The sequence below is a fragment of the Pseudomonas sp. DE0010 genome, assembly GCF_007680745.1.
Lineage (GTDB): Bacteria > Pseudomonadota > Gammaproteobacteria > Pseudomonadales > Pseudomonadaceae > Aquipseudomonas > Aquipseudomonas parafulva_B.
The window spans coordinates 1-114,132 of sequence record NZ_VEJQ01000011.1 but is presented as its reverse complement, the minus strand read 5'-3'; the positions used below and the strand labels follow the sequence as shown (position 1 = coordinate 114,132).

At 62.7% G+C, this 114,132-nt stretch carries 106 protein-coding genes (1 of these 106 only partly in view); 29 read left to right on the top strand and 77 right to left on the bottom strand.

Annotated features, from left to right (window positions below; translation table 11 throughout):
* Positions 1-270, top strand: partial view of a DUF2069 domain-containing protein gene (locus tag FS767_RS10830; RefSeq protein ID WP_058639501.1) — the 3' portion only. It extends 144 nt beyond the left edge of the window; only the last 270 of its 414 coding nucleotides appear in the window; its start codon lies beyond the left edge, outside the window; the stop codon is at positions 268-270.
* Positions 271-297: 27 nt separating this feature from the next.
* On the opposite strand, the gene FS767_RS10825 is transcribed toward FS767_RS10830, so the two are convergent.
* Positions 298-969 (bottom strand): DNA-3-methyladenine glycosylase I, encoded by a 672-nt coding sequence (locus tag FS767_RS10825; protein ID WP_058605335.1) that lies wholly within the window; start codon positions 967-969, stop codon positions 298-300.
* A 3-nt stretch (positions 970-972) separates the two neighbouring features.
* Positions 973-1,797: a tRNA 2-thiocytidine(32) synthetase TtcA gene (ttcA, locus tag FS767_RS10820; RefSeq protein ID WP_144965327.1), complete on the bottom strand. Its 825-nt coding sequence runs from the start codon at positions 1,795-1,797 to the stop codon at positions 973-975.
* Positions 1,798-1,965: 168 nt separating this feature from the next.
* Between ttcA and FS767_RS10815 the strand changes: the two genes are divergently transcribed.
* Entirely contained in the window at positions 1,966-2,472 is a 507-nt protein-coding gene (locus FS767_RS10815; RefSeq protein ID WP_256674258.1) for a SprT family zinc-dependent metalloprotease, read from the top strand.
* Between the two features lie 80 nt (positions 2,473-2,552).
* On the opposite strand, the gene fpr is transcribed toward FS767_RS10815, so the two are convergent.
* Positions 2,553-3,332, bottom strand: coding sequence for a ferredoxin-NADP reductase (gene fpr, locus FS767_RS10810; RefSeq protein ID WP_028635022.1), 780 nt, complete (start codon positions 3,330-3,332; stop codon positions 2,553-2,555).
* 121 nt (positions 3,333-3,453) lie between these two features.
* Here fpr and FS767_RS10805 point away from each other — a divergent pair, with 121 nt between their 5' ends.
* Complete coding sequence (locus tag FS767_RS10805; protein ID WP_058605333.1) at positions 3,454-4,380, top strand: LysR family transcriptional regulator; 927 nt, start codon at positions 3,454-3,456, stop codon at positions 4,378-4,380.
* A 32-nt stretch (positions 4,381-4,412) separates the two neighbouring features.
* On the opposite strand, the gene FS767_RS10800 is transcribed toward FS767_RS10805, so the two are convergent.
* The 3 genes from FS767_RS10800 to FS767_RS10790 form a co-directional block, all read right to left on the bottom strand.
* Positions 4,413-4,781 (bottom strand): diacylglycerol kinase, encoded by a 369-nt coding sequence (locus FS767_RS10800; RefSeq protein ID WP_144965323.1) that lies wholly within the window; start codon positions 4,779-4,781, stop codon positions 4,413-4,415.
* 73 nt (positions 4,782-4,854) lie between these two features.
* Positions 4,855-5,505 carry a response regulator transcription factor ErdR gene (erdR, locus tag FS767_RS10795; protein WP_058605331.1) on the bottom strand — a complete coding sequence of 217 codons (651 nt, stop codon included), beginning with the start codon at positions 5,503-5,505 and terminating at the stop codon, positions 4,855-4,857.
* 175 nt (positions 5,506-5,680) lie between these two features.
* Entirely contained in the window at positions 5,681-6,391 is a 711-nt protein-coding gene (locus FS767_RS10790) for a tRNA-uridine aminocarboxypropyltransferase (protein WP_144965321.1), read from the bottom strand.
* A 210-nt stretch (positions 6,392-6,601) separates the two neighbouring features.
* Between FS767_RS10790 and FS767_RS10785 the strand changes: the two genes are divergently transcribed.
* A complete protein-coding gene (locus tag FS767_RS10785; RefSeq protein ID WP_144965319.1) occupies positions 6,602-7,021 on the top strand; it encodes a quorum-sensing-regulated virulence factor family protein in 420 nt (139 codons plus the stop codon).
* Positions 7,022-7,141: 120 nt separating this feature from the next.
* Positions 7,142-8,251 carry a TIGR00730 family Rossman fold protein gene (locus tag FS767_RS10780; RefSeq protein WP_144965317.1) on the top strand — a complete coding sequence of 370 codons (1,110 nt, stop codon included), beginning with the start codon at positions 7,142-7,144 and terminating at the stop codon, positions 8,249-8,251.
* 15 nt (positions 8,252-8,266) lie between these two features.
* Here FS767_RS10780 and recX read toward each other — a convergent pair whose 3' ends face one another.
* The 3 genes from recX to FS767_RS10765 all read right to left on the bottom strand — a co-directional run bounded on the left by recX (position 8,267) and on the right by FS767_RS10765 (position 10,407).
* Entirely contained in the window at positions 8,267-8,734 is a 468-nt protein-coding gene (gene recX, locus FS767_RS10775; protein ID WP_144965315.1) for a recombination regulator RecX, read from the bottom strand.
* 20 nt (positions 8,735-8,754) lie between these two features.
* A complete protein-coding gene (gene recA / locus FS767_RS10770) occupies positions 8,755-9,822 on the bottom strand; it encodes a recombinase RecA (protein WP_023534161.1) in 1,068 nt (355 codons plus the stop codon).
* Positions 9,823-9,924: 102 nt separating this feature from the next.
* Positions 9,925-10,407 carry a CinA family protein gene (locus tag FS767_RS10765; protein WP_144965313.1) on the bottom strand — a complete coding sequence of 161 codons (483 nt, stop codon included), beginning with the start codon at positions 10,405-10,407 and terminating at the stop codon, positions 9,925-9,927.
* 198 nt (positions 10,408-10,605) lie between these two features.
* Between FS767_RS10765 and mutS the strand changes: the two genes are divergently transcribed.
* Both mutS and fdxA read left to right on the top strand, forming a co-directional pair.
* Complete coding sequence (gene mutS, locus FS767_RS10760) at positions 10,606-13,179, top strand: DNA mismatch repair protein MutS (RefSeq protein ID WP_144965311.1); 2,574 nt, start codon at positions 10,606-10,608, stop codon at positions 13,177-13,179.
* 139 nt (positions 13,180-13,318) lie between these two features.
* Complete coding sequence (gene fdxA / locus FS767_RS10755; RefSeq protein WP_023534129.1) at positions 13,319-13,642, top strand: ferredoxin FdxA; 324 nt, start codon at positions 13,319-13,321, stop codon at positions 13,640-13,642.
* A 654-nt stretch (positions 13,643-14,296) separates the two neighbouring features.
* On the opposite strand, the gene rpoS is transcribed toward fdxA, so the two are convergent.
* The 8 genes from rpoS to FS767_RS10715 form a co-directional block, all read right to left on the bottom strand.
* A complete protein-coding gene (rpoS, locus tag FS767_RS10750) occupies positions 14,297-15,304 on the bottom strand; it encodes an RNA polymerase sigma factor RpoS (RefSeq protein ID WP_023534146.1) in 1,008 nt (335 codons plus the stop codon).
* A 108-nt stretch (positions 15,305-15,412) separates the two neighbouring features.
* The gene (locus FS767_RS10745) at positions 15,413-16,270 is read right to left on the bottom strand and encodes a peptidoglycan DD-metalloendopeptidase family protein (RefSeq protein ID WP_027913895.1); all 858 of its coding nucleotides are present in this window, start codon (positions 16,268-16,270) and stop codon (positions 15,413-15,415) included.
* Positions 16,271-16,462: 192 nt separating this feature from the next.
* Positions 16,463-17,101 carry a protein-L-isoaspartate(D-aspartate) O-methyltransferase gene (locus tag FS767_RS10740; protein WP_167339267.1) on the bottom strand — a complete coding sequence of 213 codons (639 nt, stop codon included), beginning with the start codon at positions 17,099-17,101 and terminating at the stop codon, positions 16,463-16,465.
* A gap of 35 nt (positions 17,102-17,136) precedes the next feature.
* Complete coding sequence (gene surE / locus FS767_RS10735; protein ID WP_058605322.1) at positions 17,137-17,886, bottom strand: 5'/3'-nucleotidase SurE; 750 nt, start codon at positions 17,884-17,886, stop codon at positions 17,137-17,139.
* The gene (truD, locus tag FS767_RS10730) at positions 17,874-18,932 is read right to left on the bottom strand and encodes a tRNA pseudouridine(13) synthase TruD (RefSeq protein ID WP_144965309.1); all 1,059 of its coding nucleotides are present in this window, start codon (positions 18,930-18,932) and stop codon (positions 17,874-17,876) included. Before truD ends, surE begins: the two co-directional genes overlap by 13 nt.
* Positions 18,929-19,402, bottom strand: coding sequence for a 2-C-methyl-D-erythritol 2,4-cyclodiphosphate synthase (gene ispF / locus FS767_RS10725; RefSeq protein ID WP_058605320.1), 474 nt, complete (start codon positions 19,400-19,402; stop codon positions 18,929-18,931). Before ispF ends, truD begins: the two co-directional genes overlap by 4 nt.
* Positions 19,403-19,498: 96 nt before the next feature.
* Entirely contained in the window at positions 19,499-20,353 is an 855-nt protein-coding gene (fghA, locus tag FS767_RS10720; protein WP_144965307.1) for an S-formylglutathione hydrolase, read from the bottom strand.
* An 8-nt stretch (positions 20,354-20,361) separates the two neighbouring features.
* Positions 20,362-21,474, bottom strand: a complete 1,113-nt coding sequence (locus FS767_RS10715; protein WP_023534027.1) for an S-(hydroxymethyl)glutathione dehydrogenase/class III alcohol dehydrogenase — start codon at positions 21,472-21,474, stop codon at positions 20,362-20,364.
* Between the two features lie 107 nt (positions 21,475-21,581).
* Between FS767_RS10715 and FS767_RS10710 the strand changes: the two genes are divergently transcribed.
* Positions 21,582-22,475, top strand: coding sequence for a LysR substrate-binding domain-containing protein (locus FS767_RS10710; RefSeq protein WP_144965305.1), 894 nt, complete (start codon positions 21,582-21,584; stop codon positions 22,473-22,475).
* Between the two features lie 68 nt (positions 22,476-22,543).
* Here FS767_RS10710 and ispD read toward each other — a convergent pair whose 3' ends face one another.
* From ispD to rpsB, 23 genes are all read right to left on the bottom strand, one after another.
* Positions 22,544-23,251, bottom strand: a complete 708-nt coding sequence (gene ispD / locus FS767_RS10705) for a 2-C-methyl-D-erythritol 4-phosphate cytidylyltransferase (protein WP_058639511.1) — start codon at positions 23,249-23,251, stop codon at positions 22,544-22,546.
* Entirely contained in the window at positions 23,248-23,529 is a 282-nt protein-coding gene (gene ftsB, locus FS767_RS10700; RefSeq protein WP_023534037.1) for a cell division protein FtsB, read from the bottom strand. The genes ispD and ftsB overlap by 4 nt, the downstream gene beginning before the upstream one ends.
* A 158-nt stretch (positions 23,530-23,687) precedes the next feature.
* Entirely contained in the window at positions 23,688-24,977 is a 1,290-nt protein-coding gene (eno, locus tag FS767_RS10695) for a phosphopyruvate hydratase (protein ID WP_144965303.1), read from the bottom strand.
* A gap of 152 nt (positions 24,978-25,129) precedes the next feature.
* On the bottom strand, positions 25,130-25,975 hold the full coding sequence (gene kdsA, locus FS767_RS10690; protein ID WP_058605314.1) for a 3-deoxy-8-phosphooctulonate synthase: 846 nt from the start codon (positions 25,973-25,975) through the stop codon (positions 25,130-25,132).
* A 3-nt stretch (positions 25,976-25,978) separates the two neighbouring features.
* Positions 25,979-27,607: a CTP synthase gene (locus tag FS767_RS10685; protein WP_058605313.1), complete on the bottom strand. Its 1,629-nt coding sequence runs from the start codon at positions 27,605-27,607 to the stop codon at positions 25,979-25,981.
* 270 nt (positions 27,608-27,877) lie between these two features.
* A complete protein-coding gene (gene tilS, locus FS767_RS10680) occupies positions 27,878-29,161 on the bottom strand; it encodes a tRNA lysidine(34) synthetase TilS (RefSeq protein ID WP_144965301.1) in 1,284 nt (427 codons plus the stop codon).
* Positions 29,162-29,248: 87 nt separating this feature from the next.
* A complete protein-coding gene (locus FS767_RS10675; protein ID WP_027913883.1) occupies positions 29,249-30,196 on the bottom strand; it encodes an acetyl-CoA carboxylase carboxyltransferase subunit alpha in 948 nt (315 codons plus the stop codon).
* 106 nt (positions 30,197-30,302) lie between these two features.
* Entirely contained in the window at positions 30,303-33,827 is a 3,525-nt protein-coding gene (dnaE, locus tag FS767_RS10670) for a DNA polymerase III subunit alpha (RefSeq protein ID WP_144965299.1), read from the bottom strand.
* Positions 33,828-34,001: 174 nt separating this feature from the next.
* Positions 34,002-34,625 (bottom strand): ribonuclease HII, encoded by a 624-nt coding sequence (gene rnhB / locus FS767_RS10665; protein WP_144965297.1) that lies wholly within the window; start codon positions 34,623-34,625, stop codon positions 34,002-34,004.
* 1 nt (position 34,626) lies between these two features.
* Positions 34,627-35,754 (bottom strand): lipid-A-disaccharide synthase, encoded by a 1,128-nt coding sequence (gene lpxB / locus FS767_RS10660; RefSeq protein ID WP_144965295.1) that lies wholly within the window; start codon positions 35,752-35,754, stop codon positions 34,627-34,629.
* A gap of 1 nt (position 35,755) precedes the next feature.
* Complete coding sequence (lpxA, locus tag FS767_RS10655) at positions 35,756-36,532, bottom strand: acyl-ACP--UDP-N-acetylglucosamine O-acyltransferase (RefSeq protein ID WP_027913879.1); 777 nt, start codon at positions 36,530-36,532, stop codon at positions 35,756-35,758.
* Positions 36,529-36,969 carry a 3-hydroxyacyl-ACP dehydratase FabZ gene (fabZ, locus tag FS767_RS10650; protein ID WP_023534097.1) on the bottom strand — a complete coding sequence of 147 codons (441 nt, stop codon included), beginning with the start codon at positions 36,967-36,969 and terminating at the stop codon, positions 36,529-36,531. Before fabZ ends, lpxA begins: the two co-directional genes overlap by 4 nt.
* A gap of 113 nt (positions 36,970-37,082) precedes the next feature.
* A complete protein-coding gene (gene lpxD, locus FS767_RS10645) occupies positions 37,083-38,138 on the bottom strand; it encodes a UDP-3-O-(3-hydroxymyristoyl)glucosamine N-acyltransferase (protein WP_023534150.1) in 1,056 nt (351 codons plus the stop codon).
* Between the two features lies 1 nt (position 38,139).
* Positions 38,140-38,643, bottom strand: a complete 504-nt coding sequence (locus tag FS767_RS10640) for an OmpH family outer membrane protein (RefSeq protein WP_023534153.1) — start codon at positions 38,641-38,643, stop codon at positions 38,140-38,142.
* Between the two features lie 44 nt (positions 38,644-38,687).
* A complete protein-coding gene (bamA, locus tag FS767_RS10635) occupies positions 38,688-41,039 on the bottom strand; it encodes an outer membrane protein assembly factor BamA (RefSeq protein WP_144965293.1) in 2,352 nt (783 codons plus the stop codon).
* 74 nt (positions 41,040-41,113) lie between these two features.
* Positions 41,114-42,466 (bottom strand): RIP metalloprotease RseP, encoded by a 1,353-nt coding sequence (gene rseP / locus FS767_RS10630; RefSeq protein ID WP_144965291.1) that lies wholly within the window; start codon positions 42,464-42,466, stop codon positions 41,114-41,116.
* A gap of 67 nt (positions 42,467-42,533) precedes the next feature.
* Positions 42,534-43,724, bottom strand: a complete 1,191-nt coding sequence (ispC, locus tag FS767_RS10625) for a 1-deoxy-D-xylulose-5-phosphate reductoisomerase (protein ID WP_144965289.1) — start codon at positions 43,722-43,724, stop codon at positions 42,534-42,536.
* Complete coding sequence (locus tag FS767_RS10620) at positions 43,721-44,536, bottom strand: phosphatidate cytidylyltransferase (RefSeq protein WP_058603721.1); 816 nt, start codon at positions 44,534-44,536, stop codon at positions 43,721-43,723. Before FS767_RS10620 ends, ispC begins: the two co-directional genes overlap by 4 nt.
* Entirely contained in the window at positions 44,536-45,291 is a 756-nt protein-coding gene (gene uppS / locus FS767_RS10615) for a polyprenyl diphosphate synthase (RefSeq protein WP_027913873.1), read from the bottom strand. Before uppS ends, FS767_RS10620 begins: the two co-directional genes overlap by 1 nt.
* 15 nt (positions 45,292-45,306) lie before the next feature.
* Entirely contained in the window at positions 45,307-45,864 is a 558-nt protein-coding gene (gene frr, locus FS767_RS10610) for a ribosome recycling factor (RefSeq protein WP_023534036.1), read from the bottom strand.
* Positions 45,861-46,604, bottom strand: coding sequence for a UMP kinase (pyrH, locus tag FS767_RS10605; protein ID WP_144965287.1), 744 nt, complete (start codon positions 46,602-46,604; stop codon positions 45,861-45,863). Before pyrH ends, frr begins: the two co-directional genes overlap by 4 nt.
* Positions 46,605-46,784: 180 nt before the next feature.
* Positions 46,785-47,648, bottom strand: coding sequence for a translation elongation factor Ts (tsf, locus tag FS767_RS10600; protein ID WP_023534066.1), 864 nt, complete (start codon positions 47,646-47,648; stop codon positions 46,785-46,787).
* Positions 47,649-47,830: 182 nt separating this feature from the next.
* Complete coding sequence (gene rpsB / locus FS767_RS10595; protein WP_003252287.1) at positions 47,831-48,568, bottom strand: 30S ribosomal protein S2; 738 nt, start codon at positions 48,566-48,568, stop codon at positions 47,831-47,833.
* 350 nt (positions 48,569-48,918) lie between these two features.
* Between rpsB and map the strand changes: the two genes are divergently transcribed.
* From map to dapC, 3 genes are read left to right on the top strand one after another with little or no spacing between them, the layout of a single operon-like run.
* The gene (gene map / locus FS767_RS10590; protein ID WP_144965285.1) at positions 48,919-49,701 is read left to right on the top strand and encodes a type I methionyl aminopeptidase; all 783 of its coding nucleotides are present in this window, start codon (positions 48,919-48,921) and stop codon (positions 49,699-49,701) included.
* A 38-nt stretch (positions 49,702-49,739) separates the two neighbouring features.
* Positions 49,740-52,439, top strand: coding sequence for a [protein-PII] uridylyltransferase (locus tag FS767_RS10585; protein ID WP_144965283.1), 2,700 nt, complete (start codon positions 49,740-49,742; stop codon positions 52,437-52,439).
* A 27-nt stretch (positions 52,440-52,466) separates the two neighbouring features.
* Entirely contained in the window at positions 52,467-53,663 is a 1,197-nt protein-coding gene (gene dapC / locus FS767_RS10580; RefSeq protein WP_144965281.1) for a succinyldiaminopimelate transaminase, read from the top strand.
* A gap of 26 nt (positions 53,664-53,689) precedes the next feature.
* Here dapC and FS767_RS10575 read toward each other — a convergent pair whose 3' ends face one another.
* Positions 53,690-55,336, bottom strand: a complete 1,647-nt coding sequence (locus FS767_RS10575) for a Na+/H+ antiporter (RefSeq protein WP_058603725.1) — start codon at positions 55,334-55,336, stop codon at positions 53,690-53,692.
* Between the two features lie 362 nt (positions 55,337-55,698).
* On the opposite strand from FS767_RS10575, the gene FS767_RS10570 reads away from it, so the two are divergent.
* The 4 genes from FS767_RS10570 (at position 55,699) to FS767_RS10555 (ending at position 58,806) form a co-directional block, all read left to right on the top strand.
* A complete protein-coding gene (locus FS767_RS10570; protein WP_167339266.1) occupies positions 55,699-56,046 on the top strand; it encodes an ArsC family reductase in 348 nt (115 codons plus the stop codon).
* 31 nt (positions 56,047-56,077) lie between these two features.
* Entirely contained in the window at positions 56,078-57,112 is a 1,035-nt protein-coding gene (gene dapD / locus FS767_RS10565) for a 2,3,4,5-tetrahydropyridine-2,6-dicarboxylate N-succinyltransferase (protein ID WP_027913866.1), read from the top strand.
* A gap of 81 nt (positions 57,113-57,193) precedes the next feature.
* Positions 57,194-58,399: an aminotransferase class V-fold PLP-dependent enzyme gene (locus FS767_RS10560; RefSeq protein ID WP_144965279.1), complete on the top strand. Its 1,206-nt coding sequence runs from the start codon at positions 57,194-57,196 to the stop codon at positions 58,397-58,399.
* A complete protein-coding gene (locus tag FS767_RS10555; protein ID WP_058639528.1) occupies positions 58,396-58,806 on the top strand; it encodes a SufE family protein in 411 nt (136 codons plus the stop codon). The genes FS767_RS10560 and FS767_RS10555 overlap by 4 nt, the downstream gene beginning before the upstream one ends.
* A gap of 13 nt (positions 58,807-58,819) precedes the next feature.
* On the opposite strand, the gene tcdA is transcribed toward FS767_RS10555, so the two are convergent.
* Positions 58,820-59,629 (bottom strand): tRNA cyclic N6-threonylcarbamoyladenosine(37) synthase TcdA, encoded by an 810-nt coding sequence (gene tcdA / locus FS767_RS10550; protein WP_058639529.1) that lies wholly within the window; start codon positions 59,627-59,629, stop codon positions 58,820-58,822.
* Between the two features lie 118 nt (positions 59,630-59,747).
* Between tcdA and FS767_RS10545 the strand changes: the two genes are divergently transcribed.
* The 4 genes from FS767_RS10545 to FS767_RS10530 all read left to right on the top strand — a co-directional run bounded on the left by FS767_RS10545 (position 59,748) and on the right by FS767_RS10530 (position 64,897).
* Entirely contained in the window at positions 59,748-62,345 is a 2,598-nt protein-coding gene (locus FS767_RS10545; protein WP_144965277.1) for a glycosyltransferase, read from the top strand.
* A gap of 190 nt (positions 62,346-62,535) precedes the next feature.
* Complete coding sequence (gene dapE, locus FS767_RS10540) at positions 62,536-63,687, top strand: succinyl-diaminopimelate desuccinylase (RefSeq protein WP_058603731.1); 1,152 nt, start codon at positions 62,536-62,538, stop codon at positions 63,685-63,687.
* Entirely contained in the window at positions 63,687-64,499 is an 813-nt protein-coding gene (locus tag FS767_RS10535) for a putative RNA methyltransferase (RefSeq protein ID WP_144965275.1), read from the top strand. Before dapE ends, FS767_RS10535 begins: the two co-directional genes overlap by 1 nt.
* A 17-nt stretch (positions 64,500-64,516) precedes the next feature.
* Positions 64,517-64,897 carry a hypothetical protein gene (locus tag FS767_RS10530; RefSeq protein WP_144965273.1) on the top strand — a complete coding sequence of 127 codons (381 nt, stop codon included), beginning with the start codon at positions 64,517-64,519 and terminating at the stop codon, positions 64,895-64,897.
* Positions 64,898-64,957: 60 nt separating this feature from the next.
* On the opposite strand, the gene FS767_RS10525 is transcribed toward FS767_RS10530, so the two are convergent.
* Positions 64,958-65,167, bottom strand: a complete 210-nt coding sequence (locus tag FS767_RS10525) for a cold-shock protein (protein ID WP_023534051.1) — start codon at positions 65,165-65,167, stop codon at positions 64,958-64,960.
* Between the two features lie 245 nt (positions 65,168-65,412).
* On the opposite strand from FS767_RS10525, the gene plsB reads away from it, so the two are divergent.
* Together plsB and FS767_RS10515 are read left to right on the top strand one after the other, a co-directional pair.
* Complete coding sequence (gene plsB, locus FS767_RS10520; RefSeq protein WP_144965271.1) at positions 65,413-67,899, top strand: glycerol-3-phosphate 1-O-acyltransferase PlsB; 2,487 nt, start codon at positions 65,413-65,415, stop codon at positions 67,897-67,899.
* Between the two features lie 28 nt (positions 67,900-67,927).
* Positions 67,928-68,614, top strand: a complete 687-nt coding sequence (locus tag FS767_RS10515) for a DUF4197 domain-containing protein (protein WP_144965269.1) — start codon at positions 67,928-67,930, stop codon at positions 68,612-68,614.
* A 62-nt stretch (positions 68,615-68,676) separates the two neighbouring features.
* Here FS767_RS10515 and FS767_RS10510 read toward each other — a convergent pair whose 3' ends face one another.
* Together FS767_RS10510 and FS767_RS10505 are read right to left on the bottom strand one after the other, a co-directional pair.
* On the bottom strand, positions 68,677-71,745 hold the full coding sequence (locus FS767_RS10510; RefSeq protein WP_144965267.1) for an efflux RND transporter permease subunit: 3,069 nt from the start codon (positions 71,743-71,745) through the stop codon (positions 68,677-68,679).
* Between the two features lie 6 nt (positions 71,746-71,751).
* Positions 71,752-72,849 carry an efflux RND transporter periplasmic adaptor subunit gene (locus FS767_RS10505; RefSeq protein ID WP_144965265.1) on the bottom strand — a complete coding sequence of 366 codons (1,098 nt, stop codon included), beginning with the start codon at positions 72,847-72,849 and terminating at the stop codon, positions 71,752-71,754.
* A 173-nt stretch (positions 72,850-73,022) separates the two neighbouring features.
* Between FS767_RS10505 and FS767_RS10500 the strand changes: the two genes are divergently transcribed.
* Together FS767_RS10500 and FS767_RS10495 are read left to right on the top strand one after the other, a co-directional pair.
* Positions 73,023-73,664, top strand: coding sequence for a TetR/AcrR family transcriptional regulator C-terminal domain-containing protein (locus FS767_RS10500; protein ID WP_144965263.1), 642 nt, complete (start codon positions 73,023-73,025; stop codon positions 73,662-73,664).
* A 95-nt stretch (positions 73,665-73,759) separates the two neighbouring features.
* Positions 73,760-74,827, top strand: a complete 1,068-nt coding sequence (locus FS767_RS10495) for an RHS repeat-associated core domain-containing protein (protein ID WP_256674256.1) — start codon at positions 73,760-73,762, stop codon at positions 74,825-74,827.
* A gap of 25 nt (positions 74,828-74,852) precedes the next feature.
* On the opposite strand, the gene FS767_RS10490 is transcribed toward FS767_RS10495, so the two are convergent.
* Positions 74,853-75,629, bottom strand: coding sequence for a class I SAM-dependent methyltransferase (locus FS767_RS10490; protein ID WP_144965261.1), 777 nt, complete (start codon positions 75,627-75,629; stop codon positions 74,853-74,855).
* A gap of 102 nt (positions 75,630-75,731) precedes the next feature.
* Here FS767_RS10490 and FS767_RS10485 point away from each other — a divergent pair, with 102 nt between their 5' ends.
* A complete protein-coding gene (locus FS767_RS10485; RefSeq protein WP_144965259.1) occupies positions 75,732-76,352 on the top strand; it encodes an energy transducer TonB in 621 nt (206 codons plus the stop codon).
* A gap of 2 nt (positions 76,353-76,354) precedes the next feature.
* Here the strand turns inward: FS767_RS10485 and FS767_RS10480 are convergent, their stop codons facing one another.
* From FS767_RS10480 to ppc, 7 genes are all read right to left on the bottom strand, one after another.
* Positions 76,355-77,044 (bottom strand): extensin family protein, encoded by a 690-nt coding sequence (locus FS767_RS10480; RefSeq protein WP_144965257.1) that lies wholly within the window; start codon positions 77,042-77,044, stop codon positions 76,355-76,357.
* Complete coding sequence (locus tag FS767_RS10475; RefSeq protein WP_144965255.1) at positions 77,041-77,874, bottom strand: oxaloacetate decarboxylase; 834 nt, start codon at positions 77,872-77,874, stop codon at positions 77,041-77,043. Before FS767_RS10475 ends, FS767_RS10480 begins: the two co-directional genes overlap by 4 nt.
* A 29-nt stretch (positions 77,875-77,903) precedes the next feature.
* A complete protein-coding gene (locus FS767_RS10470) occupies positions 77,904-78,773 on the bottom strand; it encodes a DUF72 domain-containing protein (protein ID WP_144965254.1) in 870 nt (289 codons plus the stop codon).
* 3 nt (positions 78,774-78,776) lie between these two features.
* Positions 78,777-79,067 (bottom strand): hypothetical protein, encoded by a 291-nt coding sequence (locus FS767_RS10465; RefSeq protein ID WP_144965252.1) that lies wholly within the window; start codon positions 79,065-79,067, stop codon positions 78,777-78,779.
* A 130-nt stretch (positions 79,068-79,197) separates the two neighbouring features.
* Positions 79,198-79,872, bottom strand: a complete 675-nt coding sequence (gene tsaB / locus FS767_RS10460) for a tRNA (adenosine(37)-N6)-threonylcarbamoyltransferase complex dimerization subunit type 1 TsaB (RefSeq protein ID WP_144965250.1) — start codon at positions 79,870-79,872, stop codon at positions 79,198-79,200.
* Between the two features lie 166 nt (positions 79,873-80,038).
* Positions 80,039-80,689, bottom strand: coding sequence for an adenylate kinase (gene adk, locus FS767_RS10455; RefSeq protein WP_144965248.1), 651 nt, complete (start codon positions 80,687-80,689; stop codon positions 80,039-80,041).
* Positions 80,690-80,945: 256 nt separating this feature from the next.
* Entirely contained in the window at positions 80,946-83,573 is a 2,628-nt protein-coding gene (gene ppc / locus FS767_RS10450) for a phosphoenolpyruvate carboxylase (RefSeq protein WP_144965246.1), read from the bottom strand.
* Positions 83,574-83,770: 197 nt separating this feature from the next.
* On the opposite strand from ppc, the gene FS767_RS10445 reads away from it, so the two are divergent.
* The 3 genes from FS767_RS10445 to FS767_RS10435 all read left to right on the top strand — a co-directional run bounded on the left by FS767_RS10445 (position 83,771) and on the right by FS767_RS10435 (position 85,638).
* Positions 83,771-84,112 carry a pilin assembly protein gene (locus tag FS767_RS10445; RefSeq protein WP_144965244.1) on the top strand — a complete coding sequence of 114 codons (342 nt, stop codon included), beginning with the start codon at positions 83,771-83,773 and terminating at the stop codon, positions 84,110-84,112.
* A gap of 279 nt (positions 84,113-84,391) precedes the next feature.
* Positions 84,392-84,805: a DUF4398 domain-containing protein gene (locus FS767_RS10440; protein WP_023534068.1), complete on the top strand. Its 414-nt coding sequence runs from the start codon at positions 84,392-84,394 to the stop codon at positions 84,803-84,805.
* Positions 84,806-84,855: 50 nt separating this feature from the next.
* Entirely contained in the window at positions 84,856-85,638 is a 783-nt protein-coding gene (locus tag FS767_RS10435) for an OmpA family protein (protein ID WP_027913844.1), read from the top strand.
* Between the two features lie 87 nt (positions 85,639-85,725).
* On the opposite strand, the gene FS767_RS10430 is transcribed toward FS767_RS10435, so the two are convergent.
* From FS767_RS10430 to FS767_RS10345, 18 genes are all read right to left on the bottom strand, one after another.
* A complete protein-coding gene (locus tag FS767_RS10430) occupies positions 85,726-86,052 on the bottom strand; it encodes a hypothetical protein (protein WP_058639547.1) in 327 nt (108 codons plus the stop codon).
* Positions 86,049-86,972 carry an alpha/beta hydrolase gene (locus FS767_RS10425; RefSeq protein ID WP_144965241.1) on the bottom strand — a complete coding sequence of 308 codons (924 nt, stop codon included), beginning with the start codon at positions 86,970-86,972 and terminating at the stop codon, positions 86,049-86,051. Before FS767_RS10425 ends, FS767_RS10430 begins: the two co-directional genes overlap by 4 nt.
* Positions 86,944-88,221, bottom strand: a complete 1,278-nt coding sequence (locus tag FS767_RS10420) for a flavohemoglobin expression-modulating QEGLA motif protein (RefSeq protein WP_144965239.1) — start codon at positions 88,219-88,221, stop codon at positions 86,944-86,946. The genes FS767_RS10425 and FS767_RS10420 overlap by 29 nt, the downstream gene beginning before the upstream one ends.
* 124 nt (positions 88,222-88,345) lie before the next feature.
* Positions 88,346-88,894: a hypothetical protein gene (locus tag FS767_RS10415; RefSeq protein WP_144965237.1), complete on the bottom strand. Its 549-nt coding sequence runs from the start codon at positions 88,892-88,894 to the stop codon at positions 88,346-88,348.
* A gap of 28 nt (positions 88,895-88,922) precedes the next feature.
* On the bottom strand, positions 88,923-89,627 hold the full coding sequence (locus tag FS767_RS10410; protein WP_144965369.1) for a TetR/AcrR family transcriptional regulator: 705 nt from the start codon (positions 89,625-89,627) through the stop codon (positions 88,923-88,925).
* A 189-nt stretch (positions 89,628-89,816) separates the two neighbouring features.
* Entirely contained in the window at positions 89,817-91,319 is a 1,503-nt protein-coding gene (gene lysS, locus FS767_RS10405) for a lysine--tRNA ligase (RefSeq protein ID WP_144965235.1), read from the bottom strand.
* Between the two features lie 92 nt (positions 91,320-91,411).
* A protein-coding gene (gene prfB, locus FS767_RS10400; protein ID WP_100852119.1) for a peptide chain release factor 2 occupies positions 91,412-92,507 on the bottom strand; the annotation gives its coding sequence in 2 pieces (ribosomal slippage) (positions 91,412-92,434 and positions 92,436-92,507; 1,095 coding nt in all).
* A gap of 141 nt (positions 92,508-92,648) precedes the next feature.
* A complete protein-coding gene (locus FS767_RS10395; RefSeq protein ID WP_144965233.1) occupies positions 92,649-93,653 on the bottom strand; it encodes a PleD family two-component system response regulator in 1,005 nt (334 codons plus the stop codon).
* A 51-nt stretch (positions 93,654-93,704) separates the two neighbouring features.
* On the bottom strand, positions 93,705-94,718 hold the full coding sequence (locus FS767_RS10390; protein ID WP_058639553.1) for a chemotaxis response regulator protein-glutamate methylesterase: 1,014 nt from the start codon (positions 94,716-94,718) through the stop codon (positions 93,705-93,707).
* On the bottom strand, positions 94,715-97,018 hold the full coding sequence (locus tag FS767_RS10385) for a hybrid sensor histidine kinase/response regulator (protein ID WP_144965231.1): 2,304 nt from the start codon (positions 97,016-97,018) through the stop codon (positions 94,715-94,717). Before FS767_RS10385 ends, FS767_RS10390 begins: the two co-directional genes overlap by 4 nt.
* Complete coding sequence (locus tag FS767_RS10380; RefSeq protein WP_144965229.1) at positions 97,015-97,683, bottom strand: chemotaxis protein CheW; 669 nt, start codon at positions 97,681-97,683, stop codon at positions 97,015-97,017. The genes FS767_RS10385 and FS767_RS10380 overlap by 4 nt, the downstream gene beginning before the upstream one ends.
* A complete protein-coding gene (locus FS767_RS10375; RefSeq protein WP_144965227.1) occupies positions 97,680-98,945 on the bottom strand; it encodes a protein-glutamate O-methyltransferase CheR in 1,266 nt (421 codons plus the stop codon). Before FS767_RS10375 ends, FS767_RS10380 begins: the two co-directional genes overlap by 4 nt.
* Positions 98,942-99,448 (bottom strand): chemotaxis protein CheW, encoded by a 507-nt coding sequence (locus tag FS767_RS10370; RefSeq protein WP_144965225.1) that lies wholly within the window; start codon positions 99,446-99,448, stop codon positions 98,942-98,944. Before FS767_RS10370 ends, FS767_RS10375 begins: the two co-directional genes overlap by 4 nt.
* A 5-nt stretch (positions 99,449-99,453) precedes the next feature.
* Positions 99,454-101,076, bottom strand: coding sequence for a methyl-accepting chemotaxis protein (locus tag FS767_RS10365; RefSeq protein ID WP_144965223.1), 1,623 nt, complete (start codon positions 101,074-101,076; stop codon positions 99,454-99,456).
* Between the two features lie 142 nt (positions 101,077-101,218).
* Positions 101,219-101,902: a tellurite resistance TerB family protein gene (locus FS767_RS10360; protein ID WP_144965367.1), complete on the bottom strand. Its 684-nt coding sequence runs from the start codon at positions 101,900-101,902 to the stop codon at positions 101,219-101,221.
* A 150-nt stretch (positions 101,903-102,052) separates the two neighbouring features.
* The gene (locus tag FS767_RS10355) at positions 102,053-103,159 is read right to left on the bottom strand and encodes an NADH:flavin oxidoreductase/NADH oxidase (RefSeq protein WP_144965221.1); all 1,107 of its coding nucleotides are present in this window, start codon (positions 103,157-103,159) and stop codon (positions 102,053-102,055) included.
* Between the two features lie 224 nt (positions 103,160-103,383).
* The gene (gene recJ / locus FS767_RS10350) at positions 103,384-105,093 is read right to left on the bottom strand and encodes a single-stranded-DNA-specific exonuclease RecJ (protein ID WP_058639559.1); all 1,710 of its coding nucleotides are present in this window, start codon (positions 105,091-105,093) and stop codon (positions 103,384-103,386) included.
* An 8-nt stretch (positions 105,094-105,101) separates the two neighbouring features.
* Positions 105,102-105,644, bottom strand: a complete 543-nt coding sequence (locus FS767_RS10345) for a YaeQ family protein (RefSeq protein ID WP_023534041.1) — start codon at positions 105,642-105,644, stop codon at positions 105,102-105,104.
* 130 nt (positions 105,645-105,774) lie between these two features.
* Here FS767_RS10345 and FS767_RS10340 point away from each other — a divergent pair, with 130 nt between their 5' ends.
* The gene (locus tag FS767_RS10340; protein ID WP_144965219.1) at positions 105,775-106,974 is read left to right on the top strand and encodes a CaiB/BaiF CoA-transferase family protein; all 1,200 of its coding nucleotides are present in this window, start codon (positions 105,775-105,777) and stop codon (positions 106,972-106,974) included.
* A 2-nt stretch (positions 106,975-106,976) separates the two neighbouring features.
* Positions 106,977-107,939 (top strand): TIGR02285 family protein, encoded by a 963-nt coding sequence (locus FS767_RS10335; protein ID WP_371921584.1) that lies wholly within the window; start codon positions 106,977-106,979, stop codon positions 107,937-107,939.
* A gap of 126 nt (positions 107,940-108,065) precedes the next feature.
* Here FS767_RS10335 and FS767_RS10330 read toward each other — a convergent pair whose 3' ends face one another.
* The 6 genes from FS767_RS10330 to xerD form a co-directional block, all read right to left on the bottom strand.
* Positions 108,066-108,347 carry a DUF3509 domain-containing protein gene (locus tag FS767_RS10330; RefSeq protein ID WP_023534040.1) on the bottom strand — a complete coding sequence of 94 codons (282 nt, stop codon included), beginning with the start codon at positions 108,345-108,347 and terminating at the stop codon, positions 108,066-108,068.
* Positions 108,348-108,425: 78 nt separating this feature from the next.
* Positions 108,426-108,845 (bottom strand): response regulator, encoded by a 420-nt coding sequence (locus FS767_RS10325; RefSeq protein WP_144965218.1) that lies wholly within the window; start codon positions 108,843-108,845, stop codon positions 108,426-108,428.
* A gap of 126 nt (positions 108,846-108,971) precedes the next feature.
* Complete coding sequence (gene thrC, locus FS767_RS10320; RefSeq protein WP_058603765.1) at positions 108,972-110,381, bottom strand: threonine synthase; 1,410 nt, start codon at positions 110,379-110,381, stop codon at positions 108,972-108,974.
* Positions 110,382-110,626: 245 nt separating this feature from the next.
* Positions 110,627-111,931, bottom strand: coding sequence for a homoserine dehydrogenase (locus tag FS767_RS10315; protein ID WP_144965216.1), 1,305 nt, complete (start codon positions 111,929-111,931; stop codon positions 110,627-110,629).
* Positions 111,932-112,014: 83 nt separating this feature from the next.
* Positions 112,015-112,758 carry a thioredoxin fold domain-containing protein gene (locus FS767_RS10310; RefSeq protein ID WP_144965214.1) on the bottom strand — a complete coding sequence of 248 codons (744 nt, stop codon included), beginning with the start codon at positions 112,756-112,758 and terminating at the stop codon, positions 112,015-112,017.
* Between the two features lie 154 nt (positions 112,759-112,912).
* On the bottom strand, positions 112,913-113,809 hold the full coding sequence (gene xerD, locus FS767_RS10305) for a site-specific tyrosine recombinase XerD (RefSeq protein ID WP_144965212.1): 897 nt from the start codon (positions 113,807-113,809) through the stop codon (positions 112,913-112,915).
* Positions 113,810-114,132 lie beyond the last annotated feature (323 nt).

Here is a 114,132-nt window from a genome sequence, read left to right as displayed (position 1 = left end):
GCGCGGGTGAGCGTGATCCTGGCCATCGAACTGCTGCCACTGCTGCTGGTGCTGCCAGGCATGGTCAGCGCCAGCGCCCGCGCGCATGCCTGGGCCTGTTTCGTGGTCAACATCTACTTCATCAAGGGGGTGGTGGCGGCGTTCGATCCTGCTCGGGCTCTGTTTGGCTGGCTTGAGCTGTTGGTCAGCCTGGGGCTGTTCACGGCCGCGCTGCTGTATGTGCGCTGGAAGTTCCAGTACCAAAGGCGCCTGGCCGGCGAAGGCAACTGATGGGGGGGCGGGCCGGCCCCCGCCGGCTCAGTGATTGACGGTATGGGCCAGCATCACCGACAGCTGGCACAACGGTCGGCCGCTTTGTTCGTGCCACTGGTTGAAGGCGTCCTGCACCAGGGCCAGGTCGCGCTGGCTGGTGGGCTTCTTGTCGATGACCTTTTGAGCGATCAGCGCTGCCGCCATATCGTCGGTCGGCACGAAGGTGTCCTTGCCGACCATGCGCAGGAAACGCGGCGCGGACAAACCGCCCAACTGATTACCGTGCTTGGTCAGGTATTTCCATAAACCCACGATATCGGTTACTGGCCAATCGGCGATGAAGTTCCCGAAGCTGCCCCACTGCTTTTCGATATCCAGCACCATCTGGGCGTTGCGTGGCACGCTCTTGAGCTTGCCCAGGTGCCGGATGATGCGGGTGTCCTGCATCAGCCGCTCAAGGTGCTCGGCACTCATCAGCACGACCTTTTCCGGGTCGAAGCCGAAGAACACCTGCTCGAACGCCGGCCACTTGGCGTCCACCAGGCTGTGCTTGAGCCCGGCGCGAAATACGCGCAGGGCAAGGGTCGACAAGTAGCGATCAGCGCTGGTCGCCCGTAGCTGCTCCGGGCTACGAGGTTGCGGCAGGGCCGCCTCCAGGGCGCGGGCAGAGCCGAAGCGGTTCAGGCAGAACTCGTGCAGCCACTGATAGTCACGCATGGGTCAGATGTTCACCACGTCAAAAAAGCGCGGGGTGGCGTTTTCATCGATCGTCAGGCTGGTGAAATCGAAGAGGTTGCGGTCGGCCAGCTGCGACGGTGCGACATTCTGCAAAGCGCGGAAGATGCTTTCGGTCCGGCCTGGGTGCTTGCGCTCCCATTCGACCAGCATGTCCTTGACCACCTGACGCTGCAGGTTCTCCTGCGAGCCGCACAGGTTGCAGGGGATGATCGGGAACGCCTTCATGTCCGAGTACGCCTGGATATCCTTCTCGCTGCAGTAGGCCAGCGGACGGATCACCACGTTACGGCCGTCGTCGGCGCGCAATTTTGGCGGCATGCCTTTGAGGGCGCCGTTGAAGAACATGTTGAGGAAGAATGTTTCGACGATGTCGTCACGGTGATGACCCAGGGCCATCTTGGTGGCACCGATTTCATCAGCGAAGGTATACAAGGTGCCGCGGCGCAGGCGCGAGCAGAGCGAGCAGGTGGTCTTGCCTTCCGGGATCAGCTCCTTGACCACCGAGTAGGTGTCCTTTTCGACGATGTGGTACTCGACGCCCAGTTCCTTGAGGTAGGCCGGCAGCACGTGCTCCGGAAAGCCTGGCTGCTTCTGGTCCATGTTCACCGCCACGATCTGGAACGAGATCGGCGCCACCTTCTGCAGATGCAACAGAACATCGAGCATGGTGTAGCTGTCCTTGCCGCCGGACAGGCAGACCATGACCTTGTCACCATCCTCGATCATGTTGTAGTCGGTGATGGCTTCGCCAGCGAGACGACGCAGGCGTTTTTGCAATTTGTTCTGGTTGACCGAAAGGGTGCCCATAGCGCTTGAATCCGCGAGGTGTGACAAAAGCCGGCTATTTTACGCACAATTGCAGCAGGGCTGTAGGCATTCCGACAAAGACTTCAGGGCGATCACGCTCAAATAACCCACCGTGTGACCAATGGCTGGGTGAGTGCACTGCCGCTGCGGCATAATGGCCGCCAGAGGATTCATTGCCCCATGCCCGAACTGCTCATCCAACGCGTCGAAATCTGCTATCAGCAGGCCGAGCGCTTTTTTGATCGCGCCTTCCCCCGCCCGCAAGTCAGTTTCAAGCTGCGCGGGCAAAAAGCCGGGGTGGCCCACCTGCACGAAAACAAGCTGCGTTTCAACCTGCAGCTATACCGCGAGAACCACGAAGACTTCCTGCGCCAGACCGTAGCGCACGAGGTCGCCCACCTTGTCGCTCACCAGGTCTTTGGTGACGGTATCCAGGCCCACGGCCAGGAGTGGCAGCTGATCATGCGCGGCGTCTACGAACTGCCGCCGGCGCGCTGCCACAACTACGCCGTCAAGCGCCGCGCGGTGACTCGCTACCTCTACCGCTGCCCCTGCCCGCAAAGTGAGTTTGCGTTCACGGCGCAGCGCCACGCACTGGTGGGCCAAGGCCGGCGGTACCTGTGCAAACGTTGCAGGCAACTGCTGGTCTACAGCGGCCAGACGCGGGTCGAATAGCGGCTTAGTCACGAAACAGGCAAAAAAAACGATCCGTTGACGTGGGGTCAACGGATCGTCTGGTCATGCTGGGCGCGTTTTTATTTCTCGACGAACGCCCGCTCGATCAGGTAATCGCCCGGCTCGCGCATGCGTGGGGAGATTTTCAGGCCGAAGCTGTCCAGCACTTCGCTGGTCTCATCGAGCATGCTCGGGCTGCCGCAGATCATCGCGCGGTCATCCTGCGGGTTGATCGGCGGCAGGCCGATGTCGCTGAACAACTTGCCGCTGCGCATCAGGTCGGTCAGGCGGCCCTGGTTCTCGAAAGGCTCGCGGGTGACGGTCGGGTAATAGATCAGCTTTTCGCGTACGGCTTCGCCGAAGAATTCGTTCTGCGGCAGGTGCTCGGTGATGAACTCGCGGTAAGCCACTTCGTTCACATAGCGCACGCCGTGGACCAGGATCACCTTCTCGAAACGCTCGTAGGTTTCCGGGTCCTGGATCACACTCATGAACGGCGCCAGGCCAGTACCGGTGCTGAGCAGGTACAAGTGCTTGCCGGGGTTGAGGTCGTCGAGCACCAGCGTACCGGTAGGCTTCTTGCTGATGATGATCTCATCGCCTTCCTTCAGGTGCTGCAGCTGCGAGGTCAGCGGGCCGTCGGGCACCTTGATGCTGAAGAACTCCAGGTGTTCTTCCCAGTTCGGCGAAGCGATGGAGTAGGCGCGCATGAGCGGACGGCCGGAGTCCTGCTGCAGGCCGATCATCACGAACTGACCGTTCTCGAAGCGCAGCCCCGGATCACGGGTGCACTTGAAGCTGAACAGCGTGTCGTTCCAGTGGTGCACACTGAGGACACGTTCGTGGTTCATGTTGCTCATCTAATGGGGCTCCTGAAGAAAGTCGCAGCGCGCACAAGGCGCAGAGTTGCGCGATAGTTTAGGGGCAGCGACAATATCTGTTAACTGGATTATCAAGATATGTGTTATCGGTTATATCGATATGCGATTCACACTACGTCAACTTCAGGTCTTCGTGGCCGTCGCCCAGCACCAGAGCGTTTCACGCGCTGCAAGCGTGCTTGCGCTGTCGCAATCGGCTGCCAGCACCTCCATCACCGAGCTTGAACGCCAGAGCAGCTGCCAGTTGTTCGACCGGGCGGGCAAGCGCCTGAGCCTCAACGCCCTAGGTCATCAGTTGCTGCCACAAGCCGTGGCACTCTTGGACCAGGCCAAGGAAATCGAGGACCTGCTCAACGGCAAATCAGGGTTCGGCTCCCTCGTGGTGGGCGCCACGCTCACCATTGGCAACTACCTGGCAACCCTTTTGATCGGCAGCTTCATGCAGCGGCACCCCGAAAGCCAGGTGAAGCTGCACGTACAAAATACTGTGCATATCGTGCAACAGGTGGCACACCACGAAATTGACCTGGGTCTGATCGAAGGTGATTGCAATCATCCGGACCTTGAGGTGCAGCCTTGGGTGGCAGATGAACTGGTGGTGTTCTGTGCCCCTCAACATCCATTGGCCAGGCAAGGCCGCGCCGACATCGCCACGCTGGCCCGTGAGGCGTGGATCCTGCGCGAGCAAGGCTCGGGCACGCGCCTGACGTTCGACCAGGCCATGCGCCACCACCGCGCACAGCTGGACATCCGCCTGGAACTGGAGCACACCGAGGCCATCAAGCGCGCCGTGGAATCGGGCCTGGGCATCGGATGCATCTCACGCCTGGCCCTGCGCGATGCCTTTCGCCGTGGCAGCCTGGTGGCAGTGGAAACACCCGAGCTGGACTTGATGCGCCAGTTCTACTTCATCTGGCACAAGCAGAAATACCAGACCTCGGCGATGCGCGAGTTTCTGGAACTCTGTCGCCACTTCACCGCTGGCGTCACGCGCAGCGACGAGATCGTGCTGCCGCCTATAGCCTGAGCCGTGCAGGCGCAGCGCCCCGCGTTGTGGCCTTACAGAAGGATCACGCCCCACACGATCGCGACCATGCACAACGACACCAACTGAGCAGCGCTGCCCATGTCCTTGGCGTTCTTGGACAAAGGGTGGCGTTCGAGGGAAATGCGATCGATCGCCGCCTCCACCGCCGAATTGAACAGCTCTACAATCAGCCCAAGCAGGCACACCGCGATCATGATCGCCCGCTCCGCACGGCTTACCGGCAACCAGAAGGCAATAGGCACCAGCACGATGTTGAGCAGTACCAGCTGGCGGAATGCAGCCTCGCCCTTGAAGGCGGCGCGCAGCCCGTCCAGGGAATAGCCCGCGGCGTTGAGGATTCGTTTCAGACCAGTCTGGCCCTTGAAAGGAGATGGCGTCATGGGGTTCGCTTAGCTACGAAAGGGCCGGCAGACTAGGCTGGCAAGGGTCAAAAAAGCGTGAAGGCCTGGGTAATCAGGTGCTGGCAACCGATTCAAGTTGTTGCAGCAACAAAGCGGCCTGGGTGCGCGTGCGCACGCCCAGCTTGCGGAAAATGGCCGTCACATGGGCCTTGATTGTGGCTTCGGACACACTTAGCTCGTAGGCGATCTGCTTGTTCAGCAAGCCCTCGCAGACCATCGTCAGTACCCGGAACTGCTGCGGCGTCAGGCTGGCGAGCCCTTCGCTGGCAGCCCTCGCTTCAGCAGGCACATCGACCTTCTCAAACGCCTGTGGTGGCCACCACACTTCGCCATCGAGCACTTTGCGCACCGCATCCTGAATCACTTCGAGGGTGCTCGACTTGGGAATGAACCCGCTGGCGCCGAACTCGCGGGACTTGACCACGACCGCAGCCTCCTCCTGCGCCGAGACCATCACCACCGGTATCTGCGGGTACTGCCCGCGCAGCAGGACCAAGCCGGAAAAACCGTAGGCACCAGGCATGTTCAGGTCGAGCAGCACCAGGTCCCAGTCTGCCTTTTCGCTCAGGCGGTTCTCCAGCTCTGCAATACTTGCCACTTCCACCAGACGCACGTCCGGGCCCATGCCCAGGGTGACGGCCTGGCGCAGTGCACCGCGAAACAGCGGGTGGTCATCGGCAATCAGGATTTCATATGTGGCCATCGATCTAAGGATCCTGTTCTGTACCAGGGGCCCGTCGGCACGGGCGCACTGGCGGGAATCGGCGCCAAGGATGCCGAGCGGCGACGGCAAAGGTCAAGCCAGCCTGCCAGTCGCTCAATCCGCCTTGGCGGCATCCCGGTCATTATGAACCAAAGCCGGTAGGCTGCCCCTTGGACTATAGGAAGGTATGCAGGCGCTGGTGAACAGCATCCTGTTCATCCAGGGGCAGGCGGCGTTTGCCACTGAGGTAGTGCAAGCTGAAGACGTCCAGGTAGGCGTCCAGCGCCTGTGAGGCGAGGTGGTCCCCGGCCAGGTCCAGGCACATGGCGGCCACTTCCGCCGTACAGAAATGGTCATCGCGCCGCGAGCGGCGCAGGCGGTAGCGTGACATCTGCTCGGGCTGCAGGCTCAGCACCGGAAAACGCTCCAGGTAGGGGCTTTTGCGAAACATCTTGCGCGCTTCGGTCCAGGTGGCGTCGAGCAGGATGAACAGTGGCCGCTTGCCAGGCGAGCGCATCACGTCCGTCACGACGCGCTCCGGCGCCACGAATTCACCCGGGAACACGATGTACGGCTGCCATTGCGGGTCATCGAGCAACGCCAACAAGCCCTCGTCCACCGAAGTGCGCAGCCAGCCAAAGGCGGATGTGTCTTCGATCAGGTCAGCGATGAGCCAGCCGGTATTGGTTGGCTTCAACGGCTCGGTATCGTGCATCAAAAGGCAGATGCCCGACTCGGCACTGACGCTGGGTTTCCAGTCACACAGGCAATGCGTGGCAATGACCCGGCAACCTGGGCAACGCTCGGCCCGGGAGCCGCGTGCGATGAAGGGTTTGTTGCTACGCGCCAGGCGTTCGGCGCGCAGCCGCGCGACGGCATGGCTCATGCCGGCACGCATTGCAGAAAAGAGGTGGCAGTCACTGCAGTGGCTCGATTGAAAACGGCTGGCAGTTTACCAGAATGCCGGCCATTTGCTGTGCAGACGACCGGAGCGCCCCTATACTCGCGATTTCAAGCGCCACGCGGGCGGCAGCGATGATGGAACGCCGTCTGCCTACGCCTGTCCAAGCGCCAGTCACCGAACCAGGAGAGATCCATGCTGCGCCTTACCGCCCCCGCCCTGAGCTTGTTGCTCGCACTGCCACTTGCAGCCCAGGCGGCTTCCAAGCAGGACTATGACCTGAACACGATGCTGCAGAAGGTTGCCAAGGAAAGCAGCGTTGGTACACCCCGCGCCATCAACGAAGACATTCTCGACCAAGGCTATACGGTCGAAGGCAAGGCCCTGATCAACCACCTCAGCGTACGCGCTGACCATGCTGCGCGCATGCAGGCCAACCCTGAGCAGGTGCGCAGCCAATTGGGCGACAGCGTTTGCCGCAACACCGGGTTCCGCAACCTGATGTCCAAAGGCGCAGTGATGGTGTACCGCTTCACGGTCTACAAGACCAATCAGCCGTTGATGGATCAGGCCTTCGACAGCGCTAGCTGCGTTGCCGGTAACAAGAAGAAGTAAAGCTTCGAATACCGCTCAAGCCCCGTCCGGGCGCGCCTCCATGCGCCCGACATCCTCATACGGGCTGGGCGTGACCCGTGCTATAGGGCTAGATTGATAAGGAGCAGAAGGAGAAGTTGCATGCCCTATCAATCGAATGAACTGCTTTCCAGCCACTTCCGAGATCATGACATCGACCTGAGCTACATCGACGCCCAACTCGAACGCGTAGCCCCCGATAGCCCCAACCTGCCCCTCTATCGCGACATGATGCTGACGATCCTGCGCATGGCCCACGACGACGCCGACCGCTGGAGCACCAAGATCACCCTGCAAGCGCTGCGCGAACTCGACCAGTCCTTTCGCGCACTGCGTCGCCACAAGCACCGCCGTAAGGTCACTGTGTTCGGCTCGGCGCGTACGCCGCTGGAGCACCCCATGTATGCCCTGGCCCGTGAGCTGGGTGCTGCGCTGGCCCGCTCGGACCTGATGGTCATCACCGGTGGCGGCGGCGGTATCATGGCCGCCGCCCATGAAGGCTCCGGCGCCGACAACAGCCTTGGCTTCAACATCACCCTGCCCTTCGAACAACATGCCAACCCAACCATAGAAGGCACCGACAAGCTGCTGTCGTTTCACTTCTTCTTCATTCGCAAGCTGTTCTTCGTCAAGGAAGCGGACGCGCTGGTGTTGTGCCCTGGAGGGTTCGGTACGCTCGATGAAGCACTGGAAGTGCTGACGCTTATCCAGACGGGTAAGAGCCCCCTGGTACCGGTGGTACTGCTGGACTCACCGCAGGGTACCTTCTGGCAGGACTGCCTGGCGTTCATTCGCCACCAGCTGCAAGACAATCGCTACATCCTGCCAGGCGACCTTAAGCTGCTGCGTCTGGTGCACAGTGCCGAGGAAGCCGTTGAGGAAATCAATCGGTTCTACCAAAACTACCACTCCAGCCGCTGGCTGAAACGCCAGTTCGTCCTGCGCATGCACCGGCCACTCACGCCCGAAGCGTTACAGGCGATTGGCGAGCGGTTTGCCGATCTCTGCCTAAGCGGCAGCTTCGAGCAAACGCCTGATAGCAACGTCGAAAACGAAACCGGGGATTTTGGGCATCTGACACGCCTGTGCTTCGCTTTTACCGGCCGCGATCAAGGCCGACTGCGAGAGCTGGTGGACTTCATCAATCTGCCGCAACATTGGGCTGTTGCGCCATCAGCCTGCCATGAACAGCACTCGCCGGATCTCTCTTAGGCGCAGGCAGTGGGTTCAATCGTCCCAGCCTCGCCCGCTGAGCAGCTTTCCAATCATGTCCATGGGGAAACCACGATAAGCGAGAAAGCGCATTTGCTGCGCACGCGCCTTGGGATCCTCAGGGCGTTGCCCGGCATACTTGCGCTGCCATACCTCATACAGGCGCTCGCCCCAGTCGATATGACTCTCGCGAAGCGCCGCATCGATATCACCACGCGCCAAGCCGCGCTGCCCGAGCTCCTCACGGATTCGGGCAGGGCCATAACCAGAATTGGATCGATAACGAATGAAGCTTTCGAGATAGCGAGCTTCACTCAGCAGACCTTCTTCGCTCAGCCGATCAAGCTCAGACTCGATCAGCGTCTGCAAAGCCCCACGCTGAAGTAACTTGCGGGTCAATTCCACGCGACCATGCTCACGTCGCGCAAGCAGGTCCATGGCTGCCCGCCGAATGGCGACGGGGGTGTCGAGTACGGCAGGCATGTTCAGCTAAGATCGCGTGATCAATAGCCAGCTTCGGCTTCGGCCACGTCACCCGCATCGGCCTGTGCGGCCGCAGCCTTGGCAGCAGCGGCTACGGCACCGGCATTGAGCAGCTTGTCGCGGATCTGCTTCTCAATCTCGCTACCGATAGCGGGATTCTCGTGCAGGTACTTGGCAGCATTCGCCTTGCCCTGACCAATCTTGTTGCCTTGGTAGCTGTACCAGGCACCCGACTTCTCGACCAGGCCCTGAGAGACGCCCAAGTCGATGATCTCACCGTTACGGTAGATACCTTTGCCGTACAGAATCTGGAATTCTGCTTGACGGAACGGTGGCGCCACCTTGTTCTTGACGATCTTGACGCGGGTTTCGCTACCCACCACCTCGTCGCCTTCCTTGACTGCACCAGTACGACGGATATCCAGGCGAACCGACGCATAGAACTTCAGTGCGTTACCGCCAGTGGTGGTTTCTGGGCTACCGAACATCACGCCGATCTTCATACGGATCTGGTTGATGAAGATGACCAGGCAGTTGGCGTTCTTGATGTTACCGGTGATCTTGCGCAATGCCTGGGACATCAGGCGAGCCTGCAGGCCCACATGCATGTCACCCATTTCGCCTTCGATTTCAGCCTTGGGTACCAGCGCAGCCACGGAGTCGACAATGATAACGTCGACGGCGTTGGACCGTACCAGCATGTCGGTGATTTCCAACGCCTGCTCACCCGTGTCGGGCTGCGAAACCAGCAGGTCGTCTACGTTGACGCCCAGCTTCCCGGCGTACTCGGGGTCAAGGGCGTGCTCGGCATCGACGAACGCACAGGTGGCGCCACTTTTCTGGGCTTCGGCGATGACCGAGAGCGTGAGCGTTGTTTTACCTGACGATTCCGGGCCGTAGATTTCGACGATACGGCCTTTGGGCAGACCGCCAATACCCAGCGCGATGTCCAGCCCCAGGGAGCCGGTGGAAATGGAAGGGATGGCCTGGCGCTCATGGTCGCCCATGCGCATGACGGCGCCCTTACCGAATTGACGTTCGATTTGACCCAGGGCCGCAGCCAAGGCGCGCTTCTTGTTGTCGTCCATTGAAATCCTCACGTGTTCGACTTGGCCCTGATGGCCGGATAACTGTATAAGTAGCCAGTATTATTCCACAGGCGAGCGTCCGAGCAAACCCCCGATTTCGATTTAACCGGTGCCAAGCTGTAACAAGCCTTCTAAGGCGGCGACGACGGTTTGGTGCCGCACGCCCTCGCGGTCGCCTTCGAACTGACGACGCACGCTGACGACCCGCTGCCCATCGCCCCAAGCCAGCCATACGGTACCCACGGGCTTGTCAGCCGAACCGCCACCAGGGCCGGCCACCCCGCTGACCGCCACGGCGAAGCGGGCGCCGCTGGCCTGCTGCGCGCCCGCGACCATGGCCTCGACCACCTCCTGGCTTACCGCGCCCACGTGCTTGAACAGCGTCTCGGGCACTCCGAGCTGACGCGTCTTCTGCCGGTTGGAATAAGTCACGTAGCCGGCTTCGAACCAGGCCGAGCTGCCGGCGATCCGGGTAATGGCCTCGGCAATGCCGCCGCCGGTACAGGATTCGGCAGTGCTCACCTGTGCCCCCAGGCGCTGCAGGTGGTCACCCAGGCGAGTGGCGAGTGTGGTAATCGGGTCCATGCGAAAGCTCCTTGAAGACTGACCACTACCCTATCACCCCAATAGAGACGCTGGCCGGGCAAACGTTCAGGTTTTCCAAGCTCCTGCCGCAGCGCCCAGGGTAGACATGCGCGGCGTTCGGCGCCTGCACCGCACCGAAAAAGCCTGTACCATTGCCGGTTTACCCTCGCCAACCAGATCACCCGCTGTAGGCCGACCATGTCCGATCTCTCCGCACATACTCCAATGATGCAGCAGTACTGGAAGCTGAAAAACCAGCATCCTGACCAGCTGATGTTCTATCGCATGGGCGACTTCTACGAGATCTTCTATGAAGATGCGAAAAAGGCCGCCAGCCTGCTGGACATCACCCTGACCGCGCGCGGTCAGTCCGCCGGCCAGTCCATCCCCATGTGCGGGGTGCCGTTTCACTCACTCGAGGGTTACCTGGCCAAGCTGGTCAAGCTGGGCGAATCGGTGGTCATCTGCGAGCAGATCGGCGACCCGGCCACCAGCAAGGGGCCAGTCGAGCGCCAAGTGGTGCGCATCATCACGCCAGGGACCGTCAGCGACGAGGCATTGCTCGATGAACGCCGCGACAACCTGATCGCAGCGCTGCTGGGCGACGAGCGTCTGTTTGGCCTGGCCGTGCTTGACATCACTAGCGGTCACTTTGGCGTGCAGGAGATCAAAGGCTGGGAAACCCTGCTGGCCGAACTGGACCGCCTCAACCCGGTCGAGCTGCTCATCCCCGATGACTGGCCACGGGACCTGCCTGCCGAGAAACGCCCCGGCGCGCGTCGCCGAGCGCCTTGGGACTTTGACCGCGACTCGGCGCGCAAGGCGCTCTGCCAGCAATTTGCCACCAAGGACCTCAAGGGCTTTGGCTGTGACAAGCTGACCCTGGCCATCGGCGCCGCCGGCTGCCTGCTGGCCTATGCCAAGGAAACCCAGCGCACGGCGTTGCCGCACCTGCGCAGCCTGCGTCACGAGCGCCTGGACGACACGGTCATTCTCGACGGCGCCAGCCGCCGCAACCTGGAGCTGGACGTCAACCTGGCAGGCGGGCGCGACAATACCCTGCAATCAGTCGTCGATCGTTGCCAGACCGCCATGGCCAGCCGCCTGTTGAGCCGCTGGCTGAACCGCCCGCTGCGCGACCTCAAGGTCATACAGGCCCGCCAAGATTCGATCCGCTGCCTGCTCGACAGCTACCGGTTCGAAAAACTGCAGCCCCAGCTCAAGGAAATCGGCGACATCGAGCGCATCCTGGCCCGTATCGGCCTGCGCAATGCCCGCCCACGCGACCTGGCGCGCCTGCGTGACGCACTGGGTGCCTTGCCCGAGCTGCAGAATGCCATGACCGAGCTTGAGGCGCCGCACCTGGCACGCCTGGCCGCGATCACCGGCACCTACCCGGAGCTGGCCAGCCTGCTGGAGCGTGCGGTGGTCGACAACCCGCCAGCCGTAATCCGTGACGGTGGCGTGCTCAAGGCCGGCTATGACAACGAGCTCGACGAGCTGCTGGCGATCAGCGAGAACGCCGGCCAGTTCCTGATCGACCTCGAGGCGAGTGAGAAGGCACGCACCGGCCTTGCCAACCTCAAGGTCGGCTACAACCGTGTGCATGGCTATTTCATCGAGCTGCCTTCCAAGCAGGCCGAACAGGCACCGGTCGACTATATCCGTCGGCAGACCCTCAAGGGCGCCGAGCGCTTCATCACCCCGGAACTCAAGGCGTTCGAGGACAAGGCGCTGTCGGCCAAGAGCCGCGCCCTGGCCCGGGAAAAGATGCTCTACGACGCGCTGCTCGAGACCCTGATCAGCCACTTGGCGCCACTGCAGGACAGTGCCGCCGCCCTGGCTGAACTGGACGTACTCAGCAACCTGGCAGAGCGGGCCCTGAACCTGGACCTGAACTGCCCACGCTTCGTCGACGAACCGTGCCTGCGCATCGAGCAGGGGCGTCACCCTGTGGTCGAGCAGGTGCTCACCACGCCGTTCGTGGCCAACGACCTGGGCCTGGACGACAGCACCCGGATGCTGATCATCACCGGGCCGAACATGGGTGGTAAGTCCACGTACATGCGCCAGACCGCACTGATCGTGCTAATGGCACATATTGGTAGCTTCGTGCCAGCAGCGCGCTGCGAGCTGTCGGTGGTCGACCGCATCTTCACCCGCATTGGCTCCAGCGACGACCTGGCAGGGGGGCGCTCCACCTTCATGGTGGAAATGAGCGAAACCGCCAATATCCTGCACAACGCAACCGACCGCAGCCTGGTGCTGATGGACGAAGTAGGCCGCGGCACCAGCACCTTCGATGGCCTGTCGTTGGCCTGGGCAGCAGCCGAACGCCTGGCGCGCCTGCGGGCCTACACCTTGTTCGCTACCCACTACTTCGAACTGACCGTGTTGCCCGACAGCGAGCCGCTGGTGGCCAACGTGCACCTCAATGCAACGGAGCACAACGACCGCATCGTATTCCTGCACCACGTGCTGCCAGGGCCTGCGAGCCAGAGCTATGGCCTGGCGGTCGCGCAGCTGGCAGGTGTACCGGCGGTGGTCATCCAGCGCGCTCGGGAGCACCTGTCGCGCCTGGAAACCACCAGCCTGCCACACGACTCGACCCAGGTCCCGAAAGCGCAGGATGCACCGCAAGTGCCGCACCAGAGCGACTTGTTCGCCAGCCTGCCCCACCCGGCGATCGAGAAGCTGGGCAAGCTGCAGCTCGATGACATGACACCGCGCCAAGCTATCGAAATGCTATATCAACTAAAGAACCTGTTATAACGGCAGCCATGACAAGCTGGTAGAATCCGCCGCGGTTTGCTGGTACTGCACGGTTATTAGCCTGGCCTGCAGCCAAAACCCGCAAACCGCGCGGCCCGAGAGGAAGGGCCGCCGCCGTCGCCTGAGGAGAGAACTAGAAATGACCTTCGTCGTCACCGACAACTGCATCAAATGCAAATACACCGACTGCGTGGAAGTCTGTCCGGTGGACTGCTTCTACGAAGGCCCGAACTTCCTGGTCATCCACCCGGATGAGTGCATCGACTGTGCACTGTGCGAACCAGAGTGCCCGGCACAAGCCATTTTCTCGGAAGACGAAGTGCCATCGGGCATGGAAAACTTCATCGAGTTGAACGCCGAACTGGCTGAGATCTGGCCCAACATCACCGAGCGCAAGGATGCACTTCCTGATGCTGAGGAGTGGGACGGCAAGCCAGGCAAGATTGCCGACTTGCAGCGCTAACGTCGCGTGAACAAACGAAAAGGCCCGCAAGGGCCTTTTTGCTGTAGCGCGAAAGACCAGTGATGCAGATGTGACCGCCGCCACGCTGGCTTCTGATACAGCCGTTCCCAAGCGCTGTGCAGTATGCGCTTGGATCAAAAGCCTCAGAACCCAAAAAAAAGGCAAAAAAAGGGGCGGTTCGACCCGCCCACATTTTTTCCATAGTCCCTGCTTGTCCTGTACATCGTCCTGATGAAATCGCTTCTTGCGATGTCCTTGGCTCTCTTCCTGAGTGCCTGTGCGTGTCCCTGTGCACAGTTCGAATACTAGCGACCTGAGCGGGATGTGCAACGAGTCCTCCTCACAAAATGTTGCGGCCTACAAACTTTCACACATCTAAATACTTCAATATTTTCAATGAGTTAAGAAGCTATTGCTTTTGAAAACGACATTGGTTTACTGCTACACCCTTCAAAAGCTTACGTAACGAGTAAGCAAATGCTTACAGGTCGAACTGCCGCTGTGAGCACAGTGCTGAATGCGCCTGTGAAACTGCAAACCGATACGAACGCCTCTGACCGCGCAAAGCTCGTCGATAGCATGATTCTTCAAACCCCAGACGCAAAAACGCCCCTTTTTATTGGGGCGTTTCTGAACGCAGTGCAAAACCCGGGACTAACGAAAAAGCGACTCGCTGGATAGGCCGTTTTTTTCCAGAATCTCACGCAGCCGCTTGAGCCCCTCGACCTGTATCTGCCGCACCCGCTCGCGGGTCAGGCCTATCTCCAGACCGACGTCCTCCAACGTACTGCTTTCGTGCCCACGCAAGCCGAATCGGCGCACGACCACTTCACGTTGCTTGTCGGTGAGTTCACCCAACCACTGATCGATGCTCTGCGACAGGTCATCGTCCTGCAGCAGCTCGAACGGGTCTGTGGGTCGATCATCCGTCAGGGTGTCGAGCAGCGTCTTGTCCGAGTCAGGGCCCAGGGACACGTCCACGGAGGAAACCCGCTCGTTGAGACCCAGCATGCGCTTGACCTCCGCAACCGGCTTTTCAAGCAAGGCGGCGATCTCTTCGGGCGAAGGCTCGTGGTCCAGCTTCTGGGTCAGCTCGCGCGCCGCGCGCAAGTAAACGTTGAGTTCCTTGACCACATGGATGGGCAGGCGAATGGTGCGGGTCTGGTTCATGATCGCCCGCTCGATGGTCTGCCGAATCCACCAGGTGGCGTAGGTCGAGAAACGAAAGCCCCGCTCAGGGTCGAACTTCTCCACCGCGCGAATCAGCCCCAGGTTGCCTTCCTCGATCAGATCGAGCAACGACAACCCTCGGTTCACGTAGCGGCGCGCGATTTTCACCACCAGGCGCAGGTTGCTTTCGATCATGCGCTTGCGGCCAGCGGGGTCGCCCTTTTGCGACAAGCGCGCAAAGTGCACTTCTTCTTCCGGCGAAAGCAAGGGCGAAAAGCCGATTTCATTGAGGTACAACTGAGTCGCATCAAGCGCCCGGCTGTAGTCGATGTACTTGTGTTGTTTAAGCGAAGAGCCTGATTTGGCCCTGGTCCGAACCGAAGGTACAGCAGGTTCGTCTGACACCACATCCGTTTCCAAAACGATGCCCGTCTCCATGAGGAGGACGTCATCGTCGATGTCAAACTCCGGCGCTTCTTTGCTGAGAGCCATTGTTATAGTCCTTTGCTGAGTTCGAACTCAGACTCGAGCGGCGCCTGTCTCCCTGGCAGCGCTTGAGCCTGTCCCCTCCATGTCAGCGGAACAGACTGGAAACAACAATCAACGGCGTGGCAGGAACTGGAGAGGATCGACGGGTTTGCCCTGGCGGCGAATTTCGAAATGCAACTTCACCCGATCTGTGCCTGTAGACCCCATTTCAGCAATCGACTGCCCTGCCTTGACCTGCTGCCCCTCCCGTACCAAGAGCCTGCGGTTGTGGCCGTAGGCACTGACATAGGTATCGCTGTGCTTGATGATGATCAGCTCGCCGTAGCCCCTCAAACCACTCCCGGCGTACACCACTGATCCACTGGCCGCAGCAAAAACAGGCTGTCCCAAATCACCGGCGATATCAATGCCTTTATTCAAACTACCGTTTGAAGCAAATTTGCCGATCAAAACCCCGTTCGCCGGCCAGGTCCAGCCACCGGCCGCACGCTCGGCCGCAGGCACGGTAGCGACCACCGGCGTGCTCGCCGAGCTGGATGTGGTAACGGTCTTGGTAGTTGTGGCAGGGGTAGATGCCGTGGCACCTACAGGACGGCGGGTGACCGTGGTCCGGCTGGACGAGGACGGGCTGGCCACCACAGTGGTGCTGCCCGAGGCCCCGCTGCTGAAGCGAATCGGCTGGCCAGGGCGAATGGTATACGGCGGGGCGATACCGTTGCGTGCCGCCAGCTCCTTGTAGTCCCAACCGTAGCGAAACGCGATGGAGAACAGCGTGTCGCCTGGCTTGACCACATACTGACCGGAGGTCACGGTCGGCCGTTTGGGCGCGCTGCTGTTGCGGTCGACGACACGCGCACTGTTGCTGCCAGAGCTCGAACACCCCACCAGCAGTGTGCCCATGGCCAGTACCAGCACCAAGAGCCTGAGACCCGAGCTGTCCTTGCGCTGCCGAAAGACTGTGTGACCCACCCGCGCTCCCCTCATGGTGCCGAAAACGTTTCAAGACAAGAATGCAATATTGTTGCAATTATAACGAAGCTCGCCGGTCTTGGCAGGCGGCTGCAACACACTTGCACAACGTGTGTGCACCGCCAGATAGACAGGTCGATCCTGCAAGAATTCGACGCAGGTGCAAAAATAGCCCGTCGATGCCCCGATGAATCAGGCCACCGGCCCATTGAGCAGGGGCACGAAGCGTACCGCTCCGAGTACGCGGCGTGAGAACCCATGCTCTTCTCGTACGATGAGCATCAACTGCTGCACCTCACCGGGTGATCCTACTGGAATCACCATCCGCCCACCCGGCGCCAGTTGATCGAGCAGCGCCTGGGGCACTTCCGGCGCAACGGCGGTGACGATGATGCCATTGTAGGGGGCCAGTGCCGGCCACCCTTCACAACCATCGCCCCAACGAAACACCACGTTGCGCAGGTTCAGCTCCACCAGGCGTTCCTTGGCCCGGTCCTGCAGAACCTTGATGCGCTCGACCGAGAATACCCGCTCGACCAATTGCGCCAGCACGGCGGTCTGGTAGCCCGAGCCCGTGCCGATCTCCAGCACCTTATCCAGCGGGCCCGCCTCCAGCAGCAATTCGCTCATGTGCGCCACCATGAACGGTTGCGAAATGGTCTGGTTGTGGCCGATGGGCAGCGCGGTATCTTCATAGGCCCGATGGGCCAGTGCCTCGTCCACGAACAGGTGGCGTGGCGTGCGGCGAATCACATCGAGCACCTGGGGGCTGGACACGCCCTCCTCGCACAGCCGCTGGATCAGGCGCTCGCGGGTGCGTTGGGACGTCATGCCGATGCCCCGACGCAACATATCGTCCTCACGCATCAAAGCAAGCCCTCCAGCCAGCCATCGAGCTGCTCGAAGGCGTCGTTGAAGGTTCGGTCAAGCTGCAACGGGGTGATGGAAACATAGCCTTGCATCACCGCATGGAAGTCAGTACCCGGCCCGCCGTCCTCGGCATCACCAGCAACTGCGATCCAGTAGCCTTCCTTGCCACGCGGGTTGACCACCTTGGTGGGTGCCGCAGCCCGCGCCCGATGACCCAGTCGCGTCAGCTGGATGCCACGAATGCGCTCGAGCGGCAGGTTGGGTATGTTGACATTGAGGACGGTACGCGGCGGCAGCGCCAGGCGCGACTGTGCCTCGACCAGACGACGGGCGATATGAGCCGCGGCCGGCAGGTTGTCCGGTTGGCGCGAAAGCAGCGAGAACGCGAGCGACGTACCGCCCAGGAAGCGCCCCTCCAGCGCTGCGGCCACCGTGCCCGAGTACAGCACGTCATCGCCCAGGTTGGCCCCCAGGTTGATGCCCGACACGACCATGTCCGGCGTGTACGGCAACAGACCGTTCAGCCCCAGGTGCACGCAGTCGGTCGGCGTACCATTGAGGCTGATGAAGCCGTTGGCCAGCGTCTGCGGGTGCAGCGGCCGATCCAACGTCAGCGAGCTGCCGGCGCCGCTCTTGTCTTGGTCAGGTGCAATGACCGTGCACTGCGCGTAATCGGCAAGCGCAGCGTGCAGCGCCGCGATGCCTGGTGCGGTCACACCGTCGTCGTTCGAAATCAGAATACGCATGGGCTGTCCGTCTGCCCTGCCGACACCAGATCCACCACCTCGCGCACCACGACGGTGGCGAAGCATCCGGCCGGAAGGACGAATTCCAGTTGCAGGATATCAGGCTCGGGATAATGCCACGTAAGGCCAGTAATAGGGAGCCGCAGAATACGCCGTTCGTGATCCATGCCCGCCTTTGCCAACCACTGGCACAGCGCGGGCTGGGCGGCACCGACCGAATTCTCCAACGCCCCGGTTCGACCGCCGGCTGGCGAATCACCCTCGCCCCACAGAGGGCCTGTAGGGTGCAGGTCGAGAACGGCCAGGCGAGGATCGGCGCATTCGGCCTCAGCAGCAGGGAAAAAACTGCGACTGTTGGTGAACGCCAGCAGATCGCCCACTTGCGCACGGGCCCAGCTGCCATCGTTTACCCGTGCGGCCAGCACCTGGTTGAACAGGTAGCTGCGACCGGCTGAAAGCAGGCGCGAACGAACGTTACGTTGCTCAGGCAAGGCCTGGCGCTCGGCCCAACCCAGGGCGTCATGCACGTTGCCGCCGGCATGCCCGAAGCGCTGGGTACCGAAGTAATTGGGCACACCGTTCGCCTTGAGCTGGGCCAGGCGCGCATCGACAGCCTGATGATCGGCTGCCAGTTGGGTCAGGCGCAGCGTGAAGCCGTTGGACGAATGCGCGCCGCGCTGCAATTTACGCTGGTGGCGCATCTGCTTGAGCACGCGCAGATTGGCATCCTCGGCCCGCGACAGGTCTGGGTCGGCCTTGCCCGGCAAATGCAGGCTGAACCACTGGCGGGTCAAGGCTTGGCGGTCCTTGAGCCCGGCGTAGCTGATGGCGCGCGCAGGCACGCCGGCGGCCCTGGCCAGGCGGCGGGCCGCTTCCTCGGTATTGAGCTCACGCTTTTCCACCCATAGCCACAGGTGCTCGCCTTGGCCAGACAGCGGGATATCAAGCACTTCGTCGACCTGAAAATCTTCGGCAACGGCCTTGAGCACAGCCGTGCCCAGGACTTGCCCCGATGCCCTTGGGCCCAACAGATCCAGTTCGGTCATGCCGGCAGCAACAGGGCAACCGCGTGCACGGCGATCCCCTCCTCACGCCCGGCGAAGCCCAGCTTCTCGGTCGTCGTGGCCTTGACGTTGACTTGGTCGAGGCCCACCGCGAGATCGTCGGCGATGCGCTGGCGCATGACCTCGATGTGGGGTGCCATCTTCGGCGCCTGGGCAATGATGGTGGCGTCGACATTGCCCACTTGCCAGCCCTTGGCCCGAACGACATCCAGCACATGACGCAGCAGCACGCGGCTGTCGGCGCCCTTGAATTGCGGATCGGTGTCGGGGAAGTGCTTGCCGATATCACCCAGTGCGGCGGCGCCGAGCAATGCATCGCTCAGGGCATGCAGCAGCACGTCACCATCGGAATGGGCCAGCAGGCCGAACTTGTGGGGGATACGCACCCCGCCCAGGGTAATGAAATCACCGTCGCAGAACCGGTGCACATCGTAGCCGTGGCCAATACGCATAAGAAAACGCCCTGAATGAGTCAGGGCGTGATTCTACCTGCATTTGCCACGCCAAGGTGCAGAGCCGGCGAACGTCGCCGGCTGGCTGCCCTACGGCTACACCCGTCCCAGGGCTACCGCGTGGTGGCGCAGGTGCTCCTCGATGAAGCTGGCGATGAAGTAGTAGCTGTGATCGTAGCCAGGCTGCAGGCGCAGGGTCAGCTCATGACCGCCTTTGCGCGCCGCTTGCTCCAGGGCCTCAGGCTTGAGCTGCTTTTCGAGGAAGTCGTCGCGATCGCCCTGGTCCACCAGCAACGGGGGGCACTGCCCCGACGGGGTTTCGGCCAGCAACATGCTGGCATCCCACTCACGCCAACGCGTGCGCTCTTCACCCAGGTAGCGGCTGAAGGCCTTTTCGCCCCAAGGGCAATCCATCGGGTTGCAGATCGGCGAAAACGCCGACACCGAGCGATAGCGGCCGGGGTTGCGCAATGCGCAGACCAGGGCGCCGTGCCCGCCCATGGAGTGCCCACTGATGCTGCGCTCGCCCGAAGCCGGGAAATGCGCCTCGATCAGGGCCGGCAGTTCCTGCACCACGTAATCGTGCATGCGGTAGTGCTGAGCCCAGGGTTGCTGCGTGGCGTTGAGGTAGAAGCCAGCACCCAGACCAAAGTCCCAGGCACCGTCAGGATCCCCGGGTACCTGCTCGCCGCGAGGGCTGGTGTCGGGCGCCACGATGATCAGCCCCAGCTCTGCGGCCAGGCGCTGGGCGCCGGCCTTCTGCATGAAGTTCTCGTCGTTGCAGGTCAAGCCGCTAAGCCAGTACAGCACCGGCAGCTTCTCGCCCTGCTCGGCCTGAGGTGGCAGGTAGACGGCGAACACCATGTCGCAACCCAGCACCTTGGAGGTGTGGCGGTAACGCTTGTGCCAGCCGCCGAAGCTCTTCTGGCAGGAAATGTTGTCCAGGGTCATGGCAAGCCTCAGAAGTGAATGACGCTGCGAATGCTCTTGCCTTCGTGCATCAGGTCGAAGGCCTTGTTGATGTCCTCCAGGCCCATGGTGTGGGTGATGAAGGTATCCAGCGGAATCTCGCCCTTTTCGGACATTTCCACGTAGCTCGGCAATTCGCTGCGGCCACGCACGCCGCCGAAGGCCGAACCGCGCCAGACGCGCCCGGTGACCAATTGGAACGGCCGGGTGGCGATTTCCTGACCGGCGCCGGCGACACCGATGATCACCGACTCGCCCCAGCCCTTGTGGCAGCACTCCAGGGCGGCACGCATCAGTTGCACGTTGCCGATGCACTCGAAGGAGAAGTCCACGCCGCCGTCGGTCAGGTCGACGATCACTTCCTGGATCGGGCGATCGTACTCCTTGGGGTTGATGCAATCGGTAGCGCCCAGTTGGCGAGCGATTTCGAACTTGGCCGGGTTGATGTCGATGGCGATGATGCGCGAGGCCTTGGCCTTGACCGCACCGATGATGGCCGAGAGGCCAATGCCGCCCAGCCCGAAGACGGCGACGGTATCACCCGGTTGTACCTTGGCGGTGTTCAGCACTGCGCCAATACCCGTGGTCACGCCGCAGCCCAGCAGGCAGACCTTCTCCAGCGGCGCCTCTTTCTGGATCTTGGCCACCGAAATTTCCGGCAACACGGTGTATTCGGAGAAGGTCGAGGTGCCCATGTAGTGGAACAACTGCTGACCCTTGTAGGAGAAACGCGTGGTGCCGTCGGGCATCAGGCCCTTGCCCTGGGTGGCGCGGATGGCCTGACACAGGTTGGTCTTGCCGGACAGGCAGAATTTGCACTTGCCACACTCAGGGGTATACAGCGGAATCACATGGTCACCCACCGCCACCGAGGTCACGCCCTCGCCCACGGCTTCGACGATGGCGCCGCCTTCGTGGCCGAGGATCGACGGGAAGATGCCTTCCGGGTCAGCACCGGACAAGGTATAGGCATCGGTGTGGCACACGCCGCTGGCAACCACGCGCAACAACACCTCGCCCGCCTTGGGCATGGCCACATCGACTTCAACGATTTCCAAGGGTTTCTTGGCTTCGAAAGCTACGGCAGCGCGGGACTTGATCATCGCAGGGTCTCCAGATAGATAAACGAAATCGGCAGACAGTGTATTTCACCTGCATTTGTTGAATAATCGGGTGAAAGACAAAACATTATTGCTGTGCAGGGATAATCATGAACAACCGCTGGGAGGGCATCGATGAATTCGTTGCCGTGGCCGAATCGGGTCAGTTCACGGCGGCGGCTGAACGGCTGGGCGTGTCCTCTTCCCATGTAAGCCGGCAGATAGCGCGCCTGGAAGAACGTGTACAGACGCGCTTGCTGTATCGCAGCACACGGAAGGTCACCCTCAGCGAGGCCGGCCAGACGTTCCTGCAGCACTGCCAGCGCTTGCAGGACGGACGCGAGGAAGCGCTGCGGGCGATGGGCGATCTGGCCAGCGAGCCCAAGGGGCTGCTGCGCATGACATGCGCCGTGGCCTACGGCGAGCGCTTCATCGTGCCCTTGGTCACCCGTTTCATGGCGATGTACCCGCAGTTGAGGGTGGACGTCGAACTGAGCAACCAGACCCTGGACCTGCTGCACGAAGGCATGGACTTGGCCATCCGCCTCGGTCGCCTAGCCGACTCGCGCCTGATCGCGACGCGCCTGGCACCCCGGCGCATGTACGTGTGCGCCTCGCCAGGCTACCTGGCGCGCTACGGCAGGCCGCACAGCCTGTCGGAACTGGCCAGGCACAACTGCCTGATAGGCAGTTCGGATGTGTGGGCGTTGCAAATGGAGGGGCGTGAAATCAGCCAGCGCGTCCAGGGCAACTGGCGATGCAACAGCGGCCAGGCGGTGCTGGATGCGGCGCTTCAGGGCATCGGCTTATGCCAATTGCCGGATTACTACGTGCTCGAACACCTGCACAGCGGTGCTTTGGTCCCGCTGCTGCAAGCCCACCAACCCCCCAATACGGCGGTGTGGGCCTTGTATCCGCAGCAGCGGCACCTGTCGCCCAAAGTGCGGCGCCTGGTGGACTATCTGAAAGAGGGCCTGGCAGGTCTGCCGGAGTATCGGGCATGACCGGCGCTCAGCCACAATGGCGGGCGCTGGCAGCCTGATTCAATCACTGGCGAGGTGAACGGCCCAGGTCAACGTCTCCCACTCCAGCGCTGGCGCAGCCACTCCAGGTCTTCAGGCCGCGTAACCTTGAGGTTGTCACTGCGGCCCTCGATCAGCCGTGGCGATTGACCAGACCATTCGATGGCCGAAGCCTCATCGGTCACCACCACATCCGATACCAAGCACTCGGCCAGTGCCCGATGCAGCGCCCCCAAACGGAACATCTGCGGTGTATAGGCCTGCCAAATGGTGCTGCGGTCAACCGTGGCGCTGACGCGCCCGTGGCCGTCGGCCCTTTTGAGCGTGTCACGGGCAGGTACGGCCAACAGTCCGCCCACCGGATCATCTGCCAATTCAGCCAGCAGCTTGTCCAGGTCACTGCGTGCCAGGTTTGGCCGCGCCGCGTCGTGCACCAACACCCAGTCATCATCTTCCGCGCCTTGGGCGTGCAACAGCAGCAAGGCATTGAGCACCGAGTCAGCACGCTCGCGCCCTCCGGCAGCCCGGCGGATACGCGGGTCGCTGGCGCACCGAAGGCCGGGCCAGTATGGGTCGTGTTCAGCGATGCTGACCACGACCCCCTTGAGGGAGGGGTGGTCGAGAAAACACGCCAGGCTGTGCTCGATGATGGTCTGCCCTGCCAGCTCCAGGTATTGCTTGGGACGATCGGCAGCCATGCGAGCGCCCACACCCGCCGCAGGGATCACGGCCCAGAAGGCCGGCAAGCGCTCACTCATTTCTGGGGCAACTGAAAGAGGGTTTCGCCTTCCTTGACCATGCCGAGCTCGTGGCGGGCACGCTCTTCGACGGTTTCCATGCCTTTTTTCAACTCCAGCACTTCGGCGTCGAGCACACGGTTACGCTCCAGCAGCCGCTCGTTCTCGGCATGCTGCTCGTCAATCTGCTGCTTGAGCTCGGCCACCTGCGCCAGGCTGCCATTGCCTACCCACAAACGGTATTGCAGGCCGCCCAGCAGCAGAAGCAGGACCAGGAACAACCAATAAGGACTGCGCATCAAGATATCCAGGTTGAAAGACCCTGTTGGTTCAGGGTCTCAGATAGCACGAAGCCTGGCCGAGGCCAGGCTTCTCAAACAGAAACCCGATGGAACGTAAGAAGTTACGGTACGAACGTTCCTACAGCTCCGGCTGCTGTCTTTTTACCACCTCTTGCTTAGCCGCGAAACTCGGTACGGCCACGGTAAACCGCCTTGGCACCCAGTTGCTCTTCGATGCGCAGCAATTGGTTGTACTTCGACACGCGGTCAGAACGGCACAGCGAGCCCGTCTTGATCTGACCGGCCGCAGTACCCACAGCCAGGTCGGCGATGGTGGAGTCTTCGGTTTCACCCGAGCGGTGGGAGATCACGGCCGTGTAACCGGCGGCCTTGGCCATCTGGATGGCTTCCAGGGTCTCGGTCAGCGAGCCGATCTGATTGAACTTGATCAGGATCGAGTTACCGATGCCCTTCTCGATGCCTTCCTTGAGGATCTTGGTGTTGGTCACGAACAGGTCGTCACCGACCAGCTGCACCTTCTCGCCGATCTTGTCGGTGAGGATCTTCCAGCCAGCCCAGTCGGACTCGTCCAGGCCATCTTCGATCGAAATGATCGGAAAGCGCTCGGTCAGGCCCTTGAGGTAGTCGGCAAAACCTTCGGCGTCGAACGACTTGCCTTCGCCGGACAGGGTGTACTTGCCGTCTTCATAGAACTCGGAGGCGGCGCAGTCCAGGGCCAGGGTCACGTCGGTGCCCAGCTTGTAGCCGGCTTTCTCGACGGCTTCGGCGATGGCGCCGAGGGCATCTTCGTTGGAGGCCAGGTTAGGGGCGAAGCCACCTTCGTCACCGACGGCAGTGTTCAGGCCACGGGCCTTGAGCACGGCCTTGAGGTGATGGAAGATCTCGGTCCCCATGCGCAGGCCGTCGGAGAAGGTCTTGGCGCCCACCGGCTGGACCATGAACTCCTGAATATCGACGTTGTTGTCGGCATGCTCGCCACCGTTGATGATGTTCATCATCGGTACCGGCATCGAGTACTGGCCTGGAGTGCCGTTGAGGTTGGCAATGTGGGCGTACAGGGGCAGGTCCTGATCCTGGGCAGCCGCTTTGGCAGCCGCCAGGGACACAGCCAGGATCGCGTTGGCGCCCAGCTTGGCCTTGTTCTCGGTACCGTCCAGCTCGATCATGGCGTGGTCCAGGGCCTTCTGGTCGGAAGGGTCCTTGCCCAGCAGCAGGTCGCGGATCGGGCCATTGATGTTGGCGACAGCCTTCAGCACACCCTTGCCCAGGTAACGGCTCTTGTCGCCATCACGCAGCTCCAGCGCTTCGCGCGAGCCGGTGGAAGCACCGGACGGCGCGCATGCGCTGCCGATGATGCCGTTGTCGAGCAGTACATCGGCTTCCACGGTGGGGTTGCCACGCGAATCGAGAACTTCACGACCTTTGATGTCGACGATTTTTGCCATTGTTGTAAGCACTCCAGAATTGACGAAAACAACGCAGCTTAGAAAATTCTTGCCGTTCACCGGACGAGGATGCTGTGGCAGGCCCGGCGAAGGGAGCCCCTGACCGAGTGGTCAGGGGTGAATCGGACGGTACTTTACCCGAGAAAAGTGCTTTACGCGGTTTCTACCGTCGGAAAACTTTTCACCAGGTCATCCAGTTGCTTGAGCTGAGCCAGGAATGGCTCCAGCTTGTCCAGGCGCAGGGCACACGGGCCGTCGCACTTGGCGTTGTCCGGATCGGGGTGAGCTTCGAGGAACAGCCCTGCCAGCCCCTGGCTCATGCCAGCCTTGGCCAGGTCGGTCACCTGAGCGCGGCGCCCGCCAGCGGAGTCGGCACGTCCACCCGGCATCTGCAGGGCATGGGTCACGTCGAAGAACACCGGGTATTCGAACTGCTTCATGACACCGAAGCCGAGCATGTCCACGACCAGGTTGTTGTAACCGAAGCTCGAACCACGCTCGCACAGGATCAATTGGTCATTACCGGCTTCTTCGCACTTGGTCAGGATGTGTTTCATCTCCTGGGGTGCGAGGAACTGGGCCTTCTTGATATTGATCACCGCGCCGGTCTTGGCCATCGCCACCACCAGGTCGGTCTGGCGCGACAGGAAAGCCGGCAACTGGATGATGTCGCAGACCTTGGCTACCGGCTCGGCCTGGTAAGGCTCGTGCACATCGGTGATCACCGGCACGTTGAAGGTACGCTTGATCTCCTCGAAGATCTTCAGGCCTTCTTCCATGCCAGGGCCGCGGTAGGAGGTGACCGAGGACCGGTTGGCCTTGTCGAAGCTGGCCTTGAACACATACGGGATACCGAGCTTTTCGGTAACCCGCACGTACTCTTCGCACACCTTCATGGCCAGGTCGCGGGATTCCAGCACGTTCATGCCACCGAACAGGACGAATGGCTTGTCGTTGGCGATATCGATGTGACCGACGCGGATGATCTTCTGGGGCATGGATCAGGCCTTGTTCTTCTGGGCGAGCGCCGCCTTGACGAAGCCACTGAACAGCGGGTGGCCATCGCGTGGGGTGGAGGTGAACTCCGGGTGGAACTGGCAGGCGACGAACCAGGGGTGGTCCTTGGACTCCACCACCTCGACCAGGGCACCGTCTTCGGAACGACCGGAAACCACCAGGCCCGCGTCCACCAGTTGCGGCAGCAGGTTGTTGTTCACTTCGTAGCGGTGACGGTGGCGCTCGGTGATGATGTCCTTGCCATAGCAGGCATGCACGTTGGAACCTGCAGCCAGCTGGCAGTCCTGGGCGCCCAGGCGCATGGTGCCGCCCAGGTCGGACGCCTCGCTGCGGGTTTCGACCGCGCCGGTGGCATCTGCCCACTCGGTGATCAGGCCGACGACCGGGTGGCCGCTGTCGCGATCGAACTCGGTGGAGTTGGCGTCGCTCCAGCCCATCACGTTACGGGCGAACTCGATGACGGCCACTTGCATGCCCAGGCAGATACCCAGGTACGGCACCTTGTTCTCACGGGCGTATTGCACCGCCGTGATCTTGCCTTCGACACCGCGCAGACCGAACCCACCGGGGACCAGAATGGCATCGGCGCCTTCGAGCAGGCTGGTGCCCTGGTTCTCGATGTCTTCGGAATCGATGTAGCGCAGGTTGACCTTGGTGCGGTTGGTGATGCCCGCGTGGCTCATCGCTTCGATCAGCGACTTGTACGCATCGAGCAGCTCCATGTACTTGCCGACCATTGCGATGGTGACTTCATGCTCCGGGTTGAGCTTGGCGTCAACCACCTTGTCCCACTCGGACAGGTCGGCACCCGTGCACTGCAGGCCGAAACGCTCGACGACGAAGTCGTCCAGGCCCTGGGCATGCAAGACACCTGGAATCTTGTAGATGGTGTCGACGTCTTCCAGCGAAATCACCGCACGCTCTTCAACGTTGGTGAACAAGGCGATCTTGCGGCGCGAGGATGCATCGACAGGATGATCGGAGCGGCAGATCAGCACGTCAGGCTGCAGGCCGATGGAGCGCAGCTCCTTGACCGAGTGCTGGGTCGGCTTGGTCTTGGTTTCACCGGCGGTGGCGATGTAAGGCACCAGCGTCAGGTGCATCAGCATCGCGCGCTTGGAGCCTACTTCCACGCGCAGCTGGCGAATGGCTTCGAGGAACGGCTGGGACTCGATGTCACCCACGGTGCCGCCGATCTCGACCAGGGCCACGTCGGCATCGCCTGCACCTTTGATGATGCGGCGCTTGATTTCATCGGTGATGTGCGGGATGACCTGGATGGTCGCGCCCAGGTAGTCACCGCGGCGTTCCTTGCGCAGCACGTGCTCGTAGACGCGGCCGGTGGTGAAGTTATTGTTCTGGGTCATGGTGGTGCGGATGAACCGCTCATAGTGGCCCAGGTCCAGGTCGGTCTCGGCGCCGTCCTGGGTGACGAATACTTCACCGTGCTGGAACGGGCTCATGGTGCCTGGGTCGACGTTGATGTACGGATCCAGCTTGAGCATGGTGACCTTCAGGCCCCGCGCCTCCAGGATGGCCGCCAGGGAAGCCGAGGCAATGCCTTTCCCCAATGAAGAAACAACACCGCCCGTGACGAATATGTAGCGCGTCATGAAAAACCCTAGAAGTCTGCGTTAAAGCGGCCAGCGCCGCCGGAGATAGCGAAGGAGGGCAAACGCCCCCGATCACCTGCGTCAATCACAGTGCATCTCGAAAAACTGCCGCGTGTGTACAGACCAGGGGTAACCCTGGCAGGGCGCTCGCTCGTCATTTCTAAGAATCAGCCCAGCAAAAAACTGCTTGGTAATCGGCAACTCCTGTGTTTTCGCGGAACCCACAGAAGCTGTATCAAGAAGGGAGGGTAGTCTACCCGAATGTACCCACTAGCTCAAACCTTGCGCGCTGGTCGGCAACTGCCAGTTCAGGTAGTAATCGCCTTGGGCCAGACCGGGCAGGTTGGCCACCGCCAGCAGCTGGTCGCCTTGGTAGAGCAGCGGCAGGCGCAGGCGCAGAAAATGCGGCACGTGCAGTTCATTGAGCAAGCGCTTGAGATCACGTCGCCCGCGCCCTGGGATGTCCAGCCACTCCCCGCCCTGACGGTAGCCGATACGCAGGCCCGTCAGCGCGCCTGCGCCAACAAGTCGCACGCTACCGTTGCCAGGCAAGGCCAACGGCTGATCGGCGTTTTCCCACTCCATGGCCCTACAGGGCGTTTGCAACCAGTCGCCGCTCAGCCACCAGATGCGCCCCTGGCTGCGGACCAGTTGGCCATCGGCCAGTTGCCACACGGGGCAGGCATCGACCGCGGCGTTGCGCAGGTCCGCCCAGCCGGCCCAGTGGCGCGCGTCGGGCAACCGGGTTCGGTGGCTGAGCCAATACTGCAACGCATTGCGCTGGCGGGCAGGTGAAAGCGCGAGCAGGCCGGCCAGGTCCAGCGAATCGAGCCCAGGCCAAACAGCAGGGGCACCCTGGCGTACGGGCGCCAGGTCGTTTTCGGCCAGCTCGTCCAGCAGGCTCAACGCTTCGCCTAGGTGTTCGGCGGCACGGGCCAGGTTCTGCCCGGCTTGCGGCCAGCGCTGTCGAAGGGACGGCAAGACCTCACTGCGCAGATAGTTGCGGGCAAACCGTGTGTCGGCATTCGAAGGGTCCTCGACCCAGCCCAACGCGTGCGCCTGTGCATAGCGTTGCAACTGTTGCCGGGAACAACTGAGCAATGGCCTGACCAGCCTGCCCTGCCCTAGCGCCCGCTCCATCGGCATCGCCGCCAGGCCACGCAACCCCGCGCCCCGCAGCAGGCGAAACAGCAGCGTTTCAGCCTGATCGTCGCGGTGCTGGCCGGTGAACAGCATGTCACCTGCCGCCAACACCCGCTCGAACGCAGCGTAACGGGCCTGACGGGCAGCCTGCTCCAGGCTCGGGCCTGGGGCGACGTCGACCTCGATGACCTGCAGCTCGACGCCCAGGTCATCGCACACACGCTGGCAATGGGCAGGCCATACCTGCGCGGCGGGTTGCAGGCCATGATTGATGTGAATCGCGCGCAGCGGCGGTGCAGGATGGCTACAGGCGTAGGCAGCGAGCCAGTGCAGCAGGACGGTGGAATCGAGGCCGCCAGAGAGGGCGACGTACCACGTACGGGCGCATAGCCAGGGGGCGAGATCAATCATCGAGGCCTCGATCAACCTGGGTGACGGATGTGGGTGAGCCTGGAATACAGGCTCACCCGAGGGGCCGACAGACGGCCCCGAGGGCGATCAGACGCCGTAGCTCATCAGGCGATCGTAACGGCGAGCCAGCAGGGCGTCGTGGTCCAACCCGCTGAGCATGTCCAGCTGCTGCACCAGCTCGGCGCGGATGCTTTCGGACATGGCGGCAGGATCACGGTGAGCGCCACCCAGTGGCTCCGGGATGACCTTGTCAACGATGTCCAGGCTCTTGAGGCGCTCAGCCGTGATGCCCATGGCCTCGGCGGCATCGGCAGCCTTGTCGGCCGTCTTCCACAGGATCGAAGCGCAGCCTTCGGGCGAAATGACCGAGTAGGTGGAGTACTGCAGCATGTTCAGCTGGTCGCACACGCCGATGGCCAGCGCGCCGCCCGACCCGCCTTCACCGATCACCGTGGCGATGATGGGCGTCTTCAGGCGCGCCATCACGCGCAGGTTCCAGGCGATGGCCTCGCTCTGGTTACGTTCCTCGGCATCGATGCCTGGATAGGCACCCGGCGTGTCGATGAAGGTCAGGATCGGCATGCGGAAACGCTCGGCCATTTCCATCAGGCGGCACGCCTTGCGGTAGCCCTCGGGGCGCGGCATGCCGAAGTTGCGGCGAACCTTTTCCCGCACTTCGCGGCCCTTCTGGTGCCCGATGACCATGACCGGCTTGCCGTCCAGGCGTGCGGTACCGCCAACGATGGCGGCATCGTCGGAGAAGTGGCGATCGCCGTGCAGTTCTTCGAATTCGGTGAAGATGTGCTGCAGGTAGTCCAGGGTGTAGGGACGACGCGGGTGACGTGCCAGGCGAGCGATCTGCCAGCTGGTCAGGTTGCCGAAGATGCTTTCGGTCAGGGTATTGCTCTTGTCTTGCAGACGGGCAATTTCATCGCTGATGTTCAGCGAATTGTCGTTGCCTACCAGGCGCAGGCCTTCGATCTTGGCTTGCAGGTCGGCAATCGGCTGTTCGAAGTCGAGAAAGTTCGGGTTCATAGTCATCCGTCTTGGGTCTACGGCCAGGCGGCCGGCCGGTTGATCCGTTTGGCGCCATACCTTAAGGGATCAGGCGCCTTCAGGTCGAGATTAAATGTTGAGCGGCTCAACGGTATTGCAAAAAGACGTTCTCACGTCCGAACTGGTCACGCAGGGTCTGAATCAGCCCGTCTGCGGGGTCGATGGCCCACTGGTCGCCAAATTGCAGCATGGCCTTGGCATCGCTGCCGGTGTATTCCAGCGTGATGGGGCAAGCGCCGCGGTGACGGGTGATCAGCTCACCCAGCCACTTGAGGCGATCGCCCTTGAGCGCCTCGTGGGCGACCTTCAGGCGCAGGCTCTCGGCCAGCTTGGTGCGGGCATCCTCCAACGTCATCACCTGCTTGACCCGCAGCCGCAGGCCGCCCGAGAAATCGTCGTTGCTGACCTCCCCTTCGACCACCACCATCGCATCGTTCTGCAGCAGTGATTGGGCCGTGATGTAGGCATCGGCAAACAGCGAGGCCTCGATACGCCCAGACCTGTCGTCCAGGGTGACGAACCCCATCTTGTCGCCCTTTTTGTTCTTCATGACCCGCAGGGCGATGATCATGCCGGCAATGGTCTGGGTTTCGCGCGACGGCTTGAGGTCGATGATGCGCTGGCGCGCGAAGCGGCGGATTTCAGCCTCGTATTCATCGATCGGGTGGCCGGTGAGGTAAAGGCCCAACGTGTCCTTCTCGCCCTTGAGCCGTTCCTTGAGTGTCAGTGGCCGCGCCTTGCGGTAACTGGCATACACGTCAGCGTCCGGTTCGTCGAACATGCCGCCGAACAGGTCGATGTGACCGCTGTCGGCCGTGCGGGCCGTCTGCTCGGCCGCCTTGATGGCATCGCCCAGTGCGGCCAGCAGGATGGCCCGGTTGATGTCGATGTGGGCGTGGTAGGCCTTGATCTCGTCGTGAAAGTGCGGGCCGAGCCGGTCCAGCGCGCCACTGCGCACCAGCGCATCGAGGGTGCGCTTGTTGACCCGCTTGAGGTCGATGCGCTCGCAGAAATCATACAGGTCCTTGAACGGGCCGCCCTCGGCACGGGCCTCGACGATCGCCTCCACAGGCCCCTCGCCTACGCCCTTGATCGCGCCTAGGCCATAGACGATGCGGCCATCGTCGTTGACGGTGAACTTGAAGTCCGAGAAGTTCACATCTGGCGCATCCAGACGCAACTTCATGGTGCGCACTTCCTCGACCAGCACCACCACCTTGTCGGTGTTGTGCATGTCCGCCGACAGCACCGCCGCCATGAACGGTGCTGGGTGGTGGGTCTTGAGCCAAGCCGTCTGATAGGACACCAGGCCATAGGCCGCCGAGTGAGACTTGTTGAAGCCGTAGCCTGCGAACTTCTCTACCAGGTCGAAGATGTTGCCTGCAAGATCTCCATCGATTCCATTGTTGGCACAGCCCTCGATGAAACCGCCGCGCTGCTTGGCCATTTCCTCGGGCTTTTTCTTGCCCATCGCCCGGCGCAGCATGTCGGCGCCGCCCAGGGTGTACCCGGCCATCACCTGGGCAATCTGCATCACCTGTTCCTGATACAGGATGATGCCGTAGGTCGGCGCCAGCACTGGCTGCAAGCCTTCGTACTGATAGTCCGGATGCGGGTAGGCCAGCTCGGCACGGCCGTGCTTGCGGTTGATGAAGTCGTCCACCATGCCCGACTGCAGCGGGCCGGGACGGAACAACGCCACCAAGGCGATGAGATCTTCGAGGCAGTCGGGCTTGAGCTTCTTGATCAGCTCTTTCATGCCGCGCGACTCGAGCTGGAACACCGCCGTGGTTTCGGCCTTCTGTAACAGTTCGTAGGTCTTGCGGTCATCGAGCGGGATGAAGTCGATGTTCAGGTCGGGCAGGTCTTTCTTGGCCTGCTCACGGTTGATGATCTCCATCGCCCACTTGATGATGGTCAGGGTGCGCAGGCCGAGGAAGTCGAACTTCACAAGGCCCGCCGCCTCCACGTCGTCCTTGTCGAACTGGGTGATCAGGCCGCCGCCCTCTTCGTCGCAGGCGATGGGCGAGAAATCGGTGAGCTTGGTCGGCGCGATGACCACGCCACCGGCGTGTTTGCCGGTACCGCGCGTGACGCCTTCGAGCTTGAGGGCCATGTCCCAGATTTCACGAGCGTCTTCGTCACCCTTGAGAAAATCGCGCAGGATTTCTTCCTGCTCGTAGGCCTTCTCTAGGGTCATGCCCACTTCGAACGGAATCATCTTCGACAGACGATCGGCCAGGCCGTAGGACTTGCCTTGCACGCGTGCCACGTCGCGCACCACGGCCTTGGCCGCCATGGTGCCGAAGGTGATGATCTGGCTCACGGCATTACGCCCGTAGGCCTCTGCCACGTAGTCGATCACCCGGTCCCGACCGTCCATGCAGAAGTCGACGTCGAAGTCGGGCATGGACACCCGTTCAGGGTTCAGGAAGCGCTCGAACAGCAGGTCGTAGGCCAGTGGGTCGAGGTCGGTGATCTTGAGCACATAGGCCACCAGCGAACCTGCACCCGACCCCCGGCCAGGCCCCACCGGTACGCCATTGTTCTTGGCCCACTTGATGAAGTCCATCACGATCAGGAAGTAGCCGGGGAAGCCCATCTGGATGATGATATCCAGCTCGAACTTGAGGCGGTCCAGGTACACCTGGCGCTTTTGCTCGTAGTCGGGCGTGGTCTCTTTCGGCCACAGCACCGCCAGGCGTTCTTCCAGCCCTTCGTGGGACACGTGCCGCAGGTAATCATCGATCCCCATGCCATTGGGCGTCGGGAAGTCGGGCAGGAAGTACTTGCCCAGTTGCACCTGGATATTGCAGCGCTTGGCGATTTCGACGGTGTTGGCCAGGGCGTCCGGCAGGTCGCTGAACAGCTCGGCCATTTCCTCGGCCGACTTGAGGTATTGCTGGTCGCTGTACAGGCGCGGGCGACGCGGATCGTCCAGTGTCCACCCCTCACCGATGCACACCCGGGTCTCGTGGGCGTCGAAATCAGTCTGCTTGATGAAACGCACATCGTTGGTGGCCACCAGCGGCGCACCCAGCCGATCGGCCAGGGCAACGGCGGCATGCACATACTCTTCATCCCTGGGGCGACTGGTGCGCTGGACTTCGACATAAAAGCGCTCGGGGAACATGGCCATCCAGTCCTCCAGCAGCGCTTGCGCCTCCTCGCTGCGCCCCCCCAGCAACGCCATGCCGATGTCGCCTTCCTTGCCCGCCGACAGCGCGATCAGACCTTCACTGGCCGCTGCAATCCAGTCACGCTGGATGATGACCAGGCCATTGCGCTGGCCCTCGGTCCAGCCCCGGGAGAGCAACTCGGTCAGGTTACGGTAGCCCTGGGGGTTCATGGCCAAGAAGCAGATGCGCGACAGCGGCGCCTGTGCATCTTCGCCGGCCAACCACAGGTCCGCACCACAGATCGGCTTGATGCCCGCCCCCATGGCCGCCTTGTAGAACTTGACCAGTGAGCACATGTTGCTCTGGTCAGTGATCGCCACCGCAGGCATGTTCATCCCGGCCAGCGCCTTGGCCAGCGGTTTGATCCGGACCAGACCGTCGACCAGCGAGAATTCGGAGTGGACGCGCAGGTGAACGAAGGAAACCGACATGAATGATCCTGTAGCAGTGCTAAACGACAAGGGCGCGATTGTAGCTCAATTGGGCAGGGGTTTTGGGCGCCGGTTGCCGCCGCGCGACGGTAGGGCTACCTGAGCAGGTGCAGGGTGAGTCGCACGGCCCGGCCACGCAGGGCCTGGAGCACCCTGGGTACGGAACGGCGGGTATCAGATCAACGAGGCGGTCACAGCCTCACGCTCACCCCAGGCGGCACGCACGGGCGCAAACGATCGACGATGAATGGGTGTCGGCCCAAGCCGTGCCAGCGCCTCCAGGTGCACCGGCGTCGGGTAGCCTTTGTGTGCGCCCATGCCGTAGCCGGGGTAGATCAGTTCGAAGGCGCCCATCTCGCGATCCCGCGTCACCTTGGCCAGGATCGAAGCCGCCGCGATCGCAGGCACTTTGGCGTCCCCCTGCACGACCGACGCCGATGGCACCGACAACTGCGGGCAGCGGTTGCCATCGATCAAGGCCATGTTCGGCGTGATGTGCAAGCCTTCTACCGCACGCTGCATGGCCAACATGGTGGCATGCAGAATGTTGAGGCGATCGATTTCCTCGACCGCGGCGCGGGCAATGAAAAAGCTCAGGGCCTTGTCGCAAATTTCGTCGAACAAGGCTTCGCGGCGCGCCTGGGTCAGCTTCTTCGAGTCGTTGAGCCCAAGGATTGGCCGTGCCGGATCCAGGATCACGGCAGCCGTCACCACGTCACCACACAGGGGGCCGCGGCCCACTTCGTCGACGCCGGCGACCAAGTCTTCGACCAGATTGAAATCCAGACCGAACTGCATGTCAGCGTTTCTCCAGCAGGGCCAGCACAGCGTCGGCGGCCTGGTTGGAGGCATCCCGGCGCAAGGTGCGGTGAATCTCGTCGAACGAGTCGGTTTGTCCGGTGCCGTCGCGCAGCAAGGGCAGCAGCGCATCGACCAGCGCTTCGCTGGTCGCGGCGTCTTGCAGCAATTCGGGCACCAGCGCACGGCGCGCCAGCAGGTTGGGCAAGGACACGTAGGGGCTTTTGACCAGCCGCTTGAGTATCCAGTAGGTCAGCGGCGCCAGGCGGTAGGCAACCACCATGGGCCGCTTGAACAGCAGCGCTTCCAGGGTGGCTGTACCCGATGCGATCAGGACGGCATCACAGGCGGCCAGCGCCTCGTGCGAACGGCCATCGAGCAGGGCCAGCGGCAAGTCGCGACCCTCGAGCATCTGCTCCAGTTGGGCGCGGCGGGCGGCGTTGGCACAGGGCAGCACGAAGCGCACCCCCGGCACCCGCTGCTGCAGACGTTGCGCTGCATCCAGGAACAACGCACCCAGGCGCCCGACTTCACCCCCGCGGCTGCCGGGCATCAGGGCGACCACCGGGCCCTCGCCCAGCCCCAGGGCGGCGCGCGCTGCGGGCCGATCCGCCTGCAGGGCAATGGTATCGGCCAGGGGGTGGCCGACGAATCGCACCGGCACGCCCTGTTCTTCATAGAAGCGGGCCTCGAACGGCAACAGTGTCAGCATCAGGTCGCAGCCCTGACGGATTTTCAACACACGCTTCTGCCGCCATGCCCACACTGATGGGCTGACGTAATGGACGGTCTTGATCCCCGCCTGGCGCAGCTTGAGTTCGATCTCCAGGGTAAAGTCGGGCGCATCGATACCGATGAACACGTCCGGCTTCTGCTCGATGAGGGTCTGGACCAGCAGCTTGCGGCGCTTGAGCAATTCACGCAGGCGACCAAGCACCTCGACCAGCCCCATGACGGCCAAGCGCTCCATGGGGAAGTAGGATTGCAGGCCTTCGGCCTCCATGAGCGGGCCACCGACACCGATGAAGCGCACATCGGGATGGCGCGCCTTCAAGGCGCGCATCAAGCCGGAACCGAGAATGTCGCCGCTGGCTTCACCCGCGACCAGGGCTACGCAGAGCTGGGCCATGTCAGCGAGTGATGCCGCGGGCCGAACTCACGATCGACTGCCGGAACAGCTCGACCTCCGGATGCTGCGCTGCCGGCGCTTCGAGTTCGCGCAATGCATCCTCCACCGTCAGGCCCTGGCGGTAGACGATCTTGTAGCAGCGACGCAGCACATGGATTACTTCGTCGCTGAAACCACGGCGGCGCATGCCTTCGAAGTTCATGCTGCGCGCTTCGGCGGGGCTGCCGAAAACGGTGACGAACGCGGGTACGTCCTTGCCGATGGCCGTGCCCATGCCGGAAAACGCATGGGCACCGATGTGGCAATACTGGTGAACCAGGGTGAACCCGGACAGGATCGCCCAGTCGCCCACATGCACATGGCCCGCCAGCGCGGTGTTGTTGACCAGGATGCAATGGCTGCCGATCACGCTGTCATGGCCAATGTGGGCATAGGCCATGATCAGGTTATGGTCGCCAACGGTGGTTTCGGCGCGATCCTGCACGGTACCGCGATGGATCGTGACGCCTTCACGGATAACGTTGTGATCGCCGATCACAAGGCGAGTCGGCTCACCCTTGTACTTGAGGTCCGGAGTGTCTTCGCCAATCGAGGAAAACTGAAAGATACGGTTGTGCTTGCCGATCCGGGTCGGCCCCTTGAGCACAACGTGTGGGCCGATGACGGTGCCCTCCCCGATTTCGACATCGGGGCCAACGATCGACCAAGGGCCCACCTCGACGCCTTCGGCCAGCTTGGCCGAAGGGTCGATGATGGCCCGAGGATCAATCGAATTCATAGGGAGCGTTCCGCACAGGTGATTTCGGCCGAGCATACTGCCTTGCCGTCGACCAGGGCACGGCATTCGAACTTCCAGATCATGCTCTTGCGGCTCAGGAACTTCGCTTCCAGCACCAGCTGGTCACCCGGCAGCACCGGCTGACGGAAACGCAGTTTGTCGGAGCCGACGAAGTAGTACAGGGTGCCGTCGGCTGGCTTGGCATCGAGCATCTTGAAACCGAGGATGCCGGCCGCCTGGGCCATGGCTTCGATGATCAGGACGCCGGGCATGATGGGGTGCGCCGGGAAGTGGCCGTTGAAGAACGGCTCGTTGATGCTGACATTCTTGTAGGCACGAATGCTCTGGGCCTCGTAATCCAGATCCGTCACGCGGTCCACCAACAGGAACGGGTAACGGTGAGGCAGGTATTCGCGAATCTCGTTGATGTCCATCATTTCGGGGGGGAAGCCTGTATAAGAATAGGGAGCGCAGGTGCTGACCACACGCTCCTTTTGCAATCCAAAGAGGAGCCAGCTAGCGACTGTTCACTCTTGCTCAGGAAATGGTATCAGCCTTCTGATGTCGGCTGCCCACCTGAGGTCACGGTATCGACGCGTTTTTCCAGCTGCTGGAGACGCTTGGCCATGTCGTCCAGGTGGCGGATGCGCGCGGCGCTCTTGCGCCAGTCAGCCAGAGGCTGCATGGCAGTACCGGAAGAATAGCCACCCGGCTCGGTGATCGAGCGGGTCACCATGGTCATCCCGGACACGAAAACGTTGTCGCAAACATCGATATGACCGACCATGCCCACGCCACCGGCGATGGTGCAATGCTTGCCGATACGTGTGCTGCCGGAGATACCCACGCACGCAGCCATGGCCGTATGCTCCCCGATCTGCACGTTGTGGGCAATCTGGATCTGGTTGTCGAGCTTGACGCCGTCGGCGATACAGGTGTCGGACAGCGCGCCACGGTCCACGGCCGTGTTCACACCGATCTCCACATCGTCACCGATGCTCACACCGCCAATCTGGGCAATCTTGCGCCACACGCCTTTTTCGTTGGCAAAGCCAAAGCCTTCACCACCGATCACTGCGCCGGACTGGATAACCACCCGCTTGCCGATGGTGACATCGTGATACAGCGTGACCCGTGGCGCCAGCCAGCCCCCTTCACCGATCACGCAGCGGGCACCGATGAAGCAATGGGCGCCGATGGTGACATGGGCGCCAATACGCGCACCGCTTTCAACGACCGCGAAAGGCCCGACACTGGCCGTCGCATCCACCTGGGCATCCCCGGCCACCACGGCGCTGGGGTGAATCCCCGCCACAGCCTTGGGTTTGGGGTCGAACAGGTGGGAAATGCGGGCATACGCCAGGTAGGGATCTGCAACGATCAGGGCATGACCGGCGAACGCCTCGGCATCGGCGGCCTTGAGCAGCACGGCAGCCGCCTGGCTCTCGTCCAGGTATTTGCGGTACTGCGGGTTGGCAAGAAAGCTCAACTGACCCGGCCCGGCCTCCTGCAAGGTGGCAAGGCCTGTGATCTGCAGCGTCTCGGGACCCTTGAGGGTGGCCCCGAGGGTCTCGGCCAGTTGGCCAAGCGTCATGGTCACGGTCATATCAACGGGCTTGGTTCATACGCTCGATAACCTGGCGGGTGATGTCGTACTGAGGCTTGACATCAATGACCGCACCGCGCTCGAGCACCAGGTCGTAACCGCCCTTCTTGATCACTTCCTCGACGGCGCCGTCCAGCTTGGGCTTGAGCTGCTTGAGCATGTCGCGGTCGGCAACGGCCTTGGCTTCGTTCAGCTCCTTGGACTGGAACTGGAAGTCGCGGGCCTTTTGCTTGAACTCGAGCTCCAGGCGCTCACGCTCCTGCTGCTGCATCTTGTCGCCGCCTTTGATCAGGCGATCCTGGATGCCCTTGGCGCTGCTTTCCAGGCCCTTGAGCTTGGTCAGCTGAGGGCCGAACTTCTTTTCGGCATCCACGGCGTACTTCTTGGCGGCATCGGACTCGAGCAGTGCCATCTGATAGTTCAGAACGGCAACCTTCATTTCGGCGAAAGCCGGGGTGGCGACCAGCGCCGCGGCCACTACGGCCATTTGGGTCAACTTGCGCACGATGAACTCCTGGATAAACCGTTGTCGTTAAGCAAGGGCCGACCTTAGAAGGTCTGGCCCAGAGAGAATTGGAACACCTGGGTGTCTGCCTCGTCCGGCTTCTTGATCGGCATCGCCAGGCTGAAGCTCAACGGGCCCAAGGCCGTGATCCACGTCACGCCAAGACCGACCGAACTGGCCATGTCGGAGAAACCGACCTTGGTGCAGTCCGGCTTGTTGCCGCAGTTGGTGTCGAACACGTTACCCACGTCCCAGAAGACCGAGGTGCGCAGGGAACGCTGGTCCTTGACGAACGGCAGCGGGAAAAGCAACTCGACGCCGCCTTGAACCAGGACGTTGCCACCGAATGGAAGCGGGTCTTGATCGGGGTCGTCAATAGTGCCGTTCTCCTTATTAAACTTACTTGGCGTACTGCGTGGCCCCAGAGTGCTGTCTTTAAAGCCCCGAACGGAGTTGAAGCCACCCGCATAGTAGTTTTCATAGAACGGCAGCCCGGAGGTACCGCCGAAACCGTCACCGTAACCAAGTTCAGTGTGCAGACGCAGGGTGTAGTTCTGGCTGAGTGGCTTGAACAACTGGCCACGGTAATCCAGCTTGTAGAACGACAAGTCGCTGCCTGGAATCGTGGTTTCAAGGCTCAGGCTCTGAGAGTGACCACGTGTTGCCAGCACCCCCTTGTTCAACGTCGATTCGGACCAGCCGATCGAGGCTTTGAAGTTGGTGAAGTTCTTGCCTTCCTTGTTGATGAAATCAAAGATCTCATTAACGGTGTACTTACCCGTCTTCAGCTTGTCCTGCTGCACACTCAACCCATAGGTCAGGCGCGACGTCTCGCTGATCGGGTAACCCAGGCTCACACCGGCACCCAGGCTGTCCACCGCATAGCTCGCCACGTCGACGTCGAGGTCGTCATAGTCGGTGCTGCGGTAGAAGGCGTTGTAACCCAGGCTCACGCCATCGGCAGTGAAGTAGGGATCAACGAAGCCGAAGTTGTATCGCGACTGGTACTCGGACCGGGTCAGGCCAACGGACACCTTGTTACCAGTACCCAGGAAGTTGCTCTGGCTGATCGAGCCACCCAGGATCAGGCCTGCGCTCTGGGCAAAGCCGACGCTGGCGGTGATCGATCCGGAGGCCTGCTCCTCGACGCTGTAGTTCACGTCGACCTGGTCGTCGGTACCCGGTACCGGTGGGGTCTCGACGTTCACGTCCTTGAAGAAGCCCAGGCGCTCAAGGCGGGTCTTGGATTGGTCGATCAGGTAGGTCGATGCCCAGCCACCTTCCATCTGACGCATTTCGCGGCGCAGCACTTCGTCTTCGGTCTTGGTGTTGCCGCGGTAGTTGATGCGGTTGACGTAGGCACGCTTGCCTGGATCGACAACGAACATGATGTCGACGGTGTGATCCTGGTCGTTTGGCTGAGGCACGCCGTTGACGTTGGCGAAGGTATAGCCTTCGTTACCCAGGCGACGGGTGATCAGCTCGGACGTGCTGGTCATCACCTTGCGCGAGAACACCTGGCCCGGCTGCACCAGCAGCAGCGACTTGACCTGGTCTTCCGGCACCTTGAGGTCGCCGGAGAGCTTCACGTCACGGACGGTGTACTTCTCGCCTTCGTTGATGTTGACGGTGATGTAGACGTGTTTCTTGTCAGGCGTGATGGACACCTGGGTGGATGCGATGTCCATGTTGATGTAGCCGCGGTCCAGGTAGTAGGAACGCAGACGTTCAAGGTCACCGGACAGTTTTTCACGGGCATACTTGTCGTCGTTCTTGAAGAAGGACAACCAGTTAGTAGTCTTGAGCTCGAACAGCTGCCCCAGGGTGTCGTCATCGAACACGTTGTTGCCAACGATGTTGATGTGCTGGATGGCAGCGACGGTGCCCTCGTTGATCTTGATCTTCAGGGCCACACGGTTGCGCGGCTGCGGCACCACCTCGGCGTCGACCTCAGCCGAGTAACGGCCCTGGGCCACGTACTGGCGCTGCAGCTCGTTACGCACGCCTTCGAGGGTGGCACGCTGGAAGATCTCGCCTTCGGCCAGGCCCGATTGCTTCAGGCCCTTCATCAGGTCTTCGGTACTGATCGCCTTGTTGCCTTCGATCTCGATGCTCGACACCGACGGGCGCTCGACCACATTGATGATCAGCACGTTGCCATCACGGTTCAGCTCGATGTCCTGGAAGAACCCGGTCTTGAACAGCGAGCGGGTCGACTCCACCAGGCGCCGGTCATCGGCCTGGTCGCCCACGTTGAGGGGCAAGGCACCAAAGACGCTGCCCGCGGAAACCCGCTGCAGGCCGTTGACGCGGATATCGGAGATGGTGAAGGACTCGGCGTGAACTTCAGCGATCATCAGTGCGGAGAGCACCGCAGTTAGCAACAGACGTTTCATGAAGTCCTTTTATTCCAACTGGCAATAAACAACCTGCCGTCATGAACGACAGGTTTCGCAATTGAGCGAAGCTTTTATAGTCGACCCAGATCGTTGATCAGGGCGAGCAGCATCACCCCCAAGACCAAACTGATACCGATCTGGACCCCCCAACCTTGTACCCGATCAGACAACGGACGACCGCGCGCCCATTCAACCAGGTAGAACAGCAAGTGCCCCCCATCCAGTACCGGGATGGGCAGCAGGTTAAGAACCCCCAGGCTTATGCTCAGGTAGGCCAGGAAATTCAGGAAATCCCCCACGCCGGACTGGGCTGAAGCGCCCGCCACTTTAGCAATGGTTATCGGTCCACTCAAGTTTTTTACCGAGAGCTCACCGAACAGCATTTTCTTCAGTGACTGGAGCGTGAGCACGCTCATGTTCCAGGTGCGCGACAGGCCTTCACCCACCGCCTCCACCGGCCCATAGCTGACTTCGCGCAGCATCGAGGCCGGCCATTGACCGCCCTTGACGCCCGCTCCCAGGTAGCCTGCAGCGGCCTCACCTTCGCCCTTCGCGCCCAGCGTTACCGGTATGTCCAGCGGCGCACCGTCACGCTCCAGACGCACCACCACCTGGGCGCCCGGCCGCGCGCGCACGCTATCGACCACCTGCTGCCATTCGCTCACCGACTGGCCGCCGATGCCCAGCAACCGGTCACCGGTTTTCAAGCCTGCAGCCGCGGCCGGCCCCTTGGGGTCGATCTCGGCCAGCACCGGCACGATGGCCGGGCGCCAGGGTTCAAGGCCTAGCGAGCGAATCGGATCAGGCTCATCGGCGCCTTTCAACCACTGGTCGAGTTTCACCTGGCGCTGTTGCTCGGCACTGCTGCCCTCATCGCGCACGCCGATGTTCAGCGTGCCACTCTCACCCAGGCGGCGCACCAACTGCAGGTTGACTGCCGACCAGCCGTTGGTCGGCTTGCCGTCCACCGAGACGATCTCCTGGCCGGCCGTCAGCCCTGCAGCCGCCGCCAGGCTACCCGTCTCGACGGTGCCGATGACCGGCCGGATCTGCTGGCTGCCAAGCATTGCCAATACCCAGAAGAAGAAGATGGCCAGCAGGAAGTTGGCGACCGGCCCGGCGGCAACGATCGCGATGCGCTGGCCGACCGGCTTGCGATTGAACGATTGGCCCACCAGCGCAGGGGGCACATCGCCTTCGCGCTCGTCGAGCATCTTCACGTAGCCGCCCAGCGGAATGGCTGCGATGACGAACTCGGTGCCCTGACGATCATGCCAGCGCACCAGCGGCGTACCGAAGCCCACCGAGAAACGCAGCACTTTCACGCCACAGCGACGCGCCACCCAGAAGTGGCCGAACTCGTGGAAGGTGACCAGCACACCCAAGGCGACGAGCGTACCAATGATCATGTAGAGCGCTGTCATGTCCATCTCCGAATGATGAGCAATGGGTCAGTGGGTGTGCCGTTGTCGATAACCGGGCCAGCCCGCCTCAGCGGCCGTTGCGGTGCAGCCAGGCCCAGGCCAGCTCGCGCGCTCGCTGGTCGGCGGCAAACACTGCCTCCAGCGAAGCCAGCGGCACCACGGGCTCCTGGTCCAGTACCTGTTCGATCATACTCGCGATCTCCGGGAAGCGGATACGGCCCTGGAGGAACGTCTGCACCGCCACTTCGTTGGCCGCATTGAGCACGGCAGGAGCGCTGTGGCCCACCTGCGCCGCCTGTCGCGCCAGGCGCAGACAGGGGAAACGCTGTTCATCGGGCGCCTCGAAATCCAGGCGAGCAATGCTGAACAGGTCCAGTGGGGCCACCCCGGAATCGATTCGCTCCGGCCAGGCAAGCGCATTGGCGATGGGGGTACGCATGTCCGGGTTACCCAACTGCGCCAGCACCGAACCGTCGACGTAATCGACCAGCGAGTGGATCACGCTTTGCGGGTGCACCACCACCTCGACCAGGCTTGGCGGCGCATCGAACAGCCAGCAGGCCTCGATCAACTCCAGGCCCTTGTTCATCATGCTCGCCGAGTCGACGGAAATCTTGCGCCCCATCGACCAGTTCGGGTGGGCGCACGCCTGTTCAGGCGTGACGTCCAGCAAGGCCTCGGCCGATGTCTGACGGAACGGCCCACCCGAGGCCGTCAGCAGAATGCGGCGCACCCCCACAGCGCTCAACCCGCGCGCGTAATCGCCGGGCATGCACTGGAAGATGGCGTTGTGCTCGCTGTCGATGGGCAGCAACACCGCGCCCGACTGGCGCACGGCGTCCATGAACAGGGCGCCGGACATGACCAGCGCTTCCTTGTTGGCCAGCAGCACTTTCTTGCCGGCCTGTACGGCCGCCAAGGTCGGCCGCAGGCCTGCCGCGCCGACGATGGCGGCCATGACCGCATCCACTTCACTGGCACAGGCTACCTGGCACAACCCGGCCTCGCCTTCCAGCACTTCGGTAGCGCACCCTGCCGCCGTCAGGCCCGCGCGCAGGCGCCCCGCCGCCTCAGCGCTCGGCACCACGGCATAGGCCGGGCGATGCCGCACGCACAGGGCCAACAGCTCCTCGATGCGCGTGTAGCCGGTCAAGGCGAAGGCCTGATAGCGCTCAGGATGGCGAGCGATCACGTCCAGGGTGCTCAGGCCTATGGAGCCGGTCGCCCCAAGTACGGTAATGCGTTGCACCTGACTCACATCACACCCCATTCGGCCGCCCACAACAGCACGGCGAACAATGGAATGGCCGCCGTCAGGCTGTCGATGCGGTCGAGCACGCCACCGTGGCCGGGTAGCAGGTTGCTGCTGTCCTTGATGCCCGAGCGGCGCTTGAACATGCTTTCGGTCAGGTCGCCGATCACCGAGGCCATCACCACCAGTGCAGCGCCTGCCAGGCCGAGCAGTAGCTGACCGAAGCTCCAGTCACGACTGATACCCACCACCAGGGTGATCACCAGGCTGACCGCCAATCCGCCGTAGACGCCTTCCCAGCTCTTCCCAGGGCTGACCTGCGGCGCCAGCTTGCGCTTGCCGAAGGCCCTGCCGGAAAAGTACGCCCCGATGTCGGCCGCCCAGACCAAAGCCATGACCGACAGGATCAGCCAGTTACCCAGCGGCCAGTGCTTGAGCAGCACCAGGCCTTGCCAGGCCGGCAGCAACACCAGCAGGCCGATCAACAGCCGGCAGGCGGCACTGGCCCACAGTTCGCTGGTGCGCGGGTAGGTCAGCACCAGCCAGGTGGCCAGCCCCCACCAGATGACGGCCGCCCCAAGCACCCAGGGGGCCAGTTCCGGGAGGATGTACAGCAGCATCAACGCCCCCGCGACGACCAGGGCATAGGCGACACGCAGGGGCTGAGCCATCAACCCCGCCAAACGCGCCCACTCCCAGGCGCCGAGCGTTACCACCAGGCCGATGAACAGGGCGAAGTTGCCCCCCTCGAGCAGGAAGAACCCGCCCAGCGCTATCGGCAACAGGATCAGCGCGGTAATGATGCGTTGTTTAAGCATTAAGCACGCGCTCCAGCCTCGACCTGCTCGCTGGTCTTACCAAAGCGGCGCTGGCGCGAAGCGAAATCAGCCAATGCACTGCGCATGGCTTCGTGTTTGAAGTCCGGCCAGTAAAGGTCGGAGAAATACAACTCGGCGTAGGCCAGTTGCCACAACAGGAAATTGCTGATGCGATGCTCGCCACCGGTACGGATGCACAAGTCCGGCAAGGGCTGCTCGCCGGTCGCAAGGCACGTCTGCAACAACCCCGGGGTGATGTCATCGGGGCGCAGATGGCCAGCCTGGACTTCACGCGCCAGCCGCTGCGCGGCCTGGGCGATGTCCCACTGCCCACCGTAGTTGGCAGCGATCTGCAGGATGAAACGGCTATTGCCTGCGGTCAGTGCCTCGGCTTCGCGCATGGCAGCCTGCAGTTCCGGGTGAAAGCGGGAGCGGTCACCGATGATGCGCAGGCTGATGTTGTTGTCGTTCAAGCGACGCGCCTCGCGGCGCAGCGCCGAGAAAAACAACTCCATCAACGCACCGACCTCATCGGCAGGGCGCTGCCAGTTCTCACTGGAGAAGGCAAAGAGGGTCAGCACTTCGACACCGGCCTCGGCGCAGACTTCGATGACTGCGCGCACGGCATCGACACCCGCCTTGTGCCCGGCAACGCCAGGCAACAAGCGCCGTTTCGCCCAGCGGTTGTTGCCGTCCATGATGATCGCGACGTGACGCGGCACCGAGGGAGGCACCGCTGGCTTGGTCTTTTCCATTAAAAAAACCTGGCCTTAGACGGCCATCAGGTCCTTTTCCTTGGCTTTGAAGGCTGCATCCACCTCGGCGACGAACTTGTCCGTCAGCTTCTGGATGTCATCGGCGGCGCGGCGTTCTTCGTCTTCGCTGATGGACTTGTCCTTGGTCAGCTTCTTCAAGTCCGCCAGGGCGTCACGACGCACGTTGCGCACGGCAACCTTGGCGTCCTCGGCAACGCCGCTGGCCTGCTTGGTGTAGCCCTTGCGGGTTTCTTCGGTCAGGGCAGGCATCGGCACACGGATGGTGGTGCCGGCGCTCGATGGGTTGAGCCCGAGGTCGGAGGTCAGGATGGCCTTCTCGATGGCAGCGCTCAGGTTTTTGTCGTGAGCGACGATCTTCAGGGTGCGCGCGTCCTCGACGCTGATCGCAGCGACCTGGTTCAGCGGCATCTCGCTACCCCAGGCAGTGACCTTGACGCTGTCCAGAATGCTCGGGTGCGCGCGACCGGTGCGGATGGCCGCCAGGTTGCGGCCCAGGGCCTCGATGGACTTGGTCATGCGCTCCTGCGCGTCTTTCTTGATGTCGTTGATCATGCTTGGCCTTCCTCGATCAGAGTGCCTTCAGCGCCGCCCACCACGATGTTCAGCAGGGCGCCTGGCTTGTTCATGTTGAATACCCGCAATGGCATGCCGTGGTCACGGCACAGGCAGATTGCGGTCAAGTCCATCACGCCGAGCTTACGATCCAGGACCTCGTCATAGGTCAGGCGATCGAACTTCTCGGCATGCGGGTCCTTGAATGGATCGGCAGTGTACACACCATCGACCTTGGTCGCCTTCAGCACCACGTCGGCATCGATTTCGATGGCCCGCAGGCAGGCTGCCGAGTCGGTGGTAAAGAACGGGTTGCCGGTACCGGCGGAGAAAATTACCACATCCCCGGAGTTGAGGTGGCGAATCGCTTTGCGACGGTCGTAGTGATCGGTGACGCCCACCATGGAGATGGCCGACATCACCAGTGCCGGGATGTTCGAGCGCTCCAGCGCATCGCGCATGGCCAAGGCGTTCATCACGGTGGCCAGCATCCCCATGTGGTCGCCGGTGACGCGATCCATGCCGGCGGCGCTCAGTGCAGCCCCTCGGAACAGGTTGCCACCACCGATGACCAGGCCGACCTGCACACCGATACCGACCAGCTGCCCGACTTCCAGGGCCATGCGATCGAGCACCTTCGGGTCGATCCCGAATTCTTCGGAGCCCATCAGGGCCTCGCCGCTAAGTTTGAGCAAAATGCGTTTATAGCGAGGTTGGCGACCACTCACCTGCTGAGCCATTGCGAGTCTCTCCTGCGGCGTACTGTAGAAAATTCGTGCGGGCTGTTTGCAGCCTGCTAACTGTAGCGTGGCACCGTTTCGGCGCCAGCGGCGGCAGCGTTGTGTAAACGCCTCGCCGCTTTGACAAAGAGGCTGCGCGCGTGAGCGGGCAGCCTCTTTGGGGCGACAGACGGGGCTGTCTTACTGCTTGGCAGCAGCAACCTGTGCGGCAACTTCAGCAGCGAAGTCGTCGACTGGCTTCTCGATGCCTTCGCCAACCTTGAAGTAGGTGAAGGAAACGATTTCAGCACCGGCTTTCTTGGCCAGTTCGCCGACCTTGACTTCCGGGTTCATGACGAACGCCTGCTCTTTGAGCGAAGCTTCAGCCTTGAACTTGGTGATGCGGCCGTTGATCATGTTTTCAACGATGTTTTCCGGCTTGCCGGCGATCTTGTCGGCGTTCAGCTGCAGGAAGACACCCTTCTCGCGCTCGATGGCTTCGGCGGAGATTTCCGACGAATCCAGGAACTCGGGGTTGGACGCTGCAACGTGCATGGCGATGTTCTTGGCCAGCTCGACGTCACCGCCTTTCAGGACAACGACAGCACCGATCTTGTTGCCGTGCAGGTAGGCGCCGACCACGTCGCCTTCCACGCGCACCAGGCGACGGATGTTGACGTTTTCGCCGCACTTGGCGACCAGGGCTTCACGGGCAGCTTCACGCGAGGCGATCAGCGGAGCGGCGTCGGTCAGTTTCTGGGCGAAGGCTTCTTCCAGGCTTTCGGCGACGAAGTTCTTGAAGTCGTCTTGCAGGGCCAGGAAGTCGGTCTGCGAGTTCACTTCCAGCAGTACGGCGGCCTTGCCGTCGGTCTTGACGGCGATCGCGCCTTCGGCAGCCACGTTGCCAGCCTTCTTGGCGGCCTTGATGGCACCCGAGGCACGCATGTCGTCAATGGCTTTTTCGATGTCGCCGTCAGCCTTTTCCAGGGCTTTCTTGCAATCCATCATGCCTTCGCCGGTACGCTCGCGCAGTTCTTTGACCAGCGCTGCAGTAATTGCTGCCATTTCAAAATCCTCTTGGAAAGTTTTTCAACCATTCCACCCGTTTGTGACGGGCGTTCAATTCTGCTAATCCGCTGTCTGTGCCTGCATGCCCATGGAAGGGACGGCTGTCGACAGCAGGATTTCAAGGTGGCAAAAAGGGGGCATAGCCCCCTTTTCGCGTGCCAAGTCGACGCTAGCGTCTATTACTCGGCAGCAGGTGCAGCCGCTTCTTCAGCGTAGACTTCGGTGCCGCCAGCAACATTGTTGCGGCCACGGATGACAGCGTCAGCCATGGAAGTCATGTACAGCTCGATAGCGCGAATGGCGTCATCGTTACCTGGGATGATGTAGTCAACACCTTCCGGGCTGCTGTTGGTATCGACAACACCAATGACCGGGATACCCAGTTTGTTGGCTTCGGTGATCGCGATGCGCTCGTGATCAACGTCGATGACGAACAGAGCGTCAGGCAGACCACCCATGTCCTTGATGCCGCCCAGGCTGCGGTCCAGTTTTTCCAGATCGCGGGAGCGCATCAGGGCTTCTTTCTTGGTCAGCTTGGCAAAGGTGCCATCTTCGGCCTGAGTTTCCAGGTCGCGCAGACGCTTGATCGAAGCACGGATGGTCTTGTAGTTGGTCAGCATGCCGCCCAACCAACGGTGGTCAACGTACGGCGAACCGCAGCGAGCAGCTTGCTCGGCGACGATCTTGCCGGCGGAACGCTTGGTGCCGACGAACAGGATCTTGTTCTTGCCCTGGGCCAGGCGCTCAACGAACGACAGAGCGTCGTTGAACATCGGCAGGGTTTTTTCCAGGTTGACGATGTGGATCTTGTTGCGCGCACCGAAAATGTACTTGCCCATTTTCGGGTTCCAGTAACGGGTCTGGTGGCCGAAGTGCACACCGGCCTTCAGCATATCGCGCATGTTGACTTGGGACATGATAGTTCCTTGATAAGTCGGGTTGGGCCTCCACGTATCCCAATGACCAACCCGCGAACCCTGAAGCTCGGGGCACCCAGGCCATCGTGTCGACACGTGTGTGGGTTTGGATGCAGACGGAGCTGGCTCCGAAAGCGGCGCATGTTATACCACAGGCTGCGCGTAAACAAAACACGAAACTCACCCCCCCCAACCGCCGGACGGCAGGGCATGGGCGCCAGCGCACGGCCAGGGCGGTTGGAGGTATGCCTTTGCAAGGGCTGCGTGCCGCTACGAGCCCGCACGTCTGATAGAATGACGCCTTTCCCGATTTGAACGCGCCGCCTGCGGCGCCGAGTAGAGAGCCTGTAATGACCGTCACCATCAAGACTGCAGAAGACATCGAGAAGATGCGCATCGCCGGCCGCCTGGCGGCCGAAGTGCTGGAAATGATCGAGGAGCATGTCAAGCCCGGTGTCACCACCGAAGCGCTCGATCGCCTGTGCCACGACTACATCGTCAACGTCCAGCAGGCCATCCCGGCGCCGCTCAACTACAAGGGCTACCCCAAGTCGATCTGCACGTCCATCAACCACGTGGTCTGTCACGGTATCCCCAATGACAAGCCCCTGAAAAATGGCGATACCCTGAACATCGACATCACGGTGATCAAGGACGGCTACCACGGCGACACCAGCCGCATGTTCCACGTCGGCACCGTGCCGGTATGGGCCGAGCGCCTATCCCAGGTCACCCAGGAATGCCTGTACAAGGCCATCGCGCTGGTCAAGCCGGGCTGCCGCCTGGGCGACATCGGCGAAGTCATCCAGAGGCACGCCGAGAAGAACGGTTTCTCGGTGGTGCGCGAGTTCTGCGGTCATGGCATCGGCAAGGTGTTCCACGAAGAGCCGCAGATCCTGCATTACGGCCGCGCCGGCACTGGCATGGAACTCAAGGAAGGCATGACCTTCACCATCGAGCCGATGATCAACCAGGGCAAGGCCGACACCAAGGTGCTGGGCGATGGCTGGACCGCGATCACCAAGGACCGCAAGCTCTCGGCGCAGTGGGAGCACACCCTGGTGGTCACGGCGACCGGGTACGAGATATTCACCCTGCGCAAGGACGACACCATCGCCCGCACTTCGGCCTGAGCCACCCTAGCAGCCTTCGATGACAGGAACCTGACCCCATGCCCCAGCTCGACCCCGAACTGTTCGACCGTGGTCAGTTCCAGGCGGAACTGGCCCTCAAGGCCAGCCCCATACCCGCCTTCAAGAAGGCCATTCGCCAGGCGGGCGAGGTGCTGGACAGGCGCTTTCGCGCAGGCCACGCCATCCGCCCACTGATCCAGGCCCGGGCCTGGCTGGTGGACAACGTCCTGCAGCAGGCCTGGAACCAGTTCGACTGGGGCGAGCAGGACGGCATTGCCCTGGTGGCGGTCGGCGGCTACGGGCGCGGTGAGCTTCACCCGCACTCGGACATCGACCTGCTCATCCTGCTGGGTGAGGCCGAGCATGAGCGGTATCGCGACGCCATCGAGCGCTTTCTGACCTTGCTGTGGGACATCGGCCTGGAGGTCGGCCAGAGCGTGCGCACCGTCGATGAGTGTGCCGAACAGGCCCGCGCCGACCTCACCATCATCACCAACATGATGGAGAGCCGCACCATCGCCGGCCCGGAAGCCCTGCGTCAGCGCATGCTCGAGGTCACCAGCACGGCGCACATGTGGCCGAGCCGCGAGTTCTTCCTGGCCAAGCGCGCCGAGCTGCAGGCGCGTCACCACAAGTACAACGACACCGAGTACAACCTCGAGCCCAACGTCAAGGGCTCGCCTGGCGGTCTGCGGGACATCCAGACCGTGCTGTGGGTGGCGCGCCGCCAGTACGGCACCCTGAACCTGCATGCCCTGGCCGGCGAAGGCTTCCTGCTGGAAAGCGAGAACGCGCTCCTGGCCTCCTCCCAGGACTTCCTGTGGCGGGTGCGCTACGCCCTGCACATGCTCGCCGGCCGTGCCGAGGACCGCCTGCTGTTCGACCACCAGCGCAGCATCGCCGCCTTGCTGGGCTACAGCGACGAAAACCCCAAGCGTGCCATCGAGCAGTTCATGCAGCAGTACTACCGGGTGGTGATGAGCATCAGCCAGTTGTGCGACCTGATCATCCAGCATTTCGAGGAAGTCATTCTCGCCGACGACGACAGCGGCACCACCCAACCGCTCAATGCACGCTTCCGCCTGCATGACGGCTACATCGAGGCCGTGCGCCCGAACGTGTTCAAGCGCACGCCGTTCGCCATGCTGGAAATGTTCGTGCTGATGGCCCAGCACCCGGAAATCAAGGGTGTACGTGCCGATACCGTACGCCTGTTGCGCGAGCATCGGCACCTGATCGACGACACCTTCCGCAACGATATTCGCAACACCAGTTTGTTCATCGAGCTGTTCAAGTGTGAAATCGGTATTCATCGCAACCTGCGGCGCATGAACCGCTACGGCATCCTCGGGCGCTACCTGCCGGAGTTCGGGCTGATTGTCGGGCAGATGCAGCATGACCTGTTCCACATCTATACCGTCGATGCCCACACCCTCAACCTGATCAAGCACCTGCGCAAGCTGCAGTACACGCCGGTGTCGGAGAAATTCCCGCTGGCCAGCAAGCTCATGGGCCGCTTGCCCAAGCCTGAGCTGATCTACCTGGCCGGGCTCTACCACGACATTGGCAAGGGCCGTCAAGGCGATCATTCCGAGCTCGGCGCGGTCGATGCCCTCAAGTTCTGCGAGCGCCACCAGCTCCCTGCCTGGGACAGCCGGTTGATCGCCTGGCTGGTGCAGAACCACCTGGTCATGTCCACCACCGCCCAGCGCAAGGATTTGTCCGACCCGCAGGTGATCAACGACTTCGCCTTGCACGTAGGGGACGAAACGCGGCTGGACTACCTCTATGTGCTGACAGTGGCGGATATCAACGCCACCAACCCCACCTTGTGGAATTCATGGCGAGCCAGCCTGTTGCGCCAGTTGTACACCGAGACCAAGCGTGCCCTGCGCCGCGGGCTTGAAAACCCGCTCGATCGTGAAGAGCAGATTCGCCAGACCCAGTCCTCGGCACTGGACACGCTGGTGCGCGAAGGCACCGACCCGGATGACGTGGAGCAGTTGTGGTCTCAGCTGGGGGATGATTACTTCCTCAAGCACACCGCCTCCGACGTGGCCTGGCACACCGACGCCATCCTGCAACAGCCGGCTGACGGCGGCCCGCTGGTGTTGATCAAGGAAACCACCCAGCGCGAATTCGAAGGCGGGACCCAGATCTTCATCTATGCCCCTGACCAGCACGATTTCTTCGCCGTGACGGTGGCCGCCATGTCGCAGTTGAACCTGAACATCCATGACGCCCGCATCATCACCTCCAGCAGCCAGTTCACCCTGGACACCTACATCGTGCTGGATAACGACGGTGGTGCGATCGGGGACAACCCGCAACGGGTCAGGCAGATTCGCGACGGCCTGACCGAGGCCCTGCGCAACCCCGAGGACTACCCCACGATCATCCAGCGTCGGGTGCCGCGCCAACTCAAGCACTTCGACTTCCCGCCGCAGGTAACCATCCTCAACGACGCCCAGCGCCCGGTGACCATTCTCGAAATCACCGCGCCCGACCGTACGGGCCTGCTGGCGCGGCTGGGGCGCATCTTCCTGGAGTTCGACCTGTCGTTGCAGAACGCCAAGATTGCCACCTTGGGCGAGCGGGTGGAGGACGTGTTCTTCATCACCGATGCCGACAACCAGCCACTGTCCGACCCGCAACTGTGCAGCCGCCTGCAGGAAGCCATCGTGCAACAACTGCAAGCAGGGCAAGCCAGCGCCAGCCCTGCCCGCGTGACCTTTTGACGATATGATTGACGAGACCTTGCGCCAATGAATCCTGCCTTGAGCCAGCTTCAGCCCTACCCTTTCGAAAAGCTGCGTGCCCTGCTGGGTAGCGTTACACCCGCTGCTGACAAGCACGCCATTGCCCTGTCGATCGGCGAGCCCAAGCACGCCTCGCCACCCTTCGTGGCCCAGGCGATGGCAGACAACCTCGACAAGCTGGCGGTATACCCCAGCACCCTGGGCCTGCCTGCCTTGCGCCAGGCCATCGGGCAGTGGTGCGAGCGACGCTTTGGCGTGCCGGCTGGCTGGCTGGATGCCGAGCGTCATATCCTGCCCGTGAACGGCACCCGCGAAGCGCTGTTCGCCTTTACCCAGGCGGTGGTCGACCGTAATGCCGATGGCCTGGTGTTGAGCCCCAACCCGTTCTACCAGATCTATGAAGGGGCTGCGCTGCTGGCCGGCGCCACCCCGCATTACCTGCCCTGCCTGGAAAGCAACGGTTTCAACCCCGACTTCGACGCGGTGCCCGACCACGTCTGGGCCCGTTGCCAGATCCTGTTCCTGTGCTCGCCCGGCAATCCCACCGGCGCCTTGGTGCCGATGGACACCTTGAAGAAGCTGATCGCGCTGGCCGATGCGCATGACTTCGTGATCGCTGCCGACGAATGCTACAGCGAGTTGTATTTCGATGAGGATGCACCGCCCCCGGGGCTGCTGACAGCCTGTGCGGAACTGGGACGTCGCGATTTCAAGCGCTGCGTGGTGTTCCACAGCCTGTCCAAGCGTTCGAACCTGCCGGGTCTGCGCTCGGGCTTCGTCGCCGGTGATGCCGACATCATCAAGCCGTTCCTGCTGTACCGCACCTACCATGGCTGCGCCATGCCGGTGCAGACACAGCTGGCCAGCATCGCCGCCTGGGAGGACGAGGCACATGTGCGCGCCAACCGCGACCAGTACCGCGCCAAGTACGACGCCGTGCTGGCCATCCTCGAGCCGGTACTGGATGTGCAACGCCCGGACGGCAGCTTCTACCTGTGGGCCAAGGTGCCGGGTAGCGATGTCGACTTCACGCGCGATCTGTTCGAGGCCGAGCACGTGACCGTGGTACCAGGCTCGTACCTTTCCCGTGAAGTGGATGGGGTAAATCCCGGCACCGGACGCGTGCGCATGGCACTGGTCGCCCCATTGTCCGAATGCATCGAGGCAGCCGAGCGAATTCGCGCGTTCTTGCACGCGCGCTGAAGCCTTTTACGCGAGACGGGGCCAGCTCACTTGACCTGGCCCAGGTTAGCCTCGCTCATGTCCAACTCGCCCAGCACATGCCGCACTACCTCGTCACCGAGCAGGTGCTGGCGGTGCAGGTTGTACAGTTCCAGGCGCTGGGCCCGCAGCGCACGCAAGCGCAGACGGCGCTCGAGCAGGTCCATCTGCTCGGCCAGGGCCCTGGCCTCTTCACTGTCGTTGTGCCGGTCCAGCTGATCGCGATACTCGGCCATCAGCCGAGCTTTCAACTCTGTGGCCAGTGTGGCCTGGGCGGCATCCTGCGGGGCGTTGGCATCGACCACCTCCTCGGCCTCCAAGGCGTGAATCGCAGCCTCAGCGGTGCGTCGCCAGGCCTCATGTACCTCTTGCTGCATGCGCTCGTCAGGGCTTTTGCTCACGCCGCGCAGCAAAAGCGGCAATGCGACACAGGCACTGATCAACGACAGCAGGATGACACCGGCGGCGATGAAGATCAGCAGGTCGCGTTCTGGAAACGCCTTGCCCGCCCCAATCAGCAACGGGATCGACATCACACCTGCCAGGGTGACAGCCCCTCTCACACCGCCCAGCGTGAGCAGCCAGCACGAGCGCGCGGTGGGCAACATCACCAGCGCAGGCTTGCCCCGCCAGCGACGCAGAACCCCCACCAGGCGCCAGATGCTCTGCACCCAGATGAACCGCAGCAAGATCAGCGTCGCGAAGATGGCGACCACGTCCAGGCAGCGCCATGCCAGGGTCGGCCACAGCGTGGTTTCATGGCTGACCACCGCCTTGACAATGTCGGGCAGTTGCAAGCCCAGCAGCAGGAAAATCAAGCCGTTGAACGCGAACTCCAGCAGCGACCACACGCTGCGATTGAGCAGGCGGGTGCTGGTCTGGCGTGGCAGCAGGTCGAGCCAGCTCTGCATCATGCCAGCCGCCACTGCCGAGAGGATGCCCGATACCCCGAGGCGCTCGGCCAGCACATAGGCCGCGAACGGCAGCAGCAGCATGAACACTACATGAGTGGCCGGGTCGTCCCAGCCGCGGCCGATCATCCAGGCACGCAGGCGGCCGACCAGCCAACTCAGCGCCACCCCCACGGCCAGGCCGCCGAGCGCTACCAGTGCGAAGCTGAAGCTGGCGTCGGTCAGTGAAAACACACCGGTAATGGCGGCAGCCAGGGCGAACTTGAATGTGACCAGGCCCGAAGCATCGTTCATCAACGCCTCACCCTGGAGCATGTGCATCAATGGCGTAGGCAGGCGGTCCTGGGTAATGGCCGAAACGGCCACCGCGTCGGTCGGCGACAGTACGGCTGCCAACGCGAATGCCACCGGCAACGGGATGCTCGGCAGCAGCCAGTGGATGAAATAGCCCGCACCGACCACGGTAAACAGCACCAACCCCACCGCCAGGGCCACCACCGGGCCCCGAATGCGCCACAACTCGCGCTTGGGAATGCGCCAGCCATCGGCGAACAACAGCGGCGGCAAAAACAGGAACAAAAACAGCTCGGGGTTCAGGGCGACATGAAGCCCGAGGGTCGGCCAGGCCAGCAAAGCGCCAGCGGCGATCTGTACCAGCGGCAGAGGCAGAGGAATGAGGCGGCCGACCAATTTCGAGACGCTGACCAGCATCAGCAGGATAAGGACGGTATAGGCGGACTGCATCCAGTGGGTCTTCCTTCTTCAAACGGCCTCGTACCCGAGGACAAAACGTACACCTGGATCAGCATGGTAACGGGTCACAAGCTTGCCTGGCCGCTGCACCAAGGTCGCAGGTGGCGAACTAATGTGTAACATGAAGATACACCTGCCGCCCGAGGGTTCAGCCGGGGTTGGGAAATGACCGGTGATTGAGTGCAATTGGGCGCACGTTCCTGCCCAGGCAGAGCGGCAGCAGGATTATGCAGCAGCAACCCCGACCGTTCGGGTCAACCGCCCGTGGCGCCGTGCGAAGGGTTATCGCATAATCGCGCGACTGACATTCGGAAATGGAGAGATTGGGGCGACACGTATCCCCGATGCACACAATGACCTACACGCTCTACGGCATCAAAGCTTGCGACACCATGAAAAAGGCTCGCACCTGGCTCGACGACCAGGCCATCGCCTACGAATTCCATGACTACAAGACTCAAGGCATCGACCGTGACAGCCTGAACCGCTGGTGCGACGAGCACGGCTGGGAAACCATCCTCAACCGCGCCGGCACCACGTTCCGCAAGCTGGACGACGCCAGCAAAGCCGATCTCGACCAGGCCAAGGCCGTCGAGCTCATGCTGGCCCAGCCTTCGATGATCAAGCGCCCGGTACTCGACCTGGGTACGCGCACGCTGGTGGGCTTCAAGCCCGACCTGTACGCCGCAGCCCTGGCCTGAGTCCCTACCCCATTTAGTACGAGGTAACTACATGTCCAATTCCCTGTTCAGCCTGGCCTTCGGTGTCGGCTCCCAGAACCGCCAGGGCGCCTGGCTGGAAGTGTTCTACGCACAGCCCCTGATCGACCCGAGCCCCGAGTTGGTCGCTGCCATCGCACCGATCCTTGGCTATGAAGGTGGCAACCAGGCCATCACCTTCAGCAACGCCCAGGCCGCGCAACTGGCCGACGCCGTCAGAAGCGTCGATGCCGCTCAAGCCGCCCTGCTCACGCGTCTGGCAGAAAGCCACAAGCCGTTGGTAGCCACCCTGCTGGCCGAAGACGCCGCCCTGGCCTCCACGCCCGAGGCGTACCTCAAACTGCACCTGCTGTCCCATCGCCTGGTCAAGCCGCACGGCGTGAGCCTGGCCGGTATCTTCCCCCTGCTGCCAAACGTGGCCTGGACCAACATCGGTGCCGTGGACCTGGCCGAGCTCGCCGAGCTGCAACTCGAAGCGCGCCTGCGTGGTGAGCTGCTGGAAGTGTTCTCGGTGGACAAGTTCCCGAAGATGACCGACTACGTGGTCCCGGCCGGCGTGCGCATCGCCGACACTGCACGGGTACGCCTGGGCGCCTACATCGGCGAAGGCACCACCATCATGCACGAAGGCTTTGTCAACTTTAACGCCGGCACCGAAGGCCCAGGCATGATCGAAGGGCGTGTTTCGGCCGGTGTCTTCGTCGGCAAGGGTTCGGACCTCGGTGGCGGCTGCTCGACCATGGGTACCCTGTCCGGCGGCGGCAACATCGTCATCAAGGTGGGCGAAGGCTGCCTGATCGGTGCCAACGCCGGTATCGGCATCCCGCTGGGAGACCGCAATACCGTCGAAGCGGGTCTGTATATCACCGCCGGGACCAAGGTGAACCTGCTGGATGAGCACAACGAACTGGTCAAGGTCGTCAAGGCACGCGACCTGGCTGGCCAGGCCGACCTGTTGTTCCGCCGCAATTCGCTCAATGGCGCCGTCGAGTGCAAGACCCACAAGTCAGCCATCGAGCTGAACGAAGCCTTGCACGCACACAACTGAAAACCCCACCGGGTATGAAGTGTTAAGATCGGGTCTGGCGCCTCCACGCCAGACCCGATTTTCATTCCAGGCCCCGCGAATATGTTCCAGCCCTCCCCCTGGCGTGCCGATTTTCCAGCCATCGACGCCCTGCAAAGCCAGCACCAGACCTACCTGGACAGCGCCGCCACCGCCCAGAAACCCCAGGCGCTGCTCGACGCACTGGGCCATTACTATGGCAGCGGGGCGGCCAATGTCCACCGTGCCCAGCACCTGCCTGGCGCAAGGGCGACCGAGGCCTTCGAAGCCAGTCGCGACAAAGTTGCCCGCTGGTTGAATGTCGGCCAGACCGGGCAGATCGTGTTCACCCACGGCGCCACGGCTGCGCTGAACCTGCTGGCCTATGGCCTGGAGTCTCGTTTCGAGGCCGGCGACGAGATCGCCATCAGCGCCCTTGAACACCATGCCAACTTGTTGCCCTGGCAGCAGCTGGCACACCGGCGCAACCTGCGCCTGGTGATATTGCCGGTCGATACGCGCGGCTTCATTGACCTGGAGCGAGCGTTGCAGATGATCGGGCCACGCACTCGTGTGCTCGCCGTCAGCCAGCTGTCCAACGTGCTGGGCACCTGGCAGCCGCTGCCGGCCCTGCTCGCCCATGCCCGCGCACAGGGTGCTCTGACAGTGGTGGACGGCGCCCAGGGTGTGGTGCATGGGCGTCAGGACGTGCAGCAGCTGGGGTGCGATTTCTATGTGTTCTCCAGCCACAAGCTGTACGGGCCGGACGGGGTGGGCGTGCTGTACGGGCGCAACCAGGCGCTGGGCCTGCTGCGCCATTGGCAGTTTGGCGGGGAGATGGTGCAACTGGCCGAGTACCAGAGCGCGAGCTTCAGGCCGGCGCCGCTGGGTCTGGAAGCCGGCACTCCGCCCATCGCCGGGGTGATCGGCCTTGGCGCTACGCTCGATTACCTCGCGGGCCTGGACACGGCGGCGGTGCTGGCTCACGAGGCCGGCTTGCATGCCCGGCTGATCGAGGGCCTCACGCAACGCGAAGGCATTCGCCTGCTAGGCCTGCCGCAGTGCGCGTTGGCCAGCTTTGTCGTGGAAGGCGTGCACAACGCCGACATCGCGCACCTGCTCACCGAGCAGGGCATCGCCGTGCGGGCAGGCCATCACTGTGCGATGCCACTGCTCCAGGGGTTGGGCCTGGACGGGGCGATCCGCGTGTCGCTGGGCCTCTACAATGATCAGGCCGACCTGCAACGTTTCTTCGAGGCGCTGGACCAGGCGCTGGAGCTGCTGCGATGACCTTGCCGGCCCAAGCCCATCAGGCACTGGAGGCCTTTGCGCAGAGCAAGGGCTGGGAGCAGCGTGCGCGGCTGTTGATGCAGTGGGGGGAGCGGCTGGAACCGCTGGCCGAAGCCGAGAAAACCGAGGCCAATCGCGTGCACGGGTGCGAAAGCCTGGTCTGGCTGGTGGCCGATGCCGTGGACGGCCACTGGCAATTCAAGGCCAGCAGCGATGCACGCCTGCTGCGCGGTCTGCTGGCGCTGCTGCTGGTGAGGGTGCAGGGCTTGAACAGTGAGGCGCTGCTGGCGCTGGACGTACAGGACTGGTTCGGGCAACTGGGCCTTGAGCGCCAGTTGTCGCCCTCACGCAGCAATGGCTTGCATGCCGTGGTGCAGCGCATGGCGGTGCTGGCATCGGGGCGGTGATGCCAGCACGCATTCACGCTGGCCGGACACGCTCCGAAGGCCGCCTGGCACCTGCTACCAGCTTCTCCACAGCTTTACTGGCGGCCACCATGCCGAAGGTGGCCGTCACCATCATCACCGCGCCAAAGCCGCCGGAGCAGTCCAGCCGCACGCCCTCACCCACAAAACTCTTCTGCAGGCACACGCTGCCATCCCCCTTGGGATAACGCAGCTGCTCACTGGAAAACACACAGGGCACGCCATAGTTACGGCTGACATTGCGCGAGAAGTTGTAGTCGCGGCGCAGGGTCGAGCGGACCCGTGAGGCCAGCGGGTCGTTGAACGTCTTGTTCAAGTCCGCGATCTGGATCTGGGTCGGATCGATCTGGCCACCTGCACCACCGGTGGTGACGATGCCGATCTTGCGCCGCCGGCACCAGGCTATCAGGGCTGCCTTGGCCATGACGCTGTCGATGCAGTCCACCACGTAGTCGAACTGTTCGGTGATGTACTCGGCCATGGTCTCGCGGGTGACGAAATCGGCCACTGCATGCACCTTGCACGCCGGGTTGATGGCCCGCAGGCGCTCGGCCATTACCTCGACCTTGGGCCGGCCCACCTGCCCTTCCAGCGCGTGGGCCTGACGGTTGGTATTGCTCACGCACACATCGTCCAGGTCGAACAAGGTGACCTCACCCACCCCCGAGCGGGCCAGGGCTTCGGCCACCCATGAGCCCACCCCGCCAATCCCGACGATGCCAACATGGGCCTGTTGCAGGCGCTGCAAGCCCTGGTCGCCATACAGGCGGGCCACCCCTGCAAACCGTGGATCTTCTGTGCTCATGTCAGTACCTCAAAAAACCGGCGCGCATTATAGGCCAGCCAGGCCATGGCCTGCACGGTTAGGAAAGACACCTTAACCCTGCTTTAATGTCGTAACACTTCGACACTTATGGACGACAATGTCTTCACGTAAATTCGGCCTGAACCTGGTAGTGGTCCTGGCCATCGCGGCGCTGTTTACCGGTTTCTGGGCGCTGATCAATCGCCCGGTATCGGCACCGGCCTGGCCCGAACAGATCTCCGGCTTTTCCTATTCGCCGTTTCGCCTGGGTGAAAGCCCGCAGAAGGGTCAGTACCCGGACGACAACGAGATGCGTCAGGACCTGGAGCAGATGAGCAAGCTCACCGACAGCATCCGTATCTACACCGTCGAAGGCACTCAGGCGCACATCCCCAAGCTGGCCGAGGAATTCGGCCTGCGGGTGACGGTGGGCATCTGGATCAGCCCGGACCTGGAGCGCAACGAGCGCGAGATCGCCACGGCCATCGAACTGGCCAACACCTCGCGCAGCGTGGTACGGGTGGTGGTTGGTAACGAAGCATTGTTCCGCGAGGAAGTGACGCCGGAAAACCTCATCCGGTACCTGGACCGTGTACGCGCGGCCGTGAAAGTGCCGGTGACCACCAGCGAGCAGTGGCACATCTGGAAACAGAACCCGCAGCTGGCCAAGCACGTGGACCTGATCGCCGCCCACATCCTGCCCTATTGGGAATTCGTGCCCATGAAAGACTCGGTCGAGTTCGTCCTCGACCGTGCCCGCGAATTGAAACACCAGTTCCCCCGCAAGCCGCTGCTGCTCTCGGAAGTGGGCTGGCCAAGCAATGGCCGGATGCGCGGCGGTGCCGATGCCACCCAGGCCGACCAGGCGATTTACCTGCGCACCTTGGTCAATACGCTCAATCGACGTGGCTTCAACTACTTTGTGATCGAAGCTTACGACCAACCCTGGAAAGCCAGCGATGAAGGCTCGGTCGGGGCCTACTGGGGTGTGTTCAACGCCGAACGCCAGCAGAAATTCAACTTCGAAGGCCCCGTGGTCGCCATTCCCCAATGGCGAGCCCTGGCAGTGGCCTCGGTGGTACTGGCGATGATCGCACTGATGGTGCTGTTCATCGATGGCTCGGCCCTGCGTCAGCGTGGACGCACCTTCCTGACCTTCATCACGTTCCTGTGCGGGTCGGTGCTGGTGTGGATCGCCTACGACTACAGCCAGCAGTACAGCACCTGGTTCAGCCTTACGGTCGGCGTGCTCCTGGCCCTCGGCGCACTGGGGGTGTTCATCGTGCTGCTGACCGAGGCTCATGAACTGGCCGAGGCGGTATGGACTCACAAGCGGCGGCGCGAATTCCTGCCGGTGCAAGGCGACAGCGGCTACCGACCGAAAGTGTCGGTGCATGTGCCGTGCTACAACGAACCGCCGGAAATGGTCAAACAGACCCTTGATGCCTTGGCCGCGCTGGATTATCCGGACTACGAAGTGCTGGTCATCGACAACAACACCAAGGACCCGGCCGTGTGGGAGCCGCTCAAGGCCCATTGTGAAAAGCTCGGCGAGCGCTTCCGGTTCTTCCACGTCGCCCCCCTGGCTGGTTTCAAGGGCGGCGCGCTCAACTACCTGCTCCCGCTCACGGCCAAGGATGCTGAAGTGATTGCGGTGATCGACTCGGACTACTGCGTAGACCGCAACTGGCTCAAGCACATGGTGCCGCATTTCGCCGATCCGAAGATCGCCGTGGTGCAGTCGCCGCAGGACTACCGCGACCAGCACGAGAGCGCCTTCAAGAAGCTGTGCTACAGCGAGTACAAGGGCTTCTTCCACATCGGCATGGTCACCCGCAATGACCGCGATGCGATCATCCAGCACGGCACCATGACCATGACCCGGCGCAGCGTGCTGGACGAACTGGGCTGGGCCGAGTGGTGCATCTGCGAGGATGCCGAACTGGGCCTGCGGGTGTTCGAGAAGGGCCTGTCGGCGGCCTACGCCCACAACAGCTATGGCAAGGGGCTGATGCCTGACACCTTCATCGACTTCAAGAAACAGCGCTTCCGCTGGGCCTATGGCGCCATCCAGATCATCAAGCACCACGCTGCGGCCCTGCTGCGCGGCAAAGGCAGCGAATTGACCCGGGGCCAGCGTTACCACTTCCTGGCCGGCTGGCTGCCGTGGATTGCCGACGGCATGAACATCTTCTTCACGGTGGGGGCCTTGTTGTGGTCTGCCGCCATGATCATCGTGCCGCACCGGGTGGACCCGCCGCTGATGATCTTCGCCATCCCGCCACTGGCGCTGTTCTTCTTCAAGGTCGGCAAGATCGTGTTCCTGTATCGCCGCGCCGTGGGGGTCAACCTGAAGGATGCCCTGGCGGCTGCGCTGGCCGGGCTGGCGTTGTCGCACACCATCGCCAAGGCCGTGCTGTACGGGTTCTTCACCAGCAGCATGCCGTTCATCCGCACGCCGAAGCATGCCGACAGCCATGGCTTGCTGGTGGCGATTTCCGAAGCGCGGGAGGAACTGTTCATCATGCTGCTGTTGTGGGGCGCTGCAGCCGGGATCTATCTGGTGCAGGGCTTGCCGAGCTCGGACATGCGCTTCTGGGTCGCCATGCTGTTGGTGCAATCGCTGCCCTACCTGGCCGCGTTGGTGATGGCGCTTCTATCATCACTGCCCAAGCCTGAAGAGAAGGCCGCAGATAAGGCTGCCGAGACACACTAGGCTTCAGGGCGTGCAGGCCGACCTGCCGACCATCACCGGCAAGCCGGCTTGCACACAACGCCTGTTATTCGGATGCGTGCAGGAGCGCTGAGGGCCGGCGTGCCGGCGATTGGGCCGTGAAGCCCAGCATCATTTGATATAAGATAACGCCCCTTAAGTTTTCCCGCCTTGCCTTGCCCCGGAGTTCCCCATGACGGCCCCTGCCGAGCTCTCGCCTACCCTTCAACTGGCCTGCGACCTGATCCGTCGTCCCTCGGTCACCCCCGTCGACGCCGATTGCCAGGCGCAGATGATGCAGCGCCTGGGCGCCGTGGGCTTCGAGCTGGAACCGATGCGCATCGAGGACGTCGACAATTTCTGGGCCACTCACGGCACCCAGCCAGGCCCGGTGCTGTGCTTTGCCGGTCACACCGATGTAGTGCCCACCGGCCCCGTCCAGCAGTGGCAACACGAGCCGTTCCAGGCGTTGATCGATGCCGACGGCATGCTCTGTGGCCGTGGCGCGGCCGACATGAAGGGCAGCCTGGCGTGCATGGTGGTGGCCAGCGAGCGCTTCGTGCGTGACTACCCCGAGCACCGGGGCCAGGTCGCCTTCCTGATCACCAGTGACGAGGAAGGCCCGGCCCATCACGGCACCAAGGCCGTGGTCGAACGCCTCAAGGCGCGCAACCAGCGCCTTGACTGGTGCATCGTCGGCGAGCCCTCCAGCACCACCGTGCTGGGCGATGTGGTCAAGAATGGCCGTCGTGGCTCGCTCGGCGCCACGCTGACCGTGCGCGGCAAGCAGGGCCACGTTGCCTACCCGCACCTGGCGCGCAACCCGATCCACCTGGCCGCGCCAGCGCTGGCGGAACTGGCTGCCGAACATTGGGACCAGGGGAACGCCTTTTTCCCCCCGACCAGCTTCCAGATTTCCAATCTCAATGCCGGGACCGGTGCAACCAACGTGGTGCCCGGCGAACTGACAGCGCTGTTCAACTTCCGCTTCTCCACCGAGTCCACCGTAGAGGGCCTGAAGGCTCGGGTCTCGGCCATCCTGGACAAGCATGAACTGGATTGGTCGGTGGAGTGGGCGTTGTCCGGCCTGCCGTTCCTGACCGAGCCAGGCGAGCTGCTCGATGCGGTTTCGGCCAGCATCAAGGGCGTCACCGGCCGCGAGACCCAACCCTCCACCAGCGGCGGCACCTCCGATGGCCGCTTCATTGCCACCATGGGCACCCAAGTGGTCGAGCTTGGCCCGGTCAATGCCACTATCCACCAGGTCGACGAGCGCATCCTGGCCAGCGACCTGGACCTGCTGACCGAAATCTATTACCAGACCCTGGTACGGTTGCTCGCCTGATGCTGACCTGCCCACTCTGCCAGGCTGCCCTGAGCCCGCTCGACAACGGCGTGGTGTGCCCAGCCGGCCACCGCTTCGATCGCGCGCGCCAGGGCTACCTGAACCTGCTGCCGGTGCAGCACAAGAACAGTCGCGACCCAGGTGACAACCAGGCCATGGTCGAGGCACGCCGTCATTTTCTGGACGCTGGCCATTACGCACCTGTGGCCGGACGGCTGGCGCAGTTGGCGGCCGAGCACCAGCCCGGCGCGTGGCTGGACATCGGTTGCGGCGAAGGCTACTACACCGCGCAATTGGCCCAGGCACTGCCTGATGCCAATGGCTACGCCTTGGACATCTCCCGTGAGGCGGTCAAGCGTGCCTGCCGCCGCGCACCGGACGTCACCTGGATGGTAGCCAGCATGGCGCGCGTGCCGTTGGCCGATGCCAGCTGCCAGTTCGTCGCCAGCGTCTTCAGCCCGCTGGATTGGGCCGAAGCCAGCCGGGTGTTGAGCCCAGGCGGCGGCCTGATGCGCGTAGGCCCTACCAGCGGCCACCTGATGGAGCTGCGCGAAGTACTCTACGACCAGGTGCGCCCCTATGCTGACGACAAGCATCTGGCCCTGGTGCCCCAAGGCATGTACCACGCCCATGGCGAGGTCCTGGAATTTCGCCTGAGCCTGGCCGAACCTCAAGCCCGTGCTGCGTTGCTCGCCATGACCCCGCACGGCTGGCGCGCCAGTGCAGAGCGTCGGGCGCAAGTGATCGAGCAGCCGGAACCGTTCGAGGTCACCGTCTCCATGCGTTTTGACTATTTCGTGCGCCAAGCATGAGCACACCCGGAGGTGTTATGCGCCAACCTGATATCGAGATTTACCTCAAGGACGCCGAAGTCGACCACAAGCAGGTTGCAGCCTGGTTGACCCAGGCCATCGGCCCGTGCACCGAATGGAAGCAGAAAGGCCAGACCTACAAGTGCCAGGCCGGTAACATTCCGGTCACTTGGTTACCCAAGGCTGTAGGGAAATGGAACAGCCTGTACCTGGAAAGCGACCAGACGCCCTGGGCCGATGATATCGCTTGTGGTCGCGATGCCCACGCCGCCCTGGGCGTGGAAGTACGCTGTGCACCCGGCGGCTGGGTGGAGGAAGACGGCGAGGAGGATGCTGACCGCTGGGTGCGTATCAGCGCCGACGGCGAAGAGGAAATCACCTGGCGTACATCGCCCTGACGGGCGTCCCTGAAGCTGCAAGCACAGCCGGCTTGCAGCTTCAGGCTTGAGCCTGGCCGCTCAGAGACCCACGACATCCTCGGCCTGCAGGCCTTTCTGGCCCTGCACGCAGGCATACTCGACCTGTTGGCCCTCGACCAGGCTGCGATGCCCCTCACCCCGGATGGCCCGGTAGTGGACGAAGACATCCGCGCCCCCTTCCCGTTGAATGAAGCCATAGCCCTTGGCATCGTTGAACCACTTCACGTTCCCAGTCTCACGAGACGACATCTGCACTACTCCGGATTTTTATTGTGAAAATCGCCTTGCAGACACGAGACAATCGCCCCGAATCAGCACCGCGTGCGTAAATCTCCTGCAAGCTGCAGGCCTGAACGGTGCTGGCGCATAAAAAATTTGAAGACCGGCGAGGTGCACGGCAAGCTAGGCGCAACGCCAACGACTGGCCTGTATGGGCCAACCGCGCAGCGATCGCTGCGCCCAGCATTCCTCACCGTCAACCAGGGCCCCTCTTCATGACCCGTTCCCCCCTGCACCGCTTGGTATTCGGTGTTCTACGCCGATTGTTGTACCTGTGGGTGCGCTCAGAAACCATCAATCAATCGGCCCTGACCCTCAAGCTCGACCGCAGTCGCCCTGTTTTCTATGCCTTGCCTTCGCCTGCGCTCACGGACCTGGCGGTGCTCGACCACGAATGCACCAAGGCAGGGCTGCCACGCCCGGTACTGCCAGTGGTCGTCGGACCCCTGCACGAGGCGGCTGCGTTCTTCTATCTCACCCCTGATCCGGACTGGCTGGGGCGCCATGACAAAAGCGGCGCCCCGCCTACCCTGGAGCGTCTGGTAGAAGTGCTCGGTCAGCACGCCGAGGAAGATGCGCAGATCATTCCAGTAAGCGTGTTCTGGGGTCAGTCGCCCGACAGCGAGTCGAGCCCGTGGAAGCTGCTGTTCGCCGACAGCTGGGCGGTGACCGGGCGCTTGCGCCGCTTGCTGACCGTACTGATCCTGGGGCGCAAGACCCGGGTGCAGTTCTCCACCCCAATCCACCTGCGCGAACTGGTGCAGCACAACAAGGGCCACGCCCGCACCGTGCGCATGGCCCAGCGCCTGATGCGCGTGCATTTGCGCAACCTCAAGACAGCGGTCATCGGGCCGGACATCTCCCACCGACGCAACCTGGTCAAAGGCTTGATCCATGCGCCGTTGGTGCGCCAGGCCATCGCCGAGCACGCCGAGCGCGAGCACGTGCCCCAAGCCAAGGCCGAGGCACAGGCCCGCCACTACGGCAATGAAATTGCCTCGGACTACACCTACACGGCCATTCGCTTCCTCGAAGTGGTGCTCAGCTGGTTCTGGCACAAGATCTACGACGGCATCAAGGTCAACCACATCGAGCAGGTGCAGGGCATCGCCCCGGGCCACGAGGTGATCTACGTCCCGTGCCACCGTAGCCACATCGACTACCTGCTGCTGTCGTACCTGCTGTTCAAGAATGGCCTGACGCCCCCGCATGTGGCGGCCGGCATCAACCTGAACATGCCCGTGGTGGGCAACCTGCTGCGCCGCGGTGGCGCCTTCTTCATGCGCCGCTCGTTCAAGGGCAACCCGCTCTACACCGCCGTGTTCAACGAATACCTGCACACGCTGTACACCAAAGGCTTCCCGGTGGAGTACTTCGTCGAGGGTGGCCGTTCGCGTACCGGGCGCATGCTGCAGCCACGCACGGGAATGCTGGCCATCACCCTGCGCAGCTTCCTGCGCTCCTCGCGTACGCCAATCGTGTTCGTGCCTGTCTACATTGGTTACGAGCGCGTCCTTGAAGGGCGCACCTACCTGGGTGAGTTGCGCGGGGCGAGCAAGAAGAAAGAATCCATTTTCGACATTTTCAAAGTGCTGGGTGCACTCAAGCAACGCTTTGGCCAGGTCTACGTCAACTTCGGCGAACCTATCCGCCTGGCCGGTTTTCTCGACCAGCAGCAACCCGGCTGGCGAGACCAGGACCACGGGCCGCAGTACCGCCCGGCTTGGCTCAGCGAAACCACGACGCGCCTGGGCGATACCGTGGCCAGGCACTTGAACGGCGCAGCAGCCATCAACCCGGTCAACCTGGTGGCGCTGGCTCTGCTCTCCACCAGCAAGCTGGCCCTGGACGAACGTGCGCTGGTGCGCGTGCTCGATCTGTACCTGGCGTTGATGCGCCAGGTGCCCTACTCCGCCCATACCACATTGCCCGAAGGCGACGGTCAGGCCCTGATCGAGCATGTGCGCGGCATGGACCTGGTGGCAGAGCAAAAGGACGCGCTCGGGCGCATTCTGTACCTGGATGAAAACAACGCGGTACTGATGACCTATTACCGCAACAATGTCCTGCACATCTTTGCCCTGCCGGCCCTGCTGGCAAGTTTCTTCCTCAGCAGCTCGCGCATGAGCCGCGCTTTGCTAGGCCAATATGTCCATGCCTTGTACCCCTACTTGCAGGCAGAGCTGTTCCTGCGCTGGGAACCTGAGCAGCTCGACGAGGTGATCGACCAATGGCTGGGCGCCCTGGTGGAGCAAGGCTTGCTTCGCCAGGACAATGACATCTTTGTCCGTGCAGCGCCCAGTTCTCGTCAGTTCGTGCTGCTGGCCCTGCTGGCGCGCAGCATCACCCAGACCCTGCAGCGCTTCTACATGGCGACTTCGCTGCTGCTCAACAGCGGCCAAGGTACCCTGAGCGCCGAAGCGCTCGAAGCGCTGTGCGTGATGATGGCCCAGCGCCTTTCTATTTTGCATGGTCTGAACGCACCGGAATTTTTCGACAAAAGCCTGTTCCGCCACTTTATCCAGACGCTGATCGACCAAGGTGTGCTGCGCGTCAATGCACACGGCAAATTGAGCTACAGCAACAAGCTAGGCGGTTTGGCCGAAGGCGTGGCCAAGCGCGTGCTGTCGGCCGAGCTGCGCTTGTCGATCCGCCAGGTCGCCCTGCACCGGGATGACGGCCTGGCAACAGCGACCCTATGACCCTTTTTCTGATTACAAGGACACTGCCATGACCCGCTCCTCCCTGCGTCTGACCACCCTATGCGCCGGCCTGCTGCTGTCGGCCAGCGCCTTTGCCCTGTCGCTTGGCGACCTCAGCCAGAAGGACGCCACCGGTGGCCTGAAGGATGCACTGACCCAAGGCGCGCAACTGGCCGTCAAGCAGCTAAGCACGCCGGGCGGCTTCAGCAACAACCCGGACGTGCGTATCGAGCTGCCCGGCAACCTGGGCAAGGCGGCCAAGGCCATGAAAATGTTCGGCAAAGGCGAGCAGGTGGACGCGCTCGAAGCCGGCATGAACAAGGCCGCCGAAGCGGCTGTGCCGCAGGCCCAGGCCATTCTCGTCAACGCCGTGAGAAACATGACCGTGACCGATGCCAAGGGCATCCTTGGCGGCGGTCAGGATTCGGCAACCCAGTACCTGAACAAAAGCAGCCGTGAGCAGATCCGTGCCAAATTCCTGCCGATCGTCAAGCAAGCGACCGACCAGGTGGGCGTGGCCCAGCAGTACAACGCCTTTGCCGCACAGGCCAAAGGCCTGGGGCTGATCAAGAATGACGCCAACATCGAGAACTACGTGACGGAAAAGGCCATGGACGGTTTGTTCGAGATGATCGCCAAACAGGAGCAGAGCATTCGGCAGAACCCTGCCCAGGCCGCCACGAGCCTGGCCAAGAAAGTGTTTGGCGCACTCTGATCGCAACCTGCAAGGGGCTCCTTCGTGAAGTGCGCCCCTTTTACATCGAAGCAACAAAGCCGCTAGTCGCTCTCCCTGACCTTGAACCAAGCGGCATACAACGCTGGGAGAAACAACAGGGTCAGGGCGGTGGCGACGATCAGCCCGCCCATGATCGCCACGGCCATTGGCCCGTAGAACACGCTGCGCGACAATGGGATCATGGCCAGCACAGCCGCCAAGGCGGTCAGCACGATGGGCCGGAAACGGCGCACTGTGGCTTCGACGATGGCTTGCCAGCGCCCAAGCCCAGAGGCGATGTCCTGCTCGATCTGGTCCACCAGAATGACCGAATTGCGCATGATCATGCCTGCCAGGGCGATGGTCCCCAGCATGGCGACGAACCCGAACGGCTGGTTGAACGCCAGCAGGAACAGGGTCACGCCAATCAGGCCCAGCGGCGCCGTCAGAAAGACCATGATCGTGCGCGAGAAACTGCGCAGTTGAATCATCAGCAGGCTCAACACGACCACGATGAACAACGGCATGCCGGCATTCACCGATTTCTGCCCCCGCTCGGCATCTTCCACCGTGCCGCCCACCTCCAGCAGGTAGCCATCGGGCAACTTGGCCCGGATGCCCTGCAAGGTAGGCTGTACCTGCTCGACCACCGTGGCCGGCTGCACCTTGTCATAGATATCGGCGCGCACGGTCACCGTCGGCAAACGGTCGCGATGCCAGATGATGCCTTCCTCAAAGCCGTAGGTCAGCGTGGCCACCTGTGACAGGGCCACGCTACGCCCGTTGTCCGTGGGCAGCGACAAGCTTGCAAGCTGACTCAGGTCGTTGCGTTCCTGTGAGGTGCCTCGCAGCAGGATTTCGATCAGTTCATCGTCTTCTCGGTACTGGCTGACCGCGGTGCCTGTCAGCGAGCTTTGCAGGAAACTGGACAACTGGCGGGTGCTGACGCCCAGGGCGCGGGCGCGGTCCTGATCGATTTCCACGAACACGGCTTTGCTGGGTTCTTCCCAGTCCAGGTGCACGTTGACCACATGGGGGTTGTCCCGCACCTTTTCTGCCACTTCCCGGGCCAGGGCGCGGGCCTGTTCGATATGCTCGCCTGTCACCCGAAACTGCACGGGGTAGCCCACCGGTGGACCGTTCTCCAGCCGAGTGATGCGCGCGCGCAGATCAGGGAACTGCTGCTCGACCGTGCTGATCAACCAACTGCGCAAATTTTCGCGTGCCTGCATGGAGTCGGCCAGCACCACGAATTGGGCGAAGCTGGCGGCAGGCAGTTGCTGATCCAAGGGCAGATAAAAGCGCGGCGACCCTGAGCCGACATAGGCGACGTAGTTGACGATGCCCTGTTGCTGCTTGAGCAACTGCTCCAGCTGCCGGACTTTCTCGCCCGTGTTGACCAACGATGCGCCTTCGGCAAGTTTAAGGTCGACCATTAGCTCAGGACGCCCGGATGCCGGGAAGAACTGCTGCGGCACGAAGCGAAACAGGAACACGCTGCCCACGAACGCGGCGATGGTCAGCACGATGACGGTCTTGCGGCGCCGCACGCACCATGTCACCACGCGGCGCACGCGCTGGTAGAAGGGCGTGGCATACGGGTCCGGTGCAGCGCCGCCGTTACCGTGGCGAGCGGCGTGTCGCTTGGCCAGGTCTGGCAGCAACCGCTCGCCCAGGTAGGGTACGAAGAGCACGGCGGCCACCCAGGAGGTGAGCAACGCAATGGTCACCACCTGGAAGATCGAACGTGTGTACTCGCCGGTGCTGGAGGCAGCCGTGGCAATGGGCAGAAACCCGGCTGCAGTGATCAGGGTGCCGGTCAGCATGGGGAAGGCCGTGCTGGTCCAGGCATAGCTCGCCGCTTTGAGGCGGTCGAAGCCCTGTTCCATCTTGATCGCCATCATCTCCACGGCAATGATGGCGTCATCGACCAGCAACCCCAGGGCGAGCACCAGCGCACCCAGTGAGATCTTGTGCAGGCCGATGCCAAAGTAGTACATGGCGGCGAAGGTCATGGCCAGCACCAGGGGGATGGCCAGGGCCACTACCAACCCCGTGCGCAGGCCTAGCGAAAAGAAACTGACCAACAGGACGATCACCAGCGCCTCGCACAGCACCTGGACGAATTCACCAACCCCTGCCTTCACCGCAGCGGGCTGGTCGGACACCTTGTGCAGCGACATGCCGGCCGGCAAGCCGCGGGCCAGGCGCTCGAATTCCGTTTCCAGGGCCTTGCCCAGGGTCAGGATGTCACCCCCGTCCTTCATCGACACCGCCAGGCCGATGGCGTCTTCGCCCATGAAGCGCATCCGTGGCGCAGGCGGATCGTTGTAGCCCCGGTACACGTGCGCCACGTCGCCCAGGCGAAACGTGCGCTCCCCCACGCGCAGCGGCAACTGGCGAATCTGCTCGACACTGTCAAACCGCCCACTCACCCGCAGTTGCACACGCTCGCTGGGCGTTTCGAAGAACCCGGCCGTGCTTACCGCATTCTGCTCCTGCAACGCCTGCTGCACCGCCTGCAAGGGGATGCCTAGGGTGGCCAGCTTAACGTTGGACAGCTCGATCCAGATCTTCTCGTCCTGCAAACCGATCAGCTCGACCTTGCCCACATCCTTGACCCGCTGCAGCTGGATCTGAATACGGTCTGCATAGTCCTTGAGCACCGCGTAGTCGAAACCCGGCCCTGTCAGCGCATAGATGTTGCCGAACGTGGTGCCGAATTCATCGTTGAAGAACGGGCCCTGCACCTCGGGCGGGAGGGTGTGGCGGATGTCGGCAACCTTCTTGCGTATCTGGTACCACAATGTCGGGATATCGGCTGAGTGCAAGGAATCGCGGGCCATGAAGGTGACCTGCGATTCACCTGGGCGCGAGAACGAGACGATTTTTTCGTACTCGCCGGTTTCCATGAGCTTTTTCTCGATGCGCTCTGTGACCTGGCGCGACACTTCCTCAGCGGTGGCCCCGGGCCATAAGGTGCGGATGACCATGGCCTTGAAGGTGAAGGGCGGGTCTTCGCTCTGACCCAGCTTGGTGTAGGACAGCGCGCCAACGCCTGCGAGCACTATCATCAGGAACAGCACGATCTGGCGGTTGCGCAGCGCCCAGGCAGAGAGGTTGAAACCCATCGTGAGTTACTCCTTGCCCGTCAGGACGACGGCACGGTTGGCGCGGTCCACGGGTCGCACCTGCTGGCCTTCGCGCAGTACATGGCCGCCGGCTGCCACCACCCAGTCGTCAGCCGTAAGCCCCGCGAGCACAGGCACGCTGTCAGTACCGTAGGCGCCAAGCTGCACCATGACCCGCTGCACACGGTGCTCGCCAGTGACCCGCCAGACGTACGCCTGGCCGGCTTCAGCCGTGACGGCCGACAGGGGAACCGACAGCGCCGCCTGACCTGGATGGGCGATGAACACCCTGGCGCTCTGACCCAGGGTCGCCGGCACGTCGGCGGAGGTAAAAGCAACCCGAGCCGCGTAGGTTCTGGAGCGAGGATCAGCGGCCGGCGACAGCTCGCGGATCCGCCCTTCGAAGCGCTGCCCCGGGTGCGACCACAGCTCCACGGTGACAGGCTGGCCCACGGCGAAGCGGGCGTATTGCAGCTCGGGAACGGCGATGGCCACTTCGCGCTCGCCGTCAGCTGCCAAGGTGAGTACCGTCTGCCCCGCAGCGACGACTTGGCCGACTTCGACCTGGCGCCTGGCTATCACCCCTGCCTGGGGCGCACGCAACACCGCGTAGTCTGCCTGGTTGCCGGCCACGTCGAACTCGGCCTTGGCCTGCTTGAGCCGAGCGACTCCAGCGCGGTAGAGATTTTCGGCGTTGTCGTACTGCGAGTGGCTGATCATCTGCTTGTCGAGCAATTTCTGGTAACGGTCACGCTCGGTGCGCACCAGTGCCAGGTTGGCCTCGGCACCGCCTACTTGCGCGCGGTTAGCCTCCAACTGAAGGCGCACATCCTGCGGGTCCAGTTCGGCCAGCGGCTGGTTGAGCTTGACCCGTTGCCCTTCTTCGACGAGCCGCTTGCTGACCTTGCCACCGATGCGAAAAGCCAGTTCCGGTTCCAGTCGCGCCCTGACCTCGCCTGGGTAATTATCCGCCACCGCCTCGGCTGGCTGCGGCTGAACAACCAATGCGGGACGGACCACCGCAGGTGAGGCGGGTTCCTGATTACACGCCGTGAGCATCAAGAAGACCACGGGCAGGGCAAGGCTGAGGGCACGGTGCAACATCGGGAATCCCTTCGCAAAATGCTGATCGAATATTTGAACTGGCCGGTATAGTAAGTCAGCCGTCAGAGCGCGGGAAGAGCGTCCCGAGTTTTTTTTGGAGCGTTTTCACGGTATTGCGGTCAAGGACAGCGAGCCCAGCCCAAGCCGTATAAGATAGGCAACCTTCAAGGTAGATGCAGATCCCAATGCCCAATGACGTCTCCAGCGGTCCAGGCCGCCCAAAGGACCTTGCCAAGCGCCAGGCCATTCTCGAAGCAGCCAAGTCGCTGTTTCTGAGCCTGGGTTACGCAAGCACCAGCATGGATGCGGTCGCTGCGGCGGCAGGTGTTTCAAAGCTCACCGTGTACAACCACTTCACCGACAAGCAGACCTTGTTCTGCTCGGCGGTCATGGCCACCTGCCAGATCCAGCTGCCTGACCTGTTGTTCGAGTACCCCGAAGGTGTACCGGTAGAAGAGGTACTGCTGACCATTGCCCGTGGTTTCCAGGCACTGATCAGCAGTGACGAGGCGGTCAAGCTCAGCCGCCTGATCATGGCCCAGGGCAGCCTGGACCCGAGCTTTGGCGAGTATTTCTACGAGGCCGGGCCCAAGCGCGTGCTGGCCGGAATGGAAGCGCTGCTGCGTGCGGCCCATGAGCGTGGGCTACTGCGCATAGACAACCCGCTGCGTGCGGCGGAGCACTTCTTCTGCCTGGTCAAGGGGGCACCGGATTACCGGTTATTGCTGGGGTGCGCAGCGCCGCTGGAGGGGGATGAGGCCGAGGCGCATGTACGCGAGGTGGTGGGGGTATTCTTGCGGGCATTCAAACCCTGAGGCGTAGACGGGCCTTTGTGTGCGGCCTTGTGTCGCGAAAAGGCCGTAGAGCGGCCCCAGCAATACTCGCGATAACGCTGGAATCACGGGCTGCCTTGCAGCCCTTTCGCGACACAAGGCCGCTCCTGCGCGGACCATGCTCGCCAATTGGCCAGAGCCTGTTTAACCAACACGCCCATGACTACCTGGCATTATTGCCAGTAGTCAACCCTGAGATTCTTCAACAAGCTCGTATCCTCTATGACTATGAGCACACCCCCATGAAAGCGCGAACACTGAAGATCTTTTACAAAGGCAATAAGCTTTCGACTTTGTATACAGGCAGTATTCACCAGACGGTGCTCAGCGCCAATAACCAGAACCTATGCGAAACGACAAGCCTACCTTCGCAAGCGAGCCTCCTGGCTACAGACGCACAATCGTCAACCGTCAACATTGTCTCAGAAAGCCAGACGACCATTAACTACGGCCCCTACGGCAATGACAGTTGCCCGCCTGACAATCCCTTGTTATCTCGATTCACAGGCCAGAGTTGGTTACCCGCCGCCATAGGCTACTTGCTGGGTAATGGTCACCGCCTGTTCAATCCAGAGCTGATGCGCTTTTACAGTGTGGACAGCTTGTCACCATTTGGAAAAGGTGGAATCAATGCTTACGCCTACTGCAGCAATGACCCGGTTAACCGGTCGGACCCAAGTGGCCGATATACTTCGTTCTTCAAGTGGCGAAAAGGCGGATACTCGTATCAGAAGCTTTCACCCAAGCTATACTCCCCCAATTCCAGCTTGTCCGCTAACGAACACATGGCGCTCGGCAAATCGCTAAAGAAACGCCTATCAGGTGCAAGAACTATGCTGAGTGATGCGACCTATCAGGGGCACACAGAGAAGATCCAGCACGCAAATCATATGATCGCGAGGTTTGATAAAGAAAAAATACTATACGACATGTATTCGGCTTCACGCTCGTCAAACTGGCGATATACGCGGAACGAGGTGGAAGTCAGCATGGCTCTGGTACCAGACTCCCAAACCCCGCCTCCAGGTCCAAGTCCAAGTCGCCGACCTTCCGTCGACTCCCAAGTTAGTCTCGCATTCTTTGAGGAAAACGAGGAGGCAATTATGGATGCACTACTGGAAAATCTCCGCAGACTTCGGGAATGATCAACACTGGCCGATACATTTCCTTTTAAGCCTTCAACGCCTTCTTGGGGTAAATGTCATACCGGCTCGACTTGCCCTCCAGGCTATGGCTCGGCTTCGGCCCGTCGATAATCGGTGCCTTGCGCGGGCGCTTCACCACCACCCGGTGGCTGGCCAGCGCCAGGGCCGCTTCGAGCAGGGCCGGGGCATCCAGGTCGTCACCCACCAAAGGCCGAAACACACGCATTTCCTTTTTCACCAGGGCGCTCTTGTCGCGGTGCGGGAACATCGGGTCGAGGTAAATTACCTGCGGCGCCTCGCCTTCCCAGGCGCGCATGCGCTCGATGGCATTGCCGGTCAGCAAACGCATGCGCCCGACAATCGGGCCCACCTCGTCATCCGACCGCGCCCGCGCCAGGCCATCTTCGAGCAACGCGGCAATCAACGGCTGGCGTTCGATCAGGGTCATCTGACAACCCAGGCTGGCCAGCACGAAGGCGTCCTTGCCAAGGCCTGCCGTGGCATCCAGCACTTGTGGCCGTACGCCCTGGGCAATGCCCACGGCCTTGGCGATCATCTGCCCGTTGCCACCGCCAAACTGGCGCCGGTGCGCGGCCTGGCCTTCGACGAAGTCCACCCGCACCGGCCCCGGGGCCTGCGGCCCCAGCTGCTGGATCTGCAAGCCGTCAGCGCCGATCTGCACGGCGAAGCCGGCGCTCTCGTCCTGTAGCGGCAGGCTTAGGCGTTCAGCCCAACCCTTGGCCTGCTCCGCATACTCAGCCGACATCGCCTCGACCCTGATACCCGCGCCTTGCTCTTCCATCGTCTACACCTAAAAATCAAGCCAAGCCTTAATGAATCAGCAGCCACGGCCGATACAGGCAATATCCCGCTATTCTGCCAGAGCACAACGCGCGCGACTGCCATGTCAGAAATTCTTCCTATCGGCTTGACCTACCTGTCGCCTGTCGACAACTACAGTCAGCACAATACCCAGGCACTGGGGGGCGTCAGCCACCTGTGGCAGGATTTCTTCGCCCGGGCAATGGCCGAGCAGCCTGAAACGCCCGTCGACAGCGTCAGCCAGTCATTCGTGCAGTACGACCAGGACAGCGGAGAACCTGTTGGCGGCGCGCGTGCCTTGGCGCTGATCGACGCACAACGCGCCTGCCCGGTGCAAGACACGGTGGTCGCGCCGCCCGAGCCGTTGTTCCTGCCAAAGGCCGAACTGGAGGCCAACCTGCTGCCGCCTGCCCCTGAACCGTTCGGTGCGCTGGAAATGATCGAGCAGCAGCGTCAGCTCGATATCGACAACAGTTGGGTTCGGCCCGTGGTCGCCCGCCAGGGCCAACCGGTCGCCGAGCCGGGTCCCGGCCCTGCGCCACGGCCGCTGTTCCTGCCGATCGCCGAACTCGACAGCACCCTGCTGGACCCGGCCCCCGAACCGTTCGATGAGCCGACCATGGCACGCCAGCAGCACGACCTGGCGTTCGACATGCACTGGGCGCGCCCAGTGGTGTTGAACAATGTGCGCGCCTACGCCTGAGGCTAACGGCACACCTGCCAGCGGCCCATGTCCACGTGAAAGTGATCGCGGTGCGCGGCGTTGTACTCCGGCCCCAGAACCGTGCTGAAGTGCTCGCACGCTGCCTGACGTACCTCACGCAGGAACACCGCCTTGTCCCCGTTCACCTGCCAGTCGCGCGCCAGGACGATACGCTGGCCGTCGCGCAGACGAAAACCGGCAATGTCCAGAGCGTTGGCGCTGGCATGCTGGCTTAAGCGCCCTGCCTTGCGGTTGTAGACGTTGCGGCAGGCAAAGCTGCCCAGGTGATCGACCTGCACCACCGGCTGGCCCAGCACGCGCTGAGCCACCGGCTGCAGGCCGTGGCGCTCGAACAAGGCGTAGGCGACCGCCAGCGGGCAACTGGCCAGGAAACTGCTGCTCAGGCGGGCCTGGCCACCCTCGATACGCCAGACATTGCTCAGCGGGCATTTGGCCGAAGCAGGGCTGTCAGCCTGCGCCCGGTAGCGCAGTTGACTGCTCTGAAGCGCCTGCTGGCAAAGCGCCGGGTCGTCGCGCAGGCGCTTGAGCTTGAAGCCAGTCAGCCAGTTGGGCGGCTGGCTGACGTCCAAGGGGGCCAGCGGGTTCCACTGCGCAGGCGGGCGCCAGCCCAGGTGCCACGCCTGAACGGCCGCCAGCGCCAGTACGCCCAGAAGCGCCAGAACGACCTTCATCCGCGACGGAACAGGTCATTGAGCTGGTCGAACGGCAAGGCCTCTTCGACGTAGCCAAAAGTACCCTGTTCACGGATTTCCTGCGCAGCGCGCTGCAAGGCGCCAAAGGCCGCACGCGCCATCGACGAACCCACGCTGATGCGCCGTACACCCAGGTCCTGAAGCTGGTTGACGCACAACGGCACCCCCGCCATGCCCATCAGCACGTTCACCGGGCGCGGGGCCAGCGCCTGCACCACTGCCCGCACTTCCTCGGCCGTACGCAGGCCAGGGGCGTAGAGCACGTCGGCGCCCGCCTCGGCGAACGCCTGCAGGCGCTCGATGGTGTCGTCCAGGTCCTGGCGACCGTGCAGCAGGTTTTCCGCGCGCGCGCACAAAGTGAAGGGAAACGGCAGGCTGCGCGCCGCCTGCACGGCAGCACGGACACGCTCCACCGCAAGGCCACTGTCATAGATGGGTGAGACGGTGCGGCCACTGGCGTCCTCGATGGAGCCACCGACCAGCCCCGCCTCTGCAGCGCGCAGGATGGCCTGGGCGCAATCCTCGGGCGAATCCCCGAAGCCGTTCTCAAGGTCCGCAGCGACCGGCAACGCGGTGGCGTCGACGATTTCGCCTGCATTGTCCAGCACGTCATCGAGGCTCAGCGCCCCCTCGGCATCCGGCCGCCCCAGGCTGAAGGCAAGCCCGGCGCTGGTGCTGGCCAAGGCCTCGAAACCCAGGCTGGCCAGCAGCTTGGCTGAACCTGCGTCCCAGGGATTGGGCATGACGAAGACGCCATCGCGTTGATGCAAGGCCTTGAAGGCTTCGGCTCGCAGGGTTTGCACATCCATGATCAAGCACTCCGGCAGTCTGGAAGAAATCAAAGTAGGCCCAGCTGTTCGACCTCCGGCGCTCGCGGCAATTCCGGCAGTGCGGCCAGCCCGGGCAGGCGCTGCATGAGCCGCTGGTGAAAACGCTGAGCCAACGCGGCCGCCAGGCGGTTGTCAGCCGTATGCAAGAAGATGTACGGGCTGCGCCCCTCCTCGATCCATGCGGCCAGCTTGTCCACCCAAGGGGTCAGGAAGGGTTCGTTGTATTCAAGCGCCGGATGGCCGATGAAGCGCACCTGCGGATGCTGAGTGAAAGCAGCTGGTCGTGGTGGAACATTGGGTTTCTTGGACTGGGCGTGCACGATGGCAGGGTCCGAGGAGGTGCAGCTGAACAGCGCCCGGGGGTCGAGGCATACCCGCTCGACGCCCAACTCGGCCAGCAGTCGGTTGAGCGCGCGCTCTTGCTCGCCCTTGGCGAAGAACGCCGGTTGGCGCACTTCCACTGCCACGCTCACGCCCACCTGCTGCAGGAACTGGCTCAGCTCTTCCAGTCGCCCCGGCCCGTACGAAGCGGGCAACTGCAGCCAGTAAGGAGACACCCGTGCCCCGAGCGGCGCCATCAGGCGAATGAAGTCAAAGGCAGGTTCGAGATGGTCGCGCAGGTCGCCACCGTGGCTGATGTCGCGGGGGAACTTGGCCGTGAAACGAAAATGCGCTGGCATCGTTGCCGCCCACCGGGCCACCGTGGCAGGTGATGGCCTGGCATAGAACGTCGTGTTGCCTTCGACGGCATTGAATACCTGGCTGTACAGCCCAAGCATCTGCGCGGCGCTGGCGTCGGCAGGGTACAGGTACTCACGCCAGGCGTTTTCGCTCCACGACGGGCAACCAATGAAATAGGGGATGGACGGCAGGCTCATCCGTCAAATGTACAGGTCGAGCCCCAGTACTTCCATGTCCCAGTCAGTAAAGCCTGCTGTGCTCAGGTAACTGGCAAGGGCCGAGGCTGTTCGCCGGTCACGGGCGCGGGGGAACACCATGTCCTGCTGACGGGCTGGCAGCGTACTGGCACGGCGACGAGCAGCAGGCTCCTGAGGCGCAATCGCAGCCTCTTCCACCAGTTCGACATCATCGGCCACATCATCATGCACGGCTGCCTTGCGCGGCGTGCGCTTGATCGGAAAGGGCTGTGATGAGAAACCGTCGACACGCATGGCAGGGGCATCCGGAACCAATGATGGCAATCTAGCAGCATTGATGGCCCGCTGCTAACGCTCTATTGAGAACTTGACCACACTTTGTGCAAAAGGTTGTAGCACTATCGAGAGCGCCCGACGAACAACCTCACTGTTTTTTGGGCGTGGCCACGTTGTCACGCAGGTAGATCGGCTGGGCCTGCTCGGCTGCGATGGCTTCACCCCGGTCCCAGGCAAAGCGGGCCAGGCTTAGTACATCAAGGGCGCTGGGCAAGGCAGAGGGGTCGCTTGCGCCAACAGTGACCGCCAGGCGCTCGGCATAGCCCCAGCCCGTGCCTGCCCCAAACCACGGTCCTTGTGCCCCGGCTGGCAACGCCACGCGTTCAGGTGGCAGTACCGCTTCATCGCCTTGCAGGCGCATTTCCCCCGCTACGGCCTGATAGCAGCCCCAGTACACCTCGTCCATACGCGCGTCGATGGCGGCGGCCACTTGCTGGGCCCCCTGTTGACGCAATGCGCCCTGGGCCAGCGCGGCGAGGTTGGACACCGGCAATACGGGCCGCTCCAGGGCGAAAGCCAACCCTTGTACCACGCCGATGGCAATGCGCACGCCAGTGAACGCACCCGGGCCACGGCCGAACGCAATGGCATCGACCGTGCCCAGGGCGACGCCGGATTCGGCCAGCAGCTGCTTGATCATCGGCAGCAACTTCTGGGCATGCATGCGCAGGATCACCTCGTAGTGGCTGGTTACCTCGCCGTTATGCAGCAGTGCAACGGAACAAGCTTCGGTAGCGGTATCCAGGGCCAACAAGGTGGTCATCGAACAGGTATCCAGGTGTGAGTGGAAAAAAGCGGGAGTATAGAGCAGCGGCGCCTTCGTGTCCCAAAGGCCCGCCGTGTGGGCCGCCAGGGATACCACAGCATCGCACGAGGCCAAAAACGACGACGGCCCGCAAGCGGGCCGTCGTTCAATGACAACGTGCCGATCAGCTCAGCGCGGCCAGCACCTTGGCAGTGATCGCCTCCACCGAGCCCACACCTTCGATGTGGCTGTACTTGGGCTTGCCACCGTTGGCAGCCGACAGCTTCTGGTAGAAGTCCACCAGTGGCTTGGTCTGGCTGTGGTAGACCGACAGGCGATGGCGAACGGTTTCTTCCTTGTCGTCATCGCGCTGGATCAGGTCTTCGCCGGTGACATCGTCCTTGCCTTCGACCTTCGGCGGGTTGTACTGGATATGGTAGGTACGGCCCGAGGCCAGGTGCACACGGCGGCCTGCCATGCGGCCAACGATTTCTTCGTCGTCCACGGCGATCTCGACCACGGCATCGATATCCACGCCTGCAGCGACCATGGCCTCTGCCTGCGGGATGGTGCGCGGGAACCCGTCGAACAGGCAACCGTTGGCGCAATCAGGCTGGGCGATGCGCTCTTTGACCAAGCTGATGATCAACTCGTCGGAGACCAGCTGGCCGGCATCCATGACTTTTTTCAGCTCAAGGCCCAGGGGCGTACCGGCCTTGACCGCAGCTCGCAGCATGTCACCGGTGGAGATCTGTGGAATACCGAACTTTTCGGTGATGAACTTTGCCTGAGTACCTTTACCGGCCCCGGGAGCTCCCAGCAGAATTACGCGCATCTTGTGCTCCTCAAATTTTTGTATGCAATTCAATGGATTCGGCAACCAGGGCCAAGTCCGGAAATTCGGTATGACCATGAATCGGTCAGAAGGCTGCTCAAGATACACAGCGCCTGCCAGCCCGACAAGCGTCCCAAAGTTGCATGAATGCACCACTTCAGGTCGAGCGGGCAAGTGGTTGCGCCCAGCGCAACCCCCGTACCGTAGCTGTTCGGTGCCCCCCTGCGCCGTTCTGGAGCAGCCCTGCCCCCTCCCCTCAACCGGTGTTGCGCAGCCCTGCGGCAATACCGGCGATGGTCACCAGCAATGCCTGCTCCAGCGGGCTGTCCAGAGCGGCCTGGCGGTTACGCGAACGGGCCAGCAGTTCTGCCTGTAGCCGATGCAGCGGGTCCAGGTACGTGTTGCGCAGGCGAATGAATTCCAGCGTTTCAGGGCTATGCGCCAGTAGCACCTGCTGCCCGGTCAGGTTCAGCACCACCTGGCACGACTGCGACAATAGGTCGCGCAGCTGCGCACCTAAAGGCAGCAGGTGCGGTTGCACCAGACGTTGGTCGTAGGCCTCTGCAATTTGTGCATCGGCTTTGGCCAGGACCATCTCCAGCATGTCGATGCGCGTGCGGAAAAACGGCCACTGCTCGCGCATCTGCGCAAGCAACGGGCCCTGCCCGGCGGCCAGCGCATTGTTCAGTGCCGTTTCCCAACCCAGCCAGGCTGGCAGCATCAGTCGGGTCTGGGTCCAGCCGAAGATCCAGGGGATGGCGCGCAGGCTCTCGATACCGCCGGCACGTCGCTTAGCCGGGCGACTGCCCAACGGCAGGCGCCCCAACTCCTGCTCGGGGGTCGACTGGCGGAAGTACTCGACGAAATCCGGGTGCTCACGCACCACGTCGCGGTAGGCCCTGACCCCATCGGCAGCCATCTGGTCCATAAGGTCGCGCCACGCTGGCTGCGGGGGCGGCGGTGGCAGCAGCGTGGCTTCGAGCACGGCGGCCAGGTAGAGGTTGAGGTTCTGCTCGGCTATGCCGGGCAAGCCAAACTTGAAGCGGATCATCTCCCCTTGTTCGGTGGTGCGCAATCGCCCCGCGACCGAACCCGGAGGTTGCGACAAAATGGCGGCGTGAGCCGGGCCGCCGCCGCGCCCCACCGTACCGCCCCGGCCGTGGAACAGCAACAACTCGACCTGGTGCTCGGCGCAAATGCGCACCAGGCTTTCCTGCGCGCGGTATTGGGCCCAGGCAGCGGCCGTGGTGCCCGCATCCTTGGCCGAGTCGGAGTAGCCGATCATGACCTCCTGAGGGCCGTGCAGCCCGGCGCGATAACTGGGCAGCGCCAACAGCCGCTGCATCACAGGGCCCGCGTTATCCAGGTCGGCCAGGGTTTCGAACAGCGGCACCACCCGCATCGGGCGGGCCAGACCGGTTTCCTTGAGCAGCAATTGCACCGCCAGCACGTCCGACGCGGCACCTGCCATTGAAATCACATACGAGCCCAGCGAGGCGCCTGGCGCAGCGGCGATTTCCCGGCAGGTGGCCAGAACCTCGGCCGTCTCGTCCTGAGGCTCGAAGTGGGCTGGCAGCAGTGGCCTGCGGTTGGCCAGCTCCTGTTGCAGGAAGCCGATACGCTGTTCCTCATCCCAGTCGGCATACCGGCCCATGCCCAGGTACTCGGTGATTTCGCTCAACGCATCACGGTGGCGCGCGGCATCCTGGCGCACGTCCAGCCGGACCAGGAACAGGCCGAAGGTCACGGCCCGGCGCAGGCAGTCCAGCAGCGGGCCATCGGCAATGATGCCCATGCCGCAGTCATGCAGCGACTGGTGACACAACTGCAACGGTGCAACCAGCTCGCGATTGTCCACCAGCACGTCAGGCCCAGGCGGTACGCTGGCAGACAGTGCCGAATGCGCCCAACTGCGTGTTGCCCGCAAGCGGTCGCGCAGTTGCTTGAGCAGCGCACGGTAAGGCTCCGGACTGTCGCCCACGTGCTCGCGCAAGGCAGCACTGGCCTGTTGCATGGAAAGTTCTGCCGCCAGTGCATCGATGTCGCGCAGGAACAGGTCCGCTGCCATCCAGCGCGCCAGCAGCAGGACTTCTCGGGTGACCTTGGCGGTGACATTGGGGTTGCCGTCCCGGTCGCCGCCCATCCACGAAGCAAAGCGAATGGGGGCTGCCGTCAGTGGCAGACGCTGGCCGGTCGCCTCGTGCAAGGCGTGATCGACTTTGCGCAGGTGGTTGGGGATGGCCTGCCACAACGAGTGCTCGATCACGGCGAAGCCCCACTTGGCCTCATCCACGGGCGTTGGGCGCGTACGGCGGATCTCTTCGGTATGCCAGGCCTCGGCAATAAGACGCCGCAAGCGCTCGCGGATTTGCGCGGTTTCAGCAGGCGTCAGGTCGCGATGATCCTGGGCGGCCAGCTGGGCGGCGATGGCGTCGTACTTCTGGATCAGGGTACGTCGCGAGACTTCGGTAGGGTGCGCGGTGAGCACCAGCTGGATATCCAAGTCACCCAACTGCTGCGCCAGGGCCTGATCGTCATGGCCGGCCTGCTTGAGGCGGGCCAGCAGCTCAGGCAGCACGCGCGCCTCGAAAGGCTCGGGCTGATCGGCATCGCGGCGTCGTATCAACTGGTATTGCTCGGCCATGTTGGCCAGGTTGAGGAACTGGGTGAACGCCCTGGCCACCGGCAACAGCTCATCATCATCCAGGTCACCCAGGGTCGAGCTGAGTTCTTCGCCTGCGCTGCGTCGATCAGCTTTCGCACTGTGGCGAATGTCCTCGATCTTCTGCAAAAACTCATCGCCATACTGGTGACGAACAGTCTCGCCTAGCAGCTCTCCCAGCACATGGACATCTTCACGCAGACGCACATCGATATCGGTCATTGGCCCTCTCCGTGGCGCAGCTCGAGCGCCTGGCATGCCTTGTTAGGCTCATCGCGCCGCCTGTAAGGCCGCGACCTTGTGCCAGAGTGCCAAGAGCAAGGCGGCGATGGCAAGCCATGCACACCCAAAGCAAACTAATGTTGATGGTCACCACTCTCATGCCTTGCATGCCCTAGCAGGCGCCAACAGAGGTCATCATGAAAATTCGTGAACTCGCCCAGCACTGGGAACAGAACGCGGCCGGCACCCTCAGCCGTACCGAACATGTGTTGCACCTTGATCTGGAGTCCGAAGCGCGCCTTGCGGCGCTCATCGACATGTACCCCAAGCGTACCGCCGAAGCGCTGCTTGGCGAATTGGTCGGAGCGGCGCTGGAGGAGCTGGAGGCAAGCTTCCCCTACGTGCAGGGGCATCAGGTCATCGCCACCGATGAGGAAGGCGATCCTATGTACGAAGACGTAGGGCCCACACCTCGTTTTCTCGCCCTTGCACGTCAGCATCTGCATGCCCTGAATGAGCCTGAGAACGATGAGAATTGATCGTCGCTCGGCCACGATTTCGATTGCTGATCAGGACCAAAACCGCTTGGGCAGGGAAAAGTTCCGCTGGATTGCAGCTGACCGATTAGTCAGAAAGAGTTACCCGTAATCTGGACTTTTTACTGAACTATTCGAAAATTCTTCCAGTCGGAGCCAATAGCCATCACGCTAAAACCCTGCACACCGGTACTTGTGCGCCATTGAGCTCAAGCGCATGACAACGGTCCGGGGAATGAGCGATGGACTGCTACGGACATCGTCATTATCAGGAGTGATCCAATGGAGCTGACCACCATGAAAACCCGCACTGTCAAACCTTCATCCACTTACGTGCGCGGGTTCAAGCTGGCCGCGCTGGCCCTGGGCAGTAGCCTGGTCCTGGCTGGCTGTGCAGGCAACCCGCCCACCGAACAGTACGCTGTGACCCAGTCCGCCGTGAACTCTGCCGTCAGCGCAGGCGGCACCGAGTACGCTGCTGTCGAAATGAAAGCCGCTCAGGACAAGTTCAAGCAGGCCGAAATCGCCATGCATGACAAGAAGTACGACGAAGCCAAGCGTCTGGCCGAACAGGCCGAATGGGACGCGCGTCTCGCCGAACGTAAGGCCCAGGCGGCCAAGGCCCAGAAGGCCGTGCAGGACGCCCGTCAAGGCGCCCAGGACGTACGTGAGGAAGGCCTGCGCAGCGCTCAGTGAGCCCTGCCCTGTCTCCCTTAGCCTTCGCACTCGATCAAAGGATGAACACTATGCGCAAACACGTCATGATTCCCGCCCTCCTGGCCCTGAGCGTCGGTCTCGCTGCCTGCTCGCACGACCCGAACGCCAACCTGGAAGCGGCTCGCACCAACTTCTCCTCCCTGCAGAGCGATCCGCAGGCCAGCAAAGTGGCTGCCCTTGAAACCAAGGACGCCCAGGACTGGCTGAACAAGGCCGACAAGGCCTACATGGACCGTGAAGACGAGCAGAAGGTCGACCAACTGGCCTACCTGACCAACCAGCGCGTTGAAGTGGCCAAGCAGACCATCGCCCTACGCACCGCCGAAGGCGACCTGAAAAACGCCGCCGCGCTGCGCGCGCAGGCCAAGCTGGACGCCCGTGACGCCCAGATCGCCAAGCTGCAGCAGAGCCTGAACGCCAAGCAGACCGAACGCGGCACCCTGGTGACCTTCGGCGACGTGCTGTTCGACTTCAACAAGGCTGAGCTCAAGAGCAATGCCTACCCGAACATCACCAAGCTGGCTCAGTTCCTTCAGGAAAACCCTGAGCGCAAGGTGATCGTCGAGGGTTACACCGACAGCGTCGGCTCGGCCAGCTACAACCAGTCCCTGTCCGAGCGTCGCGCCGGCAGCGTGCGCATGGCACTGGTCCGCGCAGGCGTAGACCCAGCTCGCATCGTTGCCCAAGGTTACGGCAAGGAGTATCCGGTAGCGGATAACTCCAGCAACTCGGGCCGCGCCCAAAACCGTCGCGTGGAAGTCACCATCTCCAACGACAACCAGCCTGTTGCACCGCGTTCTTCGATGAAGTAACGCCGCACGGCAGGACGAAGAACCCCGCGCTGGAGCGTCCCTCCAGCGCGGGGTTCTTTTTTGGTGCTACCGGTTAGCCACGAAGACCTATCGCACCTGCTGCGGCGTATCTGCGCCCACACAGCGCACGGCGCGCTTACGACTGTCGACCAGCACGCCACTGAGGCCTTTTTGCTGGGTGTCGAACAGGACCAGCACACCCTCGGCGCACTGGGCCACCTGCGCTGCCGGCTCCAATGACACCTTGTAGTCTTCGCCCGGTACCGTTTTGAGCATGGTGAAGTCTTGCAGCAACAAGGCATCCTCAGGCTTGGCGAAGTGCAGGTAACCGTAGTACCACAAGGCCCCCACCGTCACGATGATGCTGCCGACTCCTGTCAGGATCAGCGGTATGGCGTTGCGTTCTTCGCTCATTGCGGGTTCTTCTCGTCATAGGCATTGGGCACTTCGGCAAGCCGCCGCAGGCCGGTGAAATGGCTGGGGTCATCCAGAAAACGCAGCATCACTTCGCGCCATGTGGGGTCGGCGAACGTCTGCACGTGCCCACCTCGGGTCAACTGCAGCACTCGAGGCGGCGGCGCCTGCTGATACAGGCGGATGACATTGTTCATGGGCACCAGGTCATCATCGATGCTGTGGAAAAAGAGCTTGGGCGGGCTGGTCAGCTGCCCGACGGACTCAATGGCGCTATCGGCATCGGGCACCAGCCAGGACAAGGGCACCTGAAGTGGCCAGGTCATCCACGAGGTACTCAAGGCGTACTGGCCCACCGCCCGGTAGCTGGCAGGAACGCCGTCGAACACCAGAGCGCTGAAGCGTTCGCGCTGCTCGGGATGGGCCGCCAGGTAGTGGATGGCCATGGCACCGCCCAAACTCTGCCCCAGCAACACCAGAGGCTTGCCCTTGACCTGCGGGGACTGATCGAGCCAAGCCATGGCGGCGGCGATATCCTGATAGACCTCAGGTAGCCGCGGCTTGCCCTCGGACAGTCCGTAGCCTCGGTAGTCGATCATCAGCACCTGGTAACCCTGCTCCGGCAACCAGTAGCTGCCGCCCAGGTGACCGGGCAGATTGCCCCCATTGCCGTGCAGGTGCAGCACCGTGCCCTTGACCGCCACACCTTGCTTAACCGGTAGCCACCAGGCGTGCAGGCGCACACCGTCGGCGGCAACCAGGGTGATATCGCTGTAGGCGAGCCTGGCCCGCTCAGGCGTGAACGCCTGGCCTCGCTCAGGGTAGAACAGCAAGCCGCTGCACCCGCCCAGCAGCACCAGCAGCATGCCTGCCGTCAGCAGGCGCAGCCCGTTAAAGGATGTTCGCGTAGTCGGTTTCAATACGGTCCAGGCTCAGGTGGTTGAGGAAGTTGGAAAAGCACATCCAGGCCGACAAGGCGTTCAGGTCGCGGAATTGCTCAGGCAGGTACTTGGGCGGCTCCACTAGGCCCTCCTCGACGAGCTGGCGCAGGGTGCGCATGTCTTCGAGGGTGGTCTTGCCGCAGAACAGCAGTGGTATCTGCTCCAGCTTGCCCTTCTTCACGGCCAACTGAATGTAGTTGTAAACCATGATGAAGCCCTTGAGGTAGGACAAGTCCTTGGTAAATGGCAAGCCATTGGGCACCGACCCACGGAATACCCGGCTGGCATTGCTGTAGCTTTGCCCCATGTCGAAGCCCTGTTCCTGGAAGAACTGGTACACCTGCATGAAGTCCGCACCGTCCTCGACCATGTGTATGGCGCGGGTCCGGTTGGTCAGTTTGCGCAGGCGGCTGGGGTAGGAGGCGAAAGCGATGACTTCCATCAGGATGGCCAGGCCTTCCTGGGTCACCGTCGAAGAAGGCGGGCCCTTGGCCAGGAACGTACAGATGGGCTGGTTCAGGCCGTTGAGTGTGGTGCCCACATGCACCAGCCCCTCGTGGACTTCCAAGGCCCGTACATCACGCGCGTTGAACATGGCATCGGCACGCACCTTGATGTAGTCGGCACCGGCGGCGGCATCGGCCACGATGCCGTCGGACTCGAACACGCGGATGGTCCCTTCGGCTTCGCCGAACACCTTGTTCAACCGGCACTGGAGAATATCCACCGCTTGCTTGGCCGTCAGGTTCTTCGGCTCGTCCTTGAGGTCGCCGCGCCCATCGATGTTGTTCAGGTAGTCCGACAGCATCAGGCCAAGGTCGGCCAGGGTCGGGTCACCGGCATGGAAAACGTCGGAGGCAGCGCCGTACAGCTCCTGGGAAATCAGACCGAAATCTTCCGTGCCCCTGGCCTCGAGCATGCGCACTACCATGCGGTACTCGCGGCACATGCGTTTCATGATCTGCCCCACGGGGCTGAACTGGCCAAGCTGGCGGATGATGTCACGCTCGATGGCCTGGAACTCCGCTTTCACTGCGCTGGAGTCGAACCCAAGTGAGCGCGCCTGGTAATAGGCGCGGTCCACGGCAGGCGGCACCTTGCCCTTGGCCTCGAAGAAGCCGCGGCGGATGCCATCGTCCCACTTGACTGCATCGAGCACGCGAATCGGCGTTTGCGCGGCCACGATACGGTCGGACAGGGCGCGAATGGTTTGCTGGTACTCGTCCACAAAGAAATCCTTATCGGCCGTCAGGCCAAGCCATGTCCCGCTCGTGTCGGGCCACTCAGGTGTCGAGCAGCCTGGGTGGGCGCGCGCCGTTGACGCACCCGCGAATCACCCCAGACCTGCCCTGTCACTTGCCAGCGCGTTTGAAACGCACTGCCTCCACGAACAGGTCCGAATTCGCGGGGTCGTTGAGGTAGGCCAGGACTCGCTCTGGCGGGCTGTCGACCAGCACACCCTCGCCGTTGTCCTGCGCCACTTCGGTGCTGTGCCCGCTCAATTCCTTGCTGCCCAAGGCCTGCTGCACTTGCTGCACATCGAGGTTATAGACCACCAGCTCCTTGCCATCGACGATATCGAAACCACCGATCACGTAGTTGCCCCCCAATTCTCCCGGCACCCGCGCCGACAGGTACCAGCGATTACCCTGCTGGGCCACGTTGAACACATAGGTTTGAGCAGATTTGCCCTTGGGTGTAGCCACCGCCTTGTAGGCCCCTGCGTCGGCACGCGTGATGACCAGCTTCAGCGGCTCGCCCCAGGCGTCCTTTGTGGTCCAGCTGCCCACAAGCCCCTTGGGTGCCGAGGCCTTGCCTGGCAGCGGTTCGGAAAACGTCACCAGACAACCGCCCAGCATCAGGAATGACAGCGTCAACAGCACCACACGCCAGGCTTTCATCAGGTTTTCTTCCTCGAAAAGGTCGGGCTCAAGCCGACGCCAGCACCAACTGCAGGTATCGGGTAAGCATCGCCAGCATCGGCCCATCGGCCTGCGCCTCGGCGTGCTTGAGCAGGCCCTGATATTCCATCTGCTCGATAATCGCCGTCAACATCTGTGCATCCTGTTCCGGCTGCCGCGAGCCAACGACTTGCAGCAGCTGGCGCGTACCGTGCAGCAGAATCTGCTCGTGGGCACACACCAGCTCGGCCAGGCGTGGGCACAACAGCGCTTCCTGGCGAAACGCCTGCTCGGCCATCATGAAATCGCGGCGGGTGAGCAGTTGGCGCTGCACGTAATCGGCCATCATGCGCGCCACTTCATCGGCCAGTTTTGCCCGTGCCTGGGGGCTACCGTCGCCTTGAGCCAGCAGTTGGCGCAACACCGCCTCGGTGTTGAGCCAGAGCTTGGCCATGTAGGCGGCGCTGCGCTCGACGTACTGGGCGAACGTGTCGGTGAGCAGGTCCTCGATATCCTTGAAGTAGTAGGTGGTGGCCGACAGCGGTACCCCTGCCTCTGCGGCGACAGCGCGGTGTCGCACGCCCCGAACGCCATCGCGCACCACGATGCGCATGGCGGCGTCCAGAATCAGTTGGCGGCGCTGTTCGCTGCCTTGCCGGGCCGTCTTGCGACCCTGGTAACGCACGCTTTCGGCAACGGCGGTGGCGATGCCGGCAGCCCCTTGTTGAGCCATGGCGGTTGTCATGGAGTACCTCATGTACGGTGTCTGGTCGGAGCATGCCCGTTCGCGTCCGATCTGGCCCCAGGCATTGGAATCTTAGATTCACTCGGCAAGGGATTGAATCGCGAGCGGGCCGGTGATGACAACATAAAGCTTCGGGCAAGAAAAAGCCGCCTGAAAAGGCGGCTTTTTCGACTTCACTCAGGCCTGCGGACGCATGTGCGGGAACAGGATCACATCGCGGATCGATGGCGAGTTGGTCAGCAGCATCACCAGGCGGTCGATGCCGATGCCCTCGCCCGCCGTTGGCGGCATGCCATATTCCAGCGCGCGCACGAAATCGGCGTCGTAGTGCATGGCCTCGTCGTCACCGGCATCCTTCTCGGCCACCTGGGCCAGGAAACGCTCGGCCTGGTCTTCGGCATCGTTGAGCTCGGAGTAGGCGTTGGCAATTTCGCGCCCGCCGATGAACAGTTCGAAACGGTCGGTCACCGCAGGGTTCTCGTCGTTGCGACGGGCCAGCGGCGAAACCTCGAACGGGTACTCGGTAATGAAGTGCGGCTGCTCCAGCTTGTGCTCGACCAGCTCTTCGAAAATCATCACCTGCAGCTTGCCCAGGCCTTCATGGCCCAGCACCTTGGCCCCTGCCTTGCGGGCGATGTCGCGGGCGCGGTCGACATCCTGCAGGTCGGCAGCGGTCAGCTCGGGGTTGTACTTGAGGATCGAGTCGAACACCGACAGGCGCACGAACGGCTCGCCGAAGTGGAAGACCTTGTCGCCGTACGGCACATCGGTAGAGCCCAGCACCAGCTGCGCCAGCTCGCGGAACAGTTCCTCGGTGAGGTCCATGTTGTCGCGGTAGTCGGCGTAGGCCTGGTAGAACTCGAGCATGGTGAACTCAGGGTTGTGGCGCGTCGAAACCCCCTCGTTGCGGAAATTGCGGTTGATTTCGAAGACCTTCTCAAAGCCACCGACGACCAGACGCTTGAGGTACAGCTCAGGCGCGATACGCAGGAACATGGCCATGTCCAGGGCATTGTGGTGGGTTTCGAACGGCTTGGCCGCTGCACCGCCCGGAATGATCTGCAACATCGGCGTCTCGACTTCGAGGAAGTCGCGTTCGATGAGGAACTTGCGAATGTGCGAGATGACCTGCGAGCGCACGCGGAAGGTGTGGCGTGTTTCTTCGTTGACCATCAGGTCGACGTAGCGCTGGCGGTAGCGCTGCTCGGTGTCGGTCAGGCCGTGGTGCTTGTCGGGCAGCGGGCGCAGCGACTTGGTCAGCAGGCGCACCTGGGTCATCTCGACGTACAGGTCACCCTTGCCCGAGCGGGCCAGGGTGCCCTCGGCGCTGATGATGTCGCCCAGGTCCCAGGTCTTGACCGCAGCCAGGGTTTCTTCGGGCAGGGTCTTGCGGTTGACATAGACCTGGATACGGCCGGTCATGTCCTGGATGACCATGAACGAGCCACGGTTGAGCATGATACGGCCCGCTACCTTGACCGGGATCGCGGCTGCTTCCAGCTCTTCCTTGGTCTTGTCCGCGTACTGTTTCTGCAGGTCGTTGCAGTAGCTGTCGCGACGGAAGTCGTTGGGGAAGGCATTGCCCTTGGCGCGTTCTGCGGCAAGCTTTTCCTTGCGCAGGGCGATCAGGGCGTTCTCTTCCTGTTGCAGGTCTTGCGATTCGGTCTTCAGGTCGCTCATGTCGTCTTTGTTTCCATCAGGTATTCGTTGCCCTTGGCGGGCAGGGCGCGCGCTACCGGCAAGGGGCCGGTGGCGCGGCGATAGGGTGTGGCTTACAGCCCCTGCTTGAGGCTCGCTTCCAGGTACTGGTCAAGGTCACCGTCCAGCACTTTCTGGCAATCGCTGCGTTCCACGCCGGTACGCAGGTCCTTGATGCGCGAGTCGTCCAGCACGTAGGAGCGGATCTGGTGGCCCCAGCCAATGTCTGACTTGCTGTCTTCCAGCGCCTGCGAGGCCGCATTGCGTTTCTGCATTTCCAGCTCGTACAACTTGGCCCGCAGCATTTTCATGGCGGTGTCCTTGTTGGCATGCTGGGAGCGTTCGTTCTGGCACGCCACCACGGTGTTGGTCGGTACGTGGGTGATACGCACTGCCGAGTCGGTGGTGTTGACGTGCTGGCCACCGGCGCCCGAGGAGCGGTAGGTATCGATGCGCAGGTCCGATGGGTTGATCTCGATTTCGACCTTGTCGTCGATTTCGGGCGAGACGAACACGGCCGAGAACGAGGTGTGGCGGCGGGCACCAGAGTCGAACGGGCTCTTGCGCACCAGGCGGTGCACGCCGATCTCGGTGCGCAGCCAACCGAAGGCGTACTCGCCCTTGATATGCACGGTGGCGCCCTTGATGCCAGCCACTTCGCCCTCGGATAGTTCGATGATGGTGGCGTCGAAGCCACGCTTGTCGGCCCAGCGCAGGTACATGCGCAACAGGATGTTGGCCCAGTCCTGCGCCTCGGTACCGCCGGAGCCGGCCTGGATGTCGAGGTAGGCGTTGTTCATGTCCATCTCGCCGCTGAACATGCGACGGAACTCGAGCTGGGCCAGGTGTTCTTCCAGCCCTTGCAGTTCGGTCACGACGTCGCCGACAGCGCCTTCGTCGCCCTCCTCGACGGCCATGTCCAGCAGGTCCTTGCAGTCAGCCAACCCGTTGGACAGTTTGTCCAGGGTCTCGACGACCTGCGCCAGCATGGACCGCTCACGGCCCAGGGCCTGGGCGTACTCAGGCTTGTTCCAGACGTTGGGGTCTTCCAGCTCGCGATTGACTTCGATCAGGCGGTCATGCTTGAGATCGTAGTCAAAGATACCCCCGAATGGACTGGGAGCGGTCGGAGAGGTCCTTGATGGTGTTCAGGATCGGTTGGATTTCCATGGGCAGGCTACTCGTGCGAATTCGGTGAAAAGCCTGCGAGTATAACCGAGTCGGCCGCGCGGCGGCAGACCCGCCTGACAGTCGTCGACGACCAGACGCCGGGTGCAGCCAGCCGAGAAAGGTGCCCCCCTCCCCGGCTTGCTAGGCGACACCCACCTGGTTACGGCCACCGTTCTTGGCCTGGTACAGCCCCTTGTCCGCCGCCGAGATCAATTGCCGGCAGTGGCTGCCGATGGGCGGAACCTGCGTGGCCAGGCCCACGCTGACGGTCAGGTGCGACCCGGCAGACGGTGCCATGTGCTCGATCGCCAGGCCCAGCACGCTCTGGCGCAGTTTTTCGGCGACCAGCCTGGCGCCACCTGGGGAGGTGTTGGGCAACACCAGGGCAAACTCCTCGCCGCCATAGCGGGCCGGAAGGTCGCTGGGCCGCGAGCACGAGCCACGGATGGCCTCTGCCACGCGCCGCAGCGCTTCGTCTCCGGCCAGGTGGCCAAAGGTGTCGTTGTAGGCCTTGAAATAATCGACGTCGATCATCAACAACGACAACTGTTGCTGCTCGCGCATCGCCCGTCGCCACTCAAGCTCCAGGTACTCATCGAAATGGCGTCGATTGGACAGCCCCGTCAAGCCATCGGAGTTCATCAGCCGTTGCAGCATCAGGTTCGAATCGAGCAACTGCTGCTGGCTGACCCGCAGGGCGCGGTAAGCCTCGTCGCGCTGCAGCAAGGTGAGGTAGGAGCGCGAGTGATAGCGAATGCGCGCCACCAGCTCGATGGTATCGGGCAGTTTGACCAGGTAATCGTTGGCCCCGGCCGCGAACGCGGCGCGCTTGACCAGCGGGTCTTCCTTGGTCGACAGCACGATGATCGGGATGTCCTGGGTGGCCGGGTTGCTGCGGTACTCACGCACCAGCGTCAGGCCATCGAGCCCCGGCATGATCAGGTCCTGCAGAATTACCGTGGGCTTGATGCGCATGGCCTGCTGCACCGCCTGGTGCGGGTCGGCGCAAAAATGAAAATCGATGTTGTCTTCATGGGCCAGGCCCCGCCGCACGGCTTCGCCGATCATGGCCTGATCGTCTACCAGCAGCACCATCGCCGAGTTTTCATCGGCGGCGGCGAACCCTTCGATGGGGAGCTCATTCATGGCTGGTCACCTGAACACGGCCGGCCAGGCGGCATGATTCGTTACACTTCGTCATTGTGCAAAAACTTCCGTCAGACGCCCGGCTATGCCTTCAAGCGGGCGGATTTCCACTGCGGCATCGATCGCCGCAGCAGCCTTGGGCATGCCATAGACAGCACTGCTGGCCTGGTCCTGGGCAATGGTCAGAAAACCCCGTTGGCGCATCATCTTGAGCCCCTGTGCTCCGTCACGCCCCATGCCGGTGAGTAGCACCCCCACTGCCTCGCCTGACCAGTAGCGCACCACGCTTTCGAAGAAGACGTCGATTGAGGGGCGGTAGATTTCATTGACCGGTTCGGCAGTGTAGGCCAGTTGCCCGTTCTGTAGCAGACGCAGATGGTGGTTGGTTCCGGCCAACAGCACCTGGCCAGGTTGCGGTGGCTCCCCTTCGCGTGCCAGGCGCACTGGCAGCCCGGCTGCACTGCTGAGCCATTCGGCCATGCCGGCGGCAAAGACCTGATCCACATGCTGAACCAGCACGATCGCGGCCGGAAACCCTGCTGGCACCCCTTTGAGCAGTACCTCCAGGGCCGCCGGGCCACCTGCTGATGAACCGATGGCCACCAGCCCTCGTCGCTGGCTTGCTTCACGCAGCGGTGCGGCAACCGGCCTGGGCGTCGGCGGGCGCTGCTGGCCAATCAGCCAGCTGATGTTGAGAATCTTGCGCAGCAGTGGCGCGGCGGCTTCACGGGCGTCGCCAGCGCCCAGCGTCGGTGTATCGACCACATCCAGTGCGCCATGCCCCATGGCTTCGAATACCCGGTGCACATTCTGCTTGCGATCGACCGTGACGATGACGATGGCGCACGGGGTATCGGCCATGATCCGGCGAGTCGCTTCCACGCCATCCATCACCGGCATGATCAAGTCCATCAGGATCAGGTCCGGCTGCCGTTCCTGGCAGCGTTGCACGGCTTCGGCACCGTTGCTGGCTACCCACACCACTTCATGGGCAGGTTCCAGCGCGACGGCGCGGCGCAAGGCCTCCACTGCCAAGGGCATGTCATTGACGATGGCGATCTTCATCCGTGAGCACCTCCGATCAGTTCGACTACAGCATCGAGCAACGCATCGTCGTGGAAACTGGCTTTAGCCAGATAATAGTCGGCCCCGGCATCCAGGCCACGCCGTCGGTCTTCCTCCCGGTCCTTGTAGGAAACCACCATGACAGGCAGCGATTGCAGGCGCTGGTCACGGCGCACCAGGGTAACCAGTTCGATGCCGTCCATGCGCGGCATGTCGATGTCGGTGATCAGCAAGTCGAAATCGTCGCCGCGTAGGGCATTCCAGCCATCCATGCCATCGACCGCCACCGCGACGTCGTAGCCGCGATTGCCCAGCAGCTTGCGCTGTAGCTCGCGCACAGTCAGCGAGTCGTCGACGACCAGTACGCGTTTGCGCGCCAGACCAGAGGCGCCGGCACCGCCGCGCTCGACGCGCTCGAGCGTGCCGGTGCTGAGCAGTTTGTCGACCGAGCGCAGAATGTCCTCCACATCGACGATCAGCACCACCGAACCGTCGTCCAGCAGCGCCCCTGAAGAAATGTCCTGCACTTTGCCAAGACGCGGGTCGAGCGGCATCACCACCAGCACCCGTTCGCCGATCAGGCGCTCGACGGCCACGCCATACAAGCGCTCGCGCTCGCGAATGACCACAACCCGCAGGCTGTCCTGATCGGTTTGCCCGGCCGGCCGGTGCAGCAACTGGCTGGCCGCTACAAGGCCGATGTGCTGGCCGTCATGCCAGAAGTGCTGCCGCCCTTCAATCTGCACAATGTCGTTGGCGTCCACCGCCAGAGTGTGTTCGATATGCGCCAGGGGGAAGGCATAGGCTTCCCCGCCGACTTCCACGACCAGGCTGCGCACGACCGACAAGGTCTGCGGTACCTGCAGGTGGAAGCGGCACCCCAGCCCGGGCGTCTGGGTCAGTTCGATCGCCCCGCGCAATTCGCGAATCATGTGCTGCACGGCGTCAAGCCCTACACCCCGCCCGGACACTTCGGTCACCGTGTCCCGCAGGCTGAAGCCTGGCAGGAAGAGGAACGTGAGCAATTCATCGTCACTCATGCGCGCGACGGTTTCGGCTGGAGACAGGGCACGCTCGACGATGCTGGCACGCAGGCGATCCAGGTCCACACCGGCACCGTCGTCCATCAGCTCAAGGCTCAGCATCCCGGCATGGTGCGAGACGCGCAGGCGGATCAGCCCTTCTTCGGGCTTGCCCGCCAACAGCCGCCTGTCTGGCAGTTCGATGCCATGATCGACCGCGTTACGCAGCAAGTGGGTCAGCGGAGCCTCGAGCTTTTCCAGCACGTCACGATCGACCTGGGTTTTCTCGCCTTCGATGACCAGGCGCACCGGTTTGCCCAGGGCGCGCCCCAGGTCGCGCACCATGCGGCTCTGCCCGGCCAGCACATCGGCAAACGGGCGCATGCGGCAGGCCAGGGCGGTGTCGTAGAGCAGTTGCGCGCGCTGGCTGGCCTGCCAGCCGAATTCGTCCAGATCGGCCGCTTGCTGACGCAGGATCTGCTGGGTCTCGGCCAACAAGCGTTGGGTCTGGGCCAAGGCTTCGAGTACCTGGTTACCCTGGCCGCTGTCTTCGAGTTGCAGGCGCAAGCCATCGAGCGCCTGCATGCCCTGGCCATGCATGCGCTTGAGGCGCTGCAAGGTGGCCAGGTAAGGCTTGAGACGCTGGGTTTCCACCAGGGATTTGCTGGACAGGTCGAGCAGACTGTTGAGCCTGTCGGCGGTCACTCGCAGCACCCGCTCGCCCCCTTCGACCGTGCGCTTGCCGGCCTTGCGACGTGGGGCGGGCTCAACATCGGCCGTCGGCTCAGACGCCGGTGCAGGTGGCGCAGTCGGTGTCTGGCTCGCAACCGGCGGTGGCGCCATCGGTGGACGGGCCTGCGCGGGGGCGGCAGGTGCAGCGCCCGGCCTGCCGGGCTCCAATACGGCGGCCATCAGCACCAGGAAGCCAGGCACATCGTCCTGGGCGGCCGTGTCGCTGGGCGTTGCAATGCGCATCAACAGGTCGGTGCCCTGCAGCAGCGCGTCGATATGCTCAGCACTCAGGCGCAGGCGGCCTTCCTGGGCCGCCACCAGGCAGTCCTCCATCACGTGCGCAACGCTGACACCGGCATCCACGCCAACGATGCGTGCAGCCCCTTTGAGGGAATGGGCTGCGCGCATGCAGGCTTCCAGCTGGTCGGCCTGGGTAGGGTTGCGCTCCAGGGCCAGAAGTCCGGCGCTGAGTACCTGCGTCTGGGCCTCGGCTTCAAGGCTGAACAGTTCGAGCAACGAGGCGTCGCGCATTTGCTCAGGGGTCATGACAGGCTCCGCTGTACGGCAGACAACAGCTGTTGCTCATCCAGCACACGCACGCTGCGCCCGCGCCATTGCAGCACCGCTGCCGTGAAGCGCATGGCGTCGTGAGCAAGGTCCGTGGGCCGATCAAGCCTGTGAATACCGTCGATTTCCTCGACGGCCATGACCACCGGGCCACCCTCGGCTGCCAGGATCAGCATGCGTGGCAAGCCCCTATTGTTGCGCTGTTCAGTCACGCCGCCAGGGGTACCCAGCAGCTCCTGCAGCGACAGGCACGGCACCAGGGCACCCCGCACGTTGGCAACGCCCAACAGCACGCGCGAGCGCTGATGGGGTAGCGAATGCACGGCCTGCAAGGGCGCGATTTCGGCCAGGCATGCCGTAGGCAACGCCAGCCACTCCTCCCCCAGGCGGAACAACAGCATCGAGCGTCCTGTACAGGCCTGCTCGACCGCTTCCAGGTCCGGCTGTGCGTCGGTGTCCTGCACCAGTGCATAGCGGTCCAGCAGACGGGTGGCCGCGGCGGCGTACACCTCGCAGTTGCGACAATGGACATGACGCTCAAGCAGCGGGCATTGCTTGTTGCCATGCACGCCGATGCGATTCCAGCAGTCATCGATGCGTACATCGGTTTCGGCGAGCAGGTCGGTCACAGCCTCATCGTTCATCGGTCGGCCTCCCGACCCGCACGCATGGCACGGCTTTGCAGACGCTGGGCCCCGGCCTGGTCACCCTGGGCCTGCAACAGCGCGGCCAGGTGAACGAGCGCTTCGGGGTGCTGCGGCTCAAGGTACAGCGCCTTGCGGTAGTGAACCTGTGCTTGTTGCAAATCACCTTCGGTGTCGCTGAGCAGACCCAACCAATAGTACACCTGGGCCGACGGTGGGTACTGGCGCAGGTAGCGCTGGCAGGTATCACGCGCCTGCTGGCTATTGCCGGCATTGGCATGCTCGGCAATGCTTGCCAGCAATTCGCGGGCACCGAGCCCGGTAGCTTCGACGGCCTGCCGGTCAGCCACAGGCCCAAGAGACCCGCGCATGCGTGGCAAGGGGACATTGGTCGGCCGGTAGCCGGTCAACGGCTTGATGGGGTCGCGTTGAATCGGCACGGCCGGCGCCGGTCGTTGCTGAGCCATATCGTCTTGGCGCACATAGGCAAAAGACTGGGCAATGCCCACCGGACGCATACCAAGGCGAGCCAGCAGGCTGCCTTCGGCGGGCCCGATGAACAGCACGCCTTGGGGGTGAAGCAGGCGCTTGAGGGTTTCGAACACCCGTTGCTGGGTGGGCACATCGAAATAGATCAGCAGGTTGCGGCAAAACACGAAGTCGTAGAGGCCCTCCCGGCTGGCCAATGCCGGATCAAGGACATTGCCGACGTGCAGGGTCACTTGCTGGCGCACACGGTCATGCACACGATGGCCCTCGTCGATGGCATCGAAGTACCGTTCGCGAAAACCCAGGTCGTCGCCACGAAACGCGTTGCGCCCGTAAAGACCCTGGCTGGCCTTGGCCACAGAGGCAGGGCTGATGTCCATACCGTCGATCAGGAAGGATGCCGGGGCGATGCCGGCATCGAGCAGCGCCATCGCCAGCGAATAGGGCTCCTCCCCTGTCGAACAAGGCAGGCTGAGCAAGCGCAGAGGGCGAGCGGCGGCCAATTCGGCCAGGCGTTTGTGCGCAAGGCTTGCCAGGGCAGTGAAGGACTCGCGGTAGCGGAAGAACCATGTCTCCGGCACGATGACCGCTTCGATCAGCGCCTGCTGCTCGGCCGGCGATTGCTGCAGGCGCAGCCAGTAGTCGTCCAGACCGCTGGTACCCAGCGCCGCGCTGCGCTGACGCAGGGCACGCTCGACCATCGATGCGCCCACCGACTCGACGTCCAAACCTATGCGCTCACGCAGAAAATGAAAGAAATGCCGCTCGTTCATGCGCAGGTCCCGCCCTGTGCGTCAGGGTATAGCACACGGTGCACGGCCTCGGGCAGCACCTGGTCGACCTCGATGCGCTGCACCAGCCCCTGGGCATCCTGGCGGACCGGCCCCAGGTAAGGTGCGGGGTCATTGTCCACGCCATAGGGTTTGAATTCATCAGCACGGCAGCGCAGGGTTTCGGTGGCGTGCTCCAGAATCAGGCCCAGTTGCAGTGCGCTGCGATAGCGCACCAGCACCAGGCGGGTACTGGTACGTTGCAGCGCCGGCCGCCCTATGCACAAGGCAGCCAAGTCCACCACCGGCACCAACTGGCCACGGTGGGCAAGAATGCCCGCCACCCAATGCGGCGCTTGCAGCACTGGCTTGAGAGGATGACGGGGCAGCACCTTGATTACCTCCTGCGCGGACAGGGCAAAACGCTGGTCACCCAGGTGAAACTGCAGGTACAGCGCGCCGTTGTCGTGGCCTGCCGGCACGGCGCGCGGTTGCATGTCGATCATCGTCTTCAGACTTTGAAGCGCGACACGCCGCCGCGCAGGCCGGCGGCGACCTGGCTCAGCTCGTCGATGGCAAAACTGGCCTGGCGCAGCGACTCCACAGTCTGGGTACTGGCGTCGCTCAGTTGCGCCAGCGCCTGGTTGATCTGCTCGGCACCGGTGGCCTGGGCCTGCATGCCCTCGTTGACCATCAGTACCCGCGGCGCCAGTGCCTGGACCTGATGGATGATCTGGCTCAGTTGCTCACCGACCTGCTGAACCTCGAACATGCCGCGGCGCACCTCTTCGGAAAACCTGTCCATGCCCATGACCCCGGCCGACACGGCCGACTGGATCTCACGCACCATCTGCTCGATGTCATAGGTCGCCACCGCCGTCTGGTCGGCCAGGCGGCGCACTTCGGTGGCCACTACGGCGAAACCGCGGCCATATTCCCCGGCCTTCTCGGCTTCGATGGCCGCGTTGAGCGACAGCAGGTTGGTCTGGTCGGCCACCTTGACGATGGTGACGACCATCTGGGTGATGTTGCTGGCCTTCTCGTTGAGGATGCCCAGCTTGGCGTTGACCAGGTCGGCCGCACCCATGACCTGGTGCATGGTTTCTTCCATGCGCGCCAGCCCCTGCTGGCCGGAGCCGGCCAGGCTCGATGCCTGATCGGCGGCCGAGGTGACTTCGGTCATGGTGCGCACTAGGTCGCGGGACGTGGCGGCGATTTCACGCGACGTGGCACCGATTTCGGTCGTGGTCGCAGCCGTCTCGGTGGCGGTAGCCTGCTGCTGCTTGGAGGTGGCCGCGATTTCCGTCACCGAGGTGGTGACCTGCACCGACGAGCGCTGCGCCTGTGCCACAAGATTGGCCAGGGCCTCGGCCATTTCATTGAAGCCGCCCTGAACCGCACCGAACTCGTCCTGGCGGTCCAGGTTCAGGCGCATGCTCAGGTCACCAGAGCGAAGCCTGTCCAGCGCAGTCACGATGAGGCTCATGGGCGAGGTAATGGCGCGCAGCAGTAGCAGGCCACAGATACCGGCAGCCACGATGGCCAGCAACAGCGACACGACCATGCTGCCCTTGGCCGTGTTCACCGCGCTGACGATTTCCCGGGTGGCGGCGTCGGCGGCCAAGCGATTCTGTTCGATCACCTCGTTCAGGTGCTTGCGCCCTTCGACCCAGGTGGGGGTCAGCACTTGGGCGATCAAGCGCTGGGCTTCGGCATAATTGCGTTCGCGATACGCATCGAGCACCTGATTGACGTTCTGCATGTAGGCTTGTTCGAGCTTCACGAAGGCGTCGAAGCGGGCCTGGTCCTCCCCATCGCGAATGGTGGTCTGGTAACTGGCCATGTGTTGCTTGAGCCGGTCTTCGAAACTCTTGAAGAGTTCGATGTCGGCTGAGCTGATCTCGCGCCGGTCAGAAAGCCCGACCAACTGCTGGCTGGTGACGTAACTGTCCACCCATGCGCTGCGGATCATCGAGCTGTAGTAGACGCCCGGAATGCTGTCGGCCCCAACTTCCTGCTCGGCAGATTCGATGGTCACCAGGCGTGAATAAGCCGCCACGATCATCAGCAGCATGATGGCGATGATCACGGCGAAACTTGCCAGGATCCGTTGGCGCAACGTCCAGTTCTTCACATTCAGCCCTCAGGGATTCACTACGAGCAGGAAAAATCGCCGAAGTATAGCCCAGGCGTCCTACAGAATTGCGCGTCAAATTCTGACAGAACGCCCCGCCACCGCAGTGATCCTCCCGATCGGGCCAAGTTGCACGCGCGGCTTATCCCTGCCGCGCCTGCTTTTCCAGCTCTTCGCGCAACCCCTGGGCCAACCCCAGCTGGCGCGCCAGTTCGTCCAGGTAAGCACGCTCCATGTAGTTTTCCTGATCGACCATCATCACGCTGGCCAGGTACATCTCGGCAGCGATTTCCGGCGTCTGGGCTGCCCGGGCCACCTCGGCCGGGTCCAGCGGCTTGTCGAGCTCCGCATGCAGCCACTGCTGCACTTCACGGTCACCGTCCAGGCGGGTGAACTCACCCTCGATCAGCGCACGCTCGCGCTCATCCACATGACCGTCCGCCTTGGCCGCAGCGACCAGTGCGCGCAGCACGGCCTGGCTGTGCTGCTCCACCTGGGCCGCAGGTACGCGGTCTACCGTCTGCGGCTCTGGTGTGGAGGCCTGTTGGTTGGCCTGCTGAGCCTGCCAGTTGCCATAGGCCTTATAGGCAAGCACGCCAAGCGCGGCCAGGCCCCCGTAGGTGAGCGCCTTGCCACCAAACTTGCGGGCTTTCTTGTTGCCGAGCAACACGCCCAGCGCACCGCCGCCAAGCAGGCCGCCACCTGCGCCTGACAGCAACCCGCCGAGCCCGCCGGCGCCTGTGCCCGTCTTGGCCCCGCCCGCCTGCTTCTCTAGCAGCTGCTGGCCGGATTTGAGCAATTGATCAAGCAAACCCCGGGTATTCATCATGCGCATCTCCATATCAGGGAAGTCAGCAGCCAGAGTAAGACTTGCCCCACATCACGCCACAGAGGATGTGCTTCCAGATGTTGCATCGTCGCAGGCCGGCGGCGGCTTGCCGGTGACTAGAGGCCCGCCGCCGGCATCCAGGGCCTCTTAGTCGCGCAGGTCCGATTCGTGAATGGGGCTCGACCGGCTGGTGGCCCGCTGATATTGCGCCGGCCAAGTGGCCTGGTGGCCGCCCAGGTCATCGTCTGCATGCAGCGGCCAGTACGGGTCGCGCAGCAGCTCCCGGGCCAGGAAAATCAGGTCGGCCTGGCCTGTGCGCAGAATGTGCTCGGCCTGGGCCGGCTCGGTGATCATGCCCACGGTGCCCGTGGCCATTTCCGACTCCTTGCGCACGCGCTCGGCAAAGCGGGTCTGGTAGCCAGGGCCGGTCGGGATCTCGGCATTGCTGGACGTGCCGCCCGAAGACACATCGATCAGGTCCACGCCAAGCATACGCAGGCGTCGGGCCAGCTCGACGGTTTCGTCCGGGTTCCAACCATCTTCGACCCAGTCGGTGGCCGACACCCGCACGAACAATGGCAACTCGGCCGGCCAGACCGCGCGAACCGCTTCGACCACCTGCAAGGTCAGGCGGATACGGTTCTCGAAACAGCTGCCGTACTCATCCTGACGCTGATTGCTGAGCGGCGACAGGAACTGGTGCAGCAGGTAACCGTGGGCCGCGTGCACCTCGACCACTTTGAAACCCGCCTCCAGCGCGCGCTTGGCCGAGGCGACAAAGGCCTGCACTACGTCCTGGATCTGCGCATGGGTCAGCTCACTGGGCACGGTGTGCTCAGGATCGAACGCGATCTTCGACGGCCCCACCGGCTGCCAGCCGCCCTCCTCCAACGTGACGCTGCCATGCTTGCCCAGCCACGGGCGGTAGGTACTGGCCTTGCGCCCGGCATGGGCGAGCTGGATACCCGGGATTGACCCTTGGGCGGTGATGAAACGGGTGATGCGCTGCAAGGGCGCGATCTGGGCGTCGTCCCACAGGCCAAGGTCTTCAGCGGTGATACGACCGTCGGCTGTGACTGCCACGGCCTCGGTGACGACCAGGCCCGCCCCGCCGACGGCACGGCTGCCCAGGTGCACGAGGTGCCAGTCGTTGGCCAGGCCATCGACCGAGGAATACTGGCACATCGGTGATACGGCGATGCGGTTCGGCAGGGTCAGCTGACGCAGGGTGTAAGGCTCGAGCAGCATGCTCATGAGGGCACCTCCCAATGGCTGCAAAGTGATCCGGCCCGGGCAGTCAATCACGCATCCCTGGCCCGGTACCGGTCTGTGTTCAGACTAGACCAGATTGGGTAGGGGGAAGGTTCCATGGGCTTTGGCCGCAATGCCCTGGGCGTTGCGTAAAAGCCTTGATACGAGGTGAGGCTGCGTTGAATACAGCCTGACCTCTTCTCGAATCTTTCCACACAGCGCCTGGCTCAGCGCGGCTCCATGTGGGCGATCATCAGTTGCACGCTTTCATTGCCGCGAAACTCGTTCACATCCAGCTTGTAGGCCAGCTCCACCCAGCGCACGGTCGGGTTGGGCCAAACCTCGCGGTCGATACCGAAGGCGATGCCGTCCAGGCGCACCGTGCCGCACTCACTCTTGAGCACGACTTTCAAATGACGCTCACCCACCACGCGTTGTTCGACCAGCTGGAACACGCCGTGGAACAGCGGCTCCGGAAAATGCTGCCCCCAAGGCCCGGCTTGGCGCAGCGCCTTGGCCAGGTCCAGGTGGAATTCTTCCACCGCCAGGCTGCCATCGGACAGCAGCCGCCCGGTGAGGTCGTCCTCGCACAGCTGGCGGCGCACCTCCTGGTCGAAAGCCTCGGCGAAAGCGGGGTAGTTGGCTTCGGGCAAGGACAGCCCTGCCGCCATGGCATGACCACCGAACTTGCTGATTAGCTGTGGATGGCGCGCGGCCACCGCATCGAGCGCATCGCGGATGTGAAACCCCGGCACTGAGCGCGCAGAGCCTTTGAGCATGCCGTCGCCGGCATCGGCGAAGGCGATGGTTGGGCGGTGATAGCGTTCCTTGAGGCGAGAGGCGAGGATGCCAATGACGCCCTGGTGCCACTCTGCATCGAACAGGCACAGGCCATAGGGCATCGACTCGACCGGCAAGTCCCGCAACTGGGCCAGCGCCTCGCGCTGCATGCCCTGCTCGATAGACTTGCGGTCCTGGTTCAGGCCGTCCAATTGCTGGGCCATGTCCAACGCCAGGGCAGGATCCTCGCAGAGCAGGCATTCGATACCCAGGCTCATGTCGTCCAGGCGCCCTGCGGCGTTCAGCCGCGGGCCCAGAATGAAACCCAGGTCGGTGGAGGTGATGCGCCGGTGGTCGCGCTTGGCCACCTCCAGAATCGCCTTGAGGCCAGGCCGGGCGCGTCCGGCACGAATGCGCTCCAGACCCTGATGCACCAGGATGCGATTGTTGGCGTCCAGCGGCACCACGTCGGCAACACTGCCCAGGGCAACCAGGTCCAGCAGTTCGCCAATGTTCGGCTGCGGCTGGGTGTCGTAGCGGCCCAGGCTGCGCAAGCGCGCGCGCAGGGCCATGAGGACGTAGAAAATCACCCCGACCCCTGCCAGCGACTTGCTCGGAAATGGGCAGCCTGGCTGGTTGGGGTTGATGATGGCATCGGCGTCCGGGAGCGCCTCGCCGGGCAGGTGGTGGTCGGTCACCAGCACCTTGAGGCCAGCCGCCTTCGCCGCCGCGACGCCGTCGACGCTGGAGATCCCGTTGTCTACCGTGACCAGCAGCTGTGGTTGGCGCTGCAATGCCACTTCGACGATTTCCGGCGTGAGGCCGTATCCGTACTCGAAGCGGTTGGGCACCAGGTAGTCCACGTGGGCCGCACCGAGCAGGCGCAAACCCAGCACGCCGACGGTACTGGCCGTGGCGCCATCGGCATCGAAGTCACCGACGATCAGAATGCGCTGGCCTTGGTCGATGGCCTGCAGCAGCAGGTCGACGCCCGCGTCGATGCCTTTGAGCTGCTGGTAGGGCAGCAGGCGCGCCAGGCTTTTGTCCAGCTCGGCCTCGCTTTGCACGCCACGGGCGGCGTACAGGCGCGTCAGCAAGGGTGGCAGGTTGCCAAGAAACGGCAGGGTCGGGGGCAGCGGGCGGGGTTCGATACGCATGGGAAGGTTCAGCCACGCTCCCCCAGCAGCCACTGCAATTGCACTTCGTGCTGGCCACGGTCATCGGTCACGAACACCGTGCCTTCGCTGATCATCACATCCCATTTGATGCTGCGGGGCATGTCGGTGGCCAGGGTTTCGAGCACCTCCTGGGGCACGGCCGCGATGCTGAGGTTCTTGAGGTTCTTCACCGCGCTCACCACCTTGCCTTCCCACACCCGCAGGCTACCGTAGGCCAGCAGGCTGGTGCGTTCGGTACGGCGCGAGCACCAGGTCAGGCGATCGGCATCTGGCTGGCCTACTTCGATCCAATGCAGCACACGGTCGTCCAGGCTTTTTTCCCACAGCGCCGGCTCATCGACGTCCGACAGCCCCCGACCGAATGTCAGGTTTTCGTTGTACCACAGCGCATAGGCCAACAGACGAACCGCCATACGCTCCTCGGTTTCCGAAGGGTGCCGCGCGATGGTCTGCTTGACGTTCTCGTACACATTGCGGTCGAGGTCGGTCAGGTTCAGTTCGAATTTGTAGGTGGTGGACGGCTGGGCCATGGTCGGGGTGCTTCTTGCCTGAAGAAAAGTCGCACAGTCTAACCGATCCAGTCCCCGGTTGCGCCGCGGCAGTATCTGCCGCATCGCAGCTGTGATAAAAACACCGCTCTTCAGCTGCCACGGATGCCCCATGTCGACGTCAAGCAAACCCCTCGCCGGCCTTAAAGTGGTCGAGCTCGGCACCTTGATCGCCGGGCCATTCGCGGCGCGCATCTGCGCCGAATTCGGCGCCGAGGTGGTCAAGGTGGAATCGCCCGACGGCGGCGACCCATTGCGCAAGTGGCGCAAACTTTACGAGGGCACCTCGCTGTGGTGGTTCGTGCAAGCGCGCAACAAGCGCTCGCTTACCCTCAATCTCAAGCACCCCGACGGGCGCGAGGTCCTGCGCAAGCTGCTTGCCGAGGCGGATATCCTGATCGAAAACTTCCGTCCGGGCGTGCTCGAAAAGCTTGGCTTTGGCTGGGACGTGCTGCATGCGCTCAACCCGCGGCTGGTCATGGTGCGCCTGTCAGGCTTCGGTCAGACCGGGCCGATGAAGGAGCAACCAGGCTTCGGTGCAGTGGGCGAGTCCATGGGCGGTTTGCGCTACATCACGGGGTTCGAGGATCGCCCGCCCGTGCGCACCGGTATTTCCATCGGCGACTCCATTGCAGCGTTGTGGGCGGTGATCGGCGCACTGATGGCCCTGCGTCATCGCGAGGTCAACGGGGGGCTTGGCCAGGTGGTCGACGTGGCGCTGTACGAGGCCATCTTCGCCATGATGGAGAGCATGGTGCCGGAGTTCGACGTCTTCGGTTTCATCCGCGAGCGCACGGGCAATATCATGCCGGGCATCACGCCCTCCTCCATCCATACCAGCGCGGACGGCAAGCATGTGCAGATCGGCGCCAATGGCGATGCGATCTTCAAGCGCCTGATGGTGACCCTCGGCCGTAGCGACCTGGCCGAGGACCCGAGCCTGGCCACCAATGACGGGCGAGACCTGCGCCGCGACGAACTGTACGGGGTCATCGATCGCTGGGCCAACGGATTGCCGCTGGAACAGCTGATGCAGGCCCTGACCGCAGCCCAGGTACCGGCCAGCCGCATCTACTCGGCTGAAGACATGTTCAGCGACCCTCAGTACCTGGCGCGCGAAATGTTCCTGCAGGCGCGCCTGCCCGATGGCAAGGCGTTCCGCATGCCAGGCATCGTCCCCAAGCTGTCCGGCACCCCGGGCTCTGCCGACTGGGTCGGGCCGGCACTGGGCGAACACACCGACGAGCTGCTGGGCCAGCTGGGCTATGATGCGGCCGCCATCGCTGCCCTGCGCCAGGCGGGCGCTGTCTGAGCCTGTCGCTGTCCCATTGCCTGCGCCCCGCCAGGTTGGCATGGACGGGCGCCGTGCTGGCTGCACTGCTCAGCGTGCCCTCAAGCGCTCAGGAGCGGTTGTTGTGGCTGGTGCGTGATCTGCCACCGTTCAGCGTATCCGACGGCCCGGAAAAAGGTCATGGGGTGATCGACCAGCTGTTACCGCAGCTGATCCAGCAGATGCCCGAATATGCGCACAGCATCGTGCGGGTCAATCGTGCGCGTGGCTTGCAGATGCTGCAGGGCAGCAGCAGCCTTACCTGTGACCCGATGCTGCTGTGGACCGCCGAGCGCGCCCGCTATATACGCTTTTCCATCCCGTTGCTGGGCGTGCAAACCAGCGGCCTGGTCGTGCGCAAGCAGAACCACGCCTTGGTGGCGCCCCACCTCGACGGTGATGAGGTCGATCTTCAAGGCCTGCTGAGCGACCCATCGCTACGCCTCGGTGTAGTGGCAGAGCGCAGTTATGGGGCTGTGATCGACGATACGCTGAGCAACTTGCCAGATGCCTCCGTCAGCCGGCACTACGGCACCCAGGCCACCGCCAACCTGCTGCAGATGCAACGCTTGGGCCGACTGCGCCTGGTGCTCGGCTACTGGCCGGAAGTTCGCTATCTGATCCAGCAACAAGGCGGATCGCCGGCTGACTACCAATTTCACCCGGTTCAGGGTGTGAAACCCTACCAATTCCTGCATGTGGGCTGCTCGGCCAGCCCGCAGGGACAAGCCGCCATGGCCCACATCGATCGGGTCTTGACCCAGCTGCGCCAGACGGTGCTACCAAAACTGTATGCGCATTGGCTCGACCCCGCCCAGCGGGCGGACTACCTCGAGCACAGCCGCGCCTTCTTCAACGACCACGCGGCGGCACACTTCGAACGCCCTGAACAGGACGAGCGCCACGCCGCTGGATCGATCGACCTTATAAACCCCCAACCCAGATAAAAAGAAACCCCGGACGCTGGGGAAGAACGTCCGGGGTCAAGCGAAAGCCCTTGGGCTTCCAGCGACAGCAGTGGCCATGCGGGAGCAAAGCAGTGGCCGGCTGTACTGATCAATCTGATGACTCGCTCAGGCAAAGGTTCCCTGAGGTTGCTGACGCTGCTGCAACGCAGCAATCACGCAAGGCTGCAGCCGCCCTTCGGCGATCTGCAGATCGCGGTGCAGACCATCGACCATATCCACCAGCAGGCGTTGCTCCTGCAATTGACGCTCGCTAACCGTGCGTTGCAATACCACCCTGGCCAGGTGGTCGTGGACGGTCAACTGCCGGTTACCGTGGCTATCGGCCAGGCCCAAGTGCGCCTGGTAAGGGGTGAGGGCTTGGTTGAGCAGTCTGCAGATTCGTTCCATCCGGATTACTCGCTTGCTTGATGAGTTGTAAGGAGCAGACCTGCAAGCGAAGCGGAAAGTTCTAACCCTCCATGCTGTTCAATGCGCCGTCAGCGCCTCCGAGGGCTGCGACCTTTCACGTTCGGACGGGCTGGGCAGTATTTGCAACGCCCTTTGCAGGGCTGGGGAAGACAGTGGCCATGGCAACTCCGCGATGACGTGCAAGCCAAAACTGCGGGCCTGTTCAGCCAGGTTGCGCCGCCGGGCGCCTGCCTGGCCTACGAACAGAACCGGGCAGGTAGGCGGCAACCGCTTGAGCATCGCGGTCCCCGTGCGGGTGGGCATGGCATGGTCGAAGATCAATAAATCCGGGGAGAATGCGCTCGAAAGGCATGCGTCGAGCTCGGTCTTGTCCTGACAGACCCGCACCTGGAACACGCCCTGGGCATTGAGGGCCTGGTGCAGAAGGATCTGGTGGGACGGGCGCACGTGATGAATCAGTACATGGGGCTGTTGCATGAGCCGCTCCTGCTGGGAGGACCGGCTAATCTAGGCGCGAAGACGATCGACCAGAATAGGATTTTTCTGAATTAAACCATCGAAACCGCTGAGGCTCCGGATCGGTCCGACCCGGAGCCTGCAAGGTCAGAGCGGCTTGCCGCGATTGCCGTGCTGGCTGACGAAGCTTTGTACTGCCTTGAGGTCATTGGGCAATACGGTGCAACGCTCTTCGCGGCTGAACAGGTCGCTCATGTGCACGGGCAATTCAAGCGCCTTGCCAACGCCTGCCTGCTCGACCGCTTCAGGGAACTTGACCGGGTGTGCGGTACCCAGCACGACCATGGGCGTATCCAGGCTACGGCGGCACTCGCGACCGGCTTTGACGCCGATGGCCGTGTGCGGGTCCAGCACCTCGCCGGTCGCCTCAAACACCTCGGCGATGGTCTGGCAGGTCTGTTCATCGGTGACGGCCAGCGAATCGAAGAGTTTGCGCGCCTCGGTCCAGCGATCCTGTTCGACGCTAAAGCCGCCGCCCTGGCGGAAGTTGGCCATCAACTCGGCAATCGATGCACCGTTGCGACCGTGCAGATCGAACAACAGACGCTCGAAGTTGGACGAGACCATGATGTCCATCGATGGCGACAGGGTGGCGTGCAACTGCTCTTTGACGTACTGGTTGCCGCTCATGAAGCGGTGCAGGATGTCGTTGCGGTTGGTGGCCACCACCAGTTGGCTGATCGGCAGGCCCATGTTGCGTGCCAGGTAGCCTGCGAAGATATCGCCGAAGTTGCCGGTTGGCACCGAGAAGGCCACCGAGCGGGCCGGGCCGCCCAGCTGCAGGGCGGCATGGAAGTAGTAGACGATCTGGGCCATGATCCGCGCCCAGTTGATCGAATTGACGGCCACCAGGCGGGTGCCCTTGAGGAACGACTGGTCGGCGAAGCTCGCCTTGACCATTTCCTGGCAGTCATCGAAGTTGCCTTCGATGGCGATGTTATGGATGTTCTCGCCGAAGATCGTCGTCATCTGCCGACGCTGCACTTCCGAGACCCGCTGGTGCGGGTGCAGGATAAAGATGTCGACGTTGTCGCACCGACGGCAGCCCTCGATGGCGGCGGAGCCGGTGTCGCCGCTGGTAGCACCGATGATCACCACGCGCTCGTTGCGCTTGACCAGCACATGGTCGAGCAAGCGACCAAGCAGTTGCAGGGCGAAATCCTTGAATGCCAGGGTTGGCCCGTGGAACAGCTCAAGCACCCACTCGTTGCTGTCGAGCTGACGCAGCGGGGCAACGGCAGCGTGGGCGAATTCGCCGTAGGTTTCTTCGAGGATCTTCTTGAAGTCGGCATCGGCGATGCTGCCCTCGACGAACGGGCGCATGACTCGGAATGCCAGCTCGTGGTACGGCAGGCCCGCCCAGGATGCGATTTCTTCCTGGGTGAAACGTGGCAGGTTTTCCGGGACGTACAGGCCACCGTCGGTAGCCAGGCCGGCGAGCAATACGTCTTCGAAGTTCAGGGCCGGTGCCTGGCCGCGGGTACTGATATAGCGCATGGGACAAACCTTTGGTTTGAGCGGCAAGCCTCGTTTGCCCGCAGCAGGAAAGGGCCTGTGGCCTCTAACCTGGGCGGCACGCCTTGGCTTGCCGTGACTATAGGGTGTTCTAAAGCCCCTACGCTGCATTTAGCTGCAACGTCGAGGGTGTCGCTGGGGCTCTGTGCAACAAGCCCTGGTACTTGGTCACGCAGGTACGAAAACAGCCTTGCCGGACGCTCGTCACAAGGCTGTTCAGGCCAACCCTAGTTGAGCTGCTCGACGCGAATGCGCACGACCTGGCCCACCACATCCTGCAGGGCCTCGAGGGCGACGATGGCGTCGTTGATGCCCTGCTCCACCACGCGGTGGGTCAACAGGATCATCGGCACCAGGCCGTCTTGCTCTTCGGCTTCCTTTTGCATGATCGATTCGATGTTGATGCCGCGCTCGGACAGAATGCTCGCCACCTGGGCCAGCACACCTGGGTGATCCTTGGCCTGGATACGCAGGTAATAAGCGCTCTCGCAGGCTTCGATTGGCAGGATCGGGTGCGCCGACAGCGAATCGGGCTGGAACGCCAGGTGGGGCACGCGGTTTTCCGGGTCAGAGGTCATGGCACGGACCACATCCACCAGGTCGCCTACCACCGAGGAAGCGGTCGGTTCCATTCCTGCGCCTGCGCCGTAGTACAACGTCGAGCCGGCGGCGTCGCCGTTGACCATCACGGCATTCATCACGCCATTGACGTTGGCGATCAGGCGGTCGGCCGGAATCAGCGTCGGGTGCACGCGCAACTCGATACCTTCGGCGGTACGGCGTGCCATGCCCAGGTGCTTGATGCGGTAGCCCAAGGCTTCGGCGTAGTTCACGTCGGCCGTGGTCAGCTGGGTGATGCCTTCGGTATAGGCCTTGTCGAATTGCAGCGGGATGCCGAACGCGATCGACGCCAGGATGGTCAGCTTGTGCGCCGCGTCAATCCCTTCGACGTCGAACGTCGGGTCGGCCTCGGCATAGCCAAGCGCCTGGGCTTCGGCCAGCACATCCGGGAAGGCGCGACCTTTCTCGCGCATTTCGGTGAGGATGAAGTTGCCAGTACCGTTGATGATCCCGGCCAGCCAGTTGATACGGTTAGCCGACAAGCCCTCGCGAATGGCCTTGATGACCGGAATGCCACCGGCCACCGCCGCTTCGAAGGCGACGATCACGCCCTTTTCACGGGCTCTGGCGAAGATTTCGTTGCCATGCACGGCGATCAACGCCTTGTTGGCGGTGACCACGTGCTTGCCGTTTTCGATGGCCTTGAGCACCAGGTCGCGGGCTACGGTGTAGCCGCCAATGAGCTCGATGACGATATCGATCTCGGGGTTGCTCGTGACTTCGAACACATCAGCGGTAATGGGGGTACCGGTAATCTGGCAGTTCGGGTTCTGCGAGCGCATGGCGATCTGGGCCACTTCAATACCGCGCCCGGCACGGCGGGCAATCTCCTCGGCGTTGCGCTGAAGTACATTGAAGGTTCCGCCACCGACGGTCCCCAACCCACAGATGCCTACTTTGACCGGTTTCACTGTGAACTCCCCATTGAACGGCCGACACCTTTGCCGACCGTGAAACATGCCGTCACCCCATGACGACGGCGTATTGAACTGTATTACTTGGCAAGCGCCAGCTTGGCGACCTGCGGTGCAGGCTGGTAACCCGGAATCACCTGGCCATTTTCGAGCACGATGGCCGGCGTACCGTTGACGCCGATCGACTGCCCCAACTGGAACTGCTTGCTGACCGGGTTGGTGCACTTGGCTGCCTTGATTTCATCACCCTCGACCATCTTGTCCATGGCCTTGCGACGGTCGCTGGAGCACCATACCGCCTGCAATTGCTGGTCGCCGGCCGAGCCCAGGCCTTGACGCGGGAAGGCGACGTAACGCACTTCGATACCACGGCGGTTGAGTTCGGGCACTTCGGCATGCAGCTTGTGGCAGTACGGGCACGTGGTGTCGGTGAATACGGTGATGTGGGACTTGGTTTCGCCCTTGGCCGGATACACCACCATCTCACCTGCCGGAATGCCGTTGATGAGCTTGGCAATGCCCAGGCGCTCGGCTTTCTCGGTCAGGTTGACGGGCTTGCCGTCCTGGATCTGGAACAGGTAGCCCTGCATCACGAACTGGCCATCGGCGCTGGCGTACAGCACACGTCCGCCTTGCAGCTTGACTTCGTACAGGCCGCTGACCGGGCTGCTGGCCACGCTCTCAACGGGCACTTCCAGGGACAGGTTCTGCAATGACTTGCGAATGGCCTGCTCTGCGCCGACGGTTGTATCGGGCGCCGCAGCCACGGCAAAGGTGCTGGCCAGCGCCAAGCCGGCGGCGGCGAAAAACGGGGTCACGCGCATGGATACTCCTGAGGGCGGACAGGGGCCGCAGAGCGTCACCTGAGCAAAACGACGAGGTGACTGGGCGGCCCTTGGTGCTAACCGCCCAAGCCTACCACATCACGCCTGGCTTGAAGCCGCCGCAGACTGTCGGTTGGCCGAACATGAAAAACATTCATCCGCGCGGATGGTGCTCGGCGTGCAGTTGCTGCAACCGTGCTTTTGCCACGTGGGTGTAGATCTGCGTGGTCGACAAGTCGCTGTGGCCCAGCAACAGCTGCACCACGCGAAGGTCCGCACCGTGGTTGAGCAGGTGCGTGGCAAACGCGTGTCGCAGGGTATGCGGCGACAAGGCTTTGTCGATACCCGCCACCTGGGCATGGTGCTTGATGCGATGCCAGAAAGTCTGCCGCGTCATCTGCTCGCCGCGCAGGCTGGGGAACAGCACGTCACTGGGGCGGCCGTTGAGCAACTCGGCACGGCCGTTACGCAGGTAGCGCTCCAGCCACACCACCGCCTCCTCGCCCATGGGCACCAGCCGCTCCTTGCTCCCTTTGCCTATCACCCTGAGTACGCCTTGGCGCAGATTGACCTGATCGAGCGTGAGGCTGACCAACTCGGTCACACGCAGGCCGCAGGCGTACAGCACTTCGAGCATGGCGCGGTCGCGCTGGCCGATGGCCTCGCCAAGCTCCGGGGCTTGCAACAAGGATTCCACGTCGGCCTCGGACAGCGATTTGGGTAGCGGCTTGCCCAGTTGGGGCATGTCCACCTGGAGTGTCGGGTCGATGGCGATGAGCTTTTCGCGCAGCAGGTAGCGGAAGAAACCGCGTAGCCCGGACAGGAATCGCGCGGTCGAGCGCGGCTTGTAGCCCTGGTCCAGGCGCCAGGCCAGGTGGTCGAGAATCAGTTCGCGGCCGGCGTCTGGGAGGTTGACCGAGCGGGTTTGGAGCCAGCCGTTGAACAGGGCCAGGTCGCTGCGATATGAGGTGCGGGTATTGTCGGACAATCCCTTTTCGAGCCACAGGGCGTCCAGGAATTGGTCGATGAGCGGGTGGTCCAGGGCGGGCATGCTGGGAGCTGTTGGCGGCTTTGAGGGGCGGTAGTGTTTCATAGCGGTTGGCGGGTTGTCTGTAGCTGGGGTGGGCTAACCCTGCATCGCTTATCGAGGCTCACGAGGTTTTATAGGCCGGCGGTGAAGGGCTAGGCGGCGAGTTCAGGTATTCGTTACGATCGCCTGAACAGCTGAACAGCTGAACAGCTGATCGCCTGAATGAGGGCGTGGCGTGGGCGCGTATGGCAAGTTGGTATTCATTGACGCGGGTGGCGCACAGTCACCTTTCCGCCCTTACGGCGGCTCACTTTTTGTCTTGTCAAAAAGTGAGCAAAAACCGC

Bases quoted from the DNA above. Each gene is read 5' to 3' on its own strand.
- FS767_RS10825 (WP_058605335.1), bottom strand. From the start codon at position 969: ATGCGTGACTATCAGTGGCTGCACGAGTTCTGCCTGAACCGCTTCGGC.
- ttcA (WP_144965327.1), bottom strand. From the start codon at position 1,797: ATGGGCACCCTTTCGGTCAACCAGAACAAATTGCAAAAACGCCTGCGT.
- fpr (WP_028635022.1), bottom strand. From the start codon at position 3,332: ATGAGCAACATGAACCACGAACGTGTCCTCAGTGTGCACCACTGGAAC.
- FS767_RS10805 (WP_058605333.1), top strand. From the start codon at position 3,454: ATGCGATTCACACTACGTCAACTTCAGGTCTTCGTGGCCGTCGCCCAG.
- FS767_RS10800 (WP_144965323.1), bottom strand. From the start codon at position 4,781: ATGACGCCATCTCCTTTCAAGGGCCAGACTGGTCTGAAACGAATCCTC.
- erdR (WP_058605331.1), bottom strand. From the start codon at position 5,505: ATGGCCACATATGAAATCCTGATTGCCGATGACCACCCGCTGTTTCGC.
- FS767_RS10790 (WP_144965321.1), bottom strand. From the start codon at position 6,391: ATGAGCCATGCCGTCGCGCGGCTGCGCGCCGAACGCCTGGCGCGTAGC.
- FS767_RS10785 (WP_144965319.1), top strand. From the start codon at position 6,602: ATGCTGCGCCTTACCGCCCCCGCCCTGAGCTTGTTGCTCGCACTGCCA.
- FS767_RS10780 (WP_144965317.1), top strand. From the start codon at position 7,142: ATGCCCTATCAATCGAATGAACTGCTTTCCAGCCACTTCCGAGATCAT.
- recX (WP_144965315.1), bottom strand. From the start codon at position 8,734: ATGCCTGCCGTACTCGACACCCCCGTCGCCATTCGGCGGGCAGCCATG.
- recA (WP_023534161.1), bottom strand. From the start codon at position 9,822: ATGGACGACAACAAGAAGCGCGCCTTGGCTGCGGCCCTGGGTCAAATC.
- FS767_RS10765 (WP_144965313.1), bottom strand. From the start codon at position 10,407: ATGGACCCGATTACCACACTCGCCACTCGCCTGGGTGACCACCTGCAG.
- mutS (WP_144965311.1), top strand. From the start codon at position 10,606: ATGTCCGATCTCTCCGCACATACTCCAATGATGCAGCAGTACTGGAAG.
- fdxA (WP_023534129.1), top strand. From the start codon at position 13,319: ATGACCTTCGTCGTCACCGACAACTGCATCAAATGCAAATACACCGAC.
- rpoS (WP_023534146.1), bottom strand. From the start codon at position 15,304: ATGGCTCTCAGCAAAGAAGCGCCGGAGTTTGACATCGACGATGACGTC.
- FS767_RS10740 (WP_167339267.1), bottom strand. From the start codon at position 17,101: ATGACGTCCCAACGCACCCGCGAGCGCCTGATCCAGCGGCTGTGCGAG.
- surE (WP_058605322.1), bottom strand. From the start codon at position 17,886: ATGCGTATTCTGATTTCGAACGACGACGGTGTGACCGCACCAGGCATC.
- truD (WP_144965309.1), bottom strand. From the start codon at position 18,932: ATGACCGAACTGGATCTGTTGGGCCCAAGGGCATCGGGGCAAGTCCTG.
- ispF (WP_058605320.1), bottom strand. From the start codon at position 19,402: ATGCGTATTGGCCACGGCTACGATGTGCACCGGTTCTGCGACGGTGAT.
- fghA (WP_144965307.1), bottom strand. From the start codon at position 20,353: ATGACCCTGGACAACATTTCCTGCCAGAAGAGCTTCGGCGGCTGGCAC.
- FS767_RS10715 (WP_023534027.1), bottom strand. From the start codon at position 21,474: ATGATCAAGTCCCGCGCTGCCGTAGCTTTCGAAGCCAAGAAACCCTTG.
- FS767_RS10710 (WP_144965305.1), top strand. From the start codon at position 21,582: ATGAACAACCGCTGGGAGGGCATCGATGAATTCGTTGCCGTGGCCGAA.
- ispD (WP_058639511.1), bottom strand. From the start codon at position 23,251: ATGAGTGAGCGCTTGCCGGCCTTCTGGGCCGTGATCCCTGCGGCGGGT.
- ftsB (WP_023534037.1), bottom strand. From the start codon at position 23,529: ATGCGCAGTCCTTATTGGTTGTTCCTGGTCCTGCTTCTGCTGCTGGGC.
- eno (WP_144965303.1), bottom strand. From the start codon at position 24,977: ATGGCAAAAATCGTCGACATCAAAGGTCGTGAAGTTCTCGATTCGCGT.
- kdsA (WP_058605314.1), bottom strand. From the start codon at position 25,975: ATGCCCCAGAAGATCATCCGCGTCGGTCACATCGATATCGCCAACGAC.
- FS767_RS10685 (WP_058605313.1), bottom strand. From the start codon at position 27,607: ATGACGCGCTACATATTCGTCACGGGCGGTGTTGTTTCTTCATTGGGG.
- tilS (WP_144965301.1), bottom strand. From the start codon at position 29,161: ATGATTGATCTCGCCCCCTGGCTATGCGCCCGTACGTGGTACGTCGCC.
- FS767_RS10675 (WP_027913883.1), bottom strand. From the start codon at position 30,196: ATGAACCCGAACTTTCTCGACTTCGAACAGCCGATTGCCGACCTGCAA.
- dnaE (WP_144965299.1), bottom strand. From the start codon at position 33,827: ATGTCGGTTTCCTTCGTTCACCTGCGCGTCCACTCCGAATTCTCGCTG.
- rnhB (WP_144965297.1), bottom strand. From the start codon at position 34,625: ATGCAGTTCGGTCTGGATTTCAATCTGGTCGAAGACTTGGTCGCCGGC.
- lpxB (WP_144965295.1), bottom strand. From the start codon at position 35,754: ATGGCCCAGCTCTGCGTAGCCCTGGTCGCGGGTGAAGCCAGCGGCGAC.
- lpxA (WP_027913879.1), bottom strand. From the start codon at position 36,532: ATGAATTCGATTGATCCTCGGGCCATCATCGACCCTTCGGCCAAGCTG.
- fabZ (WP_023534097.1), bottom strand. From the start codon at position 36,969: ATGATGGACATCAACGAGATTCGCGAATACCTGCCTCACCGTTACCCG.
- lpxD (WP_023534150.1), bottom strand. From the start codon at position 38,138: ATGACCGTGACCATGACGCTTGGCCAACTGGCCGAGACCCTCGGGGCC.
- bamA (WP_144965293.1), bottom strand. From the start codon at position 41,039: ATGAAACGTCTGTTGCTAACTGCGGTGCTCTCCGCACTGATGATCGCT.
- rseP (WP_144965291.1), bottom strand. From the start codon at position 42,466: ATGACAGCGCTCTACATGATCATTGGTACGCTCGTCGCCTTGGGTGTG.
- FS767_RS10620 (WP_058603721.1), bottom strand. From the start codon at position 44,536: ATGCTTAAACAACGCATCATTACCGCGCTGATCCTGTTGCCGATAGCG.
- uppS (WP_027913873.1), bottom strand. From the start codon at position 45,291: ATGGAAAAGACCAAGCCAGCGGTGCCTCCCTCGGTGCCGCGTCACGTC.
- frr (WP_023534036.1), bottom strand. From the start codon at position 45,864: ATGATCAACGACATCAAGAAAGACGCGCAGGAGCGCATGACCAAGTCC.
- pyrH (WP_144965287.1), bottom strand. From the start codon at position 46,604: ATGGCTCAGCAGGTGAGTGGTCGCCAACCTCGCTATAAACGCATTTTG.
- tsf (WP_023534066.1), bottom strand. From the start codon at position 47,648: ATGGCAGCAATTACTGCAGCGCTGGTCAAAGAACTGCGCGAGCGTACC.
- rpsB (WP_003252287.1), bottom strand. From the start codon at position 48,568: ATGTCCCAAGTCAACATGCGCGATATGCTGAAGGCCGGTGTGCACTTC.
- map (WP_144965285.1), top strand. From the start codon at position 48,919: ATGACCGTCACCATCAAGACTGCAGAAGACATCGAGAAGATGCGCATC.
- FS767_RS10585 (WP_144965283.1), top strand. From the start codon at position 49,740: ATGCCCCAGCTCGACCCCGAACTGTTCGACCGTGGTCAGTTCCAGGCG.
- dapC (WP_144965281.1), top strand. From the start codon at position 52,467: ATGAATCCTGCCTTGAGCCAGCTTCAGCCCTACCCTTTCGAAAAGCTG.
- FS767_RS10575 (WP_058603725.1), bottom strand. From the start codon at position 55,336: ATGCAGTCCGCCTATACCGTCCTTATCCTGCTGATGCTGGTCAGCGTC.
- FS767_RS10570 (WP_167339266.1), top strand. From the start codon at position 55,699: ATGACCTACACGCTCTACGGCATCAAAGCTTGCGACACCATGAAAAAG.
- dapD (WP_027913866.1), top strand. From the start codon at position 56,078: ATGTCCAATTCCCTGTTCAGCCTGGCCTTCGGTGTCGGCTCCCAGAAC.
- FS767_RS10560 (WP_144965279.1), top strand. From the start codon at position 57,194: ATGTTCCAGCCCTCCCCCTGGCGTGCCGATTTTCCAGCCATCGACGCC.
- FS767_RS10555 (WP_058639528.1), top strand. From the start codon at position 58,396: ATGACCTTGCCGGCCCAAGCCCATCAGGCACTGGAGGCCTTTGCGCAG.
- tcdA (WP_058639529.1), bottom strand. From the start codon at position 59,629: ATGAGCACAGAAGATCCACGGTTTGCAGGGGTGGCCCGCCTGTATGGC.
- FS767_RS10545 (WP_144965277.1), top strand. From the start codon at position 59,748: ATGTCTTCACGTAAATTCGGCCTGAACCTGGTAGTGGTCCTGGCCATC.
- dapE (WP_058603731.1), top strand. From the start codon at position 62,536: ATGACGGCCCCTGCCGAGCTCTCGCCTACCCTTCAACTGGCCTGCGAC.
- FS767_RS10535 (WP_144965275.1), top strand. From the start codon at position 63,687: ATGCTGACCTGCCCACTCTGCCAGGCTGCCCTGAGCCCGCTCGACAAC.
- FS767_RS10530 (WP_144965273.1), top strand. From the start codon at position 64,517: ATGCGCCAACCTGATATCGAGATTTACCTCAAGGACGCCGAAGTCGAC.
- FS767_RS10525 (WP_023534051.1), bottom strand. From the start codon at position 65,167: ATGTCGTCTCGTGAGACTGGGAACGTGAAGTGGTTCAACGATGCCAAG.
- plsB (WP_144965271.1), top strand. From the start codon at position 65,413: ATGACCCGTTCCCCCCTGCACCGCTTGGTATTCGGTGTTCTACGCCGA.
- FS767_RS10515 (WP_144965269.1), top strand. From the start codon at position 67,928: ATGACCCGCTCCTCCCTGCGTCTGACCACCCTATGCGCCGGCCTGCTG.
- FS767_RS10510 (WP_144965267.1), bottom strand. From the start codon at position 71,745: ATGGGTTTCAACCTCTCTGCCTGGGCGCTGCGCAACCGCCAGATCGTG.
- FS767_RS10505 (WP_144965265.1), bottom strand. From the start codon at position 72,849: ATGTTGCACCGTGCCCTCAGCCTTGCCCTGCCCGTGGTCTTCTTGATG.
- FS767_RS10500 (WP_144965263.1), top strand. From the start codon at position 73,023: ATGCAGATCCCAATGCCCAATGACGTCTCCAGCGGTCCAGGCCGCCCA.
- FS767_RS10490 (WP_144965261.1), bottom strand. From the start codon at position 75,629: ATGGAAGAGCAAGGCGCGGGTATCAGGGTCGAGGCGATGTCGGCTGAG.
- FS767_RS10485 (WP_144965259.1), top strand. From the start codon at position 75,732: ATGTCAGAAATTCTTCCTATCGGCTTGACCTACCTGTCGCCTGTCGAC.
- FS767_RS10480 (WP_144965257.1), bottom strand. From the start codon at position 77,044: ATGAAGGTCGTTCTGGCGCTTCTGGGCGTACTGGCGCTGGCGGCCGTT.
- FS767_RS10475 (WP_144965255.1), bottom strand. From the start codon at position 77,874: ATGGATGTGCAAACCCTGCGAGCCGAAGCCTTCAAGGCCTTGCATCAA.
- FS767_RS10470 (WP_144965254.1), bottom strand. From the start codon at position 78,773: ATGAGCCTGCCGTCCATCCCCTATTTCATTGGTTGCCCGTCGTGGAGC.
- FS767_RS10465 (WP_144965252.1), bottom strand. From the start codon at position 79,067: ATGCGTGTCGACGGTTTCTCATCACAGCCCTTTCCGATCAAGCGCACG.
- tsaB (WP_144965250.1), bottom strand. From the start codon at position 79,872: ATGACCACCTTGTTGGCCCTGGATACCGCTACCGAAGCTTGTTCCGTT.
- adk (WP_144965248.1), bottom strand. From the start codon at position 80,689: ATGCGCGTAATTCTGCTGGGAGCTCCCGGGGCCGGTAAAGGTACTCAG.
- ppc (WP_144965246.1), bottom strand. From the start codon at position 83,573: ATGACCGATATCGATGTGCGTCTGCGTGAAGATGTCCATGTGCTGGGA.
- FS767_RS10445 (WP_144965244.1), top strand. From the start codon at position 83,771: ATGAAAATTCGTGAACTCGCCCAGCACTGGGAACAGAACGCGGCCGGC.
- FS767_RS10440 (WP_023534068.1), top strand. From the start codon at position 84,392: ATGGAGCTGACCACCATGAAAACCCGCACTGTCAAACCTTCATCCACT.
- FS767_RS10435 (WP_027913844.1), top strand. From the start codon at position 84,856: ATGCGCAAACACGTCATGATTCCCGCCCTCCTGGCCCTGAGCGTCGGT.
- FS767_RS10430 (WP_058639547.1), bottom strand. From the start codon at position 86,052: ATGAGCGAAGAACGCAACGCCATACCGCTGATCCTGACAGGAGTCGGC.
- FS767_RS10415 (WP_144965237.1), bottom strand. From the start codon at position 88,894: ATGAAAGCCTGGCGTGTGGTGCTGTTGACGCTGTCATTCCTGATGCTG.
- FS767_RS10410 (WP_144965369.1), bottom strand. From the start codon at position 89,627: ATGGCTCAACAAGGGGCTGCCGGCATCGCCACCGCCGTTGCCGAAAGC.
- lysS (WP_144965235.1), bottom strand. From the start codon at position 91,319: ATGAGCGACCTGAAGACCGAATCGCAAGACCTGCAACAGGAAGAGAAC.
- FS767_RS10395 (WP_144965233.1), bottom strand. From the start codon at position 93,653: ATGAATGAGCTCCCCATCGAAGGGTTCGCCGCCGCCGATGAAAACTCG.
- FS767_RS10390 (WP_058639553.1), bottom strand. From the start codon at position 94,718: ATGAAGATCGCCATCGTCAATGACATGCCCTTGGCAGTGGAGGCCTTG.
- FS767_RS10385 (WP_144965231.1), bottom strand. From the start codon at position 97,018: ATGACCCCTGAGCAAATGCGCGACGCCTCGTTGCTCGAACTGTTCAGC.
- FS767_RS10380 (WP_144965229.1), bottom strand. From the start codon at position 97,683: ATGAACGATGAGGCTGTGACCGACCTGCTCGCCGAAACCGATGTACGC.
- FS767_RS10375 (WP_144965227.1), bottom strand. From the start codon at position 98,945: ATGAACGAGCGGCATTTCTTTCATTTTCTGCGTGAGCGCATAGGTTTG.
- FS767_RS10370 (WP_144965225.1), bottom strand. From the start codon at position 99,448: ATGATCGACATGCAACCGCGCGCCGTGCCGGCAGGCCACGACAACGGC.
- FS767_RS10360 (WP_144965367.1), bottom strand. From the start codon at position 101,902: ATGAATACCCGGGGTTTGCTTGATCAATTGCTCAAATCCGGCCAGCAG.
- FS767_RS10355 (WP_144965221.1), bottom strand. From the start codon at position 103,159: ATGAGCATGCTGCTCGAGCCTTACACCCTGCGTCAGCTGACCCTGCCG.
- recJ (WP_058639559.1), bottom strand. From the start codon at position 105,093: ATGCGTATCGAACCCCGCCCGCTGCCCCCGACCCTGCCGTTTCTTGGC.
- FS767_RS10345 (WP_023534041.1), bottom strand. From the start codon at position 105,644: ATGGCCCAGCCGTCCACCACCTACAAATTCGAACTGAACCTGACCGAC.
- FS767_RS10340 (WP_144965219.1), top strand. From the start codon at position 105,775: ATGTCGACGTCAAGCAAACCCCTCGCCGGCCTTAAAGTGGTCGAGCTC.
- FS767_RS10330 (WP_023534040.1), bottom strand. From the start codon at position 108,347: ATGGAACGAATCTGCAGACTGCTCAACCAAGCCCTCACCCCTTACCAG.
- FS767_RS10325 (WP_144965218.1), bottom strand. From the start codon at position 108,845: ATGCAACAGCCCCATGTACTGATTCATCACGTGCGCCCGTCCCACCAG.
- thrC (WP_058603765.1), bottom strand. From the start codon at position 110,381: ATGCGCTATATCAGTACCCGCGGCCAGGCACCGGCCCTGAACTTCGAA.
- FS767_RS10310 (WP_144965214.1), bottom strand. From the start codon at position 112,758: ATGCGCGTGACCCCGTTTTTCGCCGCCGCCGGCTTGGCGCTGGCCAGC.
- xerD (WP_144965212.1), bottom strand. From the start codon at position 113,809: ATGCCCGCCCTGGACCACCCGCTCATCGACCAATTCCTGGACGCCCTG.